Below are 113776 nucleotides of genomic sequence, written 5' to 3'. Positions count from 1 at the left end.
CGTCTCCGGTGTACCTACGGAGAGCACCGGCTGCATGTGGCGCTGGCGATCCGGCTTGAACTCATCCTTGCGGTAGAGGTGGATAGCCAGCGAAGGCAAGCGCAGCAAAGGCCCGGTATTGACCAAGTGGCGTGTGCCATCGTTCAGAATTACTTGGCCGCCGACGGTGAGCTCACGGTCGAACCAGCTGTGGAGAAGCACACCGCCATAGACTTCCACGGCCACCTGCTGCCAACCGGCGGAGTCGAAATCTGGGGTGGGCTTGAGAGCAAGACCGGGCGAATCAGTATGGGAGCCGATAATCCGGAAACCCGAATCCGGACTGGCACCTTCGGGGACAAACCATGCCATGACCGCACCACCCCGGACCATGACGTGGCCGCCCGGTTCGGCTGACCACTCGGCGGACTCATCCTGGCGGCTAAAACCCGCCTCAACGAGTCTGCGCGCTACCTCCTCAGCTGCGTGGTAGGAGGACGGGCTGGCGGCGATGAAATCGAGAAAATCTTGCGTAGTGCTCATGCTTCCAGCTTGCCACGGACTGCCGGGTGATGCCGGAAGGACTGTGGGTGCCTATACGCTAGGCTGAGAAACATTATGCCGAAACGACTAGCCCTCTCCCCTTCCCGCGCCTCCGATTACAAGCAGTGCCCGCTGCTCTATCGCTTCCGGGCCATCGACAAGCTCCCCGAGCCCAAGACGAAGGCACAGGTCAAGGGAACGCTGGTCCACGCCGTCCTGGAAAAGATGCACCAGCTACCACGCGAGGAGCGGGAGTATCCGGTGGCGGTGAAGATGATTAAGCCCGAATGGGCAGTGATGCTTGAATCCGATCCCGAGCTGCGCGATCTGGTTCCCGAGGGCGAAGAACTCGACTTCTTCGTCGAAGCACGTCAGCTCATCAAGGGCTATTTCCAGATGGAAAACCCCCAGGGCTTCGACGCCCACGAGTGCGAGATGTACGTCGATACCGTGCTGCCCAACGGTGTGCCGGTGCGCGGGTTCATTGACCGCGTAGACGTTGCTCCCACTGGCGAGGTGCGCGTGGTGGACTATAAGACCGGAAAGAAGCCGCTCCCCCGTTATTCCCAGGACGCGCAGTTCCAGATGAATTTCTACGCATTGGTCTACTGGCGGCTGCTTGGCACGATCCCCACGCAGTTGCGGCTGATGTACCTCAAGGTACTGGACTCTATGTTCCTCACGCCGGGACCGGAGGAACTGGAATACTTCGAGCGCGACCTAGGCGAGCTCTGGGCCAAAATCGAAGGCGATGGCAAGGCCGGAGACTTTAGGCCGAAGACTTCAAAGCTGTGCGGTTGGTGCTCGTTCCAAGACCTCTGCCCGGCTTTTGGTGGTACGCCACCCGAGTATCCCGGGTGGCCCGACCAGACGGCGTAAACTGCGCTGAGTAGACCGTACGGCGGCTTAGAACAAGCCGGAGATCGATCCGTCAGCGGCAACGTCGATGTTGTTTGCCGCGGGCTTCTTCGGCAGGCCCGGCATGGTCATGACGTCACCGGTTAGGGCAACGATGAAACCAGCGCCGGTGCGCGGCTGCAGCTCGCGGACGTGGAGGACGTGGCCTTCCGGAGCGCCGAGCTGGCTGGGATCATCGGAGAAGGAGTACTGGGTCTTAGAGATAACGACGGGGAACTTCTCCCAGCCGTTGTCCTTGATGTACTTGAGATCCTTGAGCGCCTTGGAGGAATACTCGACGCGTTCTGCGCGGTAAATTTCCGTGGCGATGGTCTCGATGGATGCCTCGATACCATCGGCGGGATCGTAAAGCTGGTGAGAGGAGCCTTCGGAGAGGCTGTCCAAAAGGCGCTCAGCTAGCGCTGTGGCGCCGGCGCCTCCCTTGGCCCACACCTCTGCTTCCTCGAGCGCGACGTCAAAGTCTGCCGCCCACTGGCGCATGAACTCGCGCTCGGCATCGGTATCGCTGCCGAAGAGGTTGAGGGCCACCACTGGGGTCAGACCAAACTTGCGGAGGTTCTCCACGTGGCGCTCGAGGTTGACCACGCCCTTCTTCAACGCTTCCAGGTTTTCCGTAGTCAGTTCCTCACGTGGCTGGCCACCGTTGTACTTCTGGGAACGGATAGTCGCCACGACGACGGCGCCGGCGACATCGAGGTTACCGAAGCGGGACTTGACGTCGAGGAATTTTTCACCGCCGAGATCCGCGCCGAACCCTGCCTCCGTAAGAACGATATCGCCGAAGCGCATCGCGGTCTGGGTAGCGAGGAGCGTGTTGCAGCCGTGAGCGATGTTGGCAAATGGTCCGCCGTGGACGAAGGCCGGGGTTCCGCCGAGAGTTTGCACCAAGTTGGGGTTGAGTGCATCGCGCATCAGTGCCGTCAGCGCGCCTTCTGCCCCCAACTCGCGGGCAGTGACCGGCTTCTGGTCATAGGTGTAGCCCACGGTGATGTCGCCGAGGCGCTTCTTCAGGTCTGCCAAGTCGGTGGCGAGTCCCAGGATAGCCATGATTTCGGATGCCGCGGTAATGGTGAAACCGGTCTCCCCCGGTACACCGTGGGCCGGGCCGCCAAGACCGGTGACGACATTGCGCAGCGCGCGGTCGTTAACGTCGATACAGCGCTGCCAGGTGATGCGACGCGGATCGATGTTGAGAGCGTTGCCTTGGTGGATGTGGTTATCGATGATGGCGGCCAAGGTATTGGTCGCCGCAGAGATGGCGTGGAAGTCACCCGTGAAGTGGAGGTTGATGTCCTCCATGGGAACAACCTGGGAGTAGCCGCCTCCAGCGGCGCCTCCCTTAATGCCCATGACGGGGCCCTGGGAGGGCTCGCGCAGTGCCACGATAGCCTTCTTCCCCAGCTGGGTGAGGGCATCGGTCAAACCGATAAGGACAGTGGATTTGCCCTCACCTGCTGGAGTCGGCGAGACACCAGTAACGAGGACGAGCTTGCCGTTGGCGGGTGTATCCCCAACTTGGGTGATATCTACCTTGGCTTTATTCTGCCCATAAGGGATAAGAGCGGGCGCCGGGATACCGGCGCGGGCAGCAATATCAGTGATGGGTTCGAGCTGGTGGGCTTGAGCGATCTCAACATCAGAAGGTTGCGTAGTCATGCCCACCAGCTTAGCGTGCTAAAGAAGTGTCTTGAGCAAAATCAAATAATTTTTTGATGATGCTAGAGAACGACTGCGCCGATGGCGTAGCACAGGAGGACCGACAAGGCGATGCTCACAGTGCCAGGAATGATGAACGGGTGGTTGAAGACAGCCTTTCCGATGCGGGTCGAGCCAGTGTCATCCATTTCAACGGCCGCCAACAGGGTCGGGTACGTCGGCAGAATGAACAGAGCGGATACCGCGGGGAAGGCAGCGACTGCGGTCAGCGGGTTGACGCCAAGGGCCAGGGCCGCAGGCATGAGAGCCTTGGTGGTGGCTGCCTGGGAGTACAACAGCGCCGCAGCAAAGAAGAGCACGATGGCCAGCAACCATGGGGCGGACTCGATGATGGACCCGGAGATAGCCTGGATGTCCTCCATGTAGTGGTTAATCAGCGTGGTGCCCAACCAGGCCACACCAAGCACACAGATACAGGCAGACATGCCAGACTTGAACACTGGGGTGTTGAGAACATCGCCAGCGGAGATCTTGGTGATCATGACGATGAGGGTTGCAGCGGTAAGCATCACCGTCATGATGGCTTCGTTACGGGGCAGAGTCGGCTCTTCGATGAGTCCTACCTGGGAGGAGGTCAGGGTGGCCCACAGCATAACGATGACGATGGCAACCAGGAAGATGATTACGGAGGTCTTGGCGCCCTGCATCGGGCTGTAGTTGTGGGAGCCCTGTGGCATCTTCACCAAGCCTTGGGCCTTGCGTTCTTGGTAAACGGGATCATCTTCGAGCTCAGCGCCTGCTCGGTTGGCAATCCAGGCGGCAGGAAAAATGGAGAGGAACGTCGCAGGAATGAGCACGGCGAGGATCTGCAAATAGCCCACGCCCATGGGCTCCAACAGGGAGGCCAGCAAGACGACGGCCGCAGAAATGGGTGAGGCGCAGATGGCCATCTGCGAGGCAACAACCGCGATGGACAACGGGCGTGAGGGGCGGACCTTGCCTTCCTTGGCTACCTCGACGATAACCGGGAGCGTGGAAAAAGCGGTGTGTCCAGTGCCTGCCAGAACGGTCATCAGCCACGTGACGACCGGGGCGTAGAACGTGATCTTCTTCGGGTTTTTACGAAGGAATTTCTCTGCCAGGTAGACCAGATAGTCCATGCCGCCAGCGCGCTGCATGGCAGCGATGGCCGCGATAACGGTCATGATGATGCCGATGACATCGAAGGGGATATCTTCGCGGGTGACGGGGACGCCGGTGAGGCCTAAAAGTAGAACGCCCAAGCCGCCGGCCATACCAATGCCGATTGAACCGATTCGGGCACCGAGATAGATCGCCGCAAGGACGATGAGGATGTGCACTACAACCATTGTGTAACTCCAATATGTGCAGTTGAACTGCAGTATGGGTGGTAATTCGCGCGGCGGTCAGAACACGACCATGGCGCGAGAACTGACAGTTTTTATTCTTCCCTATTAGTGTGGCTTTAGCGAGTATTCAGGCCCGATTGTGTCCGTTTCCACAAAAGTGCGCACCGACGGCTCGGTCTCGAGAGAGGGCGTGATACCTGGTGTGGTTGAAAACGGGCACACGCCCGCGCCGCCATCATTGAGGCAGCGCGGGCGTGTGTTGTACAGCATGAGCGATTCGCTCTCGCTAGTGCTGGGCGACGATTTATTCGTCGATGTACAGCTGGCCGCGGAACTCCGGGTGCATGAGGTTTTCCACGGACAGAACCTTGTTGAGGGTTTCCTCGTCGAGCAGGCCCTTCTCCAGAACCAGTTCCTTGACTCCCTTGCCGGTCTTCAGGGACTCCTTGGCAATGAGGTCACCGTTGTGGTGGCCGATGAACGGGTTCAGGTAGGTGACGATACCGATGGAGTTCTCCACATAAGCACGGCAGACGTCAGCGTTGGCGGTGATGCCCACGACGCACTTCTCACGCAGGGTGTCGACGGCGTTGCCCATGATGCGGATGGACTGGAACAGTGCCTCACCGATCACCGGCTCCATGACGTTGAGCTGCAGCTGGCCTGCCTCAGCGGCCATGGTGACGACGTGGTCGTTGCCGAAGATCTTGAAGCAGACCTGGTTGACAACCTCCGGAATAACCGGGTTGACCTTACCCGGCATGATGGAGGAACCAGCCTGACGCGGCGGCAGGTTGATTTCGGCCAGGCCAGCGCGGGGGCCAGACGACAGCAGGCGCAGGTCATTACAGATCTTGGCCAGCTTCATTGCTGCACGCTTGATGGTGGAGTGCAGCAGTACGTAAGCGCCACAGTCAGAGGTTGCCTCAATGAGATCGCGGGCGGTCTTAATCTCCAGACCAGTGACCTCGGACAATGCGGCGGTGACCTGGTGGCGGTAGCCGGCCGGGGTATTCACGCCGGTACCGATAGCGGTTGCGCCGAGGTTGATCTCCAGCAGACGCTTCTGGGCGTCACGCAGGATGGCCTGCTCTTCCGCAAGGTTGTGCGCGAAGGCCTTGAATTCATCACCAAGGGTCATCGGAACGGCATCCTGCAGCTGGGTGCGGCCCATCTTTAGGATGTCAACGAACTCGTTGCCCTTGGCGTGGAATGCTGCCTGCAGGGTATCGATGCGCTCGATGAGGTCTTCCATGGCGTAGTAGATGCCCAAGCGGAAGCCGGTGGGGTATGCGTCATTGGTGGACTGGGACATGTTGACATCATCGTTCGGGTTGATGACGTCGTAGGAACCCTTTTCCTCACCGAGGTACTCGAGTGCCAGGTTGGCTACAACCTCGTTGGTGTTCATGTTGAGGGAGGTACCAGCGCCACCCTGGAAGACATCCAGCGGGAACTGGTCCATGCAGCGGCCCTCTTCCAGGATCTGGTCACAAGCCCAGATGATTGCCTCTGCCTTCTTCTTAGGAAGGACGTGCAGACGGCGGTTAGCCATCGCGGTAGCCTTCTTGACCTGCACCATACCGCGGATGAAATCCGGGATGGTGTTGATGGTCACGTAGGAAATCTGGAAGTTCTCGATAGCGCGCAGCGTATGAACGCCGTAGTACGCATCGCTCGGAACCTCTACGGAGCCGAGAAGATCAGTCTCAGTACGCGTCTTTTTGCTGGACGGGGACTTCGGAGCCTTGTTGGTGGCTTTTTCCTCGACCTGGGACTTCACGTCCTTGGTCTCCTTGGCCTCCGGCTGAGCATCCTTCTTAGTTGTCTTTGCCATCGGGGCTGACTCCTTGCATAAAAATCGAAGAACGATGATGGTCAGCCCCCATCGTAGCTAGGAGCGCGAATAAAATGCTTGGATTCTCCCCCTAAAAGCGGGCAATTCGCAGATCCGAAGCCAAGATTGCCTCGGCGCCAAGCCCTTCCAGCGCGTCCATCACCTGATTAGCCTGCTTGCGGGGCACCATGACGCGCACAGCCACCCACCCTTCGCGTGCCAGTGGTGAGATGGTGGGACCAGTCAAGCCGGGGGTCACAGCTTCGACGTCTGGGAGCTTCTCTTCCGCCACGTTGTAATCGAGCATGACATAGTGGCGGGCGTTGAGGATTCCGCGAATGCGGCTGAGCACAACGTTCTCTTCGGCCGTGACTTCTTCGCCCTCGCGCTTGATCACGACCGCCTCGGAAGAAACGATGGGTTCGCCAAAGGGCTTAAGCCCTTGCTGACGCAGGGTAGTTCCCGTTGAGACAACATCTGCGATCACGTCTGCGACACCGAGGTGAATCGAAATCTCTACCGCTCCGTCGAGGCGAATGACGTCAGCCTCAATTCCATTCGCGCTGAGGTGATTGCGCACAACGTTAGGGTACGAAGTGGCGATGCGCTTGCCCTGGAGCTTCGGAACATCCCACTGCTCCCCCGCTGGTGCTGCGTAGCGGAACGTCGAGGCGCCAAAACCGAGGTCCAAGACTTCGTTGAATTTCGCGCGCGAATCGAGAGCCAAGTCGCGGCCAGTAATCCCGAGATCAAGGACACCCTGCGCGACATAAATGGCGATATCTTTCGGACGCAGGAAGAAGAACTCGACGCCGTTGTCCTCATCCACTACGTTCAACGATTTATTGTGACCACGGCCCTTATATCCTGCTTCCTTGAGGATCTCCAGAGCGGCCTCGGACAGAGAGCCTTTGTTAGGGACGGCGATTTTGATCATGAGTGTGCGGTGCTTTCTACGGTGATTGCGCTGGTTGTTGAAACTGCTGGAAGCCCTCGTACTGGGCGGCCGATTAGAGGTAGGTGTAAATGTCCTCGAGCTTCAGGCCACGCTTGTGGGCCATGACTTGGAGCCAGTACAGCAGCTGCGACATCTCCTCGGCGAGCTCTTCATCGGACTGATACTCTGCGGCAATCCACACTTCGCCAGCCTCTTCGATGATTTTCTTGCCCAGGTGGTGGATCCCTTTGTCAAAAGCTTCCACGGTGCCGGAGCCTTCAGGGCGCTCGGCGATTTTCTGGGACAATTCCTCAAACAGGCTCTCAAAATTCTTCACAATGGCTTATTCTTCCACACTGCTGCATAAAATGCTTCCTCCCTAGCCGAAATCCCGACGGAAGGAGTCAACCGCTCCACCGCCCCGCAGCGAATCCGCGGCGGCTAGAGTGCGCGTAGGCGGTTGTACCAGTCGTGGACGTCGGCGGCTGAAGCGCCGTCGAGATGGCGGTGCTGGGTTCCGCGCAACTCGGTGATGACGGTCGCCTCCTCCGGTACCGCAACGTGGTCGCCCTCGGGCAACGCGATAACGGTGCAGCCGGCGTCGACAGCCGCGCGCATGCCGGCTGCAGAATCTTCAAAGACCAGGCAATCCTGCGGTAAGGCGCCTACCCGGCGGGCAGCTTCGGCATACATGTCCGGAGCGGGCTTGCCCCGCGGGACTTCGTCACCGCAAATCGTGTCCACGAAGTAGTGTCGGCCTAAAGCAGCAATCGCGGAGTCAGCCACGTAACGTTCGGTATTCGTGGTCACCATCATGGACACACCCAGCTCCTTGAGCTCACCAAGCAGCTCCGGAATACCCGGGAAAATCTCGAGGTGTTCGGCGAAAAGGGACTTGACATAGTCGAACATGAGCCGACGGTACTTTTCGGTATCTCCCGGCTGAAGCACGACGCCCGCCTTATCGGCGCAGATGGTCAAGGTGTCCTCGAACGTGGCGCCTACCGTGGCCAAGCGCTCCGTCGGCGTGAGCCGGCGTCCCAGCGTTTCGGAGAGGTGGAAGGTGGCTTGCTCCCAAAGGGGCTCGGAATTAGTAAGGGTGCCATCCATGTCCCAGAAGATCGCTGCGGGACGGGTGGCACCTGCAGCCTGCTCGCTATCCGTCAATTAAAAATCCAGTTCCGGTAGCTGTGCCAAGGCATCGTCATCCGCGCCGGTCGCCGCCGAGGCAGAGTGGATAAGCTCGGTGAGCTCCTCCTTTTCCTCCGGCTCCAGCACCGCGTCAGCATTCTTTCGGTTGAAGGCGGCGAGTTTTTCCACGGAGGGGCGCACCGCTGAACTCAACAGCCCGCCTTCCGGATCATCGGGCAGCTTATCCAGATCATCGAGGAAGGACTCGAGGATGTTGCGAAGATCCGGGAGCACCGTTGCATCGAACGGTGCCTCCCAGAACTCCTTTTCCTCTTCCTTGAGGTAATCCCCGGTGGCAAAGGACTCGAGGTTGGACATGAACTCATCTACGGTGGGCTGGAATTCGGCGCGAATCGTCATGAGCTAAATCATGCCTGAAGTTGTCTAGAGGCGCACGCCCAGCAGAGAATTAAGTGCAGTGCGCAGCAAGCTGGACGCCTCCTCATCCGGAGCAGCATCCTGCAGTGCCTTATCTGCCCATCGATCGATGACCTCAAGGGCACGTGGCGTATCGAGGTCGTCGGCCAAGGCACGACGTACGTGGTGCACGACCTCCTTGACTTCCCCCACGTTGCCTGCCGTGCGGGAAGCCGCCCGCCAGCGCTCCAGCCGCTCCTGCGCGGTGTTCAGGACCGCATCGGACCAGTCACGGTCGGCTCGATAGTGGCCGGCGAAGACACCGAGACGGATGGCCGAAGGGTCGACGCCCGCCTCGACGAGCTTGTGGACGAACACCAGGTTGCCCAATGACTTCGACATCTTGGTGCCGTCCAAGCCGATCATGCCGGTATGCACATAGGACTGGGCCATCCGCTCCACACCCAACGCTGCTTCCGCATGGGCCGCGGAGAATTCGTGGTGCGGGAACTTCAGATCCGATCCGCCGCCCTGGATATCAAAGCTGGACCCGAGCCGGTTGGTCGCGATGGCGGAACACTCGATGTGCCAGCCCGGACGCCCCGGGCCAAACGGAGATTCCCAGGCGGGTTCGCCCTCGCGGTGGGCGCGCCAAATGAGCGCATCCAAAGGATCCCGCTTGCCGGGACGGTCCGGGTCACCGCCGCGCTCGGCAAAGAAGGTCTCCATCTGCTCGCGGGAATAATTCGACTCGTAGCCGAAGTTCTTCGTGGCCTCGATGGAAGCGTAGATATCCGGGAACTCAGGATCGTCGACAACGTAGGCTGCATCGGCGTCGAGAAGCGCCTGCACCATGACCGTAATCTCGTCGATGGCCTCCATCGCTCCGACGAAGTGCTGAGGCGGAAACACGGAGAGCAGCTCCATGTCCGAGCGGAAAAGATTGATCTGCGAGGTGCCCAGTTCGCGCCAATCCACACCGTCGCGCTCAGCGCGCTCGAAGAGCGGATCATCCACGTCGGTGATGTTCTGGGCGTAATTCACGGTGTAGCCGTTATCCAGCAATTGGCGGTAAATCAGATCAAACGTGAGATAGGTCGCTGCATGGCCCAGGTGAGTGGAATCATAAGGGGTAATGCCACAGACATACATCGTGGCGGTCTCCCCCTTGATGTTGAGCTTCTTTACCTCTTCATCAGCGGAATCATAGAGGTGAAGCGGCGACGGGACGCCAGGGACGGAATCGATGTGCGGGACGGGCCAAGATTGCATGGGCACCATCCTAACGTGTGACCCCACCGCCGCGGGCGCATGGCCGGTTAGGGGGCAAGAACCCCGAGGCCCAGCAACAGCATGACGAGAAGCCCGACAGGAATGCGGTAGGCCGCAAACCATTCGAAGGAGTGGCTGCCCACGAACTTCAGCAGCCACGCAATAGACGCATAGCCGACGACGAACGCGATGAGCGTGCCGACGAGCAGCTGGGCGCCGGTGGCAGACTGCCCCACGGTGGGGCCGAAGGCGTCGCCAAGCGAAAACAGCCCCGAAGCCATGACCGCAGGAATGGCCAAGAGGAAGCTAAAGCGCGTCGCCACCTCGCGATCCAAGCCCAAAAAGAGGCCGCCCGAAATCGTTCCTCCCGAGCGCGAGACACCTGGGATAAGTGCCAAGCACTGGCACAGGCCCATGACGATGGCATCGCGCATCGTCAGTTCCTCGAAGCTGCGTTCCTTCTTCCCTACCCTCTCGGCGATGATGAAAACGAAAGAGAAGAGCACGAGCATGGAGGCGGTAATCCACAGGTTGCGTAGGTTATCCCTAATCAGGTCCTTGCCCAGCACGCCCAGGATGCCAATGGGGATGGAACCGACGATGACCATCCATCCCATGCGGTAATCCTGGCCACGCTGGTCCTTGCGCACGAGACCTATGAACCAGCCTTTGAGGATCTGCCAAATCATTCCCGCGAAGTACACGATCACTGCCAACTCGGTGCCGAGCTGGATAACCGCAGTGAAGGAGGCGCCTGCGTCTTGGCCCCAAAACAGGGTGGACACGATGCGCAGGTGTCCGGAAGAGCTCACGGGCAGGAATTCGGTGAGGCCTTGGACGAGGGAGAGGATGATGACCTGCATCCATGTCATGGCTTCAGTTGTCGCTGTTGTAGTCACCCGCGACAGCCTACTAGCGCGGTCCATGGCTTCCGGTTTCCACCACGCTGACTGCTAGGATGAGGGATCGTGAAAATGCGTCGTGTTCTGCTTTCTTCTGCCCTTCTCACCAGCGCCTGCGCTCTTGCCGCCTGCAATCCCACGGTTGGTGTTGGCGCAGATCCCAATTCCGCGGTCTATGGCAAGGCCGAACCCGCCTCCTCCCCGGCGGCCACCAAGCCGGTGGGCAACGTCGTCCCCTTCGATGCCGTGTCGGATCTCGCCGCAGTCGGTGACGTCCTTGCAGTTCGCACCGATGAGTCACTCGCCGTAGGCACCGCCGATGACTTCTCCGAGGAGAAGGCCACCACAGTATCCGTCGATGCGAAATGTGGCGACCTGACTGCCTCCGACCAGCACTTCCTTCTCGCCTGTGGGGATAAGGTACTGGTCTTTGATCCCCAGAAGCCGGATTCCCCCCAGGAGTTAGCAGTGGATGAGGAGACGCCGGTGACGGTGGCCACAGAGGCCTCCAGCGGCGAGGTCTTCGTTGGCTCTGGGGAATCCACCACCATCGGCGTCTATGCGGACGGCGAACGCACCACCGACATCACGGTGGAGGCCGGCTCAGATCAGCTCATCTCCGTCCCCAATCCGGATGGCGCCGACGGCATCGTCCGCGTCTTAAGGGAGGACTCCACGATTCAGTCGCTGGACTGGGAGAAGGACCGCGCGGGCGGACGCCTTCGTGTAGGCCAGGGTGTGGGTCAGATCGCAGGCGGTGAGGGCGCCGTGGTCGTAGCTTCAGATACAGTGGGCAAACGCGTGGCCATTTACACCGCCAGCGACGTCATTCGCCTGCACCAGTACGGAAACACTGAGGGCACGCCGTGGGGCGTGGCCTGGGACGCAGAGCGTTCCTTGGCTTGGGTGACCACCACTGACAACAACCTGCTGCACGCATTCACCGTCGCTGCGGGTGTTCCGGAGTCCGTCGGCAGCATGGCCACGGTGGCGGATGCTCACAACGTTGCAGTGCTTGGCGACGGCACCCTCGTCACCGCCTCAGCTAGCGGTGACGGCCTCCAGTTCATCAGCGATCCGCAACTCGACGCGACACCCCGCTAGATTTCGCCATCCCGCCTCTTTTCATCTTCGACTTTTTTAAGGACACCGCATGCAGTACCCAGCTCTCCACCGTGCCCGCCACGCGGTCTACCAGGCCGCGTTGAAGGGAATGTTCAAACTCAGCCCGGAACGCATCCACGGCATCATCAATGGCGGTCTCGCCGCGCTCCAGGTCGCATCGCCGCTTAACCGTGCGCTGGGCAAGGTCGTACCGGTCACTGATCCGGTCCTGGCACAAGAGGTCTTTGGCGTTCGCTTCCCGCGCCCGCTGGGGCTGGCCGCAGGTTTTGATAAGAATGCGGCGGCTGCCGACGTCTGGTCCCCCATCGGCTTCGGATACGCCGAGCTCGGTACCATCACCCCGAAGGCGCAGCCGGGCAATCCAGCTCCCCGACTTTTCCGGCTCAAGGCTGACAAGGCCATCTTGAACCGCATGGGCTTTAACAACGAGGGCGCGCTGGTGGCTGCCCGCAACCTACGCAAGCGCCGCTCTAACGATGTCGTGGGCATCAACATCGGTAAGAACAAAGTCACTGAAGCTGAGCATGCGGTGGATGACTACCGCCAATGCGCATCAGTGTTAGGGGATCTGGCCGATTATGTCGTGGTCAACGTCTCCTCCCCTAATACCCCGGGCCTGCGCGACCTGCAGGCGGTGGAATCCCTGCGCCCCATTATGGAGGCCGTGGTGGAATCGACGTCCTCGCCGGTCTTGGTGAAGATTGCACCGGACCTCAGCGATGAAGATATTGATGCCGTAGCTGATATGGCCGTAGAGGTTGGACTAGCAGGCATTGTGGCCACAAATACCACCATCTCACGCGAGGGGTTGGTAACCCCGGCTGAGGAGGTCGCGGCGATGGGAGCCGGCGGCGTGTCCGGCCCTCCGGTGGCTGCGCGCTCGCTGGAGGTCCTGCAGCGCCTCCACTCCCGTGTGGGCGATAAGCTGGTTCTGATCTCGGCCGGTGGTATCTCCACCCCGGAGCAGGCGTGGGAGCGTATCACCGCAGGAGCCTCGCTGCTGCAGGGCTACACCGGCCTGATCTACGGCGGCCCGGATTGGATCCGCGACATCCACCGTGGCATTGCTCAGCAGATTCACGCTCACGGCTTGAGCAACATCTCGGAGGCTGTAGGTTCCGGCCTGGAATGGGCGGACTAGACCGCCACGGCGGTCCTAGCGCAAGGTGCGGCGGATAATGACCGCACACAACCCTGCTGCGACGGCGTACAGGAAGACCACGTACTGGCCCATCGTGGTGAGAACCGTGTTGGGAAGCGCCCGGCTGGCGATGATGAGGACGAGCGCCAGGACCAGGGCGATGATCTGCTCGCGGCTGCCCCGCTGATCGCGGCGTTGGGTGCTGAATGCGCCGACGAGAAGCGCCGCACCCACAATGGCCAGGCGGCGCCATGTCCATTCGAAGGTAGCTCCCCAGCCGTCGGTAAATATGGATACGAGCCCGAATAGCGCGAGCACGGCGGCCAGCAGCATGAAGGCGCCGCCCACGCGCAGGGCGGCGGGGATGTCTACTCCGTCGGTGGTGGGGTTGGTCTCCGGATTCTTACTCATTGTGATGAGTGTAATTGGCCCTTTTAGTGGGCTTCGTACCAGCCCCAGGTAACCGCACGGCCAAGCGTGTGGAAGAAGAGGTTGAAACCGAGGACCGTTGGAGTGGCGTCCGGATCAATGTCCAGTTTTTCTACGTCAACGGCGTGTACGGCGAACAAGTAGCGGTGCGGAGCATGCCCGGCTGGCGGCTGGGGTCCGTAGTAGACGCGTTGGCCGCTATCGCCTCGCAGGCTGATGACACCGTCGTGGCCGAGGTCTTCAGCAGAGCCGGCACCAGTAGGTAGCTCGCGGACATCGGCAGGAATGTTGAAAGCCGCCCAGTGCCAGAAACCTGAGCCCGTTGGTGCGTCAGGATCAAAGCAGGTGACGGCGAAGGACTTAGTTCCCTCCGGTACGTCGGACCACGACAGCTGCGGGGACACATTCTCAGGCGCGCGGAAACGCTCCGCGATCTCTGAGCCTTCCTCGATGTCAGAGGACGTCACGGTGAAGCTGGGGACATCTCCCAACGGTGCGTAAGGGTCCGGGCCCGGGAAACGAGAGTCAGTGGCGTAGTTCACGGTGGTATCTGAAGTGTTGCTAGTCATAGATCCCTTTGTACCGGAAAGCTATATTCAGCGCGCCGATTTAGGGTGCAGACGCCATATACAGGGCTTGCGGGTGCACCGTCCGGCACGCGCAAGCGCTAACGAACAACGTACTTTCACCGGTGTGTTTTCAACCCTTAAAAGTAGCGTGAAAACATGGCGTGTAGTGCTGATTTGTGAAGTGGCACCGGTTCGGGATACAGTATTCGAGTGCCCAGCCGAGAGGCTGAACAAACACCCTAGCCCGGGTGGCGGAATGGCAGACGCGCTAGCTTGAGGTGCTAGTGTCCTATTAACGGACGTGGGGGTTCAAGTCCCCCCTCGGGCACAACCGAAACCCCGTGTCTCGCACCATCGGAAAAGATGATGTGAGACACGGGGTTCCTGCTTTCGTTGGTCCGGCCGGCGGCCGCGGGCGCCCCGACTCGGAGGCCCCGCACAATCCCCTATCCCGCTGTAGTAATAGTGGGTTCCCGCTCTTCGACCACCGTGGCTTTCTTCTTCGACGTGACGTAGCTGTGTACTGCCTTGATCGCAATGGGAGCTACTGACAGCGCAATAATGAGCAGCATGATCTTCTCAATCGAGTTGGCGATGCCCGGAATATTGCCCAGAAAGACGCCGACGAGGTTCATAGAAAGCACCCAAGCCACTGCCCCGCTGACATTCCAGCCAATGAACTTCTTATAGCGCATCCCGGCCGTCCCGGCAGCCACCGGGATGAAGGTACGTACGATCGGAACGAACCGTCCCAGCACCAAAGCAAGAGGGCCGTGCTTGCGGAAAAAATTCTCCGCGGTGTTAAGGTACTCCAACTTGAGGAGCCGTGCATCCTGCTGAAACAAGCCGCGCCCGAAGCGGTGGCCAATCCAATAGCCCACTTGATCACCTGCAATAGCAGCCACGATACCCACGGTGATAAGCAGCCACAGTGAGACATGGAGATCGTGGCGCAGAATCGCGGCGGTCACCAGAAGGGAGTCTCCCGGAAGAAACGGAAAGAGCACGCCTGATTCGATGAATACAACGAGCGCAATTCCGCCAATCACCCACGGCCCGAACGCTTCGAGTAAGGTGGCCGCGTCCATATAGGACGTGAGGTTATGAAGAAAGTCCAAGATCCACTCCAAAAAGATCATCGGTGTCAGGACAGACACGAAAAGAAAGCAGTGCGGATGCGCACCGCTCTTCAGTATCCTCCGCGAAGTCCATATCGTATGCACTGGATTGGGGCTTGCCAGCAAGTTGGGGCGAAACTGCCAGCCCCTCCCTAGACGGCGTTGATATCTGCTTTTATTTCCTCCCCGCTAGCGCTGGGCGCGAGTATTCTTCATGCAGCCTGAATGAGGGATCAGCAGCCTTGTAGCGCTAGGCTTGAAGCCCTATGAAAACTGGTTGGGTGCGCAGCGTCGGTGACTTCTTCGTGTCACTGGGACGATCGGCATGGCAGAGCTTTCGTCGCTGGAGCTGGAAGCGGTGGGCAGCAGTAATCGTTGCCGGCGCGGCGTTGATTGTAGGTGCCGTGCTTGTCGACGTCCCCTCGCTCGCCGTGCTGCGCTCGTGGTCGGAGCACCTTGGGCCTTGGTTCGTTGTGGCCTTTACAGGGGCCTATGTTTTCTTTACGCAGTTTCCCATCCCGCGAACTGTATGGACGCTCGCCGCTGGCCTGCTTTTCGGTCCGTGGCTGGGGTTGGCCATCTCTCTCGTGGCGCTGACCATCTCCGCTACCGTTTCCTTGCTCATTGTGCGCAGCTTGCTCGGTGAGTGGATTCGTCCGCACCTCACGCACCCAGCGGTGTACGCAATCAACGCTCGACTCGACCGGCGCGGCTGGCTGGCTGTAGCGTCACTGCGGATGGTGGCGGGAGTTCCTTTTTCCTTACTCAACTATGTCGCCGCGCTGACTCCCATTTCGGTCATGCACTTCTCCGTAGCCACGCTCATCGGCTCTATCCCCACGACCGCCATCGGCGTCTTCTTCGGGGATGCGCTCACCGGCTCCACGAGCCCCTACACCATTGTCGCCTTCCTGTTAGCGGCCGCGCTCGGGGCCGCGGGGCTCATTCTTGACACGCGTTTGCCTCTTGCCCCCGGAACGCGCGGCTCGGTCAAGCGCAAGGGGTAGACTGGGCCTTGTTTCTCTCTGGAAGGAGTCCCGCACTGTGCTAGCAGTCCACGCCCGTTACCGCGGCCGCTCGGTACGCCGAGCTGATTTGGTTCAACGCTCCGCCGCTGCCTTGTCCACCCTGGAAGGCATTGGTGAATTCGAGGTTCTCGGTGTCGAGGATATCTGCGCCGTGGCCTATTCTTCTTCCGCAGTCTGCGATGTTGTGATGGCGCTGCTCGCGGACGGTGATTGGGCCATCGGCATCGGAGTTATCCCCGGCCAAGGGGCCGGTGACGCCGAAACTCGGGCGGTGGCTACCGCCGCGGTCAAAGGCTCCGCTCGTGCGGGGCACGTCTACGCCAAGGTGGATCGTCGCGGGCGGGCACAGCAAGCGCAGGATATTGCGGCGGCCTTCGCCCTTTTAGGCTTTGTCTTGAACAAGCGCACGATGGAGGGCCGCGAGGCCACCTCGCTGGTACGCGGCGGGCTGAACCAAAATGAGGCCGCTGAAGAACTGGGCATATCCAAACAGGCGATGTCCCAACGCCTGCAAGCTGCGGGCTGGGCGGCAGAGACCGCCGGCTGCCAGCTGGCGGTCAACCTCATCGACCGAGCAAATGCGGATTAGAGTAAATCCTCTTTGCTCAGCTCCGGTGTGGTGACGAAGTCCACGAGCCGCTCTACCGCACCGATCAGCGTGGAATCCAGATCCCGGAATGACGTCACGGCGTTGTAGACGCGGCTCCAGCCTTCCTTAGGGTCAGACCATCCAACACGGCGGCAGATGCCAGTCTTCCAGTCCTCTCCAAAGGGCACGTCCGGCCAGGCTCGCAGCCCGAGGCGCTCAGGTTTGACTGCTGCCCAGATATCAATGAAGGGATGCCCGGTAACGAGCACGTGCTCGCCGACCGTCTGCGTCAACCGCGTCTCCTTCGATCCTTCGACAAGGTGATCCGCCAAAACCCCTACGCGGCGTGCAGGGCCCGGCTGAAATTCGGCGAGACGTTCCTCGAGGTTGTCCAGACCTTCGAGGTATTCGACGACCACACCTTCCACGCGCAGGTCGTGGCCCCACACCTTTTCCACGATGGCGGCATCGTGGATGCCCTCGACCCAAATGCGTGATGGCGCGGCTACCTTCGCTTCCACATTTTCCACGCGGCGTGATCCTGAATTGGACTTGCGGGGTGCTTGCTTTTCGACGTAGCGGGTCAGCGTAACCGGCTGTCCCTCCAATAAAAATCCACCTTTGACGAGTTTGAAGACACGTGCGTTTCCGTGCCGATCCTCGAGCCGCACTACTGGGCCCCACACGGTCTTGTCAACGCCTAAGACCGCTCCCACAAAATCATCACCGCGAACCTCGACCACCATGCCTGGTTCTGCGGGTACCTCGGGGTACTCCGTCTTCTTGTTGCGTGCATGTCCGGCAAAAATATCGCCGCCATAGGGGTCCCGGGAATTCAAGCTCATAGCGGTCTACCCTATCGTCTACACTGTCCAGCCATGGATATGCGCGCCGAAGTTTGGTCCCCTCTACAAAACGTTGCCGTGTGGCTTGGAGCGTGGTTGTGGGGCCAGGAATCTACCGATGACTTCCTCGACGCTCTCACTGAGCTTGGCGGCGAGCAAGTAGCCGCTGACGGTAAGCCTTTCGTTAATGTTATGTCACTTCTAAGGCGCGAGTCGGCCGCGATCATCGAGCGCGGTGAACGCGAGCCATTGCTGCGGCTGGTCCTTTCTGGGCCCGGCGAAGCGCCGGCTCTTCCGGCGGGATCCGAGTCCGCTCAAGCTGCGGTCGAAAACCCGGCCGGCGCCATCGTTGTGCGCACCAACGATCCTGATAGGAATTTAGTGCTTATCCCCACCTACATCGCAGGTGTGACGCGGTGGACGGTGATTGAGGAAACGGACCCGTTGCCCTCGCCCGCGTGGCTGAGCCCAGGAGAAGCGGATGCGCTGCTGAGCACTGCAACGAATGAATCGGCCTCTCTCATCGAAGCAACGGGGTATCGCAGCGATGCTCTCCCCAACCCGCGGCTGACCGTAGGTACGCTGAGCGACTTCTACGACACCCCGGGCTTGCCCTCAGCGGTGCCGGGGCGTGCGGCAAAGCTCTTTGCTCGGGCTGACCGGGTTGCTGCCATTATCGAGACGGTGACTGATCGAGTCCAAGACCACAGCCTCGATCCGCAGCTTCTGCGCCTGTGGCGCCACATCCGCCAAGCGCGCATGGCGGGAGTGGCCTACGCGTTAAGCGAATTCGCACGCTAGTGAGGCTTGCGCAGCGACCAAATATCGCAGCAACCATCGGCGCAGGGCTCGCCGTTGACCGTGCACCCCTGCACTGTGACCTCGCCGAGGGACGCGGGCACACTGCCCTGCTCTAGTTCCTCGATCAGATCCACGATCAGCGATGCAAAGCGCTCAGACGGCCCGGCGGTGCGGGTGCGGTAGACACTGACGCCCATCGCATCGGCGGCCTGCTTGAGCTCGGAATCGAGATCCCAGATCACCTCCATGTGATCAGAGATGAATCCGATGGGACAGACGACGACGCCGTCGACGCCTTCCTCTTCGTGGATCCGTGTGGTGTGGTCTACGATGTCTGGTTCCAGCCACGGTGTGGCCGGGTTACCAGAGCGCGATTGCCACACGAGGTCATAGTCCTTAACGCCGGCGGCCTCGGCGACGAGGCGAGAGGCCTCCGCCACCTGGCGGGAGTAAATATGTTTATCCCCTTCGTCACCTCCAACCGCATCGTGTGCCGTGGGCACTGAGTGCGCGGTGAAGAGCATGCGAGTGCTAGCCAGCTTGTCGTCCGGAACCTGCGTGTAGGCCTCCCGGACAGCGGCAGCCATTTCCTCTACAAACTTCGGGTGATCGAAGAACTGGCGCAGCTTGGTGAAGGTTATGTCTGGAAGGTTCTTATCCTCAACGTGCTGACGCAGGGCAACGATGTCTTCGTTGTATTGCCGGCAGGCGCTGTAGCCGCCCCAGGCCGAGGTGGCAAACACGGCGACGCTGCGCACTCCGTCCGCTGCCATCTGGTCAACGGCCTCTGTCCCAAAGGGATGCCAGTTACGGTTGCCAAAATAGACCGGCAGATTATGTCCGCGATCCGAAAGCTCTGCCGAGATATTGTCGATGATCTCTCGATTCAGTGCATTGAGCGGGCTCACGCCGCCGAAATGAAAGTAGTGCTCCCCTACCTCTTCGAGGCGCTCACGGGGAATGCCACGGCCGCGGGTTACATTCTCCAAAAATGGAACAACCTCCTCGTTTCCTTCCGGGCCACCGAAAGAAAGAACGAGGAGGGCGTCAAATGAGGAGGGCACCGAATCGGTGCTGTGGGCGTTGCCCTGGGCAGTACGCAGTGTGTCAGTCATACAGCCCAGTCTAGCAACGCGCCTTGTTAGATCAGGCGCACGGCATAGGGGGCCATGCCGCCTTGGCGTACTGGGGTGATACTGACGTTTTGGCCAGACTGGGGAGCTTCAACCATGGTGCCATCACCAAGGTAGATCGCCACGTGCTGGTTGCCGTTCGGGCCATAGAAGATAAGGTCGCCGCGCTCCATTTCGCTCGGAGAAATCTTCGTTCCCTTCTGGTACTGGTAACCGGTGTAGTGCGGCAAGGAGATACCCACACCCGCGAAGGCATACAGAACCAGACCCGAGCAGTCGAAACCAACCTTGTTGTAGTCACCGTGGGAGTCTGCAACGCCTCCATCACGGATGCCCTTGGTAGGGCCATTTGCGTCACCGCCGCCCCACGCATACGGAACTCCGACCTGGGAGGTGGCGCGCTCAATCACGGTCTCGATCTTTGCTTCGCGGGAGGCGTCGCCCAGCGTTGCCGATGCCTCCTTGGTCACGCTGTCGGTGGTATCAAGCTCTTCTAGGACGCCGGACACATCGGAGGCAAGAGAATCCTCGTCCTCAGTGGCCGTGGTTGTGGATGCCGATTCGCTCGTCGACGTCTCGGTGGATCCCGCTGCCGTGGACCCCGTGCTCTCGCCTTCGCCCTGAAGAGCAAACAGCTTCGAAGAGCCCTGCACAAGCGCGTCGATCTCGTCCTGGGTCAAGCTGTTGTTGTGGTTAGGCTGGGACGCCGCCACCATCGAGGCGACGGTTCCAACTACGCCGATGCCGAGGGCAACAGTCTCAGGATCGATGTCACCCGGATCAAAAGAGCTGCCGCCTCGGGGCTGCCCTGTCTCCTTCTTCTCAGAGCCCGTTGCGCGAGTAGAAGACAGCTCCTGCACGTTTGGATCCGAAGCAACCGCGTTTGCAGCGCTTGAAAGTTCCTTCATCTCCTCCGCAGAGGCCGCAGGGGTCGAGCGCTGTGCTTGGAGCGTAGGAGTCTTGGCATCAGAGGCCGAAGGGCCAGCCGGTGCGTTGGTCGTGGACTCGGCGGCAGTCGTTGTGTTGGCGGGCTCGGACGGGACTACCGTGGGCTCATCGGCGTCGTCGGTGGCCTCGGTGGCGTCCTGCGTATCGCTCTGCACCTCCGAAGTCAACGCTCCATCGTTGACCTCTGTTCCAGCCTCAGGGGTTGACACTTCATTTTCGTCAACCCCCTTAGCTTGATTGAGGGCCTTATGGAGAGCGGAGAGTTGTGAGAGAAGATCATCGCGCTCGGATGCCGAATCCTTGATGGAGGCTTCGGAGGCGGTGAGCTGATCGCGTGCCGCGGTCTCGGCATCGGCGGCCCGGTCTGCGCGCTCCTCAGCAAGCTGCTGGGTCTTACGCAGCTGAGATTCCTTATTGGCCTTTTCCGTCCGCTGCTTTTCCAAGTCACGCAACACGGCCTGTTGCTTATCGGATTGTGAACGTAGATAGGACTGACGCTCAAGCATATCCGAGCGGGCATCCTTACCTGCTGCATGCGCAACGGTGTCGGAGGTATTGGCGCGGCGGTAGGCCGAACGTGAGACCTCGTCCAACTTTGCTTGCGCATCCGCGACATCCGCCTGCGCGGCGTCGAGTTGCTCGCGCGCCGTCGTGGTCCCCTGGCGTGCCTGGGCCGCCTTGGTCCGAGCGTCGTTGAGATCGACGAGCGCCCGGTTCACAGATTCGCGTTGGATACCGATGGCCGCTTCAGCTTGAGCGATACGTTCCTCGATCTGCGCGATAGCGCCGGCGAGGTCAGCGATGGACGGATTATCGGAGGATAGCAGGGAGTCAATGTTGAGCTGCTCAGGTTCCGCCGCCACTGCAGGAGTGAGCGAGGAGGCAGTAGATAAGGCTGCAGTGGTCGCAATAGCAGCGAAGGCTGCTTTGAAGCGCCGGAAGCCGAAGGATGATGTGGTGGCCACGAGAGTTATCTCCTAGACACCTACCCATGTAGTTGTGCATCCCTACAGTATTTCCTCATGGCTGGGCGAAGCCGGATGCGGCAGCAGAAAACGTCGCTGGGACTTGAGGTTGCTTCTTCGCCAATAGCGAGTAGGTACTGCGGGGTGCGTCGCCTCCCCCACCACTTCGAAGCTGAAAGGTTGCATGCGTGCCTAAGGAAAGCCGTACGCTTCCTAGAGTTACGCCTTCGAGGCTGATGAAGCGGTGATGGATACGCGAACAAGAGTGGTCGAACGAGGCATGTACGTCCTGGCGCAGGCAGGAGTATTCCTGCGTTCGTGCCCCTAAAGGGCACTGTGTCCTGCCAACAACGGAGACACTAAAGGTACTGCGCGGGCGCTGTGTATGCACCAACGTCTCATCAGACCGCCGACCCAATCTTCCAGTTGCAGAGCGTCCCTCGCTCGATAGCGAGTACGCCTAGGACTAGCCGCGATCCGACGACGAAGGGGCACACATCTGGCTGAGGGCCACGTCTCTCACGGTTCCTCCTCGCTGGACGCCGCGCTCGTGAAAGCAGCAACTCGCGCCCACATGGCACAAGTGCCCGCCTCCATGGCTGGCACCCAACCGGAAACCGGAAGAGCATACGGCCGCTTCTTGCCCGCTACAAAGACGCGCACAATGAAGTGTGTGAAGCCTCTTCCACTCGGAAGGTAGGTGTTTCGATTTTTAAAAGTTGAACACTGGTACCGACTGCCTCGAGCAAACTGTTCTGCTACTCGCGTCAGCAGCGACACGACGTTCATCCACCAGGCGGTGAACCCCAACTGTTCCCTTCGCTCGTGGCGTGCTTCCCCACATACCCGTGCGACAAATCAATTGAGAGTCAAGGCTTGGTCCATGAACGTATGGAGCAATAGTCAACCCGTGAGTCGATACGTGAACCATACGTCACCGACACGCCATCTCGCACACTTTCCTCAACTTTCACATCAGCCACGTGCGGCCACAGGGCATGACAGGAGCACCTAACCTGCAATGACTTTGTTACCAAGGTGTGATTGTGATGTTTGTCACTTTTAGGTAACGCCCGCTCCCAAGGTCTGTTTCCAAGTCGGCCTGTCAGTGCGTGTGTGGCGTCACGCCTTGAGGCTTGTCTCACCGACCGCTCTCGTGATTGCCCCAGATTGCTACATCCGTCCTTCATGTCGGACTGGGGCACGATGCTCTAGCGGGCCATTTGACCCTCGGTGAAATTTCACGGCCTGGCAAGCCCCGCAATCACGGATAACTTGCCGTTCGGCGCGCGACGCAAACCACTCCCCCGCTTCGAAAGTAAAGGGATAGTGGTTGACTTTTGCCACTTCCCCACTCCCCTGCCGTCAGGCCCCAACGAGTAGCGAAGTGCGCGCCGTAGTTATTCCGCCTATTTTTCGGCGATCAAATTGTGCCGAGCAGACGCGCGGAAGGCTATCCATCCGACGGCCGAAGCGAGGCAGAAAAGGAGCCCCAGAATGATTCCCCATGGTGCTGAAAAATGGTCAGCGGTGGCATAGAAATCATTGAGCAGCGTGACCTGATCGAGACCGGTTGGCAACGCATCTTCGGCCGCCTCCAAGGTTGCGCGGTCATAAGAATTGCTCACCGCGGAGACCTTCATGGGCGCCTGCAAGATGACAGTGTCTAGCCCTGTCTGTTGCTGGAGGGTTGTCGCTAAGTCGCGGAGATCCGGAATCTTCTCCGGGAAGACGTCAACCACTGCGATACCGTGTCCGGGTTGTAATGAGGCTGAGATGTGGGCCTGGAGGTCGTCGTCAAGCGCCAGCTCCGGATTAGAGAAGGCAACGCCGTCGGCTGACAGCTGTGCGGCAATATCGTCTACATTTACGTCCGCCGGGATCATCTGCCACTCCTCGTTGTCTTGTAGCGCTTCGGTTCCCCAGATTCGTGGTCGAGCCTAAACCGCCGGACCCGGACAAGCTTCGCGACGCGCCGCTACCCCCAAAATGGATGAAACAGAACGCGCGTACTGTTATAGTGGTGTCGACCGAGGGTTCTTACATCTACAATGTATTAGAGAACATGCGCGTTCAAAGATCGTCGACACGCCTGGCCCCCTGAAGGGTCAGTGCTAGTCGGATAGTTCGACGAACCCTCGACAAGTGTTCGATAACCCACAAGCGAAAAGCAAGGAATGGAGCTCCTTATGACTGAAAGCCTGAACTCCTTCGGCGCCAAGAAGACTCTTGAGGTCAACGGTAAGTCTTATGACTACTTTGACATCAACGCAGTCGAGGGCCTGGAGAAGCTTCCGTACTCCCTCAAGGTTCTGGCTGAGAACCAGCTGCGCTACGAGGACGGTAAGAACGTAACCAAGGATCACATCAACGCTTTGGCCAATTGGGATCCGTCCGCTGAGCCGGATACTGAGATTCAGTTCACCCCGGCCCGCGTTCTCATGCAGGACTTCACTGGTGTCCCTTGCGTGGTGGACCTCGCAACCATGCGTGAGGCAATCACCGCACTCGGCGGCAAGCCGGACCAGGTGAACCCGCTCAACCCGGCCGAGATGGTTATTGACCACTCCGTCATCGTCGAAGCCTTCGGCTCCACCGAGGCCCTTGAGAAGAACGTTGAGATCGAGTACGAGCGCAACCAGGAGCGCTACCAGTTCCTGCGCTGGGGTGCTGAGAACTTCTCCAACTTCCGCGTTGTTCCCCCGGGAACCGGTATTGTCCACCAGGTCAACATTGAGTACCTCTCCCGCGTGGTCTTCGACAACGACGGTCTCGCATACCCGGATACCTGTATTGGTACCGACTCCCACACCACCATGGAGAACGGCCTAGGCATCCTGGGCTGGGGCGTTGGCGGCATCGAGGCAGAGGCAGCGATGCTGGGCCAGCCGGTGTCCATGCTGATCCCGCGCGTCGTGGGCTTCAAGCTCACCGGCGAGATTCCGACCGGCGTGACGGCTACCGACGTTGTTCTGACTATTACTGAGATGCTGCGTCAGCACGGCGTGGTTCAGAAGTTCGTTGAGTTCTACGGCAACGGCGTGAAGGCCGTGCCGCTGGCCAACCGTGCCACCATCGGTAACATGTCCCCCGAGTTCGGCTCCACCGCTGCAATCTTCCCGATCGACGAGGAGACCATCAAGTACCTCGAGCTCACCGGCCGCCCGCAGGAGCAGATCGACCGCGTCGAGGCATACGCCAAGGCTCAGGGTATGTGGCTGGAGCAGGATGCTCCGGAGGCAGAGTACTCCGAGTACCTCGAGCTGGACCTGTCCACCGTGAAGCCGTCCATCGCTGGCCCGAAGCGCCCGCAGGACCGCATCCTCCTCTCCGAGGCCAAGGAGCAGTTCCGTAAGGACCTGCCAACCTACGCTTCCGGTGACGTCGTCGTCGACGAATCCACCGTTGAGGCCAAGCGCATGACCGCCGAGGGCGGCGACGAGAACTCCCTCGTTGACGTGACCGGTGGCCTGAACAAATCCCGCGCAGGCGAGGGTGAGTCCGCTGCTAAGGGCAGCTCCGGCCGCCAGTCCAACCCGGTGACCGTCACCTCCCCGAACGGCGGCGAGTACACGCTGGACCACGGTATGGTTGCCATCGCTTCCATCACCTCCTGCACCAACACCTCCAACCCGTCCGTCATGGTCGGCGCTGGTCTTATCGCACGTAAGGCTGCTGAAAAGGGCCTGAAGTCCAAGCCGTGGGTTAAGACCATTTGTGCTCCGGGTTCCCAGGTTGTCGATGGCTACTTCCAGCGCGCAGACCTGTGGAAGGATCTGGAGGCCCTGGGCTTCTACCTCTCCGGCTTCGGCTGCACCACCTGTATCGGTAACTCCGGCCCGCTGCCGGAGGAGATCTCCAACGCCATCAACGAGCATGATCTGGCTGCTACCGCGGTGCTTTCCGGTAACCGTAACTTCGAGGGCCGTATTTCCCCGGACGTCAAGATGAACTACTTGGCTTCCCCCATCATGGTCATTGCCTACGCTATTGCCGGCACCATGGACTTCGATTTCGAGACCCAGCCGCTGGGCCAGGATCAGGATGGCAACGATGTCTTCCTCAAGGACATCTGGCCTTCCCCGCAGGAGATCGAGGACACCATCCAGCAGGCCATCTCCCGCGAGCTCTACGAGGCTGACTACGCCGACGTGTTCAAGGGTGACGACGCATGGCGCAGCCTGGACGTTCCGGAGGGCGAGACCTTCAAGTGGAACGAGGACTCCACCTACATCCGCAAGGCACCGTATTTCGACGGCATGCCGACTGAGCCGGAACCGGTTCAGGACATCAAGGGCGCTCGCGTTCTTGCTAAGCTCGGTGACTCCGTGACCACCGACCACATTTCCCCGGCCTCTTCCATCAAGCCGGGTACCCCGGCCGCTCAGTACCTCGATGCCAACGGTGTGGAGCGCCAGGACTACAACTCCCTGGGTTCCCGTCGTGGTAACCACGAGGTCATGATGCGCGGTACCTTCGCTAACATCCGCCTCCAGAACCAGCTGGTCGACGTCGCTGGTGGCTACACCCGCGACTTCACCCAGGAAGGCGCACCGCAGGCCTTCATCTTCGACGCCTGCGAGAGCTACAAGGCAGCCGATATCCCGCTGGTTGTCCTGGCAGGTAAGGAGTACGGCACCGGTTCCTCCCGTGACTGGGCTGCTAAGGGCACCAACCTACTTGGCGTGAAGGCTGTCATCACTGAGTCCTTCGAGCGCATCCACCGCTCGAACCTCATTGGTATGGGCGTTATTCCGCTGCAGTTCCCGGAGGGCGAGTCCCACGAGTCCCTCGGCTTGGACGGCACCGAAACCTTTGACATCGAAGGTATCGAGGCTCTCAACGAGGGCGGCATTCCGAAGTCGGTTCACGTAACCGCCACCAAGGAATCCGGCGAGACCGTTGAGTTTGATGCCAAGGTTCGCATCGACACGCCTGGTGAGGCCGACTACTACCGCCACGGCGGCATCCTGCAGTTCGTTCTACGCCAGATGGTCAAGGCCTAAACCAACCTTGCCCACCATGCAGGTTCCCCGGATACGGTGCGGCCTGCATAGTTAGGCGGATAGGCCAGCTAGCAACATCGAGTGCTGGCTGGCCTTTCTGCTTCTCTCCCCCCTCATCCCTTCATACTTCTGTCACCTGTCTATCCCCCAGCCGTGCTTAAGGAGCTTTTCCCCAACCATGCCGATTATGAGCGACTCCGAACTGAACCGCCGCCGCCATGACATTCTGGTTGGCGCACGTAAATGCTTCGCTGAGCACGGCTACGACGGCGCGACGGTGCGGCGTCTCGAAGAAGCCACAGGCAAATCGCGCGGGGCTATCTTTCACCACTTCGGCGATAAAGAGTCTCTCTTTTTGGCCCTGGCCCGGGAAGACGCGGCCCGCGAAGCCGAGGTTGTAGCAAACAACGGTCTCGTTGAGGTAATGAGCGAGATGTTGCGTCACCCAGAGCGCCACGATTGGCTCGCCACCAGACTCGCGGTGACCTCGATGTTGCGCACCGATCCCTCCTTCGCTGCTCGGTGGCATGAAGAGCAGCAGGTTTTGGATAAGGCGGTTCGCGCGCGCTTGGAATCAAACGCTGAGAAGGGCCGGCTGCGCGACGACGTCTCCATCGATACCCTCGTAACTTATCTGGAGACCTTCATGGACGGTTTTATCAACCGCCTGGCCCTCGGGGACACGAAGAATCTAGAACAGGTGTTGTCCTTAGTAGAGCAATCGATTCGTGGCCCACACGCCGATCACTAAGCGCTTAACACTCAGTGCCGGAGTGTGGTTGACGCTACACTGTGGCGCATGGACCATACTCCCCTACAGCTTCCGCGGACGCAGTGTGGAATTAGTCTCAACGCCACACCCCGGCTTGCCCCGAAAGAACAGCGTGCCCACGATGCTCAGCCGAACCCCCGAATGGATAATTCAGGGATCCGCGAGGTCATCGAGGAGGCTGGGCCCCAGCCTGGGCGCCTGAAGCTCAGCGACCTGGCAGTCTGGGTCATCATAGGTCTAGTTGGACTATTTATGTGCAAGATGTCGATCTCTTTCTTCGCTGGTGATTTTGGTCCTCCGCGATTCAGCTTCTCTGACATCGGCATATTTTCGTTAATCCCTATCATTTTGTGTTTCCTCAGCGCGACCTTTCTCGCTGTGAGCCTGTGGAACATCCTCAAGGAGATCGGTCAAGCTCGGCGTCTGCGCACCGCGTGGCGCAATGGCTGGGTAGAATACCGTCCCGCTCTCATCGGTGAGTTGGTTTACCTGCGCAGCAAAACCGAAGGTCCCGACGATCGTGAACGGACCTATTTCTATTACTCCGCGCCGCTCATGATCCTTCAACCAGACGGAACAATGGCGAAGGCCATGTCCGGAGAGTTCCGCGCAAACAACCCGAACTCGTTGAGATCACGTGGCGCTGCACTGGCAGAGGGCTCCCGGATCGCTACCGTGGATACTGCGAACAATAATGGCTGGACCGTCGCTGCTTACCGCACCGACGGAACGAGCTCGGAGGCGGAACTCTCCAATGGACTCACCGGCCGCCAAGTTGATGCCGTTCTCCAATTCGCCGAACAGCATTGGGTGCGCTAAGCCGCTGTTCGATTGGTTGGCCCGCCGCCCAACACGGGTCCTACTCCCCATTGGGTGTTGAACCGACGAGAAAGGCAGCTCTAACCCCTTTACACTGTGATCCATGACGCAATCTTCTATTCAATTGCCTCGGTCACCGCTGAAATTTGATGCAGTCAGCGCAGGCTCCCTCGCGCCTAAGGAGTTAAAGGAGCATGATCAGCAGCCGAACCCTAACGTGGACCGCAGCGGTATACGCGAAGCTATCAATAGTGTCGGGCGACCGATCGGCCAAGCCAATCTCGGCGCGATCATCTTTGGATTCATCTTCATCTCCATGGGTGTCATGTCCCTATTCTTCACAGTGTTCCATGTGCTATTCCTCTTTGTCCTATTTCCGGGCGCAGACGGAACGAACGGCGGGATACCAATAGCCAGCATTATCAACGGGCTTGCCGCACTGGTATTCATCTTTGTCGGAGTCATGCTCGTGCGGGGTCGCTGGGGAAGGAGAACTAGGTTGCGGACCGCCTGGGCGAATGGGTGGGTTGAGTACCGTCCTGCGTTAATCGGGGAGCTCGTCTACAAGCGCCGCGTCGACTACAACGACAACACCGACTACTATTACACCGCCCCGATACTCATCTTGCAGCCAGACGGCTCGTTGACAAAGGGCATGACTGCGGAGTTCATCGCTCCGAACCCGAATTGGCTGAAGCTTCGCGGCCGGCTGCTCGCCGATGGTCCCCTCGTCGCAACCGTTGACTTCAACCACAATAACGGCTGGAGTGTGGTGGGATACCGCGCCGACTCGGACAAACCGCAACTAGAACTCCAGCATGGTCTGCGCAAGAAGAACATCGAGGCGGCGCTGTCTTTTGCTGAGCAGAACTGGGTAAAAGGTTAACGCTCAACAGCGTGCCATCGGGACGCCCCACCTTCTTCAGGAGCCCACCACAATGTCTCAGCAAGCGATAGCCCCCTTCGACTTTCCGGATCATGAATACTCCGAAAGGCTCATTCCTCGTAGCTTAAGGGAAGTATCTTCGCCAAACCCTTCTCCTACGACAGCTGCCGTCGGTCGCGCCATTGCAGCGGCTGGGCCATTGCCGGGTCGATCCACATCTGGATGGAAGAACCTGCGGACCAAGCTCATCGTGGCGGTAGTGCTACTCGCTATCGCGATATCAGCCATTATCGGCGAAGATACGTCCATCAGCTCGGGGTGGCAGGGATTGGCCGTCGCAGTCTTTGTCCTCGTGCTCGTGGTCGCGGCAGGTAGACAGATTCGGTCCATTCGCAGTTCAACGTGGGGCGCACGCCGACTGGGCACCGCCGCAGAAAAAGGCTGGATTGAGTACTATCCCGCTCTGCTCAGCGAGATCTGGCAGACCGGTCGGCACGTGCCGCATGCCGATCCCACCGAGTACTACTACAAAGCCAAGGTGCGCCTCTTCCTCCCCGACGGCACGGTTCAAGAAATCATCAGCGACGAGTTTGAATCCCACACGTCTCCCCGGTCCTTCCGCGAGCAAGGTATTGCCGTGGTGCGCTTCCAAAGCCAAGCCACCTTCGAGCACACCACGGGGTGGTACATCGCCGCCCACCTCGCTACTAAACCTTTTCGCCAGGCGAGCTTGCACAACGGTCTGACCCGCGAGCAAGTAAGTGCTGGCCTTAACGCCGCGGCGTCTCCTGCATCCTAGATGTCCTTAACGCGGCCTTCACCATCGATGAACTCCAGAGGCGAGGCCGGGAAGCTATCGCGGCGAGCAACCTCAGCGACAACCTCGGCAACAAGCTCCCGGGAAGTGGTCAGCTTTCCGGTCCGCTCTGCATCCTTGTCCAACACGGTGATGCCACGCGAAGGCTCTTCAGTCAGGGCCGCAGGGCCCAGGATGAGGTAGTTAAGATCCGTGAAATTGAGCTTATTGTCTACGGCCTTCTTGGACTCCACGTAGGCGTACCACTTCTCATCCGCAGGATCGGTCGTGTTCTCCGTAGCGCCGATGTAGGAAATCATCACGTAGGCCGGGGTGTGCTTCCCCTCCTCCGCTAGCTTCTCCAAGCCAGCGATGGAGGCAAGTGCCGCATCGCGGTCGACTGCCCACGTCACTTCCGCACCCGCGCGGCCACCGTTTCCAGCGCCCCACACGACGACGTCATAGTCAGCCAAAAGCTCTGCCCAGTCCTCAACAGAAAGCTCGGTGAGATCGCGCACCACTGCGGTGGCGCCTAGGGCTTCAATATCAGCGACCTGGTCGGGGCTACGGATAAGGGAATGGACGGTGAGGTTGGCGTCGACAAGCTTGGGCGCCGCCAAAAGCCCAACCTTTCCGTGGCCGCCGATGTACAAAACCTTCTTGCGTGCAGTTGTTGTCGTATCAGTCATGTGCGCCACCGTACGCGCTATCTGATCTCACTGCAGGACCCCAGGGCAGCTGGAAAAACGTACAGGTTACAATCTAGTCATGATCGCCATCATGACTGTTACCGGTGTCGATAACACCGGCATTATCTCCGCCGTGTCCACCGCCCTCGCAGAACTTAACGTCAATATCGTTGACGTCTCCCAGACGCTCATGTCTGAGTACTTCACCATGATCTTGCGCGTCGAATTCGATGAGAACGAGGTCAGCATCCAGCAGCTCCAGGAGCGGATGAACACCGTCGGTGAGTCCATCAAGCAATCCATTCGCGTGCAGTCGGAAGCGCTGTTCACCGCAATGAACGAGATTTAGGGACGATAACCAGTCATGCTTAACCGCTTCAATACCGCCAGCATTCTCGACACCATCGAGATGATCGAGAAGTACCGTCTCGATATCCGCACCGTCACTATGGGCATTTCGCTGCTCGGCTGCACCCGCTCCACTATGGAAGCCACCGCCGAGGCCGTGTACGACCTCGTGACATCCCGCGCCGCACACCTGGTTGAGGTGTGCGAGGGAATCGAGGCCGAGCTCGGCATCCCGATTGTCAACAAGCGCATCTCTGTCACCCCCATCGCGCTCATCGTGGCCGGTATCGAAGGAAACCCCGTGGACGTTGCCCGCGCGCTGGATCGCGCTGCCGCAGCGACCGGTGTTGACTTCGTCGGTGGCTACTCCGCGCTCGTCGAAAAGGGCGCAACGACCGCCGAAAAGGCGCTTATCCGTTCCATCCCGGAAGCCCTGGCAGAGACAAACCTGGTCTGCTCCTCGGTGAATATCGCTTCCTCCCGCGCCGGCATCAACATGAATGCTGCGGCACAGATGGGACGCATCATCAAGGAAGCTGCCGAGCTCACCAAGGAGCGCAGCGCCATCGGCTGCGCCAAGCTCGTGATCTTCTCCAACTCCGTGGGCGATAACCCCTTCATGGCCGGTGCCTTCCACGGCATTGAGGAACCGGACTGCGTCGTTTCCGTAGGTGTATCGGGCCCGGGCGTGGTCGATCGCGCGCTCGGCTCCCTTGAGGGCGCCACCCTCAACGAGGTCGCCGAAGAGGTCAAGAAGGCGGCCTTCAAGGTCACCCGCGCCGGCCAGCTCGTGGGTGAAATGGCTTCGGAGCGCCTCGGTGTCCCGTTCGGCATCATTGACCTCTCCCTTGCTCCCACCGCAGAGCTGGGTGACTCCGTCGCGCACATCCTGGAGCACATGGGCCTCGACCAAGTGGGCACGCACGGCACCACGGCAGCGCTCGCACTGCTTAACGACGCCGTCAAGAAGGGCGGCATGATGGCCTGCTCCCGCGTGGGTGGGCTGTCGGGTTCCTTCATCCCGGTTTCCGAGGACAAGGGCATGATCGATGCGGTGCGCACCGGTGCCATCTCCATCGACAAGCTGGAGGCCATGACCTCGATCTGCTCGGTGGGCCTAGACATGATCGCCATCCCGGGCGATACCTCTGCTGAGACCATCGCCGGCATGATCGCGGATGAGGCCGCCATTGGCGTGATGAACCATAAAACAACCGCCGTGCGCGTTATCCCTGCTCCTGGTACCAAGGCTGGCGACGAGGTCAACTTCGGCGGCCTTCTAGGCTACGCTCCGGTCATCCCGGTTAACCAGGTAGGCAACTCCACCTTCATCAACCGTGGTGGCTTCATTCCGGCACCGGTGCACGGTTTCCGCAACTAGTCAGCGCACGAAAGTCTGCATCGCCTTCCCAATAATCACGTGAACAAACAAGTGCTGGCCTCTGTACACCTCTGGGTCAGCACTTGTTGTCGATTCACCACGATTGACCGCGATTAGCTGCAGGTAATCTTCACTTCGAATGGCTTCGTTTCCCCGGTGGTTGGATTACTTCCATTAGACAAAAGGCCTTCACCCGACATCGTGTAGGTGTCGCCTTCCTTCGATGCCGTGGCGGAACCCATCGGGCTGCTCTCGGCGTATGCCAGCGTGTTCCCCTCCCCATCTACCATTCCGAGAGCCTTGACCGTTAGGTTTTCATCAGTACTAAGCACGGCGGTAATGCTGGCTGTACCAGCCCCTTCGGGTGCTACGGTCAGGTTCATCGAACCAGCTGCCTCCTGGCAAAGGATAGTTTCGTTTTCAACCTCGATCGCCTTTCCATCGACCGTGGCTTCATAGCTGCCACCTGTTGAGTCGGCCTGATCGTCTGATCCTGCAGTGGACTCTGCGTCGGAGTCAGTGCTATCGGCAGACTCTGAGATTGCGGCAGAATCTACGTTGGTGTCTTCGGTAGTTTTCTCACCTTCAGCTGCAGCTTGGGTGGTATCAACTGCTGATTTCTCGCTGACGTCACCGTCAGATTGTGAACAAGCAGCGAGCGTCGTCAACGCGATAGCCGCTACAAGAGACGTAATAGACTTAGCTACTTTCATTGGCTTTCCCTTCTTTGAGTTTGGCCACTCATGCGTGACGCAGATAACACAAACACTAGTGAAGGTTCGTTTAGCGGGGCGCAAACATGCTCCCCCACGCGGGGGTAATCATGCTCAATGCTGTTGATCAATGAAGAGTGACGCCCCCTTCGACTAGTTCACTCCACTGACCGCTTGACCCTCACACAATGTGAGGGTTTAGTTTGGTCCTATGAAGATTTCAGACGTTGCCGCGGTCGCTGGTTGTTCAGTGCGATCCGTGCGCCATTTGCACGAGACGGGTGCGGTTCCCGAACCAGCACGCACCAGCGGAAACTATCGCGATTACTCGATCTCCGATCTCGCCGCAGTTGTTCGTGCGCGAGCACTGATCGACGCCGGCGTTGCCGTTGCTGATGTCTCCTCTCCCGACGCCATCGAGCGCTCGTTCGCCATTGTGGACGAAAAAATCGCTCGTCTGCAGCGACAACGTGAGAAGCTGCGTGCTTTGGCCGCAGCACCTCATGGAACCCCCAACGATATTCGAGAGTCCTTGAGCGAAGTTATCGAAGACCCAGCAATGCTGCAGCTGGAATTGGACTCCTGGGATCTCATGGCGCTTACCGGCGTCGCTACATCAGCGACCTGGGAACAGCTTCGAAAGAACCTCGCTGACGACGATTGCCGTGCAGTTCTCCGCAGAGTTGAAACCTTGTGGCGAGAGCTTGGCTCGCTGTCCCCGCGTGATCGTCGGGTTGCGCTTATCGTCGAGACGCTGCGCAACATGGGCGAACACGGGTTGATGCGAGGAATCTACCCAACGCTGCTGCCTGGCAACGCTTCGCTGACCGTGACTGATGCGCCGACGACTGGTGCGCAAGGTGCAGCACTCGAGGCTTTGGCTGGAGACTCACGTGACTAGCGTCTGGCGATGTGTAGAAAAGCATCCTGGATTTCGCCTTGCCAAGTATGAATTGGGCCTCTACCGGGATCTGTGGCGCTGGATACGAGGACAAACGCTGCTTCCAGTTGGCGCCGTGGCACTTCCCCACCCTCCTGGAAGGCTCCAAATGCTTGGCTTCATTACTGCGATATTGCTGGTTGAAATGGTAGTTGTTCACCTTCTTTTGCCTGCGGGCGTTCTGCGAATTGTGGCATTGCTGTTGTCGCTGTGGGCCATCATCTTTGTGTGGGGCCTGATTGCCGCTGAGCGCATTCGCCCCAGTTATGTCACCGAGAATCTCACGGTATTGCGGCGCGGGAAAACAATCTTCGTTGAGGTACCGATGTCTCTAGTCCGCAGCACACAGGCGGAACGCACCTTCGAATCAGCGGTTGTCCTTAGCAACGACGAGCTCATAGTAGGCGGCCCAGCCGGGACCGATACTCTCCTGCTCCTCAGCAAGCCTGTCCAGGCATCACCAGATCGCTACCCATGGCAGCGCGCTCGCTCGATGGAGGTTACGAAGGTGCGCTTTTATGGTGCTGCTTCTCGGTAGTCGCTAGCGTTGCGTAGTTGCTGCTCAAGCTCCGAAATCATTGGCAAGGCCAGCTCCGCGCGTTCGGCATCAATTCCCCACTTCTCCGGTGCACTGCGGACCATGTGGGCTGTGGCCTTGAGAAAGCGGGCGAAGTTTTCCACGACGGCGCGGTTGTTGTTGCGCACGCCTTCGGTAAGCACGGTATTGCTTAGCCTTTCGATCCAGATTTCGAGGATGTGAGTCGAGGTGCTTTTGCCAATTGTGGTGCAGGCAGCACGCGCAAGCCGCAAGCCCTCATCGTCATGCCACACTCCTCCGGGGGCGCGAAGGCGGCACGAGATGATCGCTGCGCCTTCGACGGCAGGGATCCTCCCCTTGCGAACACAGGTTTCTACATAGTCAGCGCCGCAACCAACGGCCATAATAGGGCCGATGTCTTTAACAATGCCGCGTGTGTCATCCTCCGTGACATACCACGCGCGGAAGGTGAGGTAGTCCTCGTAGTGGAAGTGTCCTGCCTCCGTGAGCACGTTGAGCAAGCGAGCGGACAAAGCCTTCGTCCACACCTTGTCTGTACGCAGGTAGCCGCTGAGGCGTTCACGAATTTGATCAAGATGGTCATCCCACTGACCGGACTCAATGCCCTCTTTCAATTCGGTATAGGCCCAGTCCACGCGGACCTCAGGTCGTTTGCTCACTAATCCGGTGAGCAACGGTTCAATAACGGAATCGAGGTTATTGGCGGTGTTCATGACTTCTTCCTCTCCTGCGGCAGCACGCCGGGGTCTGACCACTTCTAGACCCTGTGCGTGGGAAGCGGAAGGACCCAAGAGAAGAGTCTTGAGCGGTGTGTGGTTGTGGCCCCGATTCTAGCGCACTATAGGTTTTCTGGAAGACCAAGAAGAGTTGCTGCGCGCAGAAACTCTCGATGGGCGCTGGCAACATCGACGGCGGTGACCAACGCAGCATTAGCGGGCCGACCCCAGTGACCGCGCAGGTCCGCCACGCTCGTTCCGCGCAACCATTCCGGTTCACTGACTACCCGCACGGTGGTCGCGGTGGAAAAGAACGGGACCTTCTGCAGCGCCACCATGCAGGTGAGCAGATCATGTATCTGAGCCTGATATCCCGCGCCGTGCGCCTCATGAAATTCGAAGTAGAAGCGCATAATCTCCGGTAGAACGTCCGCCACCGGGTGCTGCGCGAGCGCTTCACGCAGTCGTTCCAACTGCGTCGGGCCGATGAGCATCGTCTCAGTGACGTTGAGTGGGCACAGCGTGATGGGCCTCGAGGTGGATTCAAAGAAGTCGCGCGCAGCATGCGGGTCGACCCAGAAGTTCCACTCCGCCGTTGGCGTGGTGTTGCCGGGATAGTTCACAGCACCACCCATGATGGTGACACCGGAGAAGCAGGCGTAGTCGGCAGCGTGCTCCGCAGCAAAGTGCGCGGCATTGGTCAATGGACCGGTCACGATGAGCTGCGCGTTGCGGCCCGCAGCTTCGGTCCAGATGCTGGTCCACTCAAGATTCTCCGCAGGAGTATGCTCCTCCGGCACGCTCAGGTACCCAAGGCCGCTTGGGCCGTGGGTTTCCGGAGTCGTCACGAGCTCCACCTGGCTGGGCTTCGGAAGCCCCGCAGCGACAAGTACCTCATCCAGGCCACACAGTTGCAGGATGTAGGCAGCATTGCGGGTGGTCTGTTCAATCCCGACGTTTCCAGCGGTGGTAGTAACACCGACCAGTTCGATCTCTCCGGCGCGGTGAAGTGCGGCGAGGTAGATCAACGCTAGGGCATCGTCGATACCGGGGTCGCAATCAAGGAGAACAGGCTGGGCGGTCATGCCCGAAAGTCTATTAGGCCAATTCCACGATTTCCATGTACTCGTCGTTCCACAAATCCTCATCGCCATCAGGCATGATGATGACGCGCTCCGGCTTGAGTGCCTTAACCGCACCTGGGTCGTGAGTAACCAAGACCACGGCACCGGTGTAGGTGCCTAGGGCATCGAGCACCTGCTCGCGGGACTGTGGGTCTAGGTTGTTTGTGGGCTCGTCGAGAAGCAGCACGTTGGCGCGTGAGGACACCAGCGTTGCCAGCGACAGTCGGGTTTTCTCACCACCGGAGAGCGTTCCGGCAGGCTGTTCCAACTTGTCACCGGAGAACATGAAGGCGCCCAGCAGACCGCGCAAATCCTGCTGGCCAGCGTCAGGGCATGCCTCAATCGTGTTTTCCCACACGGTCTTGTCTGGATCGATGTTGTCGTGTTCCTGGGCAAAGTATCCGATGCGCAGTCCATGGCCGGAAACGATTCCGCCTTCGCCGTCGGTGCGTTCCACGCCCGCCAGCAGCTTGAGCAGGGTCGTCTTGCCGGCACCGTTGTAGCCCAGCACGACCACGCGGGACCCCTTGTCGATGGCCAAGTCGACGCCAGCGAAGACCTCCAGCGAGCCATACATTTTGGTCAGGCCCTTGGCGTTCATCGGGGTCTTGCCGCAGGGTGCAGGTTCGGGGAACTTGATGTTGGCCACCTTGTCGGCCACGCGGACATCATCGAGCTCGTTCATCATGCGCTCTGCACGGTGCAGCATCTGCTTGGCGGCGGCGGCCTTCGTGGCCTTCGCTCCCAACTTGGCGGCTTGCTTGTGCAGGGCTGCGGCCTTCTTCTCCGCGTTGGCGCGCTCGCGGCGGCGACGAGCTTCATCGGTGGCGCGGGCGGCGAGGTACTTCTTAAAGCCCATGTTGTAGACGTCTGCTTCGGCGCGAACGGCATCGAGGAACCAAACCTTGTTGCACACGGCCTCGAGCAGATCGACGTCGTGCGAAATCATCACGAGGCCACCCTCATGCTTGGACAGGAAGCCGCGCAGCCAGGTAATCGAGTCCGCGTCGAGGTGGTTCGTGGGCTCGTCGAGAAGCAATGTGGTCTGAGACTTGCCGGAGCCAGCCGAAGCTGCAAAAAGAATCTGCGCCAGCTCCACGCGGCGGCGCTGACCGCCGGACAGCGTCTTGAGCTGCTGGTCGAGCACACGCTGCGGCAGGCCCAAGTTGTCGCAGATCTGCGCGCATTCGGAGTCCGCCTCATAGCCACCTAAGGTGTGGTATTCCTCTTCCAGGCGGGAGAACTTACGAATGGCCCTGTCGCGGAATTTATCGTCCGTGGCGGTTTCCATCAACTCTTGTTGCTTGGCCATGCGGCGCTTGATCTCATCCAAACCGCGCGCAGAGAGCACGCGCTCACGCGCAGTCTGCTCAATATTGCCTTCGCGGGAATCCTGCGGCAGGTAACCAATCGGACCTGAGCGCGTTACCGAGCCGCCATAGGGCTCGGTCTCCCCCGCCAGGATGCGCATGGTGGTCGTCTTGCCCGCGCCGTTGCGCCCGACCAGGCCGATGCGATCCCCCGGCTGCACGCGAAGGTGCTGGCCGGGGGCGTCGAGAAGCGTGCGTGCGCCCACGCGCACCTCGAAATCATTGGTCACAATCACGTCGAAACAGTCTAGCAACCAGGGTAGTTAATCCCGAACCGACAGTGCGCAGACCGAAGACCGCGCTCAAGCCACCGTCAACACGTATATCCCCAGACCTGGATCCCGAAATCTCAAAGTGGTCGGTGGGGGCGTCGGCAAGCGCTGGGCGACGCCGACCTGCGAGTTTCGGGTTCCAGGTCTGGGGCTTTGCAATTGGTTGAAGCGACCGCGGTGCCACAAACCGGGGCTGTTCCCAGAAATGCACCACACCGCCGGCTCGATTACGCGCAATGATGATGCGCATTGTCGAACCGGCGGTGGGATTAGCCGTAACGCCTCGCGGACTCTAGACGGCGAAGCCGAGGGCCTGGAGCATCTCGCGGCCCTCTTCGGTAATCATGTTCGGGCCCCACGGCGGCATCCAGACCCAGTTGAGCTGGACTGCCTCGGCGAGCTTGTTGCCTACGATGACATCCTCGATCTGCTCGCCGATGACATCGGTGAGAGGACAGGCCGGGGAGGTCAGCGTCATGTTAATGACGCAGGTGTTCTTGCCGTCAATATCGTCGAGCCAGACGTCATAGACCAAGCCCAGATCAACGATGTTGATTCCAAGCTCTGGGTCGATGACATCACGAAGGTACTCGGTGATATCGAAGGTCTTCGCAATCTGCTCTTCGGTTTGTTCAGGCTTGACAGCAGCGCCATCGAAGGAGGCATTCTGGTCCTGGTAAGGATCCGTGCTGCCACCGGTGGTTTCAGTGTTATCAGCCATCTACTTCTCCAATTCATTCAACGCTTCCACGGTGGCGGCTTGGAAAGCCTTCCATCCGAGGAGAGCGCATTTAACACGGGCGGGGAACTTGGCTACGCCGGCAAAAGCGACGCCATCCCCAATAATCTCGTCGTCGCCCTCAACTTCACCGCGTGAGGTCACCATCCACTCAAATTCGGCCAGCTTGGCGTTTGCCTCCTCGAGGGGGATGCCGACGATTTCCTCCGCCATGACAGAGGTCGAGGCCTGCGAAATGGAGCATCCCTCGGCGTCGTAGGACACGTCCTCGACGGTTGTGCCGTCGGGGGAAAGTTTCACGCGCAAGGTGAGCTCATCACCGCAGGAAGGGTTGACGTGGTGAACTTCTGCCTGGCCTTCGCGCAGGCCAGAGAATTTCGGGTTCTTATAGTGATCCAGGATGACGTCCTGGTACATGGAATCTAGGTTCATTCGCTCACTCCAAAGAAGGTGCGGGCAGCCCGCACCGCCTCTATGAGGGCGTCGACCTCGTCCTCAGTGTTGTACAGGTAAAAGCTAGCGCGTGCGGTCGAATTAGCCTGGCACGCGCGGTGCAGCGGCCATGCGCAGTGGTGGCCGGTGCGAATGGACACGCCGTGAGCATCAAGGACCTGGCCAAGGTCATGCGGGTGGATGCCCTCCACGATGAAGGACACCGCTCCCCCGCGATCCTCGGTGTTTTCAGGCCCGATAATACGCACGGCGGGGATCTCGGCAAGCTTCTGCAAGGCCAGTGCAGTGAGTTTCTGCTCATGGGCGTGGATGGCCTCCATGCCCACCTCGCTCAAGAACTTCACTGCTGCACCAAGGCCCACAACCTGGCTGGTCATTTGGGTTCCGGCCTCGAAGCGGGTGGGTGGCGCGGCAAACGTCGAGCCTTCCATCTTGACTACTTCGATCATGGAACCGCCGGTGAGGAAAGGCGGCAGCTGCGCCAGCAGCTCTTGCTTACCGTAGAGCACGCCCACGCCGGTCGGCCCGCACATCTTGTGCCCAGAGAACGCGGCAAAATCCACATCAAGTTCGTGGAAATCCACCGGCATGTGCGGCACCGACTGGCAGGCGTCGAGGACCACCATGGCACCCACGGCACGGGCACGGCGGACCAACTCTGCGACGGGCGCTACGGCCCCGGTCACGTTGGACTGGTGGGTAAAAGCCACGACCTTGACGGAGTCATCGAGCTCGAGCGAATCGAGATCAATGCGGCCGTCCTCGGTCATGGAGTACCACTTCAGCGTCGCGCCGGTGCGCTGGCACAGCTCTTGCCACGGCACCAAGTTCGCGTGGTGCTCCAGTTCGGTGACCACGACGGTATCGCCCTCACCGACGTACAGCTCGCCGGCGCGCTCATCGCTGAGCACGTAAGCAACTTCATTCAACGCCTCAGTGGCGTTCTTGGTGAAGGAAATCTCATCGCGGTCAGCGCCAACGAAGGCGGCGATGGCCTGGCGAGCGGACTCGTACGCGTCATCGGCCTCCTCCGCCAGCTGGTAGGAACCGCGGTGCACCGGAGCGTTGGTGCCGAGCACGAACTCCTCCTCGGCCTTCCATACCGGCAGGGGACGTTGCGAGGTCGCTCCCGAATCCAGGTACACCAAAGGTTTACCGTCGCGCACCGTGCGCGAGAGGATAGGGAATTGTTCCCGAATCGCATTAACGTCTAGTTCAGGCATAGGTCCTTGTGCTCGGTTCTTTTTCTCTAGCGTGTCGTGGTGTGGTCTGTCGTGGTGTTACCGGGGTCGGCGGTACGGCCTACTTGAGGAACTGCTCGTAACCGTCTGCCTCAAGCTGATCAGCCAGCTCGGCGCCGCCGGTCTTGATGATCTGTCCGTCGGCGAAAACGTGGACGAAGTCCGGGACAACGTAGTTGAGGATGCGCTTGTAGTGCGTGATGAGGAGGATGCCGCCGTTGGTCTCCTCCTGATAGCTGTTGATGCCATCGGAGACGACGCGCAGGGCGTCGACGTCCAGGCCGGAGTCGGTCTCGTCCATGACGGCGAACTTCGGTTTGAGGATGTCGAGCTGCATGACCTCGTGGCGCTTCTTCTCACCACCGGAGAAGCCCTCGTTCACGGAGCGGTGTGCAAAGGACTTATCGATGGCCAGCTTCTCGCGGGCCTCGGTGAGCTCCTTGTTCCACTCGCGCAGCTTCGGAGCCTCGCCACGGATAGCGGTCACGGCGGAGCGCATGAACTGCGACATCTTCACGCCCGGCACCTCAGTCGGGTACTGCATGGCCAGGAAAAGACCAGCGCGGGCGCGCTCGTCGACTTCCATCTCGAGGATGTTCTCGCCGTCGAGAAGCACCTCGCCCTCGGTCACCTCATACTTGGGGTGACCGGCGATAACGTAGGACAGGGTGGACTTGCCGGAGCCGTTGGGGCCCATGACGGCGTGGGTCTCACCGGAATTGATGGTGAGGTTGACACCCTTGAGGATCGGCGTGGGCTCACCGTCCTCCTCGTGTGGGAGCACCTGCGCGTGGAGATTCTTGATTTCCAGAGTAGACATTGAGTTGGTACCTGCTTTCGGGAAGTTTTAAGCGTTGATCTTGGCGAGCTCGTCGACGACGCGGGATTCCAGATCCTCGCGCAGGGACTCGACCGGGATGCGGGAGATGACTTCGGAGAAGAAGCCGCGGATGATGAGGCGGCGTGCCTCGGCGGCAGGAATACCGCGGGACATGAGGTAGAACAGCTCAAGGTCATCGAAGCGGCCCACCGTTGCGGCGTGGCCAGCACCGACGATCTCACCGGTCTGGATCTCCAGGTTCGGGATGGCGTCAGCGCGCGCACCCTCGGTGAGGATCAAGTTGTTGTTCGTCTCATAGGTGTCCGTGTTGTTCGCATTCTTGCGGATGAGCACGTCACCGACCCAGCAGGTGCGGGCCTCCGGGGTGCGGGAGGCGGAGCCGGCCTCGGCCTTCTGCGCAGCAGTAGCACCCTGCAGAGCGCCCTTGTAGAAGACGCGAGAGCGGCAGTTCGGCACGTCGTGGTCCACCAGCAGGCGGTTCTCGAAGTACTGGCCGGCATCAGCAAAGTAGACGCCGAGCAGCTCGGCATCGCCACCGGGGCCATCGAAAACTACGCGCGGAACAAGGCGCACAATCTCGCCGCCAAAGATGGCGGTGTTGTGGCGCAGTACGGCGTCGCGGCCCACCTTCGCAATCTGATGGGACAGGTGCACCGCATCGTCTTCCCAGTCGGCGTCGACGACGACGGTGACCTGGGAGCCGTCGCCCAGCACGAACTCCACGTTGTCTGCGTGGGTACCGGAACCGACGTACTTAAGAACGATGGTGACCTCCGCGTGATTGCCCACGTGGATGGAGGTCGCACCAAAGGAGGTCACGCCCTCACCAGCGCCGGTGATGGTGATCTCCACCGGCTTATCCAGTCGTGCATCGGCGTCAACGCTGACGATCTGCGCCTCCGGCATGGAGCACCAGGCCTGAGCTGCAACGCGGTCAGCAGGTGCACCGGCGGTGCCGAGGCGGTCGTCGTCAGGCGCCACGGTCTCGGCCGTTACGCCCTCCGGGGCCACCACGTCAATCTTCTGGGCGGTTGCCGGCGCGAACTCACCATTGTGCAGCCCGCGAAGGTTACGCAAGGAGATGAAACGCCAGACCTCGTCGCGGCCGTGCGGGACCGGGAAGTCCTCGACGTCGAAGGAGGTGAACTGGTCTCCCTTAGTGACGTCAGCCGGATTAAATTCGTTGGAAGCTACCACTTAGCCCACCGATCCTTCCATCTGCAGCTCGATAAGACGGTTCAGCTCCAGCGCGTATTCCATCGGGAGCTCCTTAGCAATCGGCTCGACGAAGCCGCGCACAATCATAGCCATGGCCTCTTCCTCAGCGATACCGCGGGACATGAGGTAGAACAGCTGCTCCTCAGAGACCTGGGAGACCGTTGCCTCGTGGCCGAGGGTGACGTGATCATTGCGGATGTCGTTGTACGGATACGTGTCCGACCTCGAGTCATTGTCCACAAGCAAGGCATCACACTCGACGTTGGCTGCGGAGTTCGTAGCGTTAGCGTTGACCTGCACCAAGCCGCGGTAGGCCGCGCGGCCGCCGTTGCGGGCCACGGACTTCGAGACGATGTTGGAGGAGGTGTTCGGCGCCATGTGGATCATCTTGGAACCGGTGTCCTGGACCTGGTTATCGCCAGCAAAGGCCAGGGAGAGTACCTCACCCTTGGCGTGCTCGCCGGTAAGCCAGCAGGACGGGTACTTCATAGTGACCTTGGAGCCGATGTTGCCATCGACCCATTCCATGGTGCCGCCCTCTTCGACCTTGGCGCGCTGGGTCACCAGGTTGTAGACGTTGGTGGACCAGTTCTGAATGGTGGTGTAGCGGCAGCGGCCGCCCTTCTTCACGATGATCTCGATGACGCCGGTATGCAGCGAATCCGAGTTGTAGATCGGCGCGGTGCAACCCTCGATGTAGTGAACGTAGGCGCCCTCCTCCACGATGATGAGGGTGCGCTCGAACTGGCCCATGTTCTCGGTGTTAATGCGGAAGTAGGCCTGCAGCGGAATATCCACGTGGACGCCCTTCGGAACGTACACGAAGGAACCACCGGACCAGCAGGCGTTATTCAGCGCGGAGAACTTGTTGTCGCCGGCCGGAATCACGGTGCCGAAGTATTCCTGGAGGATCTCCGGGTACTCGCGCACCGCGGTGTCGGTATCAACGAAGATAACGCCCTGGGCCTCCAGGTCCTCGCGGATCTTGTGGTAAACCACCTCGGACTCGTACTGCGCGGCAACACCGGAGACCAGACGCTTCTTCTCAGCATCCGGGATACCCAGCTTGTCGTAGGTCTCCTTAATGTCGTCCGGCAGGTCATCCCAGGTTTGGGCCTGCTTCTCGGTGGAGCGGACAAAGTACTTAATGTTGTCGAAGTCGATTCCGGACAGATCTGGGCCCCAGGTCGGAACTGGCTTCTTGTTGAAGACGCGCAGAGCCTTCAGACGGGACTCGAGCATCCACTCCGGCTCGTTCTTCTTCCGAGAAATATCGCGGACGACGTCCTCACTCAAACCGCGGTGTGCTGCCTGGCCGGCTTCGTCGGAATCGTGCCAGCCGTACTCATAGCCGCCGATAGAGGAGATGATCTCGTCATCGCTCATCTTGGTTTCAAGGCCTGGTGCCGGTTGTGCCTGTGTCAAAGCCCGCTCCTTTCTAGTTCGATTAGTTCTTCCCCGGCTCCGCCGCGGAAGGCGGGACTGGGGTTAAGGGGATATTCGTGGTGCAGATTCCATGACCATCCGCAATGGAGGCCAAGGGCTGCACATGTTTGCCTAATAGCGCGGAGAAGACTTCCTGTTCAGCTTCACACAACTCCGGATGCTCGGCCGCCACGTGGGCGACCGGGCAATGGTGCTGGCAAATCTGTACTCCGTTGCCCACCGACGTCACCGTGGCCGCGTAGCCATGCGCGTCGAGCACTTCGGCCAGCTGACGCGCCACCTCCGGAACGGATTCCTGATCTTCTACCAGGGGCTTCACGTCCTCCACGAGGCGCTCGAAGCGAGCCTTGGCGAAGCGACGAACCGCCTCCGGCCCGCCCGCTTCACGCAGTGCGGTGAGCGCTTCCGCCGCCAGCTGATCGTAGGCGTGCCCAAATTGGGCGCGGCCCTGATCCGTGAGGCGGAAATGCTTGGCGGGGCGACCACGGCCCACCGACTGCCCAGGGCGGGCTGATGGGCGGCGATGCACCACCTCGGTGAGTCCTTCCTCCACCAAAATGTCTAAGTGCCGACGGATGCCGGCTGCAGAGAGACCGAGACGTTCACCCAGATACGACGCCGTTACCGGGCCGTCTTTTAGGAGCAACAACATGACGTGTCGGCGGGTGTCGCCCTCAGTCGAGCGAGTCTCCCTAGGTAGCTCCTTCGTCACGGTGTACACCTCCTTGAATGAAACACTCTCTCTTTAGACAACACTAGTGTTCCTTAATTCATTCCCGATTTCCACTCTTTCATTCGTGTCGCGGGCAGCTCGTCCTCTCTCAGCACCGAGCGACTAAGGTAGACACTCATGAATATGGAGCGCGATTACACCCGATCGGGGCGATTGCACCGCGTCTTTTGGGGCGTGCGCGATGAACTCCCCCGCATGGGCCTGCCCGGATCCCGTTCCGCGCTCTTGCACCAAGATTTTCCAGATTCTTCCGACGGTGCAGAGGGCGCCGCGCTTGGCGACGTCCACCGCCACACCATCGCCCAGCTGCGCACGCTCTTTAGCCTCCGGTGGCTCGGCACCATTGGTGCGCTACTCATTGCGCTCGGCGGATTGGGCGCCGGTGCGCTTCCGGTGGTGGGCAACCCCTATGAGTCTCTGCCTTTTGGCTCGCTCATGACGCGGATGCTGCAGTCAGCCTCCGCCATCGTGTTCATCGGGGTCGGTTTCATGGTCACGGCGTGGATTTGCATGGCACCGCTGGTGGGCGCGCCCCTGCGCCTACAGAAGCCGGCCAAGGTTCGGCGCTTTAGCCACTCGCCCCGGGTGGTCACGCAGAGCCAGATGTGGCGCACCTGGCTAGGGTGGGTTCTCCCGCTTTTGGTGACCGCTCCCCTGTTCACGCAGGACATTTACTCCTACCTCGCTAACGGCTCCATCGTGCTCCAAGGCCTCGATCCCTATTCGGCGGGGCCGGTGGAGCTACTAGGCGCCGATAACGACCTGGCCCGCTCCGTCCCGTTCATCTGGGCGAACTCACCTTCCCCTTATGGCCCTGTGGCGCTAGGTGTAGCGGCGGTGGTCAGTTGGCTGACCAACGACTCCATTATCTGGGGTGTTGTCCTGCACCGGGTACTGTCCCTCGTCGGTATCATCGCCGCCGGTTGGGCCATCGCGCGGCTTGCTACGCGCTGCCGAGTATCCCCGGAGGCAGCGCTGTGGCTGGGCATCCTTAACCCTTTGACCATCCTCCACCTCGTCGGAGGCATCCACAATGAATCCTTCATGCTGGGGCTAGCTCTCGTCGGTGTGGAGCTGGGGTTGCGGGCGGTTAACGATTCCCACGAGGCCCGCTGGCGAGCATGGTCGCTGTTTATCGCATCTGGCGTCCTGATCTCGTGTGCCGGAATGGTCAAGGTGACTGGCTTTATCGGCCTCGGGTTCGTTGGCATGGCGGCGGCACGCAGGCTCGTCGACAAGCACGGCGTGTCCGGCGTGCGGGCAGTGCTGGGCGCCGGGGCCGCGCAGCTTCTCCTGCTTGCCACCTCCATCGCCGCAGTGACGGTACTCACGGGGATCGACATTGGTTGGGTCTTTGGCCAGGGCGGCGCGGCCACCATCCGGTCGTGGCTGTCTGCGACGACCTCCGTAGGCGTCGGCGCCGGCTTCCTTGGGATGCTGTTGGGATTGGGTGATCACACCGAGGCCATCCTCACCGTGACCCGGACTGTGGGCGTCATCATTGCCGCGGGCTTTATGATCCGCATGCTCTTTGCCACCTACCGCGGCGCCATCCACCCCGTGGGCGGCCTGGGGGTATCGACCTTCGTGCTCGTGGTGTTCTTCCCCGTCGTCCAACCCTGGTACATCCTGTGGGCGGTGCTGCCGCTGGCGGCTTGGGCCAACCGACGCTTCTTCCGCATGGCTGTGATCATCTACTCCGGGTTCATGAGTTTCATCGTGCTTCCCCGCGGCCTCGGCCTTCCCCCAGGGACAGTCTTCGTCATTTACCTCGCCGCCTTGGTGACATTCCTCGTCCTCGCCGGCGTGGGGTGGGTTGCTTTGCGCAGGGCGGGCGTGCGTGTCCTAAACTAGCGATTCGTGACTACATCAGCTCTTGTCTTAGATAACGTCATGAAGACCTATGGCGACGTCAACGCAGTGAACGGGCTGAGTTTCCGCGCCAATTACGGCGAGATCCTGTGCTTGCTGGGCCCTAACGGTGCAGGTAAGACCACCACCATCGAGATGTGTGAGGGTTTCAAGAAGCCCACGTCGGGCCGCATCGAGGTGCTGGGGCTTAACCCCGCGCGCAATCCCGATGCCGTGCGCTCCCGCATCGGCATCATGCTGCAGGGCGGCGGCTCCTATTCCGGAATCAAAGTCAAGGAGATGCTTGAGCTTAGCGCCTCCTATAACGAGAATCCCTTGGACCCGGAGTGGCTGCTGGACACGCTCGGACTGCGCGGGGTGGCGAAGAGCAGCTACCGCCGCCTGTCCGGCGGGCAACAACAACGTCTCTCCCTAGCCCTAGCGATCATCGGGCGCCCAGAGTTGGTCTTTCTCGATGAACCCACCGCGGGCATGGATGCCCAGTCGCGCCTTGCCGTGTGGGACCTCATCCGCGCCCTCCGGGCCGATGGCGTAACCGTCATCCTCACCACGCACCTCATGGATGAAGCGGAAGCGCTCAGCGACCGCGTCGTCATCATTGACCACGGACAACTCGTGGCGAGCGGCACCGCAGCATCGCTGACGGACTCGGCCGATGTTCCGCAGGTGAATTTCGATACCGCAACACCGGTGGACCTCGAAGCACTGCGGGACGCCGGCATCGCGGCGGAAGCTCTCCGCCCCCTGCACTACCGTCTCACCTCGGAGGCCAGCCCCGCCGGCATCGCAGCGCTGGCTTCATGCTTGGCCGCGCAAAACGTCATCCTCCGCAACCTGCACACCTCACACCGGAATCTCGAGGAAGTCTTCCTCGATCTCACGGGCCGCGACATGCGCAGCTAGAACCGCCCTCGGCCATTTAGCACGATTCTTTTATCAAGTTGTTTGAACAAGGAGAAGCTCCATGAGCACCTTCGCACCCGGCACTTTTAGCCCGCACCCGCAGCGCGTGGGTGTAGCGGCTATGGCACGTGCCCAAGGGGCTATCGAATCCAAGCTCATGCTGCGCCACGGTGAGCAGCAGCTGCTGAGCATCATCATCCCTGTGGCCATCCTGATCGGCGCCGCGACGCTGCAAGACAGCACCGGCCACGGCGTGGAGGAAATCTTCCCCATGGTGCTGGCTGTTGCGGCGACCTCCTCCGGTTTCACGGGTCAAGCCATCTCCTTGGCCTTCGACCGTCGCTATGGTGCGCTGAAACGCACAGGTGCCTCGGGAGTGCCAGCCTGGGCCATTGTGGTGGGAAAGATTCTCGCCGTGCTGTCGATGGTGGTGCTCCAGGTCCTCGTGCTGGGGACGATCGCCGCCTTCCTGGGGCTGCGCATCACCGCTGGGGGCGCGGCCATCGGCGTGCTCACCCTCGCCTTGGGTGTGGCCACGTTTACGGCCTTAGGCCTACTGCTCGGCGGCACGCTGAGTTCGGAGGTGGTCTTGGCGGTGGCCAACCTCATTTGGTTTATCCTTCTCGGCACCGTCGGATGGGTCATGTTTTCCCAGGGGCTCGGTGATAACGGGGTGTTGACCCTCGTACCCACCGTGGCAATGGCCGCCGGACTCGATACCGCCCTGAACGGGTCCTTCCCGGGCTTTGAGCTCCTTGTACTCGTCGGTTGGTCAGCGGTGGCGTCGTTTGCCGCGGTGCGTTGGTTCCGCTTCGAAGGCTAAAAGTGATTCTTCTCCCTTGCGTGGTGTGACCCACCCGTCGATATTGGTTCCCGGATGGGGCCGGGCGGTAGGCTGAATAGCCGTGAGTACCGCCAATATTTCCTCTCCTCAACATTCCACCGCGCCCGCTGCGCCGACCACCGGTCCCTCGGTGAAGACGCAGCGCATCGTCGCGCTCATCCTCCTGCTCTGCCAGGGTGGCATTACAGTATCGGGTTCCATCGTGCGCGTAACCGGCTCCGGCCTTGGTTGCGTCACCTGGCCTAACTGCCACCCTGGTTCCTTGGTTCCCATCCAGGGCGCGGCTCCCATGCTCCACCAGGCCATTGAGTTCGGCAACCGCCTGCTGACTTTTGTTGTGGCGGCGGCTGCCATCGCCAGCATCGTGGTCGTTCACAAGGCGCAACGCCGCAAGGAGCTCAAGGTCTATGCCTGGGCGGGGCTCGCCGGCATCGTGGTGCAGGCACTCATTGGCGCCCTGTCGGTGAAACTAAATCTGTCCTGGTGGTCGGTGGCGATTCACTTCCTCCCGTCGATGGTCTTGGTGTGGATCGCGGCCATGCTCTTTTCCCGCATCAATGAACCCGATGACGGCACTCCCACTCGCCTCTTCCCCGCTGCGGTGCGCACCCTCGCGGTGGTGGCCACTGTGGCCCTGTCCATCGTTCTGCTGACGGGCACCTTTGTGACTGGCTCGGGTACTCACTCCGGTGATGCCGGTGTGGGCATGGAGGGCCGCCTCGGCGTGGACACCTATGGCATGGCCATCATTCACGCGGTCTGCATGTACGTCTACTTGGCGCTGACGCTCATCGTGGTCTTCCTCCTGCACCGCACCGGCGCTCCCAAGGTGGCCAAGAAGGCCGGCTGGGTGCTCATTGCTTGCATCGTTATCCAGTGGGCTATCGGTGTCACCCAGTTCTATCTCCACATCCCTCGCTGGACTGTTCCCTTCCACGTGGGCATGTCCTCAGTGGTCACGGCCTTCACCGCCCTGCTGTGGGCGCATGGCTTGCGCCGCGTCGGAAACGAGGATGACACTACTGCAAGCACTGCCCAGCGCGGTGACGAGAACGTTCCCGCCGCCCAAGGCTAAGCAGAGTCAGCGGAGCCAGTAAAGCCACTACAACAGGTACTCGTAGCGCCGCCGTTCTCACCAGGAAGTGAGGATGGCGGCGCTTTTTGCTGCGCGGAGCCCTCGGCTTCGTTTAGCCTAGACACCATGCATGCTATTCAGGTGACCACGACCGGAGGGCCCGAGGTCCTCACCTACGCCGAGGTAGAATCCCCCACGCCGACGAAGGAACAGCTGCTTGTCGACGTCTCCGTGGCCGGTGTCAACTACATCGACACCTACTACCGCGAAGGCATCTACAACGCCTCCGTGCCCTTCATCATCGGACTCGAAGGAACCGGACGCGTTGTGCACGACCCCCAGGGAGAAATTGCCCCGGGCACGATGGTGGCCTGGGATCACGCTTTCGGATCCTATGCGGAGCAAGTCTGCGTGCCGCGAGACCGCGTGGTGGCCGTCCCCGACGAGATTCCCTCCGCCGTCGCCGGTTCGATGCTCCTGCAGGGCATGACGGCGCACTACCTCACCCACGGTGTGTATCAGCTAGGGGAAGGAGCATCCTGTCTGATCACCGCCGGTGCGGGCGGCGTGGGCTTAATCCTTACCCAGATGGCCAAGTCCCTGGGCGCCACCGTCTATTCCGTGGTCTCCACGGATGAGAAGGAAGAGCTGGCCTATGGCGCGGGCGCAGACCACGTGTTCCGCTACAGCAGCGGCTTGGCCGAGCAGGTGCGTCGTCACAACGGTGGGCGCGGCGTGGACGTGGTCTACGACGGCGTCGGCAAAGCCACCTTCGGTGAATCCCTTGAGGTTGTACGACCGCGCGGCACGGTAGCGCTCTTCGGTGCCGCGTCGGGCCCCGTCCCGCCGATGGACCCGCAGCTGCTGAACAAGCACGGCTCCATCTTCCTCACCCGCCCGTCACTCGGCGCTTGGACCTCCCAGGAAGGCGAGTTCCAGATGCGCGCCCAGGCAGTGGTGCAGGCGGTCATCGATGGCGACCTCGACTTCCGCATCTCCGCAGAGTATCCGCTCGCCGAAGCTGCTCAGGCCCACCGCGACCTCCAAGAGCGCAAGACCACCGGCTCGATCGTCCTCCGGGTACGCGAAGATTAGCTCGCTAGAACAGCGCAGCCGACCAGCCCAGCATGCGCCCGATGGGCTCCCAGCCCACGACGGCGTCGATGGACAGGCCGATAAAGAGCACCGACAGATAGTTGTTGGAGTAGATAAACAGGCGCATGGGCTTGACCTTTGCGCCCTTCTTCACCCCTTGGTGCAGGCGAATCGCCATCCAGAGGAAGACCGCGCCGGAAGACACCGCGGCCACCAAGTAGATCCACGAGGCCGCAGGGATAATAAGGAAGGTCACAATAACCGTTCCGATCGTGTACCACACGATTTGCCGGGTCACCTCTACTTCCCCGGCAACGACGGGCAGCATCGGCACCCCGGCCTTGCGGTAGTCCTCCTTGTACTTCATCGCCAGCGCCCAGGTGTGGGGTGGTGTCCAGAAGAAGATAATGAGGAACAGCACCACGGCCTGCCACCAACGGTCCGGCTCCCCCGCCGGTGCGTTATCACGAATGACGGCCCAACCCACCATGGCGGGCATACAGCCAGCGAGGCCGCCCCAGACGATGTTCTGGGAGTTCCGCATCTTGAGGAACTTCGTATAGACGATGACATAAAAGAAGTTGGTCAAGAGCACGAAGAACGCAGCCAACCACGAGTTAGCTAACACACCCAGCCAAAAGACGGATAGCGCCAACATGATCCACGCGAAGATCGCGGCATTGCGTCGCGAAATGGTCTTGCGCACTAGCGGCCGGGCACGGGTGCGCTGCATCTTCTGGTCGATCTCATAATCGACGACGTTGTTAAACGTGTGGGCAGCCGCGGCACCCATCCATCCACCGAAGATGGTGGAGACGATGAGCCAGAAGTTGGAGGACACTGCCTCGAATCCACGCTGCGCCTGGAGCATAGCCGGAATTGCCGCCACGAGGAGGAGCTCAATGATCCTCGGTTTCGTTAGCGCAAAATAGGCCTTGATGGTCTCCAAGGAACAATCCTCCGTATATCCGGCACGTGGGTGTATGGCTTATGGGTCTGACGTACTGGTCGGCTGCCCGCGCCAAAAAGTTCCCGAGAACTTCGTGGCGAATCCCCCAAGCGTTCTTCGGGGATAGTCGCCGCCCACTGGCTGGCAGCGGGGCAACAGCGTCAACCATGCCAGACTACCGCCCGAAACCTGGTTTATATAATCCCCCGCCGAAGATCGAAAAACCTTTACACTGATTAACGGTATATCTGTTTCCAGAAGCGAAGTGAGGTTTTCGCCGTGTCGAACGAAAAGTTGTCCCCGGAACTGCAGGCTATGGTTGAGCGCCGTTATCCTTCGGACTGGAGTGACCTCGATACTCGCGCCGTGGATACCGTGCGCGTCCTAGCTGCCGACGCCGTCCAGAATTGCGGCTCCGGCCATCCCGGTACCGCCATGTCCCTGGCACCGCTGGCCTACACGCTCTACCAGCGCGTGCTTAACCACGATCCGGCCGATGTTCACTGGGCAGGGCGCGACCGCTTCGTACTCTCCGTTGGACACTCTTCCCTGACGCAGTACATCCAGCTCTTCCTCGGCGGTTTCGGTCTCGAGATGGAGGATCTCAAGTCGCTGCGCACCTGGGGCTCGAAGACTCCGGGCCACCCCGAGGTTCACCACACCGATGGCGTCGAGATCACCACCGGTCCCCTGGGCCAAGGCTTGGCGTCCGCGGTCGGCATGGCAATGGCCGCACGCAAAGAGCGCGGCCTGTTCGATGCCTCGGCCCCGGCCGGCGAATCCCCCTTCGATCACTTCGTTTACGTCATCGCCTCCGACGGTGACTTGCAAGAGGGTGTCACCGCTGAGGCTTCTTCCTTGGCGGGCACCCAGAAGCTGGGCAATCTCATCGTCTTCTGGGATGACAACCGCATCTCCATTGAGGACGACACCAACATTGCCTTCAACGAGGACGTGGCTAAGCGTTACGAGGCCTATGGCTGGCACGTGCAGACCGTGGAGTCCGGCGAAGATGTCGAAGCCATCGAAGCAGCTGCCGCCGCGGCACGCGCCGAAACCTCCCGCCCCTCCTTCATCCGAGTTAAGACCGTGATTGGTTACCCGGCACCGAACAAGATGAACACCGGTGGCGTCCACGGTGCAGCTCTTGGCGAGGATGAGGTAGCCGCCACCAAGGAGGTCCTCGGCTTCGATCCGGCGCAGTCCTTCCACATCGACGAGGAAGTCCTCGCACACACCCGCGAGCTGACCACTCGCGGTGCCGCGAAGCACGCAGAGTGGCAGAAAAAGTTTGACGCGTGGGCAGCTGCCAACCCGGAGGAGAAGAAGCTCTTCGACCGCCTCCAGGCTCGCGAGCTGCCGGCTGACTTCGCCGCAGAACTTCCGACATGGGAAGCGGGCGAATCCTTGGCCACGCGCAAGGCTTCCGAGGCCGCCATCCAGGCACTTGCAGCCTCCCTGCCGGAGATGTGGGGCGGCTCCGCCGATCTGGCAGGCTCCAACAACACGGTGATCAAGGGCGCGGATTCCTTCGGCCCAGAGTCCATCACCACCGATACTTGGACTGCCACCCCCTACGGCCGCAACCTGCACTTCGGCATCCGCGAGCACGCCATGTCCGCAGTCATGAACGGCATTGCACTGCACGGCAATACCCGCGTCTACGGTGGTACCTTCCTCATCTTCTCTGAGTACCAGTACCCGGCTGTCCGCCTCGGCGCGCTCATGTCCACCGATACCTACTACGTCTGGACGCACGATTCCATCGGGCTGGGCGAGGACGGCCCCACCCACCAGCCAGTGGAAACGCTCGCTGCCCTGCGCGCCATCCCCAACCTCTCCGTCATCCGCCCGGCAGATGCCAACGAGACCGCTCAGGCGTGGGCGGCGGCCCTTGAGTACAAGGCCGCTCCGAAGGGCCTCGCTCTGTCCCGCCAGAACCTGCCTGTACTCGAAGGAACCAAGGAGAAAGCTGCCGAAGGTGTGCGCCGCGGCGCCTACGTCCTCGTTGAGGCATCGAAGGAAACCCCGGACGTGATTCTTATCGCCACCGGCTCCGAGGTACAGCTCGCCGTGGAGGCCGCCAAGCAACTCGAGGCGGACGGTACCGCGACCCGCGTGGTGTCCGCGCCGTGCCTAGAGTGGTTCGACGAGCAGGACGTTTCCTACCGCGAGTCCGTCCTCCCCTCCTCCGTCCGCGCGCGCGTCTCCGTCGAGGCCGGTATCTCCATGCCGTGGCACAAGTACACCGGTTCCTTCGGCCGCACCGTGTCCTTGGAGCACTTCGGCGCTTCCGCACCTGCCGCGGAACTCTTTGAGAAGTTCGGCTTCACTGCCGACGCCATTGTTGACGCCGCCCGCGAGTCCCTCAACGCTGCTCAGGCAGGCTAACCCCCTACTGCTGTCCACTACGAAAGGACCCTGCACACACCATGACACATATTGATGAGCTGGCCCGTCTCGGTACCTCGACGTGGCTCGATGATCTCTCCCGCGAGCGCTTGGATTCCGGCAACCTCCGCGAACTCCTCGACACCAAGTCCATCGTGGGTGTCACCACGAACCCAGCGATCTTTGCTGCCGCAATGTCCTCCGGCACCTCCTACGATGCCGACATCGCAGCGCTGAAGGAAAAGTCCGCTACCGCGGACGACGCGGTGTACTCGCTCGCCATCGACGATGTCCGCAATGCCTGCGATCTCTTCACCGAGATCTATGAATCAACCGATGGCCGGGATGGGCGGGTGTCCATCGAGGTTGATCCACGAATCTCAGCGGATGCGGAGGCAACCTTGGCACAGGCCCGCGAGCTGTGGTCCAAGGTCAACCGCCCCAACCTCATGATCAAGATCCCGGCAACCGACGGTTCCCTTCCCGCCATCTCCGATGCTCTGGCAGAAGGTATTTCCGTCAACGTCACCCTGATCTTCTCTGTCGAACGCTACGCGCAGGTGATTGCCGCCTACAAGGAGGGAATTCAGCGCGCCGCCGAAGCAGGTAAGGATATCTCCACTATTCACTCCGTGGCCTCCTTCTTTGTCTCCCGCTTGGACACCGAAGTCGACAAGCGCCTCGAGTTGAACGGCTCTGATGAAGCCCTCGCGCTGCGTGGAAAGGCCGGCGTGGCCAACGCCCAACGCGCCTATGCGCTTTTCCTGAAGGAGTTCAAGGACAACGGTAGCGACTTGCCTTCCGGTGCCCACCCGCAGCGGCCACTGTGGGCGTCGACGGGAGTCAAAAACCCTGACTACCCTGCCACCTTGTACGTTTCCGAGCTCGCTGGGCCGGAGACCGTCAACACGATGCCCGAGAAAACCATTGATGCGGTTCTTGCGCAGGGGAACCTGCACGGCGATACACTGACTGAAGCTTCTGACGACGCAGAGAAGGTATGGGCACAGCTGGAGGCTGTCGGCATCGACTTCGCCGATGTTTTCACCGTGCTCGAGCAGGAGGGCGTCGACAAGTTCGTCGATGCGTGGGAGGAACTGCTTGCCTCGATGACAGACCGCCTCTCCTAAAAGAGCATGAGGTTTTAAGTGCTCACCATCGGCGCGCGCCACCAACGGCCATCCAACTGTGGCCGGCGGGGCGCGTGTCGCTATGCTGAGCTGTTGGACTAATCTCACACAGACCGAAAGGACACTTAGTGAGCACTACCAGCGCGTGGGTCAACCCGTTGCGCGACGCGAAGGACAAGCGCCTACCACGTATCGCCGGGCCATCCGGCATGGTGATTTTCGGCGTCACGGGTGACTTGGCGCGCAAAAAGCTCCTCCCTGCCATCTACGACCTGGCCAACCGAGGGCTGCTGCCCGCCGGCTTCACGCTGGTTGGCTACGGCCGCCGCGACTGGGACAAGCAAGCCTTTTGCGACTACGTCCGCGAGGCTGCCGAAGCGGGTGCCCGAACCACCTTCAGTGAGCATGTGTGGGAGCACCTCGCCAAAGGAATCGAGTTTGTCCAAGGCAACTTCGACGACGCTGGCTTTGATAAGCTCTCCGCCCGGTTGTCTGAGCTCAACGCTTCCCGCGGCACCGGCGGAAACTGGGCCTATTATCTTTCGGTTCCGCCAGAGTTCTTCTCCGATATTTGCCACCAGCTAGAGCGCGTCGGTATGGCGGACAGCACGGAAAGCTCCTGGCGCCGCGTCATCATTGAAAAACCTTTCGGCCACGATCAGGCTTCCGCGCGCCAGCTCAATGAGATCGTCAATGCCGTCTTCCCGGAGTCTTCGGTGTTCCGCATCGATCATTACCTGGGCAAGGAAACGGTGCAAAACATCATGGCGCTGCGCTTTGCCAACCAGATCTTCGAGCCGATGTGGAACGCGCACTACATCGATCACGTGCAGATCACGATGGCCGAAGACATCGGATTGGGCGGACGTGCCGGCTATTACGACGGCATCGGCGCTGCGCGCGACGTCATCCAGAATCACCTCCTGCAGCTATTAGCCCTCGTCGCCATGGAGGAACCCTCCTCCTTCGACCCAGAGGCGCTCCAGGCGGAAAAGATCAAGGTGCTGCGCGCCACCAACGCGGTACACCCGCTCAACAAGACCACCGCCCGCGGCCAGTACTCCGCCGGCTGGCAAGGCTCAGAGTATGTCAAGGGCCTGCGGGAGGAGGAAGGATTCGATCCGGAGTCCACGACGGAGACCTATGCCGCGTGTACCCTCGAGGTCAATTCCCGTCGCTGGGCGGGCGTTCCTTTCTACCTACGTACCGGCAAGCGGCTGGGCCGCCGCGTAACCGAGATTGCACTGGTGTTTAAGACCGCCCCGCACCAGCCTTTTGATCAGGGCCAAGCCGATGCGCTGGGACAGAATGCCGTGGTGATCCGCGTCCAACCTGATGAAGGCGTCACTATGCGCTTTGGTTCCAAGGTTCCGGGCTCCACCATGGAGGTGCGTGACGTCAACATGGACTTCGCCTATGCCGAGGCCTTTACGGAAGAATCGCCGGAAGCCTATGAGCGCCTGATTCTCGACGCCCTCTTGGACGAGTCCTCCCTCTTCCCCACCAACGAGGAAGTGGAGCTGTCGTGGTCCATCCTCGACCCCATCATTGAGTACTGGTCCAGTATCGGACAGCCGGAGCAATACCGCGCTGGCACGTGGGGGCCGGAGTCCGCTAATAGAATGCTGCGCCGCCGGGGTCATTCCTGGCGCCGTCCGTAGGTCCTTAGGAGGAATGGCCTTATGATTATCCCCTTGCCCGATACGACGACGCGCAAGATCTCTAAGAAGCTTGTAGAGATGCAGGAGCACTACACGCTCACGACCGGCCGGGTCCTCACGCTCATCGTCATGACCGAAGAGGGCGATGACCTGGACAACCTACTCGCTTCGGTGCGCGATGCCTCCCACGAGCACCCTTCCCGTGTCATCGTCATCGCTACTGGAAATCTCGGCGAGGACACTCGGCTCGACGCCGAGTTGCGCGTCGGTGGCGAAGCGGGTGCCTCGGAGATCGTCGTCATGCACCTGCATGGCGCCCTCGCGGATCAGGCAGAAGCGGTGGTAACTCCCCTGCTTCTTCCAGATACGCCAATCGTGGCGTGGTGGCCTACGGCATGCCCGCCGTCCCCGTCCTCTGTTCCGATCGGTGCGCTGGCCCAGCGCCGTATTACCAACGTTGCCTTCGGCAGTGGCGTCGATCAGTATGACCTCCACGTGCTCTCCTCTGGCTATAAGCCCGGAGATTCCGACATGTCGTGGGGTGCCATCACCCTCTGGCGCGGTATCGTCGCTTCGGCCCTCGACAGGTTCCCGCACGAGCCGATCACCTCTGTGAAGATCTCCGGTGCCGAGCACCACGCCGCCGTCGACTTTGCTGCCGGCTGGCTTCTCGACGCCCTCTCCGTCCCCGTTACCCGTACCGTGTCGGACTGCGCGGAGGGTACCTTCCCGATTACCTCGGTGGTTTTCCAACGTCCCACTGCCGATGTTAGCGTCACTGTCGTTGACCCTGCGACAGTGGAGGTCAGTGTTCCGGGCTCCCCGGAATCACTCGTTAGCCTCGCGGTGCGTTCCGAAGCAGAAGTGCTCTCGGAAGAACTCCGCCATCTCGATGCGGATAAGACATACGCTCACGCTCTCCGCGCCTTAGCCCGCGTGGACTACAGTGTGTAGGCATAATCATTTCATCGTTTCCTAGTCTCATCATTCAGAAGGATCTTTCTGCACCATGGTCACGCTTCGCCGCGTTAGCGACATCGACGAGCTCATATCCTCCGCCGCACTCGCCTTTATTGAGACGGTTGCGGCGATTCAAGCCCCAGGCGGCGGCCTCCACAAGGATGGTGTCGCCCGCGTCGTGCTCACCGGTGGCGGAGCAGGAATCGGCATGCTGCGCGAGCTGGCACGGCTTCACGACGCCGCTCAACAGCAAGGCAGCGACTACCCAGCATTGGCGGTGGACTGGACGCGCATCCATGTTTTCTTCGGCGATGAGCGCAACGTGCCGGTAAGCGATCCGGACTCTAACGAGGGCCAAGCCCGTGAGGCTCTCTTGGCACACGTGGATATCCCGGAGCGCCACATTCACGGCTATGACTTGGGAGCCGTATCCATGGAGCACGCAGCACAAGCCTATGAGGGCGAGATCCGTGACTTTGCGCCGGAAGGCTTCGATATTCACCTGCTGGGCATGGGTCACGAAGGCCACATTAACTCCCTGTTCCCGCATTCAGAAGCGGTCTATGAAGACACCGACTATGCCTTCGCGGTCCACGACTCCCCCAAGCCGCCTTCTGAGCGCGTTACGTTGACTTACCCGGCCATCAACCGCTCCCAGCGCATTTGGTTCCTGGTTTCCGGTGAGGAGAAGGCCGAGGCTGTCTCCCACCTCGTGGCTGGCGCTGCGGCTGAGGACTGGCCGGCCGCAGGTGCTCAGGGCACTGAGGAAACGCTGCTGTTCTTAAGCGACGATGCCGCGCAGCGTCTCTAACAACAGCTCCCCGGCGGCTTCTCTAGGGCCGCCAATGAAAACTACAACGCCGCGTCCTTCACCTTTATTGGAGGAGGGACGCGGCGTTTGGCGTATGTGCGGCGGGGCCGAAAGACCTTTTAGCTATAAGCCTGCAGCAGGTTCAGAGCCACGATGCAGGCAAGCCAGATAACCACCATGACCACGGTGTAGCGGTCAAGGTTCTTCTCTACCACGGTGGAACCAGAGAGGTTGGACTGCACGCCGCCGCCGAAGAGGCTCGACAGGCCACCACCTTTACCTTTGTGCAGCAGCACGAAGATAGTCATCAAGATTGCGGCAATCACGAGGAGGATTTCCAGTGCCAAGATCATGAAGTAGTTCCTTGTTTACGCGTATGTACAGTGAGTATGACGCGCGTTAGTGAATCACCGTGGTGAGCCACCGTCACGCGTGGAAAAAAGGGCGCGAAGACAGCGCGCGCAATAATCCTCGATGATACACCACGTGACGGGCCAGAAACTATTCCGACCCGCCACGGCAGGATGCGGGGAGATTAGGCGCCCTGGGCGGCGTTAGCCGCCAGCTTTGCGAACTCCTCGCCCTTGAGGGAGGCGCCGCCGACGAGACCACCGTCAACGTCGGGCTTGCCCACGATCTCCGCGATAGAGTCCACCTTGACGGAGCCGCCGTAGAGGATGCGGATGCCTTCGGCAACCTCGTCGCCGCCGAGCTCGCGGACGAGCTGACGAATAGCTGCGCACACTTCCTGTGCATCCTCAGCGGAAGCAACCTTGCCGGTGCCGATAGCCCAGACAGGTTCATAAGCGATGACGGTCTTTGCCAGATCCTCAGCGGACAGGCCCTCCAGGGAGTTGCGGGTCTGGGTCACCACGTAATCGACGTGAGTGCCCTTCTCGCGGACATCCAAGGGCTCGCCGACACACACGATGGGGCTGATACCGTTGGCCAACGCCGCTGCGGCCTTTTCTGCGACGAGCTTATCCGTTTCGCCGTGGTACTCGCGGCGCTCGGAGTGGCCCACCACTGCCCAGGAGCAGCCCAGGGCGGAGAGCATCTTGCCGGATACCTCACCGGTGTAGGCGCCGGACTCGTGCTTGGAGATGTCCTGCGCGCCGTAGGTGAACTGCAGGTCGTCGCCGTCGACAAGCGTCTGGACCGTGCGAATGTCGGTGAACGGGACCATAAAAGCCACGTCGACCTTTTCGTAGTATTCCTTCGGCAAGGAGAAAGCGAACTTCTGCAGGGAGCCGATAGCTTCCTTGTGGTCGAGGTTCATCTTCCAGTTACCAGCGATAAGCGGGGTACGTGCCATGATTAGCCTTTCTCGAAGTCAGACTGTGTTGAGAGGATGGTTGATTAGGATTCCAGGACCTTGACGCCCGGCAGCTCCTTGCCTTCCAGGAACTCCAGGGAAGCACCACCACCGGTGGAGATGTGGGAGAAGCCGTCCTCGTCGAGGCCGAGCAGTCGGACGGAAGCTGCGGAGTCACCGCCACCCACGACGGTGAAGGAACCATTCTTGGCCGTGGCATCGATGATGGACTGCGCCACACCTGCGGTGCCCTTGGAGAAGGCTTCCATCTCGAAGACACCCATCGGGCCGTTCCAGAAGACGGTCTTGGAGGAAGCGATGACCTCATCGAACTTCTTCACCGATTCCGGTCCGATATCGAGGGACATCCATCCCTCCGGGATACCGTCGAGGCCCACAACCTTATTTTCTGCATCGGCATTGAACTCGGTGGCAGCGACGAGGTCGACCGGCAGGACGATCTTGTCGCCGAAGCGCTCCAGCAGCTCCTTGCAGTTGTCGATCTGGTCTTCCTGCAGCAGGGAGTTCTGGACGTTGTAGCCCTGTGCTGCCAGGAGGGTGTAGCACATTCCGCCGCCGATGATGACGTTGTCGGCCTTACCGGCAAGCGCCTCAATCACACCAAGCTTGTCGGATACCTTGGCGCCGCCAAGAACGACAACGTACGGGTGCTCTGGCTTCTCTGCTACCGCCGCCAGGGTTTCCACTTCCTTCTGCACGAGCTTGCCGGCGTAAGCAGGCAGGCGCTTAGCCACGTCGTACACGGACGCCTGTGCGCGGTGAACGACACCGAAACCATCGGAGACGAAAGCACCGTTGTCTGCAGCCAGAGCGACGAGTTCGTCAGCGAAGGCGCCGCGCTCTGCCTCGTCCTTCGAGGTCTCGCGTGGATCGAAGCGGACATTCTCCAGCAACAGGACATCGCCCTCGTTGAGACCGTTAGCGCGCTCGTGGGCGTCCTCGCCGCTGACATCCCCGGCGAGGGCGACATACTGATCCAGTGCCTCAGACAGAGCTTCTGCTACTGGGGCCAGCGAGTACTTCGGGTTGACCTCGCCCTTCGGGCGGCCCAAGTGCGCCGACAGGATGACCTTCGCACCGCCTTCAATCAAGGCCTTGATTGTCGGCAAGGAAGCGGTGATGCGGCCGGAGTCGGTGATGTTTCCTTCATCATCAAGTGGGACGTTGAAGTCAGAACGGACGAGGACGTGGCGGCCGGAGACGCCTTCTGCGAGCAGGTCGTCCAGAGTCTTGAAAGCCATGATGTTCTCCTTAAAAGTAGGTACTCAAGCTAAAGGTTAATGCTATTCAATGGGAAAGTGTGCTGGTTCCTTATAAACGACTATCGGCCCAGCGCACGCCACGAAATTATGGAGGGTGAGGCGTGGCGCATGGGCCGGTGTCTAGCCTGTGGAGCTGTCACAGGCGATCACAGCTTGGTTCACTGTGGTCATTCTAAAGAGTCAGCTTTAGAGCTTGGAGGCAACCAGGGAGGTGGTGCGCACGAGCTGGCTGGTGTAACCCCACTCGTTGTCGTACCAGCCAAGGACCTTGACGAAGTTGCCGTTGGAAACCTTGGTCATGCCCGCATCGAAGATGCAGCCGTGGGAGTCGGTGATGATGTCGGTGGAGACAATCGGATCCTCGGTGTAACCCAGGGTCTCGCCGAACTCGCCGGTGGCGGCTTCCTTGATAGCAGCGTTGATTTCCTCAGCGGTGACGTCGCGGGATGCCTGGAAGGTCAGGTCCGTGGCGGAACCGGTGATGGTCGGAACGCGCATTGCGTAGCCGTCGAGCTTGCCCTCCAGCTCTGGGAGAACCAGGGAGACGGCCTTTGCTGCACCAGTGGAGGTCGGAACCATGTTGACGGCTGCGGCGCGGGCGCGGCGCAGGTCGCGGTGCGGAGCATCCTGGATGCGCTGGTCACCGGTGTAGGCGTGGATGGTGGTCATCAGGCCCTTCTCGATACCGAACTTCTCGTGGAGGACCTTGGCCATCGGGGCCAGGCAGTTGGTGGTGCAGGATGCGGCGGAGATGACGTTGTGCTTCTCAGCGTCGTACTCATCGGAGTTAACGCCGTAGACGAAGGTTGCGTCGACGTTCTTGCCCGGAGCAGAGATGATGACCTTCTTGGCGCCGGCCTCAATGTGAGCCTTGGCGGCCTCACCATCGGTGAAGAAACCGGTGGACTCGATGACGATGTCGACGTTGTGCTCGCCCCAGTTCAGGTTCTTCGGATCGCGCTCTGCGGAGACTGCAATCTTGTGACCGTTGACGGTGATGGACTCGTCGTCGTGCTGGATCTCACCGTCGAAGCGGCCCAGAACCGAGTCGTACTTGAGCAGGTTGGCCAGGGTTGCGTTGTCGGTCAGGTCGTTGACTGCGACGACCTCGAGGTCATTGTTGCCCTGTGCGACTGCACGGAAGAAGTTGCGGCCGATGCGGCCAAATCCGTTGATACCTACGCGAATGGTCACTGTAATGTCTCCTCAAATAATCGAGTGAAGTTCTATCGTGGGGGCTTCCGAGACTTTGTCTTTATAGGCAGTGCGGTGGACCGTTCTTGCGGAACCGTTGCCCCTGCCACTTCCGTGACGTGCTCGGTGGTTTTCCCAACACGGCCGATAGTACCCACGGTTTCTGCATCCCGCAGTGCTCCTGCCGGTCCCCAACGCGAGTGGTCGCACGAGGCCAAAAAGAGGCGTATAGTGGTTGGGCCGTCGCAGAGAATTTGAGACAACCCTCGAGCTATACACCTGCAGTTATGCCCGTTTGTGTGGGATTATGTTGGGGACTTTCACTGCGGGGTGGGATATCTCACTAAAGCAAAAAAGAGCGGATTAATCCAAAAAGAAATGCGGCAACAGCCGCACGGAAATCGGGCGTGATACCCCGTCTAATGCCCGAACGGGCACGAGTAACTAGGACTCTTCGAAAAGATCCTCGGTGACGGCCTTCGTCGTATCTGGGACCCCAAGCTCCTTGGCACGCTTGTCCGCCATAGACAAAAGGCGCCGAATACGCCCGGCCACCGCATCCTTAGTCATTGGCGGATCAGCCAGGCGGCCGAGCTCTTCCAAAGAGGCCTCACGATGCTGCACGCGCAAGCGGCCGGCATCCGCGAGATGCTCCGGAACGTCATCGCCCAAGATGACCATCGCGCGTTCGACGCGTGCTGCAGCCGTCACGGCCGCGCGGGCAGAGCGGCGCAAGTTGGCATCATCGAAATTATCGAGACGGCGAGACGTATCGTGGGCTTCTCTCTGGATGCGCTTCTTTTCCCATGTCAGGCGCGTCTCTTGGGCGCCCATACGGGTCAGCAGCGCGCCAATGGCGTCGCCGTCGCGCACGACGACGCGGTCCGCGCCGCGCGTTTCCTTTGTCTTCGCCGCCACGCCCAAACGGCGCGCGCAGCCGACAAGAGCGAGTGCAGCCTCCTGGCACGGGCAGGTCACCTCAAGCGCTGAGGAGCGGCCCGGTTCGGTCAAGGAACCTTGCGCCAAGAAGGCGCCGCGCCAGGCTGCTTCATTATCGGCTACAGAACCAGAGATGACTTGTGGAGGCAAACCCACCACGGGGTGGCCGGAGCGTGTTACCAAACCAAGGCGTCTGGTCAGTTCCTTGGCACCGGTGGTGATGCGCACTTGCACGCGACTCTTCTTGGACGAAGCCGCGGGTCCAGCGACGTGGGTGCTGGCGGAAATCGAATAGAGCTCATCGAGTGCGGTGACGAGGCGGTTCGCTACGCTCTGCGACTCCAGTTCCACCTCGTACATCACGCGGTCCCCGGTGATGTGGAGTTCGCCAGCGAACCTGAGGATCGCGGCAACCTCCGCCGCGCGGGCGGACTGGCGCGGCACGGACACCGCCGTAAGTTCCTCCTTGACCTGATCGGTCAATGACGCAGACACCTCGTGCCTCCCCTTTCAACTCGTGGACGTAGCGCACCGCGCAGATTGGCGTGGGCGAGACGCGGCGGTGAACGATGAATGCCCCATAGTCTATCGCGCGCTTAACCGCGATGAGCGTCTGGGGCTCCCGCTGTGCCATCGCGATTGGCGGCATACTCGGCGTAAAGCTCGGTGAGCACCTGCGCCAGCTTGTCTGGGCAGTGCTTATTAATCGACCTTCCGTCCTCATCGTATTGGCACACGTCTCGGAAGACTGCCGTAGCGCCCAGAACACTGGCGGCGCGCTGAACAAAGACGCGCTCCGACTCGTTCGGAAGCCCGGATGCATCAACGATAACGCGGTCTACCCGCAGGCTCGGGGCGTGCTGCGCTAGGACATGCAGGTGGCGCTCGGCAGAAAAACCTTGGGTCTCACCCGGCTCAGCAGAAAGATTGAGCACCACCACGCGGAGAGCATCCGACGAGGTAATCGCGTCGACGATATCCGGCACCAGGACGTGTGGAAGAACGGAACTAAACCAGGAACCAGGACCTAGGGTGATCAGGTCCGCGTCGTGCAGCGCGCTAATAGTTTCCGGGTTGGCCCCAGGCTTCTCCGGAATGATGCGCACCCGGCGCACCTGCCCCACGGTCGATGCAACAGCCACCTGGCCGCGAACCGAGCGAATGATACGGGGGTCGTCGTCAAGCCCAGAAACATCCGCCTCAATCTCCAGAGGTAAGTTCACGGCTGGCAGTACCCGGCCGGCTGACTCCGTCAAGCGTGCAACGGCATCGAGAGCGGCCTGGAAATCCCCCAACACCTCAGTGAGTCCAGCGATGAGGAGGTTGCCCACGGCGTGGCCGGCCATCGCACCGGTGCTCTGAAAGCGATGCTGAAGCGTCTCGGCCCACAGCTGGCCTTCCTCCGTATCGCTGGATAAAGCGGCGAGCGCCATGCGCAAATCACCTGGCGGAATAATGTCCATCTCGCGGCGCAACCGGCCGGAAGAACCGCCGTCATCGGCCACGGTGACGATGGCAGAGATTGCCTCCGCGCCCGTGCGGCGAGCAGCGAGCAAGGTTTGATAAAGACCATGGCCGCCGCCCAGGCTAGCCATGTGGAGTGGGAGAGTCGTCACGTAAGTACTAGCTTTCAGTCATGTAATAAAAGGAATGAATACGAATCTTCTCGATACGTATCGCGCCTAGTCGCGGGCGATGTCTCGGTGCAGGGTGCTCACGTCCAAGTCTCCGCGCTCGCTAAGGCGGCGGGCGATCTCTTCCGTGACGGCCACGGAACGGTGGTGCCCACCCGTGCAACCAATGCCTACGGTGATGAAATTCTTCCCCTCGTGGCGATACCCCGTGAGCATCGAGTCCAACATGTCGATGAAGCGCTCGATAAAAGGCTCAGCGGCGTCTTGGGACAGAACGTAATCCGACACCGGCTCATCGGTGCCTCGGTAGCCCCGCAGTTCCGGTACCCAGTAAGGATTGGGAAGAAAACGGACGTCGACGACAAGGTCAGCGTCCCGCGGAGAACCATGCTTGAAGCCGAAGGACTGGAGCGTGACGTGCTGGCGTTCCCCGCGCATGTCACCGAAGGCAGCCTCGATGGCACGGCGTAGGTCATGAACAGACAGGTTCGTCGTGTCGATGATAATGTCCGCACGCACACGAATGGATTGCACGGCGGCGCGCTCGCGTTGGATGCCGGCCTTCAGCGTTTCACCGTCCTGCAGCGGGTGCGTGCGACGCACCGAATCGAAGCGGCGAATCAGCACGTCATCGCGCGCATCGAGGAAAAGCAGGGTCGGCTTCATATCCAGCTGCTCTAGTTCGTCCAAGGTTTCTGCCAAAGAACCAGGGAACATGCGGGAGCGTACGTCGGTGACCGCGGCGATCTTCGTAACTGGAGAATCCGGACGCGCACACAGCTTCAAGAGGTCAACGATGGCCTTCGGCGGGATGTTGTGGGCGACGTAGTAGCCCTTATCCTCCAACACTTTTGCCGCCGACGTCAGGCCGCCGCCCGACATGCCGGTAATCAAAATGGGCGGAGAATCAAACAACGTCATGGCCTCCATTCTTACCACTTAAGTGGTTGCCACGGTAGGAATCCTGTCTAGGAATACGGTGGGAATCCCTCCTAAGAGTCGTGAAGGTGATCAAAGACGGTCTGAGCTAGTTTGGGGCCGAATCCCTTCACCTCAGCAATGTCCTCCACGCTTGCTTCCTTGAGCTTCTTTACCGAGCCGAAGTGCTTCACTAGGTCCGTGCGACGCTGCGGCCCCAAGCCCGGGACCGCGTCGAGGACGGAGGAGCGCATCCGCTTTGAACGCTGCTGGCGGTGATAAGAGATAGCTACGCGATGGGCCTCGTCGCGCAGGTGCTGCAGTAGAAACAGCGCCTGCGAATTGCGCGGTAGAATCACCGGTTCGTCATCACCAGGCACCCACACCTCCTCTAGGCGCTTGGCCAGACCGATGAGTGTCACATCGACGATGCCGAGCTCATCAAACACAGCTTGCGCGGCTGCCACCTGCGGCGCGCCGCCATCAACGATGAAGAGCTGAGGCGGATAAGAGCTGCGTTTGGTCTGGCTCGCCGCCTCTTCGCGCACCAACTCCTCAGCGAAGGTGGTGTTCTCTAGCTCTTCGTCAGGCACCGCCCGCTTATCGTCATGGTGATGCTTAAACCGGCGGCGGGTGACTTCGGCGATGGAACCGACATCGTCCGAGCGGCCATCGCCCGCCGCTTCCTTGATGCGATAACGCCGGTAGTCGGACTTACGGGGCAGCCCATCCTCGAAAACCACCAGGGAGGCCACAACATCGGTGCCCTGAATGTGGGAGATATCCGTGCACTCGATGCGCAACGGCGCGGAATCCATGCCCAGTGCTTCCTGCAGCTCCTGGAGTGCGGCGGAGCGCGCAGTGAGGTCGCCAACGCGCTTGAGTTTGTGCTGTTTCAGTTGCTCTTTGGCATTGCGCTCGACGGTCTCCATCAACGCGCGCTTATCCCCTCGCTGCGGAACGCGCAGATCGATCTGGGCGCCACGCAGCTCCTCCAAAACGATCTTGACCTCATCGGCTTCGTCGGGCAGTTCCTGGACCAAAATCTCCCGCGGAATAGCGTTTCCACGATGCTCCTCGGCATGGGATTCCTGGTCCACTCCCCTACGCTCCAACTTCGCGTCTTCTTCAGCCTCTAGGCGCTGGCGTTCTGCCGCGTCAGAATAGAACTGAATGAGGAAGTTTTGGATCAAAGCCGGCAGACCAGGATCTGGCTCGCCTTCGCGCACCGCGTCAGTCGTTGCCTGATCTCCGGAACGCTCCACAACCCAGCCGCGCTGCCCGCGGATGCGTCCCGAACGCACATGAAAGATCTGAACTGCAGCTTCCAATTCATCCGAGCTAAACGCAATGAGGTCCGCATCCGTGCCATCAGGCAACACCACTGCCTGCTGCTCCATCAACTTGTCGATGGCACCCAAGTCATCGCGCAGGCGGGCCGCCAACTCAAACTCCAGGTTCTCCGCGGCCTCCTCCATGCGCTGCGTGACCCGCTTGCGAACGGGTGCGGTGTTACCGTTCATGAAGCTGATGAGTTGGTTAACCGTATCGCGATGTTCTTCCGGGCTAACGCGGCCGATGCAGGGGGCATCGCACTTGCCGATATACCCCAGCAAACAGGGCCGCCCCAAGCGCTCGTGGCGGTTGAACACACCCTTGGCGCAGGTACGCATGGGAAAGATGCGAGTGAGAAGATCCAGGGATTCACGCACCGCCCAGGCATGGGAATAGGGACCGAAATAGCGCACGCCTTTGCGGCGTGGGCCCCGGTAGAAAAACGCACGCGGAATGGTCTCCCCAACGGATACCGCGAGCATGGGATAAGTCTTATCATCGCGGTACATCACGTTAAAGCGCGGATCGAAGCGCTTAATCCACGTGTACTCCAGCTGCAGCGCTTCCACCTCGCTGGCCACCACGGTCCATTCCACCGAGGCCGCCGTCAGCACCATCTGGCGAGTGCGCGGGTGTAGTTGAGTGATGTCCTGGAAGTAATTGGATAACCGCGCCCGCAGGTTCTTTGCCTTGCCCACATAGACGACCCGGCGGTTCTCATCACGGAACTTATAAACGCCCGGATCTGTAGGGATGCTTCCGGGCGCGGGACGGTACTGAGAGGGATCAGCCACTAGTCATCCTGCGGCATGTAACGGGCTTCTAGGTCGCGGAAAGAGCGGACATTGGTGATCACGTCGTCCTTATCGCCCGACTGCAGGGCCCAGACCGGCACGTATTCAAAGTCCGGAAGCTCGATGCGCGCCATGCGGGAGCCTTCGGGGAAGGACAAGCCGTAGATGACCTGCCACGGGTAGAAACGGGTTCCCACGATATTGCGGACCTCCACCCCGTCGGAGTTCGCGCGCAGCCGCGGGCGAGTCAGCGCCAGCCAAGACAAAATGGAAATTACCACGCCGACGCCGGGAAAAGCGAACTTATCAATCGTCGTCACCGTCGCGCCGGTAAAGGACAGACCCACCGTAAAGCCCATGAAAAGGTGCGCGGCCATAACGAGAATGATCCAGATGATGGCCACCTTGCGCAGGTAGGGAGAGGTAACTTCATACTCCCAGGGCTTGGACGACGTCTGGGCGAAAGGATCCGCGCTGGTATAGGCCAGCATTTGCTCATCACTCATGCTGCGGCCTGCTCCCCCGGCCGCCATCGACGCAGCCGGCTGCGAAGAGGCGGAGGACTGGTTGGCATGGGCCGACTGTGCCCGCTCTTCGTGCCCGGAAGGCACCTGTGAGTCCGTCATCGAGTTTTCCATCTCCTCATCACTCCGCTGAGGCAGGCCACTCCCCCTGCCGGATACGCCAGGCGGCGTGGTTGCACTTGGCAGCCTACTTTTGGTTTGACTCGTTCAGTGTACGCAACGTGTGCACGGTTTCTAAAGCTGCGTGCATGGCCTCGGCACCTTTATCCTCTTCAGAGTCCGCAAAGCCGGCGCGATCGACGGCTTGCTCGTAGTCGTTGACCGTCAGCACTCCATTGGCCACCGGGGTCGACTCATCGAGCGCGATGCGCGTCAGGCCCTGCGTCACGGAATCGCAGACGTAATCAAAGTGCGGGGTGCCACCACGAACAACGCAGCCCAACGCAACCACGGCATCATGGGTGCGCGCGGCGGCTTGGGCCACGACGGGCAGTTCGAGGGCCCCGACCACGCGCAGGGGCGTGACCGCGGCGCCGGCGGCTTCGGCAGTCTCGAGTGCTCGACGATGCAGCTGATCACAGATCTCTGCGTTCCACGTTGCGGTAACGACGGCGACGCGGATACCTTCCCCGGAGACATTGTTCGGGGTGGGCAGGCCTTCCTTGCTCATAGTGTGCTCCTTGTGCTCAAAGCTTGATACTCAATGCGTGATGGTTAGGGGCGCTGAAGCGCTTCATCCCAACTCTAGGAGTGTTTCTGATCCCATTCGGCTACCTGGGGCAGATCATGCCCCATTCGGTCACGCTTGGTGCGCAGATAGCTGATGTTCTCCGCTGTGGCGGGGGTAGCCAGCGCTGTGCGCGCGGTGGCATCAATGCCGAAGCCTTGCAGCCCCTCGCCCTTGTGCGGGTTATTGGTCAAGAGGTTCACGGACTTCACGCCGACGTCGCGCAGGATTTGTCCGGCCACGGAGTATTCGCGTGCATCCTCCGGCAGGCCCTGCTCCACGTTGGCATCAACGGTATCGAGGCCTTCGTCCTGCAGGCGGTAGGCCTTGAGCTTGTTGACCAGGCCAATTCCGCGCCCCTCCTGTCCACGCAGGTAGATGACGATGCCGCGTCCCGCTTCTTGCACCGCACGGAGGGATTCCTGCAGCTGCGGACCGCAATCACAGCGCTGGGAGGAAAAGACGTCACCTGTAAGGCACTCAGAGTGTACGCGAACGGGCACATCCTCGGCACCGGAATAGCTTTCCACGTCACCAACGAAAAGGGCGATATGCTCGCGCTTGTCGACGTCATTCGAATAACCTACCGCGCGAAACTCGCCGTACTCGGTGGGCAGGCGAGTTTCGACTTGGCGGTGAACCTGCTGTTCGTTGCGGCGACGCCACTCGATGAGCTGCTCAATGGAGATCATCGTTAGCCCGTGGGCGTCGGCAAAGCGGCGCAGCTCCGGGGAACGCGCCATGTCCGTGGGATCCTCTTCAGAGACGATCTCACAGAGCACGCCAGCTGGGCGAAGGCCTGCCAAGCGAGCCAGATCGATGGCGGCTTCCGTGTGCCCGTCACGTTCGAGCACGCCATTCGGGCGCGCGGCGAGCGGGACCACGTGTCCGGGTCGGGTAAATTCCGAGGGCTTAGAGGAGGGATCGGCCAACCTGCGGATAGTTTCGCAACGTGAGGTGGCAGAGATACCAGTGGAACCATTAGCCAAGTCCACCGTGACGGTGTAGGCGGTCTGCCGTACGTCCTGGTTCACCGCGAACATTGGGGGTAAGTTCAAACGCTCGCAGTCTTCTGGGAGCAGCGGTGCGCAAATGTAGCCGGAGCTGTAGCGCACCATAAAAGCCACGAGCTCCGGGGTAGCGAGCTCAGCGGCAAAAATGAGGTCACCTTCGTTCTCCCGGTCCTCATTGTCCACGACGACGACCGCCTTGCCGGCCGCGATGTCCGCGATGGCTTGGTCGACGCTATCTAAACTAAAAGCTGAATCTGCAGCGCTCATAAGGACTTACTCTATCCTTCCGTGCCACTGGCGGAGGCGTTGGGGTGAACCATTTTCTCCACATACTTTGCAACCACGTCTACCTCGAGGTTGACGCGAACACCTGGCGCCATCGAACCAAACACGGTATCGCGCAGCGTGGTGGGAATGAGAGAGACTTCGAAATAGCTCTCCGCGTCGGGCTCTCCCTGCCCGTCTGACAAGGCCGATACCGTCAGGGAGGTTCCCTGCACCGCGATCGAACCCTTCTCCACCACGTAGCGCTCCAGCTCGGCCGGCAGGCTAAAGCGCAGCACCTCCCAGTGCTCCGACGGCGTGCGGCTCAGCAAGGTCCCGGTGCCATCGACGTGCCCTTGCACAATGTGGCCACCCAAGCGCGTCGTCGGGAGCACCGCACGCTCGAGGTTGACCGGCGCGCCCACTTCGAGTTCGCCGAGGGAACTGCGGTTCAAAGACTCCTTCATGACATCTGCGATGAAGGTTCCTTCTCCCAACTCAGCAACGGTCAGGCACACGCCGTTGACCGCGATGGAATCTCCCAGTTGGGCGTCCCCCAGCACGATGGTTGCGGCGATGCCGAGGCGCACGGCATCACCCTGCGGCTCCACGCTATCGACGTGGCCAATTTCTTCAACGAGTCCAGTAAACATAGCCAGCACTCCCCTTCCCTATCTTTTAACCTTTGAGCTTTCTATATTCCACGAGCAGGTCCTCGCCTAGCTCGGTAACCGCCACGCGCTGCCACCTCTCAGCCTGGGCCAGATTCTGGGACAGAGCACGAGTGAGAACTCCTCTGCCCTCGCCGAGAATGACGTTGCCCAGGTAGGCCTGAATACGCTCGACGTAGCCCAACTCCATGAAGCTGGTGGCTAGCCCTGCGCCGCCTTCGACAAGGATGTCTCGCGCGCCGCTGGCGTACAGCTGATCTAGTGCCTCCTGCGGCGTGGAATAGTGCTCGAAGCCTAGCTCGACCAGGTTACTAGCCCCGCCCCGGCTAACATCGCGGGAACCGATGACAACGCGCCGCGGTTGCCGCTCACGCAATGAACCATCGGGGTAGCGCGCGGTCAGCGATGGATTATCCGCTAACGCCGTGGCCGTTCCGATAAGGATGGCATCGCGCTGAGCTCTATCACGATGCACGTGCTCGCGGGCCCGCTCTCCGGTAATCCACTGGCTACTGCCATCCGCGGCAGCGGTGAAACCATCCAGGCTCTGTGCAAATTTGAGCGTGACGTGCGGGCGGCCGAGACTCACCGCGCTCAACCACGGTTCGAGCGCATCGTCCACGCCCTCCGCCGGCGCGAGCTGTCCCACCGTGACTCCGGCGCGGCGCAGTGTTGCTGATCCGCCCCCGGCTTGTGGGGTGGGGTCCGGGTGGAGGTAGTACACGGCGGCCACGGAGGCATCGATAAGCGCCTGCGCGCACGGGCCCGTACGACCCGTGTGATTGCAGGGCTCCAAGGTCACCACGGCGGTTCCACCGCGGGCCTTGTCCCCCGCATCGCGCAGCGCCATGACTTCAGCATGCGGCCCGCCCGGGGGCTGGGTGGCGCCGACGCCGGCGACCTGGCCGGCAGCATCGAGAATCACCGCGCCGACCGGCGGGTTCGGACTCGTCGTACCGCGAACCCGCTCGCCGGCCTCCATGGCGACGCGCAATGCTTGCGATAGGACAGCAGAATCGTGGCGTGGAATCACAGCGTGGCCAGTCGGCGCAGCTCCTCGACGGCCGCCGCCTTATCTGCTTGCTTGTAAATGGCCGAACCCGCGACAAAGGCATCACAGCCCGCCTCGGCGGCGGAGCGGATCGTCTCGGCAGAAATACCGCCATCAATTTCGATGAGGACATCGAGGCCACGCGCGTCAATGGCCGCGCGCAAGGTGCGCACCTTATCCAGCTGATCCGGCATGAAGCTCTGACCACCAAAGCCGGGTTCGACAGACATGACGAGAACCTCGTCGAAGTGCTCCAGCGCATCCAGCCAGGGCTCAATCGGGGTGCCCGGCTTGATCGAGAAGCCCGCGCGCACCCCTAGGTCCCGAATCCTGCGGGCCAAGGCGATGGCCGCGTCCTTGTCGGCCACGGCCTCGACGTGGAAGATGATGCAATCAGCGCCCGCCTTGGCGTAGGTTTCCACCCATTTCTCCGGCTCCTCGATCATGAGGTGAACGTCGAGGGTCTGCGAGGTAATCCCGTCCACCGTCGCGGTAATATCCGGGCCGAAGGACAAGTTCGGCACGAAGTGTCCATCCATGATGTCAACGTGGATCCAATCCGCGTTGGCCACTGCTTTGACCTCTTCGCCCAAGCGGGTGAAGTCGGCGGCCAGAATGGATGGGGAGATAATGGGAGCAGACGAGTGTGCAGACATGACACTCAGCCTAGTCCCTCACGCGGCGCTAGTCCGCTACTCGGCGGAGGACGGCGAAAAACATTGCATCTGTGCCGTGACGGTGCGGCCACATCTGGGCAGAGAGCTCGCTGCCGAGATCCCCCATCTCCGGCAGCACGTCGCGCGCATCCAACTCCTCGATGCGGATCTCTGCCTCAGCGCCGTGGCGCTGCAAGGCGGCATCCACGATACCCCGAGTCTCGCGCAGGTCGGGCGAACAGGTGGAGTACACCACGACACCACCTGGGCGCACGAGGCTCAACGCAGACTCGAGGAGCTCGGTCTGCAGTGTGTTGAGTTCCGCAATATCGGACTCGGCCTTGCGCCAGCGGGCTTCGGGGCGGCGACGGAGCGCACCGAGGCCGGAACAGGGGGCGTCGACAAGCACGCGGTCGAAGCCCGCGTCGAGACCCGGCGCACGACCGTCCTCACGATGCACGCGGACAGGCAGGTCACCCACCGTCTTTTCCACCAAGGTAGCGCGGTGCGAAGAGACTTCTACGGCATCGACCTCCGCCCCCTCAATGCGGGCGATGGCACCCATCAAGGCAGCCTTGCCACCGGGACCCGCACACAGGTCCAACCAGCGTCCGGTGTCCTCGCCAATAAGTTCAGCTTCCGTCACCGCGCGTGCGATCAGCTGCGAACCTTCGTCCTGGACCGCTGCCAACTTCTGACGGACGGGCTCTAGCGAGCCCGGGTCACCCTGCTCAAGGTAGACCGCATAGGGGGAATAGCGTCCCTCTTCGCAGCCGGTAATGAGCGCGAGTTCTTCGGCGGATATCTCGCCCGGACGCGCTACTAGGTGCACAAGGGGCCGCTCAGAGTCCGCCTCGAGTGCGCGCTCCAGCTCCGCTGTCTGCTCGGCGCTGAGCGCATTATCGTCAGCGGTGTCGAGGAGCCCCAACGCGCGGCCGAAGGAGCGGGCGATCCACTCGGGGTGAGCGTGGCGGAAGGCCAAAGCCGCGACCTCTCCGCTCGGAGCTAGCTTGTCCAGCCACTCTTGCGCAGGTGTGCGGGTGATAGTCCGCATGATGCCGTTGGCAAAGCCCTTGGCTTTCTCGTGGCCGGCCGCCTCCACGAGGCGAACGGTGGTATCGACCGCCGCGTGCGCCTCCACCCGGGTGTAGAGCACCTGGTAGGTTCCCAGTCGCAGGGCCATGAGCACCTCGGGCGCAATGGCGTCGAGCCCGCGCGACGAGCATTCAGCGATGACCGCATCGAGAACGCCCTCGGTGCGCAGCGTGCCATAGGTCAGTTCCGTGGCAAAGGCGGCGTCGCGGCCGCTGAGCTTGTTCGAGCTCACGGCCTTCGGCAGCGTGAGGTTGGCAAAAGCGTCATCCGCCGCTACCCGCTGCAGTACCTCGAAGGCGACCGCGCGCGGCACGTCGACCCCGCTGCGCCGTGCCGCGGAAATCAGCGACGGGTTCTGGCGATCGTGGTGAGCAGTCTGGCGCTGTCCGCCTCGGCGGTCACGCTGCGCACCGGTGTTCTTATAACCTCCGCGTCCCTTGTGGTCGTTTCCACCGCGGGAGCTTCCACGCTGTTGGCTGCCCCGTTGCTGCTTTCCCTTCTCTGCGCCTGCCCCCGCGCGCTGCGCCGGGTCACCAGACTTGCTGCGGGACCTAAACCCTCCGGTCATGAGAACTTCACCTCGTCTGTGTCTGTGGAATCCGTGCCGCAAGAGCCTTGGCTAGCAAGACCTCGGCCCCAATCGGCGGCGTTCATCATCTTCTTGCCGGGCGGTTGAATCTTGCCCAAACGTACTGGGGAGCTACCGGTGCCGACCATGACGGCATTCTTGGCCACGTGCACTTCTCCTGGCTGGAGTGCGCGCACTGCGGCAGGCTCTGGCAGCGCCTCGAGTTCGGCGGGTACCACGCTGCTTACAGGCCCTACCTTCAGGCGGGATTCCCCCATTAAGGTCCAGGCTCCCGGCCCCGGGGTATGGGCGCGGATGTGGCGATCAATGACGTCAGCAGGCCGGGTCCAGTCAATGCGGGCGTCGTCGGTCGCAATCTTGTGCGCATAGGTGGCCTCACCTTCCTGCGGCTGCGGCGTAATGCTGCCGTCCTCCAGGCCATTCATAGTCTGGACTAGGAGGTCACCACCCGCGTATGCCAGTCGCGTGAGCAGGTCATCAGCGGTATCGGTGGGCAGGATTGCTTCCTCGATGGTGGCCAGGATGTCCCCGGTATCCAGGCCCTGATCGATGCGGAAGGTCGTGGCGCCAGTGCGCTCGTCGCCGGCCGCAATGGCTGCCTGGACCGGTGCTGCGCCGCGCCACGCTGGAAGCAGGGAGAAGTGCAGGTTGACCCAGCCGTGCGTTGGAAGGCCCAGCAGATCCTCGGTGATCAAGTTTCCGTAGGCCACCACCGGAATAGCCTCCGGAGCAATCTCCGCCAACCGCGCGCGCAGGGCGTCGCCGTCCTCGGTGCCTGGCTTGAGTGTGGTTGGCGTAAGAACCTCGATTCCGTGTTCCTGGGCCAGCGCCTTCACGGGACTGGGGTGCAGGGTGCGCCCGCGGCCGCGGCGTGCATCAGGACGGGTGATGACAGCGGCTATCTCGTGGTGTGAGGCAATGAGCTTCTCCAAAGCCACGACGGCGGGCTCGGGGGTTCCGGCGAAAACGATGCGCACAGTGGGTGCATGCCTTTCTCTCGTAAGGTTGATTGTTGATTAAAGTCTGACGCCTATGCGTTGAACCACTCCGACTGGCGGATGATCTTCATGGATTCCTTTCGCAACTCATCGCTCAGGCGCTTGAGGAACAAAATTCCGTCGAGGTGATCCGTTTCGTGTTGGATGCAGCGTGCCATCAGTCCGGACGCGAGCATAGACACTGGGCGGCCTAGGGGATCGAAGCCTGTAAGGCGTACGGTATTGAACCTTTCGGTGGGCTGGGAAATACCGGGGATGGACAGGCAGCCCTCTGGTCCCAGCTGAGTCTCTTCTCCCACTGCTTCCCACTCGGGGTTGATGATGGCACCGCGCAGGCCGTGCTGATAGTGAGAGCAGTCAAAAACGAAGATGCGCTTGGTCACGCCGATCTGGTTAGCCGCTAGGCCTACTCCCCCGGCGTCTTCCATGGTTTCCAGCATGTCCTGAGCAAGACGCTCGAGCGATGGCCCGAATTCGGTGATCTCCTCGGCCCGGGTGCTCAGGACGGGATCGCCATAGAGACGAACCTCGCGCACGGTCATAGTATGAACTCCTCGTGGTTTGCGGTCTTTCACGGTGAGCAGGGATGGCCATCCATAGTGCTCCTGCACCGAGAATAGTTCACAGTAAGCAGTGCGTCCCCTCCAGGGGTGGGGTCGGCTGCTCTGTCTATCCAATGTTGATCGGGTCCACGGCGATGCGCAGAGGCAACACATCCTTGCGCGCGCTGCGCAGCGAATTGGCCGTTCGCAGCGCCTTCCCAAGCTCCGAGCGCGGCCCCAGCGGCGTGCGGATCAGCAGGCGCTGGGGCTCACCGCCGCGTTCGTGGTCATACTCGCCCGGCAAGCTCACCCCGGGCGGTAGCGGGACCGGGCCGAGAAGCTCCGCGTGCTCCGGTAGTTCTGCCAGCTCCAGGAAAGCGTCGAGCGAGGCATCGGCACCGTCGACGGCCGCCATGTGCACCGCGGGCGGGAAGCGTACCTCGCGGCGTGCCTGCAACTCGGCCGCCGCGGCTCCCACCATGTCCCACCGGCTAAAGAAGCCCACGAGCGGGAGCTGCTCATCTGCTGCCACGATCACCGCTCCGCCCTGCGCAGCCGGGGCCACGAGGGTGGCTGCGGCAGCCCATGTGGTCAAGGTATCCTCCGTAGCTCGGAGATCCTGACGGCCCAGCAACGCCCCGGTTTCCACCAGGAGCGCAGCACCATAGTGCCCTCCCTCGGCAACGCGTGGCTCCGCGCCAGGCGTGGCAATCACCAGCGCGGGGCCGGCAGGGACCTCGTCGACGACTGTGGAGCCACCTGATTGGATAACGCGCGTGTTGGGAAAGGCGCGCCCCATCTCCTCGGCGGTGCGCTCGGAGCCCAGCACAATGGCCCGCAGCCGTGGGGAACCACACTCGGAACAGCGGTAATGGGCGTCGACACGCCCGCACCAGCGACACGTGGGAAGCGCGGCGGAATCCTGCGCCCCATCCGCCGCGCCACGGACAGAGGGCAAACCTAGTGGCCCGTTGCAGTGTCGACACCGTGCCGGGGATGAACACTGCCCACAAGCCAGAATTGGGGCGTAGCCCTTGCGCGGGACTTGGACAAGGACGGGTTCACCGCGGTCGAGCGCCGCCCGAGTGGCTTGAAAAGCTGGGCCGCTGACCGACGTCGTCCCGCCCTGCATGTGCCGCGCCAGATTGATACCGAACGCACCCACCGCAACAATATCGGGGCGCGCCGCTTCCAGGGCTTCCGGAGTTGGGAGAAGATCGTGTGCCCATCCCGACTCAACGAGCAGCTGCGCTTCGGCCGTGCGCGCGTGGCCAGCAAGGATAAGGCTGCATTCTTCCTGCGCGGAGCGCGTGCTCAATACCTCTCGCGTGTGGACGTAGGGCTTGAGGTTATCCACCAGGCTATCGTCACCGTCATTGAGGACAACGGCCAGCTTCAGGTTCTTTACTGGGGCGAAGGCCGCGGAGCGCGTGCCGATAACGATGCGTGCCTGCCCCGTCAGTGCGGACAGATAGCGGCGGTAGCGAGCCTGCGGGCCAGTACTGTGCGCGAGCACCGTGATCTGCTTGGCGGAGAGGTGGCGACGAAACGCCGCTTCCAACAGGTCAAGGTCACGCTGATCCGGCACAACCATGAGCACCCCGCCGCCTTGCAGCGCCACGCTAGCGCCCAAGGCCGCAAGCGCGCCAGCCCAATCTGACCCCGGTGCGATCTGCCACGCTGCCCGCGCAATGTTCCCCGTCAGCACCGAATCCACGAAAGACTCGCCATGCTGGTAGCTCGACCACGCAGAGAGATCCGGGTGCTCTGCCGTGCCGAGCTCTTCCCAGGGAGTGGTGATATCCGCTTCTTCGGCCTTGGCATGGCGCGCCGGGATGGCGGTGCGGATGATATCGGAGCGCACGCCGCCGTAGCGGGCTGCAAGGGATTCGATGAGCGCCGCCATGGTCGGTGTGTACACCGCATAGGGGGAGATGACGCGTTCGATATAGCGGAGCGAACCGGAAAAATCAGAGTCGCTGCTGCGCGAGAGCAAGATGGCGTCAACCAACCTGCCGTTGAAGCGAATACGCACCCGGACGCCCGGTTGCGCGGCGTCGGAATCCGCCTCCTCAATAAGGTAATCGAAGCCGCGGTCGAGGTGCGCCACCCCTAACAAGGGCAACACCCGCGCGACCGGTTGCTGGGCGGCGGGTGTCTTCTTGGGCATAGCGCCCGATTCTACAGGCCGGCGGCACGGCGCAGGTCGACGGCCCGCGAGGTGTCCTCCCACGGAAGGTCAACATCGGTGCGGCCGAAGTGACCGTAGGCCGCGGTTTGGCGGTAGATCGGGCGCTGGAGGTCGAGCTCGCGAATGATGGCGGCCGGGCGCAGATCGAAGACCTTGTCCACTGCGGCCTGGATGTCGGCGTCGCTCAGCCCGCCGTGCGCAGTACCGAAGGTCTCGACGTAGAGGCCAACTGGCTTGGCGCGGCCGATGGCATACGCCACCTGCACCTCGGCGCGGTCGGCAAGCTCGGCGGCCACAATGTTCTTGGCCACCCAGCGCATGGCGTAGGCAGCGGAGCGGTCCACCTTGCTCGGATCCTTACCGGAGAAGGCACCGCCGCCGTGGCGGGCCATGCCACCATAGGTATCCACGATGATCTTGCGGCCGGTCAACCCGGCATCACCCATGGGTCCGCCGAGGATGAAGGAGCCAGAAGGATTGATGAGCAGCTCGGTGTCCTCGGTGTAGTACTTGCCCAAGTCGGCGTCGTTGACGACCCATTCGACGACGTGCGTGCGCAGCTGCTCGGCCAACCACTCCTGGGTGACGTCCGGATCGTGCTGGGTAGAGATGACGATCGTCTCCAGCCGCGTGGGTACATCATTCTCGTCGTAGGCGTAGGTGACCTGGGTCTTGCCATCGGGGCGTAGGGAAGGCACGATGCCCTCCTTGCGCACCTGGGTGAGACGGCGCGATAGATGGTGCGCCGTGGAAATCGGCAACGGCATAAACTCCGGGGTCTCATTGGTGGCATAGCCAAACATGAGGCCCTGGTCACCCGCACCGTACTGGTCATCGTCTTCGAAGGTGCCGGAACGAACCTCGGTGGAGGCATCCACGCCAGCCCCGATCTCCTGGGACTGCTCACCGATGGCGACGTTGACGCCACAGGTATGGCCGTCGAAGCCAACGTCGGAGGAAGTAAAGCCAATCTCCACGAGGGTCTTGCGAACGATCTGGGGGATCTCTACATAACCAGTGGTGCGCACCTCGCCGACGACGTGCACCTGCCCCGTAGTCACGAGGGTTTCTACGGCGACGTGGGCGTTGGGGTCTTCTTCGAGGAGGGCGTCAAGAATGGCGTCCGAGATCGCGTCACAAATTTTATCCGGGTGGCCTTCAGTTACGGATTCGCTGGTAAAGAGGCGTACCGCCTGTGCAGCTTTGTCAGTCACAAGTTTTCCTTAAGCTAGTTCTGCGCGTCGTGGGTGGGACAGCGCCTTGCCCACGCCTCGGCTGATAACACCGCCCCATCGTAGACCAAGCGGTCTACAGCTGCAAGAACGACCACTACTTTTTCAGGATTTCATTCACAGCTTCAAGTATCTGCGCGGCCACGACCTGTTTCGAGCCAGGCTCAACCACCACTGGCTCGGCATCACGCCGCAGGATCCACCCAGCGCTCGTGGGCTGGCCAAAGACCTTTCCCTCCCCGACCTCATTGGCCATGAGTACATCGCAGCCCTTCTTTGCGAACTTCCGCTGGGCGTACTCCAGGACAGTCGTCGTCTCATCACCGGTTTCTGCGGCGAAGCCGACGATGATGGCATCGGGGTTGAGGGAGCCACTGTCGCGACGCTCGACGAGGCCCTTGAGGATATCCGGATTTTCCACCAGTTCCAGATGCGCCAAATCAGCGTCCGCGGTACCCTTCTTCATCTTTGAATCAGCCACGGAGGCTGGGCGATAGTCCGCAACGGCCGCGGCCATGATGACGATGTCCGCGTCGGCGGACTCTGTATTCATTGCCTCCTGCATATCGCGGGTTGAGGTCACCCGCACGACCGTGGCACCGGAGGGAACCGGAAGCGCCTCCGTATTACCGGCAACGATGGTGACATCGGCACCCCGCTGTGCGGCAATCTCAGCCAACGCAAAGCCTTGTCGTCCGGACGAGCGGTTGCCAAGGTAGCGCACTGGGTCAAGGTTCTCTTGCGTGCCGCCAGCGGAGATCACGACCTTCCGGCCCTGCCAATCATGGTCCACGCGGTGGCCGGCAATGATGGTGCGAGCAAATTCCGCAATCTGCTCCGGATCCGGCAACCGGCCTGCGCCCGTATCGGTACCGGTCAAGCGGCCGTGGGCGGGCTCCATGACAGTAACTCCGCGACGGCGCAGCGTAGCCACGTTGTCTTGGGTTGCCGGGTTAAGCCACATCTCCGTGTGCATCGCTGGGGCGATAATCACCGGACACGTCGCAACAAGGACGGATGCGCTGAGAAGATCGTCGGCGCGACCACCAGCCAAACGCGCGATCAGGTCCGCGGTTGCCGGGGCAATAACGATGGCATCCGCTTGCTGGCCTAGGGAGACGTGCTGGACTTCATCCACCGCATCAAAGACCGTGGTCGACACCGGATGCCCCGACAAGGCCTCAAAGGTCGCTGCCCCAACGAAGTTCAGCGCAGCCTCGGTAGGAATCACGCGAACATCATCGCCATGCTCAGTGAAATCGCGGATAAGATGGCACGCCTTGTAGGCGGCAATTCCTCCCGCCACTCCGATGAGGATGCGCCGCCGTTGAGCCGACCCCGCCCCTGCGGACTCTGGATGATTCACGGCGCTACTTTCTTGAGCTTCTTGGAAATGCTGTACGTCCTTCACTCGGACGATGTTACCCAAGACGCACTGAACCCACCCAGTATCTTGGCAGACACGTGGGTGGGTTCAGTTCAGAATGTGCTGTAGGCAGCTACCGGCACGGAAAAGCTTAGTTGCCTTCCTCGTGGTCCAGCAGGCCGGCTTCGATTTCGCGCAAAGCGATGGACAGCGGCTTCTCCCCCGGTTCCGGGGTCACCAGCGGTCCGACAAACTCGAAGACGCCTTCATCCTGTTCTTGGTAGTAGCTGTTGATCTGGCGTGCGCGCTTAGCGGCAAAGATCACCAGAGCGTACTTGGACGAGACCTTGCCCAGCAGCTCATCGATCGGCGGATCGGTAATGCCCGTCGGCGGATCGAATACTGGTTCCGGCTTAACGGCCTCAGAATTAGCAGGTGTGGTCACGTTGGTCACATGCACCTTTACTGTTGGTAGATGGTCAAAATCGTGGTCTATCCACGCAGGATAGCACTAATAGCAGCAACGGCCTCATCGAGATCTTCATTGACAACGATGTGGTCGAACTCCTTTTGCGCGGCAAGCTCCGACTCAGCGGTCTGCAACCTGCGATCGATGACATCCTGCGGTTCGGTCCCACGCCCTGTCAGGCGCTCGACCAAAACTTCCCAAGATGGTGGGGCGAGAAACACGGTTTCCGCCTCCGGCATCGCCGCCTTCACGTTGCGGGCGCCTGCAAGATCAACCTCTACCAACACCGGGCGTCCAGCCGTCATCGCTTCTTGGACCGGCTGAGCGGGCGTCCCGGAACGCTGCAAACCGCCGTGGATCTCTGCCCATTCGAGCATGTCACCGGCGTCGATATGCTGTTGGAAGGTCTCTGGGGAGACGAAGAAGTAGTCCACCCCATCAGTCTCTCCGGGACGGGGTTGGCGCGTCGTCATGGAGACGCTGAAGTAGAGGTTGTCGACATCGTCGCGCAGGCGCGAAACCACAGTGGACTTACCCACAGCAGACGGCCCGGCCAGAACGACCAGGCGCCCGCGTGCAGTTTCGTCAGCCATTGCGCTAATTACTCGCCGTAGCCGAAACGCTCGAGAAGGGCGCGACGCTGACGGTCACCCAGGCCACGCAGACGGCGGGTCTGAGCAATCTCCAGGTCCTCCATGATTTCCTTAGCCTTGACCTTGCCAACCTTCGGCAGGGCCTCGAGGAGAGCGGAGACCTTGGTCTTGCCGATGATCTCATCGGTCTCGGCCTTCTCTAGAACTTCCTGCAGGTTGGTCTCGCCGCGCTTCAGCGCAGCCTTGAGCTCAGCGCGAGCCTTGCGGGCCTCAGCGGCCTTTGCGAGAGCTTCTTTGCGCTGCTCATCTGTCAACTTGGGAAGGGCCACGGGTTTCCTCCGATTTCATTAGTTCGAACATTGTCATCTGATGGCTAGCACCAGAATCTCGGCTCACGGTGGGAAGGTTTCCCCAGCGCGGGATAGCTTTTGCTACCTCCACGAACCGACTTCTGGCAATCCTAGCACTGGTCTGTACGCGATGACGTAACGCGGCCCCCTTCTTTTAAAGGTTCCCGCACGTCAACGCACATGCCTTAAACAAAATACCAGGTAAACGGCGCGCCCGTTAATCCAGCACGCCGCTACCTGGTCTGATTATTAGTCCCGGAACTCCGCCGCCGCATCCACTACGGCTTTCCGCAGGTCAGAGACATTCGGCCCCTGCGAAAGAATGGCCCGGGAAACGTTGGCAAAGCCGAGCTCGGGCGCCGCTGCGGTGAGTTCCCTTACATCGGCGGGCGTGGCGCCCTGGGCGCCCACACCCGGCAGCAGCACCGGACCGTTTAATTGGTCTAGTGCAGGCGGAGCCTCCAATGTCGCGCCAACGACAACACCAAGGGCACCCACGGTGGTGTTTGGCCCAGCCGCGGACGCATTGCGCTGTGCAAGCTCATCGACGACGCGCTGTGCCACGCTGCGGCCGTCGACGCTCAACGACTGCAACGCCACGGCCTCCGGGTTGGAGGTCGCCGCAAGGACAAAGACCCCGCGTCCAGTATGCTCCGCTAGGTCGAAGACTGGGCTCAAAGCGCCCACACCAAGGTAGGGCGAGACCGTCACAGCATCGGAACGCAGCGGCGAGTCCTCCCCCAGCCAGGCTTGCGCGTAGCCCGCCATGGTGGAACCGATGTCTCCGCGCTTCGCGTCCGCTAAGCTCAGACAGCCCTGCTCGCGGAGCCCCGCGAGGGCCTCCTCAAGAACTGCGAAGCCGCGCGAACCGAAACGCTCAAAGAAGGCCACCTGTGGCTTCACCACTGCGGCAGTCTCAGCGAAGGCCTCTACACAGCGCAGGGTAAACGTGCGCAGACCATCCACATCAACCGACAGGCCCCAGTCCTCCAGCAGATGCGGGTGCGGGTCGATGCCTACGCACAGGCGCCCGCGCTCCGCACCGGCTGCTACGAGGCGCTCACCGAAAGACGGCGTCTTCCTAGTTTGCTGGGTCATGCTCAAGCTCCTGCAGCGCGCGCACCTTGAGATCCCCGCGACGCAGAGCCTCAATGCCCTGCACGGCGGCGGTCACGCCCTGGACGGTGGTCACCAACGGAATACCCACGGATACGGCAGCAGCGCGGATGTCATAGCCGTCGTGGCGGGCACCGGCGGAGCCTGCCGGGGTGTTAAGGATGAGATCTACCTTTCCAGCGAGAATCTGATCCACGATGGACTCCTCGCCCTCCGTGGCCTCCGAAACCTTCCGGGCGACCTCGCACTCGACGCCATTGCGGCGCAGCATCTGCGCGGTTCCAGCGGTAGCCACAATGGTGTAGCCCATGTAGGCCAGGCGCTGAATCGGGAAGATAAGCGTGCGCTTATCGCGGTTGGCTACGGAGACAAACACGGTGCCTTCGGTGGGCAGCTCGCCGAAGGCGGCCATCTCACCCTTGGCATAGGCGGCACCGAAGTTATCAGCCAAGCCCATCACCTCACCGGTGGACTTCATCTCCGGAGACAGCAAGGTATCCAGTAGCTGGCCATCGGGGCGACGGAAGCGGTTGAACGGCAGCACGGCCTCCTTGACCGCAATCGGGTGCTCCAGCGGCAGGGAACCACCGTCGTAAGTAGACGGGATGATGCCCTCCTCGCGCAGCTCGGCGATGGATGCACCCAGCATGACGCGCGCGGCGGCCTTGGCCAGCGGAACGCCGGTGGCCTTGGAGACGAAAGGCACGGTGCGGGAGGCACGCGGGTTGGCCTCGATGACGTAGAGAGTGTCATCCTTCAGGGCGTACTGAACGTTCATCAGGCCCTTAACACCAATGCCATGCGCTAGACGACGCGTTGACTCCCGCACCTTCTCAATATCCTCTGGGCCCAACGTCATCGGCGGCAACGCACAGGAGGAGTCACCGGAGTGAATACCGGCCTCCTCGATGTGCTCCATCACGCCGCCGAGGTAGACTTCCTCGCCGTCGCACAGCGCGTCGACGTCAATCTCGATGGCGTTATCCAGGAAGCGGTCAACCAAGACCGGGTGATCCGAGGTGATCTCGGTAGCGCGCTCAATGTAATCGCGCAGCGAATCTTCGTCGTAGACGATCTCCATGCCGCGGCCTCCCAGCACGTAGGACGGGCGGACCAGTACCGGGTAGCCGATCTTCGCGGCAACCTGGCGTGCCTCCTCGAAGGAGGTCGCGGTGCCGAAGGCCGGTGCGGGAAGCTCGGCTTCAGCAAGCACCTTGCCGAACTCACCGCGGTCCTCCGCCAAGTCGATGGCAGCGGCAGAAGTACCCACGACCGGAACGCCGGCAGCAGTCAGGCGCTCAGCCAGGCCCAACGGGGTTTGACCACCCAGCTGGACGATGACTCCGGCAACCTCACCGCACGCGGCCTCCGCGTGGTAGACCTCCATGACGTCCTCGAAAGTCAGCGGCTCGAAGTAGAGGCGGTCGGCGGTGTCATAGTCGGTCGACACCGTCTCCGGGTTGCAGTTAACCATGACCGTCTCGTAGCCCTCACGGGAGAGCTCCAAGGCGGCGTGCACGCAGGAGTAATCAAACTCGATGCCCTGGCCAATACGGTTCGGGCCGGAGCCCAAGATGATGACCTTGCCCTTGGTCTTCTCGCTGCTCTCGCGCACCTCAGACTCAGCGTTCGGGTCCATTTCATAAGCGCTGTAGTGGTACGGGGTCTGGGCTTCAAACTCACCCGCACAAGTATCAACGGTCTTGTACACCGGGCGAATGCCCAAAGACCAGCGCAGGGAGCGCACGCCATCCTCACCGGCGAACTCTGGGCGAAGAGCCGCGATCTGGGCGTCGGACAGGCCAAAGACCTTAGCGCGGCGCAGCAGCTCGGCGTCGAGCACCGGAGCGCCCACGAGCTCCTCGCGGAACTCAACAAGCGCTTCAAGCTCGGCGAGGAACCACGGGTCGATGTGCGAATGCTCGTGCAACTGTTCCACCGTGGCACCGAGGCGCAGGGCCAGCTCGACGTCGTACATGCGGCCCTCTGTCGGGCGCTCCAGGTCCTTGAGAACGGCCTCGAGATCCGTAGCGCGCTCCCCGGCCAAGTACTCATCTGGCTGGGTCCAGAAACCTGCGGGCTTGGACTCCAGGGAACGCATGACCTTATTCAGGCCGGAAATGTAGTTGCGGCCGATACCCATGGCCTCGCCCACAGACTTCATGGTGGTGGTCAGGGTGTCATCGGCGCCCGGGAACTTCTCAAAGGCAAAGCGCGGAGCCTTGACGATGACATAGTCCAGAGTCGGCTCGAATGCAGCCGGGGTCACACCGGTGATGTCGTTGCGTACCTCATCCAAAGTGTAGCCAATGGCCAGCTTGGCGGCCAGCTTGGCAATCGGGAAACCGGTGGCCTTGGAGGCCAGCGCCGAGGAGCGGGACACGCGCGGGTTCATCTCAATGGTGATGATGCGGCCGTCATCCGGGTTCACTGCGAACTGGATGTTGCACCCGCCGGTGTCGACGCCCACCTCGCGAATGATGGCGATACCCTGGTCGCGCATCTTCTGGTACTCGCGATCCGTCAGAGTCAGGGCCGGCGCCACGGTGACGGAGTCACCGGTGTGGACGCCGAGGGCATCGACGTTCTCGATGGACGCGATGACCACCACGTTATCGTCGCCGTCACGCATGAGCTCGAGCTCGAACTCCTTCCAGCCCAGGATGGACTCCTCGATGAGGACGTTCGCCTCTGGGGATGCAGCCAAGCCGCCGCCGGCAATGCGCTCAAGGTCCTCCTCGTTGAAGGCCAGGCCCGAACCGAGGCCGCCCATGGTAAACGACGGGCGAACGACAACCGGCAGGCCGAGCTCGGCGACAGTCTCGTGGACCTCCTCCATCGTGTGGCAGACGCGGGAGCGCGCGGATTCGCCGCCGATGGAGGCGACAATATCCTTGAACTTCTGGCGGTCCTCGCCGCGCTCAATCGCATCGATATCGGCACCGATGAGCTCGATATCGTACTTCTTCAGGATACCCAGGCGGTCCAGCTGCACCGCGGCGTTCAGAGCGGTCTGGCCGCCCAGGGTTGCCAGCACGGCGTCGATGGGGTTGCCCTCTTCCTTTTCCTTCTGGAAGATCTTCTCAATGAACTCGGGCTCGATGGGCTCCACATAGGTGTGGTCGGCGAACTCCGGGTCCGTCATGATCGTTGCCGGGTTGGAGTTGACCAGCGTAACGCGCAGGCCTTCCTCCTTGAGCACGCGGCAGGCCTGGGTACCGGAGTAGTCGAACTCGCAGGCCTGGCCAATAACAATCGGACCGGAGCCGATAACCAGGACGTGATTGATGTCGTTGCGCTTTGGCATGTGTTTCTTCTTCCTTTTCCTGGTTGCGTTCTACTTGTTCGGGGACTTTTCAGTCATGAGCTCGATGAACTGATCAAAGAGCGGGTTAGCATCGTGCGGGCCAGCCGCGGACTCAGGGTGGTACTGCACGGAGTACGCCATGCCATCCTTGAGCGCAACACCTTCAATGGTGTTGTCGTTGAGGCAGGTGTGAGACACCACTGCCGGGCCGAAGTCGGTCTCGAATTCCTCACCGGCCGGGTCTTCCTTGCCCGAGGGGCTGGCCAGGGCGAAGCCGTGGTTCTGAGAGGTGATGTCGATCTTTCCGGTCAGTTGGTTGCGCACCGGCACGTTGATGCCGCGGTGGCCGAACTTCAGCTTGTAGGTATCCATGCCCAGCGCACGGCCGAGGATTTGATTGCCGAAGCAGATACCGAAGAACGGGTACTTGGCGGCGAGGATGTCTCGGACAATGCCAACCATGGTGTCCGCAGTAGCCGGGTCGCCCGGGCCGTTGGAGACAAACACACCATCCGGCTTGTACTGCTTAATCTCCTCGAACGGGGTGTTGGCGGGAACCACGATGGTCTCGATGCCGCGCTCGGCGAAGTTCTTCGGTGTGGCGGTCTTGACTCCCATGTCGTAGGCCACGACGGTGAAGCGCTTCTCCCCTACGGCCGGGAAGGTATAAACCTCATCAGTCGAGACCTCTGCCGACAGGTCGAGTCCGGCCATGGAGGGCTGGTTCTTCACCTCAGCGATGAGCTCCTCGACGTCCCGCTCAGCATCGGCACCGGAGAAGATACCGGCCTTGATGGAGCCGTGGTTGCGCAGGTGGCGCACCAGGGTGCGGGTATCGATGCCGCTGACACCGATGATGCCCTGCTTTTCCATCTCCTCCGGCAGTGAGCGCTCGGCGCGCCAGTTGGAGACGCGGCGGGCAAGGTCGCGGATGACCAGACCGGCAACCCAGATCTTGTCGCCGTGGGACTCATTGTCCTCATCATTCCAGCCTGTATTACCAATCTGCGGCGCGGAGGCCACGACGATCTGGCGGTGGTACGACGGATCCGTCATGGTCTCCTGGTAGCCCGTCATGGCGGTGGTAAAGACGGCCTCGCCCAGGGTCGTACCCGTGGCGCCAAAGCCAAAGCCACGGAAGGTGCGGCCATCAGCGAGGACCAGGATGGCGGGGGTGGTGGTAGTGGAAGTCACTGTGTGTTGAACCTTTCAGTGAATTTTCTCGGTGAAGGGTGATTGTGTTGGGGACGTGCGTTGGTGTGCGTTGACTACTTAAGTGGTGAGCAACTCTGATTGTCGATTATCCCGATTACTCGGCCGCCTCGCTGCCGCTTTCAGCCGCTAGGTCGTAGGTCACCGCACCGCGCAGGATGGTGTAGGCCACGCGTGCGCCGAATTCCTCCCCCTCGTATGGGTTGTTCTCCGACTTCGATGCCAGGCGCGTGGAATCGGATACCCACTGGTGCTCCGGATCAACGATGGTGAGGTTCGCTGGCTCTCCCACGGCAATCGGGCGGCCATGGCCAGGCAGGCGGGTGATCTCTGCCGGGCGTTCCGACATGACGCGGGCAACGAAGCGCCAGTCGGCCAGACCGGTGGCGACGAAAAGCTTGGCGATGACCGCCAGGGAGGACTCCAGCCCCAGCATGCCCGGCTTGGCGTGCTCGAACTCGACGCACTTGTCTTCGCTGCCGTGCGGGGCGTGGTCGGTCGCCACGACGTCGATAAGCCCGTCGAGCAATGCCTGGCGCAGGGCCAGGGTGTCAGATTCCTCGCGCAACGGCGGGTTGACGCGGTAGACGCCGTCGTAGGTCACCAGCTTGTCATCGGTCAACAGCAGGTGGTGCGGGGTCACCTCGGCGGTCAGCGGGATGCCTTGTTCCTTGGCCCACTTAAGAAGCTCCACGGTGCCCTTCGTCGAAGCGTGGCAGATGTGCATGCGGTTGCCGTAGTCACGCGCGAGCAGTGCATCGCGGGCGACGATGGATTCCTCGGCGACGCGCGGCCAGCCGCGCAGGCCGAGGCGGGCGGCGACCTCACCCTCGTGGGCGCTAGCGCCTTCGGTCATGCGGTGATCTTCTGCGTGCTGAGCCAGCAGAACGTCAAGGCCCTTCGCGTACTCCAAGGCACGGCGCATGAGCTGCGGGTCCTGGACGCACTTGCCGTCGTCAGAGAACATGCGCACCTTGGCATCCGAGCGGGCCATCATGCCAAACTCGGTCAGAGTCTTGCCCTCGAGGCCCTTCGTGATGGAGCCAACCGGGTGGACATCGCACAGGCCGCGTGCCTGGCCCTTGGCCCAGACGGACTCGGCGATGATCGGCTGATCCGTCACCGGTGACGTGTTAGCCATGGTGAACACTGCGGTAAAGCCGCCCTTGGCGGCAGCGCGCGAGCCGGTTTCGATGGTCTCGGTGTCCTCGCGGCCCGGCTCACGCAGGTGAACGTGCATGTCCACCAGCCCTGGCAGCAGCACGTTGCCGCCACCATCAATAGTGCGGTCCGCCTTGACCGCCGGGGTCACGCCCCCGGCGTCCCTGGCGTCACCGGCGTCAGCGGCAGCACCGATGGCTTCGATGACGCCATCCTTGATCAGGATGCTGGTGGGCTCACCCTCGCCATAGGGGCGAACGTTGGTGATGAGCAGAGTGCCGGCCGCGGGAGCAGAGAGCACGCCGGTGTCTGGATAAGTAGTCATGGATTCTTCAGCTCTCCTCGTTGCTAAGTGGGACATATCGATTTAGATACCGGCGTTCTCGCCGTTAGTGAGCAGCGTAAACAAAGCCGCCATGCGCACGTGGACACCGTTGTTAACCTGCTGGAGTACCGCGGTGTTGTCATAGTCAGCCACGGCGTAGTTGATCTCCATGCCGCGGACCATGGGGCCTGGGTGCATGATGATGGCGTCCTTCTTCATGGCCGCTGCGCGGTCCTTGGACAGCCCGTAGAGAGTGGCGTACTCGCGGTGCGAGGGGAAGAAACCGCCGTTCATGCGCTCTGCTTGCACGCGCAGCATCATGACGACGTCTGCCTTGGCAACCTCTGCATCGAAATCGTGGGAGACGCGCACCGGCCAGGTGTCGACGCCGAAAGGCAGCAGCGTCGGCGGGGCGACGAGCGTGACTTCAGCACCCAGCGTGGAGAGCAGGTCCACGTTGGAGCGCACCACGCGAGAATGCAGGCAGTCACCGACGATAGCCACGTTTAGACCTTCAAAACCGGTGCCGGCTGCCGAGCGATCCGCGCCCAGGTGCAGGCGCTGGCGCATCGTGACGGCGTCGAGAAGCGCCTGCGTGGGGTGCTGGTGGGAGCCATCGCCGGCGTTAATCACGCTCGGGCCCTGGCCGCCGGGCGCTACCCAGCTAGCTAGCTGCTGTGCCGCACCGGAGGAAGGATGGCGCATGATGATGGCGTCCGCCCCGATGGACGCCAAGGTCAACCCGGTGTCCTTGAGGGACTCGCCCTTCTTGACCGAGGACGTCGAAGCGGAGAGGTTAATGACATCCGCCGACATCCACTTGCCCGCCGTCTCGAAAGAGGAACGAGTGCGCGTGGAATTCTCGTAGAACAAGGTGAAAACGGTGCGCCCGCGCAGCGTGGGCAACTTCTTGACCTCGCGGCCTTCCAGGGCCTCCCGGAAGCGGTCGGCCTCATCCATCAGACCGAGAATCTCCTCGGCGCTGTGGTCGGCGATGTTAATGAGGTGCTTCATTTATGCCTCCTTGCCGGGCTGTGCAGTGAAGCGGGTGAGAACGACGGCATCGCGCCCATCAATGTCGGCGTTGTACACGGTGACATCCTCATCCCGCGCGGTGGGGATGTTTTTGCCCACGTAGTCGGCGCGGATGGGTACCTGGCGGTGTCCGCGGTCCACGAGGACGGCGAGCTGGATGATGTCGGGGCGGCCGATGTCCGCGAGGGCATCGAGGGCGGCACGGATGGTGCGGCCGGAGTAAAGGACGTCGTCGACAAGAATGACGGTGGCGCCATCGATCCCGCCGTCAGGCACCGTCGTGGGCTGCAAGGCACGGTGCGGGCGGGCATATAAATCGTCTCGGTACAAAGTGATGTCGAGGGAGCCCCAGGGAATCTCCACCCCGGAGAATTCCTCAATCTTTTCGGCAAGGCGCTGCGCCAAAGGCACGCCACCAGAGGGAATGCCTAAGAGCAGGACTCGAGAAGAATCACTCGAATCTAGCGCCGTCTTTTCAATGATCTGGTGCGCGATGCGTGCGACAGTACGCGCGACGTCTGAGGAGCTCAGCAGCTCGTTGGACTCCGCGTGGGTGCCGGATTCACTCATCGTGACCTCCTTCCCCGCCTCACGGTGCGGTCTTTAAAGGATGTCGGACAATGGTTCAGTGGACTTGTCTATGCTTGAAAGCCAGCACTAACCATAGCACTCTTCACGCGTGCTTGGTACGCCCTCGCACCCCCGAATCTCCTGAGGCAGGTCTATAGACAGTGAGTTTCACTACCCAGCACGTTGTCCCCGCCCCGCGCGAAGACGTATGGCAGTGGCATACCCGCCAGGGGGCGTTTGCTCGCCTCACCCCACCTTTCGGTTTTATGACCCCGCTTCAGCAAGCCGAGTCCTTGGCCGATGGAACCTCAATATTGGGCTTTCCCGGCGGCCTGAAATGGGTTGCCCGCCACGACCTCAGCCGCTACCAACCGCGGCGGTCCTTCGCGGATGTCTGTATCAACGCCCCCTTCCGCTCCTTGGCGAATTGGCGCCACGAGCACTTCTTTGAGGATCACCCGGAGGGCACGCTCATCACGGACAAGGTGGAGACCCGCATTCCTGCCGGAGCCCTGGAATCGATCTTTGCTTACCGCCAGCAGCAGCTCCTCGAAGACTTTCGCTTTGCTCACAGGCTCGGCGCGCTCAACGCCGAGCCCCGCACGGTAGCGGTAACCGGAACGCACGGGACGGTGGGCGCGGCTGTGGCTGCACAACTGGGCACCCTGGGCCACACCGTCATTCCTTTGGTGCGCTCCAACCCCGGGCCTGGCGAGCGCCTCTGGCGCCCCCAGCTGCCAGCGAAGGACCTGCTGGAGGGCGTTGACGTTCTCATCCACTTGGCCGGCGAACCTATCTTCGGGCGCTTTAATTCCGCGCACAAAGAGGCCATTCGGGATTCCCGCGTCGAGCCTACCCGCCTACTCGCCCAGGTAGCTGCTGAGACCCCGTCCCTAACCGCCCTGGTGTGTGCTTCCGCCATTGGAATCTATGGCCCGGACAGGGGTGATACGGAATTGACCGAGGAATCGGAGCGCGGCGAGGGTTTTCTCGCCGACGTCGTCGCCGACTGGGAGGCGGCGTGCGGGCCGGCGCGCGAGGCTGGAAAGCGCGTGGTTAACCTGCGCACGGGTATTGTGCAATCAGCCAATGCGGGGATCCTGCCGCTGCTACGCGGGCTGTTTTCCACAGGTCTTGGCGGCGCCTTCGGCAAAGGCACCATGTGGAATAGCTGGATTGCGCACGATGATCTTTCTGACATGTTCATCCGCGCCGCGCTCGACCCAGCCTGGCACGGCGTCATCAACGCGGTCTCCCCCACTCCGGTGCTCAACCGCGATTATGTTGATGCCCTTGGCTCCTTGCTTCACCGCCCCACCATCATTCCGATTCCCAGCGTCGGCCCGGCTCTGCTGCTGGGCAAGGAAGGTGCGCGTGAGCTTGCACTGGCTAACCAAAAAGTTCTGCCCACGCGCGCAGAAGCGCTCGGCCATACTTTCCGCTATCCCGAGATCGCTCCAGCGCTTGCCCACGAGCTGGGCGGAGAAAAGCTCGTCGAGACCCCCACCTCCGCACCCAAGGAAGACGGCTCCGGTAGTGTCGGGGCCGGAAAAGATTAAGAAGAATGTAGCGAAGTGAGTAGAAGAATTGACTGACACCACTAATCACGACGAAGCGCAGCAACGCCAGCTGCAGCCCGATACTCCGATTGAGGAGGTCACACTCGAGCGCATTGCGGAGATCTTTAAGTCAGAGGGCTTGGAATACCGCATCGAAGAGCAAAAGACGCAGGACGGCCAAACGGTCAACCTTTTGCGCACCGGCTTCTCCAACGCCGCCATCGCCTTCCAGCTGGTTGGCTCGTCCCTCATCGTCGATTCCGTGTGGCGCGGTTCCGTGCCCGCCTCCGAGGGCCCCGCGCTCCTCATGCACATCAACGCCTGGAACCAGGATCACTTCACGCCGACGTTCCGCTTCTTTGAGGCTCCGGACAACGCCTTGGCGGTCTCCGGTGCGCGCGATCTCGACCTGACCCACGGCGCTTCCCGCAACCAGTTAGGCGCATTCGTCATGTCCACCCTGGATGCCGTGTTGCAGTCCTTCGAGTGGATTGAACAGCAGTACCCGCAGCTCGTCACCTGGAAGGAGCACAACCATGACTAATCCTGCGACTACCCCCGCCGAGGATCCGCACGCACTGCCGGAGGTCACCCTCGACCGCATTATCGAGGCAATGAAGACTTTCGACATCGAACTCGAGCCGGTCACCGGCCGCGACGACGCCGCTACCGCCAACCTCAACGGCCTGCCGTGCATGTTCGCTGTGCTGGAAAGCGTCGCCATCGTGCGCTGCGATGTGCCAACGGACGTCAACTACGCCAAGGCCGACGCCGGCCTTTTCCTCGCGGCTAACCAGATCAACTCCGTGGCCATGGGGGCACGCGCTGTCATCGCTGACTTCGACGGCATGCTGCTCGTGCGCACCGAGGCCGATATTCCGTGCGCGGCCGGCATGACCGACGAACAACTCGCGGCCGCGCTGCGCGCCTCCGTGGATGGTGTCATCAACGCCCAGAACGCCATGGTCGCCGCCGCCGAGGAGATGGCCAAGCTCGGTTCCGAATCTGCCGCACAGGCAGGCGAGGGAACCGAGGGCGCCCAGGGTGAGCAGCAGTGACCGATCTCCACGTGGTTGAGCCGGTCACCATCGACCGGCTGGCGCAGTTGTGCGAGCTTATCGACGCCGACTACGCGCTCATCGAAGCTGCCCCGGAGGAAGGCGACGCTCTCGGTGTCGGCGGCGACAACGCCCCCGCGCGCCGCGTCCTGCAGACCGGTGTGCCGCACATCGCGGTGCACTGTGACCTCGACGCGGAGGGCGACGTATTGAGCGCCTTCGCTTCCTGGGAAGGCACGCTTCCCGCGCACCTCGAACAAGACGTTGCTGCTGCCGTGGCGGAGCTGAACTGGGCCAGCGTGGCGCCCACCCTGAACTTCCTCGTCGAAGAGGACGCGAAGGGCAACGCGGAGATCCACCTAGGTGCCAACCGCGCCATGGCCGTGGGCGAAGGTCTGTCCTTGGCCCAGCTGGGGCATTTCCTGCTGAGCTCCCTCGCCAGCTTCGCGGAGATTTTCGACGTCGTGGCGCAGCGTTTTCCACAGGCAGTCACCTGGAACGAGGAGGAGTAGGAATGAGCCACAACGCTAGTGAAGGCACCGATCCTTTCGACATCCTGTCCGGGTCACCGCTGCCCGCCGTCAGCCGGGACAGCGTGCTGAGCGTGCTCAACGGTACGGAACTAGATATGGCGGCCACCGCGCACCCAGAAGACCCCACTGCTGCGGTTGCCCGCCTCAATGAGCTTGATTGGGTTATCACCGTCGACGATGGCCTCGTGCGCATGGAATGCGTGCTGCCGACGCAGCTCGACGCGGACATGCTCCCGGTCTTCCACGTCTTGTGCAACGAGTTCAATTCCAGTGCCTTCGATGGGCGCGCGCTCGTTGGCCTCGTTGAGGATGAGGTGGAGCTGCGTGGTGATGCCTGCTTCGTCACCACGGCGGGTCTGAACGAAGACCAGCTCTTTCACGCCCTCAATCTGGGAATTATCAATGCCCAGGAAGCGCTGTTGTCTGTCCTCGATAGTTTCAACGCCGCCGCCCGTGAACTCGCCAGCGACGTCGATGATAGGCAGAGCGACTAGTTCTTAGTCGGCGTCCTCGATGCGTTGGCGCTCCACGTCCGGATCGAAGTCGGGCGCTGGCCACTCGAGGTCCAGGTGGCGCAGAAGATCCACGATGAGGAACTTCAGCGCCATGCGGGCATACTTCTTGTTATCGGTAGGAATGACGTACCAGGGAGCATAGTTTTCATCCGTGCGCTGGATGGCGTCCTGGTAGGCCGCCATGTACTTATCCCAATAGGCGCGCTCCTCCACATCGGCGGGATCGTATTTCCAGAACTTGTCTTCCCGCTCCGTGCGCTCCAGCAGATTCCCCTTCTGGGCTTCCTTGGACAGGTGTAGGAAGATCTTGATGACCTTGACACCCTTCGCTGTCAGGTCGAGCTCATAATCCCGGATAGCCTCGATGCGGCGGTCCACTTCTTCTTCGTCGACCCACTCGTGCACGCGCTGAATGAGGACGTCTTCGTAGTGGGAGCGGTCAAAGGCCACAATCTGTCCCGGCTGCGGGTCGTGCTTGCGGATGCGCCACAAGAAGTCATGTTCCAGCTCTTCCTCGGTGGGCTTTCCGAAACCAACCGTGGTGGTTCCCTGCGGGTCGAAGGTGCTGAGCACGTGGCGAATAGCACCGCCCTTGCCCGAGGTATCCATTCCCTGCAACACAATGAGCACCGCTGGGGCGTCCTCACCATAGCTGCGACCGTTGGCAAAGAGCCGCTCCTGCAGTTCATAGAGCTCGTCATCGTACTTGGTGAAACGGGCATCGAGCTCGTCCTTGTCACCGTCGAAGCCGGGGGTTGCGGAGGCATCGACCGAGTCGATCTGAAAATTCTTGCCTGCGCGCAGGGAGAGCGCGTCTTCAATCTTGAACTTCGCCATGGGTCCACCTTACCCAGGCAGTGTTTTAAGCGCCCAGCGTGGAAAGACCGCGCAGCAGAGCACTCAGCGCTCCCAGGCTAGCCAGCGCCAGCGACAGCGTGTGGGCTTTCTCCCGCGAGACGTGCCCGGCGATCTTCTTGCCTACAAGGATGCCGACGCACATGCCGATTATTCCGCAAGGCCACACCAGCCAGTGCAGGCCCTCGAAACCGCCGGAGCCCAGGAAGTACTTCGTCAGAACAGAGGACAATCCGCCGATGACAAAGCAGGGTTGCAGGGTCGCGGCGAGGATTGACTTAGGCCACCGCGCAGCCTGGGCGTACACGGTGATGACGGGGCCGGCGACGCCGGCCAGGGTATTGGTAAAACCGCCCAAGATACCCGCGGAGATCGCGGGCCCCGTCCCCCGCATCTCTGGGACGAATTTGCGGCCGAAGACCACCACGCCCAGCGCGATCAACAAGGCGGCGCCCACGAGCACCAATAACGCCGAGGTATCGATGCGCGCGATAAGCAGCGCCGCCGGGATTGAGCCGAGGACCATGAAGGGGCCGATGCGCAGCCACTTATCCCACGCCACATTCTCGCGCATGGAATAGGTCGTGAGGATGGCGTTAATGCAGGCCAAAACGTTGATGACCATGATGCCTTCCACGGGGCCGAGGAAGAGCGTCAAGATGGGCCCGCCAATGAGGCCCAACCCCATGCCGGAGACTCGCTGCAGGCAGGAGCCGACTATGACGGTAACGAGGACGACGAAAGGTATTGCCAGTACAGACATGTCTCCTTAGCCTCGGTAGCGTTCCATTACGGCGGCCGCAACGTGCTCTGGGAACATACCCGTGACATCGCCGCCGTACTGTGCCACCTGCTTGCACAGGGAGGAGGAGATATAGCCGTACTTTTCATCAGTGAGCAAGAAGACAGTATCGATCCCGGAAAGGCGCCGGTTCATCTGTGCCATCGGCAGCTCATACTCGTAGTCCAAGGAGGAGCGCAGGCCTTTGACAATGGTGTCTATGCCATGGGCACTGGTGTAATCCACGAGCAGGCCGCCCCACCAGTCCACCTGGATCTCTGGCGCGACGGTACGGCGGATGAGATCCACGCGCTCCTCCACGCTAAACAGTCCGGACGGCTTATCGGGGTTTCCCGTCACCAGCACGGTGACCTTGTCAAACAATTCGCTGGCGCGGTTGAACACGTCAACATGGCCCAGCGTGATGGGGTCGAAAGATCCCGGGCAGACGGCGTGGGTGGGCATGGCTAATCCTCCTTGATTTCGGTCATGGCGGTATCTTCGCTACCCGCGTTGTCGCTGTAGTCACTGTCCTCAGCGCGGTGATAAATCGCCATATCAAAACGCGCAATGCCAAAGGTCCGCTTCTTGAGCTTCTGGCCGGTGGGCTCAAAGCCTTCCGGCCACTGCGTCTGCGGGGAATCCACATGGCGTTCGATGACGACGATTGCGGCATCATCCAACACCGGTTCGATCGCGGCCAACAGCCCATCCACATCATCGAACTCATAGGGAGGATCCGCGAGCACCATATCGAAATACCCGCGCGGGGCGGTCGCTAGATAGGACGAGGCCTTCATCTCGCGTACCTCGACGCGCGGGTGCTTCACCACCCCAATGTTGTGGCGGATGATCTTCACCGCCGCAGGATTGTTTTCCACCAAGACCACTTCCTCAGCGCCGCGGCTGGCTGCCTCCAGACCTAAGGCACCGGACCCAGCAAAAAGGTCCAGCACCCGGGAGTCGATGAAACCCCAACGCACGTTCAACGATGAGAAAAGGCCCTCGCGGGCACGGTCAGAGGTAGGTCTAGTCCCGGCTTCCGACACCTTGATGGTGCGCCCCCGGGCCTCCCCAGCGATGATTCTGGTCATGGCCTCTACCCTATCTCCCCTCAGCTGCGCGCGGTGACTGGCCTAGTTCTTCTCCAAAAACTCCTGCTCATCCGCACTCAAATTGTGTGTCAACTCCTCCGCTAGCTCGGGATTGCGCTCCACCAATGCGGCAGCATCAGCATGCGTGCGCTCAACAATGTCCCGATCATGGCTGAGATCGAGCAGTTTCAGAGTGCGCTTGGTGCCAGATTGCAGCGTTCCTAGGATGTCCCCTTCGTGGCGCTGCCGAAGATCCAGCTCCGCCAAATCAAAACCGGACGGCGTATCAGCTATGGCCTGGATGCGCCGGTAGGACTTACTGTCGGGCTCGGCGGTGGTATGCAGCAAGCACACGGAGTCGTTACCACCGCGCCCCACGCGCCCACGCAACTGGTGCAACTGCGAGACGCCAAAATTCTCCGATTCGCGGATGAGCATCACGGTGGCGTTGGGTACGTCGACGCCGACTTCGATGACGGTGGTAGCCACGAGGACGTCGATTTCCCCGCGGGCGAAGCGCTCCATGACCTCGTCCTTATCGGGCATTTTGCCATGCAGCATCTCCACCCGCAGACCCCGCAGCGGCAGGTTGCGCAGCTGTACGGACATCGTTTCCACGCCGCCCTCGCCTTCAATCCGCGGGCAGACGATATAGGCCTGGTGGCCCTTTTCTACCTCTTCGCGGATTCTCTCGATGGCGCGGCGTACCCATTCCGGTTTCCATTCGGGCACCACCGCGGACAAGATAGGCTTTCGCCCGCCAGGCAGCTCCTTGAGAGTGGACACGGCCAAGTCACCGAAGACGGTCATGGCAATCGTGCGCGGGATCGGTGTCGCCGTCATGACCAGAAGGTGGGGGCTCGTGCCCTCCCGGGTTTTGGTGCGCAGGCTATCGCGCTGCTCCACGCCGAAACGGTGCTGCTCATCCACGATGACGAGGCCCAAGTCAAAGAACTCCACCGTGTCTTGGATGATGGCATGCGTTCCGATGACGATATCGGCCTCGCCGGAGACAATCTCCAGCAACGCCTGCCGCTTCTCCGCTGTCTTCATCGAGCCGGTCAACACGGTGACGGTGACTCCTTCGGGAACGCTGGCGCTAATCGACGCCCCATGCTGCGCCGCCAGCACCTCCGTCGGCGCGAGCAGCGCGGCCTGCTTGCCAGCGTCGACCGCCTGCAGCATGGCGCACGTGGCCACCAGGGTCTTGCCCGAGCCCACCTCGCCCTGCAGAAGACGCATCATGGGCGCGGTGCCACACAGGTCCGCGTCGATCTCCGCGATGACGCGGCGCTGGCCCGCAGTCAGTTCAAAGGGCAGCTCGCTGAGCAGTTCGTCGCGGTAGCCCTCCAAAATCGCTGGCATCGGGGTTGCCGTACGCGCCTTGACATCGCGCTGGCGCAGGGCCATAACCAGCCCAATCGACAGCGCCTCATTGTATTTCAAACGTTGGATGGCGCGTTCGGGCCCGTGCTCACCCGGTTCGTGGATCTCGCGGACGGCTTGGTCCAGCGTCACCATCATGCGGTAGTCCAGTGGCTCCGGAATCGAAGGCGTATTTTCCAGCACCTTGTGGATAGCACCCATGATGTACCACGACGTCACCTTCCCGCTGGCTGGGTACACGGGAATCCACTCGCGCTGCAGGAAGGTCTCCAGCGACCCGAATTGGGAGAGCTTCTTCAGCGAGCCTGTCCCCTGCCCAGTCGTGCTATCCAGCAAGGATTCCTGATAACGGCCGGGGTCGAGGATGAGGAAGTCAGGGTGCTGCAGGCTGGGGTATCCCCGAAAGTACTTCAGCTTGCCAGACAGCATGACGCGCATGCCGCGCCCCAGCACGCGCTGCACGTAATGCGCGTTAAAGAATGAGGCTTGGACTCCACTATCCATGTAGAGGATAAAGACCATGGCTTTGGAGGTGTGCTTGACGCGGACATCCTCAATGACACCGGTGATGGTGACGTGGTCACCGTCCTCGGCACCGCCGAGGCCGACGTCCTTGTTGTGGCGGATGTAGTCGCGTGGATAGTGGCTGAGCAGCTCCCCGCACGTGGTGTACCCGAAGGCGCGCTTGATTGCTGAGGCATCCTTCTTTGCCAGAATCTCCGTCAGCGCACGGTCATCCTGCCACCCCAGCATGGCTTACTCCACCCCGATCTCGGTACGCAGCCCGGGAACCCGCAGCACCACCACGTCGACGCCCAAGAGCTGCGCCAGCTCGTCCTCATCGATCTCTAGTCCGGTGAGCACGGTGATCTGCTCCCCGCCGTAGGCCAATTGGCTGCAGCACGACGCCACAATCCCGTCGATGGATTCTGTATCCGGATGCACCACCCGCATCGAGCGTGCGGCATCCGCCATGGTGGCCACTGCCTCGGCGGTGTGGGTGGAACCCGGTGAGTAGACCGACAGCGCGGCGAGCCCGGAGACGAGGGAATCAGTCGGGATAAGCGTGGCTGTGCCGGGCGCACCGCCGTAGCCGTTGGGCAAGAAGAGATCACCCGCCTTCGCGGCGCGAGGGCCGTCGCCGGGCTTGACGGTATCCGCCCCGGCCTTTTCAAAAAGCTCGCGGGCGGCTCCTTCGGGCACTGCGGCGAAGATTCGCCGCCCGGCACGATCGATGGCCTGCATTTCGCCGGCCGCTGTATCTCCGGCGGAGGGAAGCACCTCGAGGCGCAGGTTACTGACTTTTCCGAGGCCATAGGCTTGTTCGATGACCGCACCGGCTTGGGAGCTATGGATGTGCACGCTCGCAGAATCCTCCGTGGCTCGCGCGATGACGAGGCTATTGCCCAACGGGTTGAGGGCCTCCTCGATCTGGGCGAGGTCTCCCTCGAAGAAGAAGATGACTTCAATCTCCGGGCCGGCCCCAGGCTGTGGCGCGGCACAGTTCTCTCCGTGAGACGGCAGCGATTCGCTCTGCGTGGGCTCTGCCCCTACAGTCTCTATAGCCACAGGTTCGGGGACGGTGTCTTCACCGGTGAGCTGGGCCAGCAAGCATTCCAACAAGATGACGAAGCCTGCTCCGCCGGCGTCTACGACACCGGCCTCGCGCAGCGCCGGCAGCTGGGAAGGAGTCTCCGCTAAGGCTTGCCGGGCGGCGTCGACCGCCGCGACCACAATACCGTGCAGTTGCGCGCCGGACTCCTCGGCGGCCTTACTAGCAGCGGCGGCCGAGGCACGCAGCACGGTGATGATGGTGCCTTCCACTGGGGAGGCCAGAGCACGGTCGACCAGCGTGACGGCCAGCGAGAGGGCATCCGCCAAGACCGAACCATCCACCCGCGAATCCGTCGTGGCGTCAGCCACCCCGCGCAATACCTGGGACAGCACCATCCCGGAGTTGCCGCGCGCTCCGCGTACCGAACCGATGGCCAGGGCTTCAGCCACGTCCATCTCGCCTTTATCGGCCTCCGCCAGGGCAGATTCCATGGTGTGCGCCATGTTGGATCCCGTGTCAGAATCGGGCACCGGGAACACGTTGAGGGCGTTAATCTCGGCGCGGCGGCGCTGTAGCTCCTTAACGGTTCGCGCGGCCCACTCGTGCAGGCCACGGGCATCCAACTCGGCGGGATAAGACATGTTGGTTAGTCTACAAGCGCCAGTCCACTGTCGAGACGCCACGGGCCTCTAAGGCCGCATTCGCCCGGGAAAATGGACGCGATCCGAAGAAGCCGCGTCGTGCTGACAGGGGTGAAGGATGCGGGGAGGTGATGCACTCCGTACCCGGCAGGAAGGCCTGGCAGGTTTGGGCATCGCGCCCCCACAAAATGGCCACGATATCGCGCCCCGCCAACGCTCTGATGGCGGCCTCCGTAATCGCTTCCCAGCCCATCCGCCGGTGCGAGCCGGCCTGGCCCGGGGCCACGGTAAGCACCCTGTTCAGCAGCAGCACGCCCTGGTCGAACCACGCCCGCAGGTCCCCATCCGCGCGACCGTCGATCCCGAGGTCATCGTGAAGCTCGACGTAGATATTCTGCAACGAGCGGGGAGCCGGCACCCCGGGGCGCGTAGAAAAGGACAAGCCCATGGCATGGCCCGGGGTGGGATAGGGATCTTGGCCCACGATGAGGACACGTACGTCGTCGAGGGGCATCGACAAGGCAGCGAAGACGTCCTCGGCCGGGGGCAGAAAGTCTTGGCCGATCTGCTGCTCAAGGCGCGGCAGATTCTCCTCCAGCGCCTGCCGGATGTGGGGCATCCACGAATAGTGAATACGAGAGGTATCGATGTGGCTCACGCAAATCCCTCCCAGCCCTCGCGATAGCGAGGCTCCTCTCCGCTGATGGTGACACCGGTACCGCGCATCACCCGGCCTACTTCCCGGAACCCAGAGGGAGCGGCCTTGTACGTGGTGGCCAACAGCGTGTGATCCTCCCCTCCCGTTAGGACCCATTCCCACGGATCGATATCAAGCACCGCGCCGGCAGCAGCTAGGAGCGGATCCGGGGCAATGGCTGCGCGGTCGAGGTCGATGCGCACCCCGGAGCGTTGTGCCAGATGCCCCACATCACGCACTAAGCCATCCGAATTATCTGTCATCGCGGTCGACCCCGTTGCCCGAGCGATAACCCCACGCCCTGGGCTCAGGGTGGGTGCACAGTGGGCGTCGATCAGCGGCCACAGCTCCTCTAGTTCCGGGGGCAGCGCGCGGCCAAAGCGCTGAAGCAGAGCAAGGCCCGCTCCGGAGTACCCAATCTTGCCGTGCGCCACCAGCTTTTGGCCCGCGCGTGCTCCATCTAGGGTCAGCGGCGCCCCACTTCCTCCCAAGGAGCCCATCGCCGTGACATTGATGACTAAGCTGTCGCTGCGGGTAAGGTCGCCGCCGACCAGCTCTGCGTTATAGACCGCGCAGCGCTCAGCGATGCCCTGCGCAATCCCCCGCACGAAATCCACCGGGGTTTCCCCTGGCGCGGCAATAGCCAGCAGTGCTGCGGTGGGCCGGGCACCCATCGCCTCGATATCGGCGAAATTACGCACGATGGCCTTCTGCCCGATTTCTGCGGCAGTCGACCAATCCCGGCGGAAATGCCTGCCTTCCACCATCATGTCTGTCGCTGCCACCGTGCGGGAATTGGGCGCTGCCGGGTACAGCACCGCGGCATCGTCACCGTTGAGCGCGCTCGGGGCAGCGGTGACAATCTCATGGATGACTTGCCGCTCACCGGCTTGGTCGAGGGTATGCGATAAACCCACCGTCACGGACTCCTTTGTGTTGCGCGGGCCACGCACTGTACGCGTGCGCACCGTCCACGTTCGTTCTTCCTGGACTATCAGCGATAGGATAAGCCCCTATGGATACCCAATTTAACCGCACCGCAATCTACGTCTCACTCGGGATCGCCATCGCGATGGTCTTCGCGGTGATTTTTGGGGCAAAATACGTCTTCACCACCGCTGCCCAGCAACCGGTGGCGCTGCCTCCCACCCCATCTGAGGCGGCGGATTCCCCCGAGTGCGCCGCCGTGGTCGATGCGCTGCCAGACAAACTACTGGGGTACCCACGCGTCGATCTTGTCGAGCCAGCTCCCGCGGGTGCTGCGGCGTGGGCGAAGAGCTCGGAGGACAAGATAACGCTGCGCTGCGGTGTTGACTTGCCGCAGCAATTTACTGAGTATTCCCAGACCGTCGAGGCCGACGGCGAATCCTGGCTGCAGGTCGTCGACGCCACTCCCGGCTCGAATCTCACGACGTGGTACAGCACCAAGCGCGTTCCCGCCGTCGCGGTCACCACCACCTCCGACAACGCGCGCGACGACGCCCCGGAGGGTCTCGGTGATGCTCTCGACCACTTGGAACAGAAACAGCAACAGCCCAATGCCGCTCCGCTATCGCAGCTGAAGGCGGGCCCGGATTCCATGTGCAGCCGGCTGGAAAAGGCCCTGCCGGAGACCCTCGCGGAGGGCTACTCGCGCCGCGAGGATGTCGGTGACAAGAACACCTGGGTCTACAGCGCGCCGGGCCAGGAAGAGATCGTCGTGCGTTGTGGTGTGGCTGCACCGGAGAACTACCGTGCAGGTGTCCAGCTTCAGCAGGTCAATGACGTGCCCTGGTTCGAGGACACCACCCTGGCGGAGGGCACCACGGCCGGCACGTGGTTCGCGCTCGGCCGGGCGGAGGATCTCGCGCTGTCTGCTCCGCAGGAGGCAGCCAATTCCGCGCTGGTGCGGCTGAGCGACGCCCTCGTGGCCGCCACCCCTTCCCAGTAGCAACCGCGGCCTGCTCCTCTACCGCCTGCCCTTCGCACTCAGCTGAGGGACTAGGCGGGCTAAGGACTAGGAACGCGCGAGCGCGGTTTGGATGAGGGTATCCAGCAGCTCGGCATAGCCCACACCCACGGCGGCGAATACCTGGGGGTACATCGAGATGGGTGTGAAGCCGGGGAAGGTGTTCACCTCGTTGATGCAGTAGGAATCCTCGCTGACGAAGAAATCCACGCGGGACAGGCCGGCAGCGCCCAGAGCACGGAAAGCCTCAATAGCGCGCTGGCGGAGCTCAGCGGTTAGTTCATCGCTCAACGGCGCAGGGATTTCCGCCGAAACGCCCTCGTCGATGTACTTGGCATCGAAGTCATAAAAGCCTTCTTCGGACTCCGTAGTGCCCAAAAGTTTGGCGGGAACGGAAGCCTGGAGGCTACCGTCTGGGTGCTCGAGGACGCCCACTTCCACCTCTGCACCGCGAATTTCCGGCTCGACAAGGACCTTCTCGTCGGACTCGTAGGCTAGGGCCAGCGCGTCCGCGAAATCCTCCCACGCCGAAACCTTGGACACACCGATGGAGGAACCACCGCGCGCCGGTTTCACAAAGACAGGCAGGCCGAGGCGCTCCTTTTGGGCGTCGCTCAGCGTGGCTTCCCCAGTGAGCACCTCCTGGGGCGCCACAGGCAGACCTTCCGCAACCAGCAGCTTCTTGGTGAACTCCTTGTCCATGCCCACGGCCGAGGCCAGCACGCCCGCGCCCACGTAAGGGATGCCGGAGAGCTCGAAAAGCCCCTGGACCGTCCCATCTTCACCGTAGGGTCCATGGAGAACCGGCACAATGACATCCACTTCGGTGTAGTGCTCATGGCGAGTGACGTTGTGGATGCGTCCGCGCGTGGCGGGGTTGAGGGAAAGCGCCAGCTCATCGTGCAGCTCTACCTCGGGCAGGCGCCCATCTACGATGCCGAGGCCCTCCCGACTGCCCTGAGTCCAGGTGCCCTCTCGCGTGATGCCGATCGGCACAACCTCATACTTGTCCGGGTCAAGGTGCTCCATGATTGCGCCGGCGGAGATGCACGACACTGAATGCTCGGAGCTGCGCCCGCCGTACACTACGGCCACGCGCACAGGATTCGCTTCAGTCATACCGAGCAACTTTACTCGGCTTTACTCAGCTTTCTTGGTGCGACCCATCAGAGCCACGATCATGTCGTCGACAGTCACGCCGCGGTGGCACACACCGAAGACCGCTTGGGTAATAGGCATCTCTACGCCCGCGCGCTGCGCCAGCCTAAAGATGGAATCGGAAGAGATAACGCCTTCCGCTACCTGGCCATTGGTGGCGGCTGTGGCTTCCTCCAGGGTGCCGCCCTGGCCGAGGCGGTAGCCAAAGGTGCGGTTGCGGGACAACGTCGAGCTACAGGTTGCCACGAGGTCACCCATACCAGCCAGACCAGAGAAGGTGAACGGGTCCGCTCCCAGCTTCACGCCGAGACGAGTAATCTCCGCGAGACCTCGAGTAATGATGCTGGCCATGGTGTTGTTTCCCAGCCCCTTACCCGCAGCCATGCCGCAGGCAAGTGCAATCACGTTCTTGCAGGCACCGCCAATTTCCGCGCCGATAACATCGGTGTTGGTATAGGGCCGGAAATAGGGTGCTGCGGCGGCATGCTGGACAGCCTTGGCACGGTCGGCGTCGCGGCACGCGATAACCGTAGCTGCCGGCTGCTCCTGGGCCACCTCCTTGGCCAAGTTGGGCCCGGAGAGCACCGCAATGCGGTCGGGGGAAACCCCTGCGGCATCGGCAATCACCTCGCTCATCAGGCTAAGGGTGGACTTCTCCACGCCCTTGGAAATCGATACTAAAGTTGCATCCTCCGGCAGCAGCGGCGACCATTTCTCTAGGTTGGACCGCAAGGTCTGCGAGGGGACGCCGAAGATGACGATGTCCGCATCCTCCAGCGCATCAGCTGGATCGGTGGTAGCGCGGATGGAGGCGGGCAACGGGAGATCTGGGAGATAATCCGGGTTCTCGTGGCGTGCATTGATGGCCTGGGCTAGCTCTTCACGGCGCGCCCACAAGCGGACGTCATTGCCGGCATCGGCAAAAACCTTTGCCAGCGTAGTTCCCCACGAGCCCGCACCCAATACTGCTACGTTCACTATGTGCCACCTCACTGTAGATTCCCGGTTTATCGGCTTTCCCCATTAAAGCACGCTCGGCATCAAAGCACGCTCGGCGCGCAAGGCTGCATCGCGGCAGTAAGTGGAGGAAAATGGAAAAGGTTAGAAGCTACTGGCGCAAAAGGAGCAGCATGCCCAAGGCAAAGAACATGCACGAGACGGACAAAGACATTAAATCCGAGGTCTTTATTTCCGGTCGACACCAAGAAGTGCCCGTCGATCCGGCCGATGAGTTTAAGCGCACGACCCTGGCCGCCGGTGCGGTTCTCTGGCGCGGTGACCCGCACGATCCGGAAGTCGCCCTCATTCATCGCCCGCACTATGACGATTGGTCACTGCCCAAGGGCAAGGTGGATCCGGGCGAATCCCTTCCTGTTACCGCCGCGCGCGAGATCCTCGAGGAAACCGGTTATACCGTGCGCTTGGGCAAACTCATCGGCAAGGTAGCTTACCCAGTACAAGGCCGCACCAAGGTGGTCTACTACTGGCTGGCGCGGGTGCTCGATGGCGAATACACCCCGAATCAGGAAACCGACGAGCTGCGCTGGATGAAGATCGATGATGCCTGCGCACTGCTCTCTTATGACGTTGATGCACAGGTCTTGGCCAAGGCAAAGAAGCGCCTGCGCCTCGCACCAACGACCCGCGTTCTCTACGTGCGCCATGCCCGCGCGCACCAGCGCCGCACCTGGGAGGGTGATGATGACCTGCGCCCGCTGGATAAGAAGGGGCGCCGCCAGGCGGAGATGCTCGTTCCGATGCTCACGCCTTTCCATCCGACCGCCATTTATAGCGCCCCGCCGCAGCGCTGCCAGCACACCGCTGCCCCGCTGGCCGATGAACTCGGCATGGACATCGCCGTTAACAAGGCTTTCGGCGATGATGTTTTCGTCGAATCTCCTGATACCGCCCGCGCCGCCTTTCAGCGCGTGGTCGACGGCGGCGGCGTTCCGGTTATCGTCAGCCAAGGGCTGACAATCCCCGGCATCATCGAGTCCTATGCACCGAAGTTCATTCAAGAACCAATCGAAGAACTCAAGTTCAAGAAAGCTTCGGTGTGGGTTCTATCCTTCAACGACGGTGAACTTACCGGAGCGGACTATCTGGCGAGCCCGCTTCCCGTGCGCTGAGCAGGGCATCGCCCACGTCCCTCAGGAGTTTCTACGCCGCCCTGCTGCCTTATTCAAACCGTGCTGCAGGGCGGCGCTGCATAGCGCGGGTGAACAGGACCATCCCCAAAGCCCAGATCGGGTAGGCGGCAAGGAAGCCGACGATGGGGATAAATACGACAAAGCTCGTGATGAGGGAACAGACCAGAATAAAGAGCAGCGACTGCCCTAGATTCTCCATGATTAGGTCGAGGGCCTCTCGGAAGCAGTCCATGAGAGGCTTATCGGGGTTATCAGCCTTGATCACGGGCGCCGGCCACAGGAGCCCATAGAGAATCAGTCCGGGGAAGCCACCCGCAATAGATCCGAGCGTTACCAAAATAAAGAAGCAAGCATAGACACCGGCACATCCGCTCAGCTGGGCAAACCTAAAGTAGTCGCGGAAGGTGACCTTCTCCCCATCGGCGATCTTCCGGGAACCATTGAAGAGGTTCGCCATCATCCAGCAGAGATAAGCGTAGGCGGCTAGCGCCATGACCACGATAAGAGGTATCCCCACGGTAGGAACCAGGGGTTCAATGTCCCTGCCGCTTTCTTCCATCGCTGCGGAGATGCCGCCTAAAACGGTTCCCGGCACAAGAAGAAGAGCAAAAGAGATAATGAGATGCACCAGCATGGCCAGCATCCCTGGCACAGGCTGCTTCAGGTAGCCCTTGAAGGTTTGGCCCACAATATCCATGGCGTCGATGGGCTGCGCGGGGCCCCGCCTGGTGGATTGCCAGGCGCGGCGCCGGGCTGGTGGTACCCAAAGCTTCCCGGCTGCTGGTAGCCGTAGCCGTTGGGTTGCTGGTAGCCGTAACTCCCAGACTGGTGATAGTCATAATCGCCATACCCACCTGCACCGCCGAACTGATTGCCACTGTCCCCGCTAAAGCTTTGATAAGGATTGCTCATGCCGAGGATGTTAACGCCGATATGTGTCCGGCGCCACAGGAGGCGGGGAACACTCCCACACCCCCATTGCTCACGCTAAGACGCCACGACGCGGGGCTTGAATGCCGGGCGTGCGGATTCGAAAGCCTCGATATCGTCCTCATTGCGCAGGGTCAGCCCAATGTCGTCGAGTCCCTCCATGAGGCGCCAACGGGTGTAGTCATCGATCTCAAAGGTATAGCTGTTGCCGCCGACGGTAACCGTGCGCGCTTCCAAATCCACGGTGGTTTCGGTTTCACCGGACTCCAACTGCTTCCAGATGAGCTCGATGTCTTCTTGCTCCATGAGCCCCGTCAGCAGCCCGGCCTTACCAGAGTTGCCGCGGAAAATATCGGCGAAGCGGGAGGAAAACACCGCCTTGAATCCATACTCAGCAAGCGCCCACACCGCGTGCTCACGAGAAGAACCGGTACCAAAGTCCGGACCCGCGAAAAGCACAGAGCCTTCCTTGAACGGTTCCTGGTTGAGAATGAAGTTCTCGTCGCTGCGCCAGTTAGAAAACAGGCCTTCGGCAAAGCCAGTGCGCTTGACGGACTTCAGATAGCGCGCAGGAATGATCTGGTCGGTATCCACATTGGAAACTCGCAGCGGAACGCCGACGCCAGTATGAGTTACGAACTTCTCCATTGTCTTTTCCCTTTCCTTAGGCGCCGGCTACGGCGGCATCGTCGATATCAGCTGGTGCGGCCAGGTGGCCCAGGACTGCTGTCGCCGCGGCAACGGCCGGGGACACCAAGTGGGTACGGCCACCGGGGCCTTGGCGGCCCTCAAAGTTGCGGTTGCTTGTCGACGCCGACCTCTCCCCCGGCTTCAGCTGGTCCGGGTTCATACCCAGGCACATCGAGCAACCCGCGGTACGCCATTCAGCGCCGAAATCGGTGAAGATCTTGTCCAAGCCTTCCTCCTCAGCCTGCGCCTTGACCACGGCCGATGACGGGACCACCATCATGCGGGTATCAGCCGCGATACTGCGCCCCTTGACCACCTCGGCGGCGGCGCGCAGGTCCTCGATACGAGCGTTCGTGCACGATCCCAGGAAGACAGTGTCGATCTGGATATCGCGCAACGGCGTGCCCGGCGTGAGGTCCATGTACGCCAGGGCCTTCTCGACTGCGGCCTTCTCGCCGTCGTCCCCGCACTCCTCCGGGTCGGGCACCGCAGCGCTCAACGGCAGACCCTGGCCCGGGTTGGTGCCCCAGGTGACAAACGGGGTGAGGGCGGAGCCATCGATCTCGACGACGGTATCGAACTCGGCGCCTTCGTCGGTCGGCAGCGTCTTCCAGTATTCGACCGCTGCGTCCCAGTCTTCGCCCTGCGGGGCGAACTCGCGGCCCTTGACGTACTCAAAGGTTGTTTCATCCGGAGCAACCATGCCAGCGCGGGCACCAGCCTCGATGGACATGTTGCAGATCGTCATGCGCGCTTCCATCGACATCTTGCGAATGGCCTCGCCGCGGTACTCGATAATGTGGCCCTGGCCGCCGCCAGTGCCAATCTTGGCGATGATAGCCAAGATCAAGTCCTTGGCGGAAACACCTTCCGCCAGCTCACCGCTAACCTCGATAGCCATCGTCTTGAAAGGCTTGAGCGAAAGCGTCTGAGTGGCCATGACGTGCTCAACCTCGGAGGTACCGATGCCCATGGCAATGGAGCCGAAGGCGCCGTGCGTCGAGGTGTGCGAGTCACCACACACAATGGTCATGCCGGGCTGGGTGATACCCAACTGCGGACCAACGGTGTGGACAATGCCCTGCTGGGCATCACCCATCGAATGCAGGCGTACGCCGAACTCCTCGCAGTTCTTGCGAAGGGTAGACACCTGTGTACGGGAAACTTCGTCCTTAATCTCCAGGAGATTTCCGGTCTTTATACCCACGGTGGGAACGTTGTGATCCTCCGTGGCTAAGTGCAACTCAGGGTGCCGCATCGTCCGTCCAGCCAGGCGCAGACCGTCGAAGGCCTGCGGGCTGGTAACTTCATGCAAGAGCTGGAAGTCAATGTAGAGGAGATCAGGCTCGCCGTTCTCCCCCTTGCGCACGACATGGTCGCGCCATACCTTCTCTGCGAGTGTCAATTTCTCAGTCATGTTTCTCTCCACTTGAAATCTCAATTAATGGGACGTAGATTTCATTATATGGGAGAGTATAGCGCAGTATCAGGAATAAAGGTATTGGATCGCGCAGTTGCCATCATGATGGCCGCGACCAACCGCCCCTCCACGCTTAACGAGCTTTGTGAGACCACCGGCCTGCCCCGAGCAACCGCACACCGTCTCGCCACAGCACTCGAGGCACACCGGATCCTCACCCGCACACCCGACGGAAAGTGGGGTGCGGGCCCCGCCCTTCCCGGCAACCGCGATCGCATCATTGAAACCGCCGGGCCCATCATGGAAGAGCTCCTTGAGGCCACCGGTGAGTCCGTACAGCTCTATGAGCTATCTGGAACAACCCGCACGTGCATTGCTACACGCGAGCCGGAGATTGGCCTGCACAACGTCGTACCCGTCGGCCGCCAGCTACCCCTTACGTCCGGCTCAGCCGCCCGCATCTTCGCAGCTTTTGCGGATGTACACGTTCCCAATGCCCTCTTTAGCGAGCACGATGTCGAGCTCGCGCGCACCAACGGCTACTCCGAATCCATCGAGGAGCGCGAGTCGAATCTCGCTTCCATCTCCGCACCAGTTTTCGACGGCGCCGGAAACTTCATCGCCGCGCTCTCCATTTCTGGTTCGGCCGAGCGCTTCCGTCCCTCCCCAGCGGAGAAATTTGCGGATGTACTGGTCAGCGCTTCCAACCGGCTGAGCGCCGCCCTTTCCAACAGCGCACCGAACAATGGCAACCGCTAAGACCGCCGACGGCTAGGCCTGCAAACTCCGCCCCCAGATACCTCTAAATACTCAAACCAAAATACATTGCGAGGCCACGCAGTCCTTCTGGGCCCACGCTGCTTGTCGAGGACAACGCCTCACCCTTTTCCTGCGCCACCCGGATTGGATTTCCTGGTTCCCGGTTGGGACGTCGCGGTACCCAACCTTGGTGCGGCAAGCGCGCCAGTTCATCCGCGTGTGGCATCCGTGCATAGTTTGAGAAAATTACCGTCCGGCCTTCTCGATTGGTCTGGGTAATCCCCTGGTAAATACCCACCACACCTGGCTGCCCTGGAACGGAGACTGCTCCACCGCTATCCCCTGGTGCCAGCGACACGTCGACCGCATAGTTCATTCCAGGAAAGAGGCCTGGCCCCCGCACCGCAGTACCGCATTGACGCGACGTGGCCTGCCCGTCGAAGCACACAGCTGCTCCTTCGCCTGGGACCGGCGCCATGCCATCCCCTGTCAGGGGGTTTCCGGCCGAGTACGTTCCGCCGGCGAACTGAATATAGGCCAAGTCATGCCCTGCCGCCCCAGAAGGCTTGAACCAACGCAAGGTTCCTACGTGCTGGCCCGCTTCGTTATACATCTGCTCCCCGTTGAGACCGCAGTGGGCCGAAGTCCACGCCCGGCTAGCCTCAACATAACCGACACTGCACAAGGTGCCATCAGCAGCAGCAACCTTTTGCCCCTGCCTCACCGGCACACCCTCGGCAGCCGTTGCGGGGGTAGCAAGAGCAATGGCTAGCGAGCATGCACCAACCACAGAACCAAGGCCGGAAGCAAAAAGCGAAAGGCGACGCTGAGGAGACTTATTCATCATACTCTCACTCTAGCCTGTTTCACCCCACATACACCTCACGCCCCGCACGTCACTCTACTAACACCCCCTAGCACCCCCCCACTAATGAAACTGAGTTAAAAACACGCTTTACTGACAGTGACAGCTACTGAAAACTGATTGAAAATCCCCAGCCTTTCAAGGAGGAGTCATGACCCACACCATTCACGACGAGCACACGCACACCCACGGCGAAGGCTGTGGCCACGTCGCATTCCCGCACGACGATCAGACTGACTACGCCCACGATGGCCACATCCACCGCGAGCATGAAGGCCACTGGGACGAGTGCGAGACATCCGAGCACACCGTTCACGAGGGCCACGACCACGAGCACGGCGAAGGCTGCGGCCACGTAGCCGTCCCGCACGGCGATCACGTGGACTACCTGCACGATGGCCACCGCCACGCAGCGCATGATGGCCACTGGGATTGCCACTAAGAGCACTCCGGATTCCGTTTTTCTGAGCTGCCTAGCCCGCGCCCACGATGCCGGGCTTGGGCAGCTCTCCCCGTTTTCTCCAGCGCATCTCGGCACATCCCGTTAGGGTGGAACTTATGACTTCCACGCGCACCCTCCGACCCGTCGCAGCTTTTGCAGCCATAGCCACCGCCGGTGTTTTAACGGTTGGATGCTCCACGTCATCCGACATGGCAGCATCGTCAGGCCCGGGCGAAGTATCGGGTGAGCCAACTTTCGAGAACACATACCCAGCCTTTCAGCCGCTCAATGATGACGCTGAACTTCACGTTCCCAACTCCGCCGACGAAGGAGCCCCATCCGGCCCCGAACCGACATTGCCCGGCACCGCAGCCGATCAGCCTGGGGGCCAGCCTCAACAGCCGGATACTCAAGCGCAGAGTGTGCAAGGGGCCCAACCAGGCGCAGGCCAGCACCAGACCGCTCAGGCTGCAAAGATGTCCACCTACAATAGCCTCTCCGGACAGCTTCCCCAAGGCGAAGCCAACGGCGCAGCAGTCAACGTTCACGGCACACCCGCCACGGTGTGCCAGATGGGCGATGGCTATAACATCGCCTTCGTCATGGCCGGCGCAAACACTAGTTGCGATTTTGCGCGCTCCACAGCCGGCCGCTTGATGACCTTAGCCCCAAGCTCCCAGGATGACCTCCGCGCCTATATCCCCGCACAGGTAACCGTCAACAGCTCGGTCACACAGCAGAACTACTCATTGACGTGCAACATTGATGAGCACGAGGTGATTCGCTGCACGGGCGGTAATAGCGCTGAAGTCCTCATTGTCTAGACTGGCTTAAGGGACATTTCGTGTGGATAAACCGGTACGGTTTCCTGGAACAGCCTGGGATAATGCGGTGATCTTGATTTTGAATCGGTTCCAACAGCCCGATCGATGGAATCAACACCGGATAGTCCTAGGTCTGTGATAGGAGGACTGCAGCTGGTGCGGTAAGGCCAATTCCTATGGCTAATAGGAATCGACCGTCATGTGACATGTGCGGGCACGGACTGGTTAAGAACGGCAAAACCGCGGCAGGAACCCAACGCTGGCTGTGTCCTCAGTGCAACGTTTCATCGATTAATACCCGCGCACGCGCCAGCGAGATTCGGCACTTCAAAATCTTTATTGACTGGATTCTTTCCGGTGAATCCGCAGACCATTTAGCTAAACGCCTTGGGGTAACCAGACGAACGTTGACCCGATGGTTCAAGCTTTTGTGGTTTATCACCGTGCCCACGTCTACTGACCCCTATCGTGTCTACGACCAGGTCTTTATCGACGGCACCTACTTTCACAAGAAATGCCTGCTGGTCGCCTGCACCAATACACACGTCATCGCCTGGCATTGGTGCCTGCGCGAAAGCTCATACGAGTACCTAAAGCTGCTCGACAAAATCGCGCAACCACTTATCGTCACCACCGACGGGGCAGGCGGAGCGCTCAAGGCACTGCGCATTAAATGGCCCGACGTGAAAATCCAGCGGTGCCTAGTTCACGTCCAGCGCAACACTTTCGCCGATATCAGCCGCAACCCGATTCACCCAGCGCATAAAGCAATCCGGAAACTGGGCTACATGCTTGTTCAGGTACACAACCGTGAAGATGCTGCGCGGTTTACTGCTGCAGTCCACCACACCCGCATCACCTTTGCTGATTGGCTTAAACAGCGCACCTACCGCAGTGCTATACCGGCAGGCCAAGTACCGAAATGGGTCAGCGCTAACCAGAAATGGTGGTACACCCACCGCAACGCCCGCAGGGCTCTAAAACGTTTGGAAAAACTCATCCACGCCGGACAATTATTTACCTTCCTTGACCCGCCTGAAG

109 protein-coding genes and 1 tRNA gene (1 of these 110 cut by a window edge) are annotated in these 113776 nt (G+C 61.2%); 37 read left to right on the top strand and 73 right to left on the bottom strand.

What is annotated here, in order from left to right; translation table 11 throughout:
• On the bottom strand, positions 1–522 hold the beginning of the coding sequence (locus tag HMPREF2932_RS10670; protein WP_070511860.1) for a M18 family aminopeptidase. The gene continues 741 nt to the left of window position 1, outside the view; the window shows 522 of its 1263 coding nt (coding positions 1–522); it begins with the start codon at positions 520–522; its stop codon lies off the left edge, out of view.
• 75 nt (positions 523–597) lie between these two features.
• Between HMPREF2932_RS10670 and HMPREF2932_RS10665 the strand changes: the two genes are divergently transcribed.
• Positions 598–1401 (top strand): RecB family exonuclease, encoded by an 804-nt coding sequence (locus tag HMPREF2932_RS10665; RefSeq protein ID WP_070681293.1) that lies wholly within the window; start codon positions 598–600, stop codon positions 1399–1401.
• 27 nt (positions 1402–1428) lie between these two features.
• On the opposite strand, the gene HMPREF2932_RS10660 is transcribed toward HMPREF2932_RS10665, so the two are convergent.
• The 9 genes from HMPREF2932_RS10660 to HMPREF2932_RS10620 all read right to left on the bottom strand — a co-directional run bounded on the left by HMPREF2932_RS10660 (position 1429) and on the right by HMPREF2932_RS10620 (position 10932).
• Positions 1429–3096, bottom strand: coding sequence for a formate--tetrahydrofolate ligase (locus tag HMPREF2932_RS10660; protein ID WP_070702604.1), 1668 nt, complete (start codon positions 3094–3096; stop codon positions 1429–1431).
• A gap of 62 nt (positions 3097–3158) precedes the next feature.
• Positions 3159–4466 (bottom strand): anaerobic C4-dicarboxylate transporter, encoded by a 1308-nt coding sequence (locus tag HMPREF2932_RS10655; RefSeq protein ID WP_071410120.1) that lies wholly within the window; start codon positions 4464–4466, stop codon positions 3159–3161.
• A gap of 304 nt (positions 4467–4770) precedes the next feature.
• On the bottom strand, positions 4771–6303 hold the full coding sequence (gene aspA / locus HMPREF2932_RS10650; protein ID WP_046649146.1) for an aspartate ammonia-lyase: 1533 nt from the start codon (positions 6301–6303) through the stop codon (positions 4771–4773).
• Between the two features lie 91 nt (positions 6304–6394).
• Positions 6395–7240, bottom strand: coding sequence for an ATP phosphoribosyltransferase (gene hisG, locus HMPREF2932_RS10645; RefSeq protein WP_046649145.1), 846 nt, complete (start codon positions 7238–7240; stop codon positions 6395–6397).
• A gap of 73 nt (positions 7241–7313) precedes the next feature.
• Positions 7314–7577, bottom strand: coding sequence for a phosphoribosyl-ATP diphosphatase (locus HMPREF2932_RS10640; RefSeq protein ID WP_046649144.1), 264 nt, complete (start codon positions 7575–7577; stop codon positions 7314–7316).
• A gap of 104 nt (positions 7578–7681) precedes the next feature.
• On the bottom strand, positions 7682–8407 hold the full coding sequence (locus tag HMPREF2932_RS10635; RefSeq protein WP_071410119.1) for an HAD family hydrolase: 726 nt from the start codon (positions 8405–8407) through the stop codon (positions 7682–7684).
• Positions 8408–8791, bottom strand: a complete 384-nt coding sequence (locus HMPREF2932_RS10630; protein ID WP_071410118.1) for a hypothetical protein — start codon at positions 8789–8791, stop codon at positions 8408–8410.
• Between the two features lie 24 nt (positions 8792–8815).
• Complete coding sequence (mshC, locus tag HMPREF2932_RS10625) at positions 8816–10060, bottom strand: cysteine--1-D-myo-inosityl 2-amino-2-deoxy-alpha-D-glucopyranoside ligase (protein WP_071410117.1); 1245 nt, start codon at positions 10058–10060, stop codon at positions 8816–8818.
• Positions 10061–10107: 47 nt separating this feature from the next.
• Entirely contained in the window at positions 10108–10932 is an 825-nt protein-coding gene (locus HMPREF2932_RS10620) for an undecaprenyl-diphosphate phosphatase (RefSeq protein WP_232745459.1), read from the bottom strand.
• Positions 10933–11034: 102 nt separating this feature from the next.
• Between HMPREF2932_RS10620 and HMPREF2932_RS10615 the strand changes: the two genes are divergently transcribed.
• Both HMPREF2932_RS10615 and HMPREF2932_RS10610 read left to right on the top strand, forming a co-directional pair.
• Positions 11035–12066, top strand: coding sequence for a YncE family protein (locus HMPREF2932_RS10615; protein ID WP_071410116.1), 1032 nt, complete (start codon positions 11035–11037; stop codon positions 12064–12066).
• Positions 12067–12115: 49 nt separating this feature from the next.
• Positions 12116–13228 carry a quinone-dependent dihydroorotate dehydrogenase gene (locus HMPREF2932_RS10610; RefSeq protein WP_071410115.1) on the top strand — a complete coding sequence of 371 codons (1113 nt, stop codon included), beginning with the start codon at positions 12116–12118 and terminating at the stop codon, positions 13226–13228.
• A 15-nt stretch (positions 13229–13243) separates the two neighbouring features.
• Here the strand turns inward: HMPREF2932_RS10610 and HMPREF2932_RS10605 are convergent, their stop codons facing one another.
• Entirely contained in the window at positions 13244–13639 is a 396-nt protein-coding gene (locus HMPREF2932_RS10605) for a hypothetical protein (protein WP_046649137.1), read from the bottom strand.
• Between the two features lie 23 nt (positions 13640–13662).
• Positions 13663–14226 carry a YbhB/YbcL family Raf kinase inhibitor-like protein gene (locus HMPREF2932_RS10600; protein ID WP_046649136.1) on the bottom strand — a complete coding sequence of 188 codons (564 nt, stop codon included), beginning with the start codon at positions 14224–14226 and terminating at the stop codon, positions 13663–13665.
• 242 nt (positions 14227–14468) lie between these two features.
• On the opposite strand from HMPREF2932_RS10600, the gene HMPREF2932_RS10595 reads away from it, so the two are divergent.
• Positions 14469–14554: transfer RNA gene (locus HMPREF2932_RS10595), tRNA-Leu, on the top strand.
• Positions 14555–14672: 118 nt separating this feature from the next.
• Here the strand turns inward: HMPREF2932_RS10595 and HMPREF2932_RS10590 are convergent.
• Positions 14673–15314 (bottom strand): DedA family protein, encoded by a 642-nt coding sequence (locus HMPREF2932_RS10590; RefSeq protein ID WP_046649180.1) that lies wholly within the window; start codon positions 15312–15314, stop codon positions 14673–14675.
• A gap of 296 nt (positions 15315–15610) precedes the next feature.
• Between HMPREF2932_RS10590 and HMPREF2932_RS10585 the strand changes: the two genes are divergently transcribed.
• Together HMPREF2932_RS10585 and HMPREF2932_RS10580 are read left to right on the top strand one after the other, a co-directional pair.
• Positions 15611–16351 (top strand): TVP38/TMEM64 family protein, encoded by a 741-nt coding sequence (locus tag HMPREF2932_RS10585; RefSeq protein WP_046649135.1) that lies wholly within the window; start codon positions 15611–15613, stop codon positions 16349–16351.
• A 37-nt stretch (positions 16352–16388) separates the two neighbouring features.
• Complete coding sequence (locus HMPREF2932_RS10580; RefSeq protein ID WP_046649134.1) at positions 16389–16961, top strand: hypothetical protein; 573 nt, start codon at positions 16389–16391, stop codon at positions 16959–16961.
• Here the strand turns inward: HMPREF2932_RS10580 and HMPREF2932_RS10575 are convergent.
• Entirely contained in the window at positions 16958–17806 is an 849-nt protein-coding gene (locus HMPREF2932_RS10575) for a DUF3097 domain-containing protein (protein WP_046649133.1), read from the bottom strand. The genes HMPREF2932_RS10580 and HMPREF2932_RS10575 overlap by 4 nt on opposite strands.
• A 33-nt stretch (positions 17807–17839) precedes the next feature.
• On the opposite strand from HMPREF2932_RS10575, the gene HMPREF2932_RS10570 reads away from it, so the two are divergent.
• Positions 17840–18607, top strand: coding sequence for a hypothetical protein (locus tag HMPREF2932_RS10570; protein WP_049157678.1), 768 nt, complete (start codon positions 17840–17842; stop codon positions 18605–18607).
• Here the strand turns inward: HMPREF2932_RS10570 and HMPREF2932_RS10565 are convergent.
• From HMPREF2932_RS10565 to HMPREF2932_RS10555, 3 genes are all read right to left on the bottom strand, one after another.
• Positions 18604–19722: a ferrochelatase gene (locus HMPREF2932_RS10565; RefSeq protein ID WP_046649131.1), complete on the bottom strand. Its 1119-nt coding sequence runs from the start codon at positions 19720–19722 to the stop codon at positions 18604–18606. The genes HMPREF2932_RS10570 and HMPREF2932_RS10565 overlap by 4 nt on opposite strands.
• 26 nt (positions 19723–19748) lie before the next feature.
• Positions 19749–21653 (bottom strand): DIP1281 family NlpC/P60 protein, encoded by a 1905-nt coding sequence (locus tag HMPREF2932_RS10560; RefSeq protein WP_070821071.1) that lies wholly within the window; start codon positions 21651–21653, stop codon positions 19749–19751.
• Positions 21654–23062: 1409 nt separating this feature from the next.
• Entirely contained in the window at positions 23063–23539 is a 477-nt protein-coding gene (locus HMPREF2932_RS10555) for an Rv1476 family membrane protein (protein WP_049157675.1), read from the bottom strand.
• Between the two features lie 303 nt (positions 23540–23842).
• On the opposite strand from HMPREF2932_RS10555, the gene can reads away from it, so the two are divergent.
• The 5 genes from can to HMPREF2932_RS10530 all read left to right on the top strand — a co-directional run bounded on the left by can (position 23843) and on the right by HMPREF2932_RS10530 (position 29935).
• Positions 23843–26659 carry an aconitate hydratase gene (gene can / locus HMPREF2932_RS10550; protein ID WP_210397782.1) on the top strand — a complete coding sequence of 939 codons (2817 nt, stop codon included), beginning with the start codon at positions 23843–23845 and terminating at the stop codon, positions 26657–26659.
• 178 nt (positions 26660–26837) lie between these two features.
• Positions 26838–27410: a TetR/AcrR family transcriptional regulator gene (locus HMPREF2932_RS10545; protein WP_046649128.1), complete on the top strand. Its 573-nt coding sequence runs from the start codon at positions 26838–26840 to the stop codon at positions 27408–27410.
• Positions 27411–27458: 48 nt separating this feature from the next.
• Positions 27459–28250: a hypothetical protein gene (locus tag HMPREF2932_RS10540; protein WP_246818664.1), complete on the top strand. Its 792-nt coding sequence runs from the start codon at positions 27459–27461 to the stop codon at positions 28248–28250.
• Positions 28251–28353: 103 nt separating this feature from the next.
• Positions 28354–29136, top strand: a complete 783-nt coding sequence (locus HMPREF2932_RS10535; RefSeq protein WP_070821069.1) for a hypothetical protein — start codon at positions 28354–28356, stop codon at positions 29134–29136.
• A 52-nt stretch (positions 29137–29188) separates the two neighbouring features.
• The gene (locus HMPREF2932_RS10530) at positions 29189–29935 is read left to right on the top strand and encodes a hypothetical protein (RefSeq protein ID WP_071410113.1); all 747 of its coding nucleotides are present in this window, start codon (positions 29189–29191) and stop codon (positions 29933–29935) included.
• On the opposite strand, the gene HMPREF2932_RS10525 is transcribed toward HMPREF2932_RS10530, so the two are convergent.
• Complete coding sequence (locus HMPREF2932_RS10525; protein WP_071407069.1) at positions 29932–30621, bottom strand: SDR family oxidoreductase; 690 nt, start codon at positions 30619–30621, stop codon at positions 29932–29934. The two genes, HMPREF2932_RS10530 and HMPREF2932_RS10525, sit on opposite strands and share 4 nt — an antisense overlap.
• A gap of 79 nt (positions 30622–30700) precedes the next feature.
• Between HMPREF2932_RS10525 and HMPREF2932_RS10520 the strand changes: the two genes are divergently transcribed.
• Complete coding sequence (locus HMPREF2932_RS10520; protein WP_010186707.1) at positions 30701–30970, top strand: ACT domain-containing protein; 270 nt, start codon at positions 30701–30703, stop codon at positions 30968–30970.
• 15 nt (positions 30971–30985) lie between these two features.
• On the top strand, positions 30986–32350 hold the full coding sequence (locus HMPREF2932_RS10515; RefSeq protein ID WP_046649124.1) for a PFL family protein: 1365 nt from the start codon (positions 30986–30988) through the stop codon (positions 32348–32350).
• A 113-nt stretch (positions 32351–32463) separates the two neighbouring features.
• Here HMPREF2932_RS10515 and HMPREF2932_RS10510 read toward each other — a convergent pair whose 3' ends face one another.
• A complete protein-coding gene (locus tag HMPREF2932_RS10510; RefSeq protein WP_071410112.1) occupies positions 32464–33063 on the bottom strand; it encodes a lipoprotein LpqH in 600 nt (199 codons plus the stop codon).
• Positions 33064–33274: 211 nt separating this feature from the next.
• Between HMPREF2932_RS10510 and HMPREF2932_RS10505 the strand changes: the two genes are divergently transcribed.
• Positions 33275–33964: a MerR family transcriptional regulator gene (locus HMPREF2932_RS10505; protein WP_071410111.1), complete on the top strand. Its 690-nt coding sequence runs from the start codon at positions 33275–33277 to the stop codon at positions 33962–33964.
• Between the two features lie 148 nt (positions 33965–34112).
• Positions 34113–34541: a hypothetical protein gene (locus HMPREF2932_RS10500; protein WP_246818663.1), complete on the top strand. Its 429-nt coding sequence runs from the start codon at positions 34113–34115 to the stop codon at positions 34539–34541.
• Here the strand turns inward: HMPREF2932_RS10500 and HMPREF2932_RS10495 are convergent.
• The 10 genes from HMPREF2932_RS10495 to HMPREF2932_RS10450 form a co-directional block, all read right to left on the bottom strand.
• Complete coding sequence (locus tag HMPREF2932_RS10495) at positions 34520–35275, bottom strand: hypothetical protein (protein ID WP_071410110.1); 756 nt, start codon at positions 35273–35275, stop codon at positions 34520–34522. The two genes, HMPREF2932_RS10500 and HMPREF2932_RS10495, sit on opposite strands and share 22 nt — an antisense overlap.
• Positions 35276–35400: 125 nt before the next feature.
• A complete protein-coding gene (locus HMPREF2932_RS10490; protein ID WP_071410109.1) occupies positions 35401–36363 on the bottom strand; it encodes a nucleoside hydrolase in 963 nt (320 codons plus the stop codon).
• Positions 36364–36376: 13 nt separating this feature from the next.
• On the bottom strand, positions 36377–38008 hold the full coding sequence (locus HMPREF2932_RS10485; RefSeq protein WP_046649119.1) for an ABC-F family ATP-binding cassette domain-containing protein: 1632 nt from the start codon (positions 38006–38008) through the stop codon (positions 36377–36379).
• 328 nt (positions 38009–38336) lie between these two features.
• On the bottom strand, positions 38337–38765 hold the full coding sequence (locus HMPREF2932_RS10480; protein WP_010186729.1) for a metal-sulfur cluster assembly factor: 429 nt from the start codon (positions 38763–38765) through the stop codon (positions 38337–38339).
• Positions 38766–39215, bottom strand: a complete 450-nt coding sequence (sufU, locus tag HMPREF2932_RS10475; protein WP_071410108.1) for a Fe-S cluster assembly sulfur transfer protein SufU — start codon at positions 39213–39215, stop codon at positions 38766–38768.
• Positions 39212–40459 (bottom strand): cysteine desulfurase, encoded by a 1248-nt coding sequence (locus HMPREF2932_RS10470; protein WP_071410107.1) that lies wholly within the window; start codon positions 40457–40459, stop codon positions 39212–39214. Before HMPREF2932_RS10470 ends, sufU begins: the two co-directional genes overlap by 4 nt.
• A 79-nt stretch (positions 40460–40538) precedes the next feature.
• Entirely contained in the window at positions 40539–41297 is a 759-nt protein-coding gene (gene sufC, locus HMPREF2932_RS10465; RefSeq protein WP_046649116.1) for a Fe-S cluster assembly ATPase SufC, read from the bottom strand.
• A 27-nt stretch (positions 41298–41324) separates the two neighbouring features.
• Positions 41325–42515 (bottom strand): Fe-S cluster assembly protein SufD, encoded by a 1191-nt coding sequence (gene sufD / locus HMPREF2932_RS10460; protein ID WP_049157436.1) that lies wholly within the window; start codon positions 42513–42515, stop codon positions 41325–41327.
• A complete protein-coding gene (gene sufB / locus HMPREF2932_RS10455; protein WP_175972985.1) occupies positions 42516–43922 on the bottom strand; it encodes a Fe-S cluster assembly protein SufB in 1407 nt (468 codons plus the stop codon). It abuts the gene before it with no gap.
• Positions 43923–43983: 61 nt separating this feature from the next.
• Positions 43984–44634 (bottom strand): helix-turn-helix transcriptional regulator, encoded by a 651-nt coding sequence (locus HMPREF2932_RS10450; RefSeq protein ID WP_158395618.1) that lies wholly within the window; start codon positions 44632–44634, stop codon positions 43984–43986.
• 198 nt (positions 44635–44832) lie between these two features.
• On the opposite strand from HMPREF2932_RS10450, the gene mptB reads away from it, so the two are divergent.
• The 5 genes from mptB (at position 44833) to HMPREF2932_RS10425 (ending at position 50504) form a co-directional block, all read left to right on the top strand.
• The gene (mptB, locus tag HMPREF2932_RS10445; RefSeq protein ID WP_049157439.1) at positions 44833–46569 is read left to right on the top strand and encodes a polyprenol phosphomannose-dependent alpha 1,6 mannosyltransferase MptB; all 1737 of its coding nucleotides are present in this window, start codon (positions 44833–44835) and stop codon (positions 46567–46569) included.
• Between the two features lie 6 nt (positions 46570–46575).
• On the top strand, positions 46576–47490 hold the full coding sequence (locus HMPREF2932_RS10440; RefSeq protein WP_046649113.1) for an ABC transporter ATP-binding protein: 915 nt from the start codon (positions 46576–46578) through the stop codon (positions 47488–47490).
• 61 nt (positions 47491–47551) lie between these two features.
• Complete coding sequence (locus HMPREF2932_RS10435) at positions 47552–48313, top strand: ABC transporter permease (RefSeq protein WP_070547338.1); 762 nt, start codon at positions 47552–47554, stop codon at positions 48311–48313.
• 82 nt (positions 48314–48395) lie between these two features.
• Complete coding sequence (locus HMPREF2932_RS10430) at positions 48396–49409, top strand: COX15/CtaA family protein (RefSeq protein ID WP_071410106.1); 1014 nt, start codon at positions 48396–48398, stop codon at positions 49407–49409.
• Between the two features lie 126 nt (positions 49410–49535).
• On the top strand, positions 49536–50504 hold the full coding sequence (locus HMPREF2932_RS10425) for a quinone oxidoreductase family protein (RefSeq protein ID WP_049157446.1): 969 nt from the start codon (positions 49536–49538) through the stop codon (positions 50502–50504).
• A gap of 4 nt (positions 50505–50508) precedes the next feature.
• Here HMPREF2932_RS10425 and HMPREF2932_RS10420 read toward each other — a convergent pair whose 3' ends face one another.
• On the bottom strand, positions 50509–51453 hold the full coding sequence (locus HMPREF2932_RS10420) for a heme o synthase (protein WP_049157448.1): 945 nt from the start codon (positions 51451–51453) through the stop codon (positions 50509–50511).
• A 315-nt stretch (positions 51454–51768) separates the two neighbouring features.
• On the opposite strand from HMPREF2932_RS10420, the gene tkt reads away from it, so the two are divergent.
• From tkt to pgl, 5 genes are all read left to right on the top strand, one after another.
• On the top strand, positions 51769–53844 hold the full coding sequence (tkt, locus tag HMPREF2932_RS10415; protein ID WP_210385888.1) for a transketolase: 2076 nt from the start codon (positions 51769–51771) through the stop codon (positions 53842–53844).
• Positions 53845–53885: 41 nt separating this feature from the next.
• On the top strand, positions 53886–54974 hold the full coding sequence (tal, locus tag HMPREF2932_RS10410) for a transaldolase (RefSeq protein ID WP_070516596.1): 1089 nt from the start codon (positions 53886–53888) through the stop codon (positions 54972–54974).
• Positions 54975–55183: 209 nt separating this feature from the next.
• On the top strand, positions 55184–56635 hold the full coding sequence (zwf, locus tag HMPREF2932_RS10405; protein WP_369799708.1) for a glucose-6-phosphate dehydrogenase: 1452 nt from the start codon (positions 55184–55186) through the stop codon (positions 56633–56635).
• Between the two features lie 21 nt (positions 56636–56656).
• Entirely contained in the window at positions 56657–57589 is a 933-nt protein-coding gene (locus tag HMPREF2932_RS10400; RefSeq protein ID WP_070681225.1) for a glucose-6-phosphate dehydrogenase assembly protein OpcA, read from the top strand.
• 55 nt (positions 57590–57644) lie between these two features.
• Positions 57645–58406 carry a 6-phosphogluconolactonase gene (gene pgl / locus HMPREF2932_RS10395; RefSeq protein ID WP_046649107.1) on the top strand — a complete coding sequence of 254 codons (762 nt, stop codon included), beginning with the start codon at positions 57645–57647 and terminating at the stop codon, positions 58404–58406.
• 119 nt (positions 58407–58525) lie between these two features.
• Here the strand turns inward: pgl and secG are convergent, their stop codons facing one another.
• From secG to pyrR, 29 genes are all read right to left on the bottom strand, one after another.
• On the bottom strand, positions 58526–58759 hold the full coding sequence (secG, locus tag HMPREF2932_RS10390) for a preprotein translocase subunit SecG (RefSeq protein ID WP_046649106.1): 234 nt from the start codon (positions 58757–58759) through the stop codon (positions 58526–58528).
• A 182-nt stretch (positions 58760–58941) separates the two neighbouring features.
• On the bottom strand, positions 58942–59721 hold the full coding sequence (tpiA, locus tag HMPREF2932_RS10385) for a triose-phosphate isomerase (protein WP_046649105.1): 780 nt from the start codon (positions 59719–59721) through the stop codon (positions 58942–58944).
• Positions 59722–59765: 44 nt separating this feature from the next.
• Positions 59766–60983 carry a phosphoglycerate kinase gene (gene pgk / locus HMPREF2932_RS10380; protein ID WP_046649104.1) on the bottom strand — a complete coding sequence of 406 codons (1218 nt, stop codon included), beginning with the start codon at positions 60981–60983 and terminating at the stop codon, positions 59766–59768.
• Positions 60984–61190: 207 nt separating this feature from the next.
• Positions 61191–62198, bottom strand: a complete 1008-nt coding sequence (gene gap, locus HMPREF2932_RS10375) for a type I glyceraldehyde-3-phosphate dehydrogenase (protein WP_046649103.1) — start codon at positions 62196–62198, stop codon at positions 61191–61193.
• Between the two features lie 444 nt (positions 62199–62642).
• Complete coding sequence (gene whiA, locus HMPREF2932_RS10370) at positions 62643–63632, bottom strand: DNA-binding protein WhiA (RefSeq protein WP_046649102.1); 990 nt, start codon at positions 63630–63632, stop codon at positions 62643–62645.
• A gap of 101 nt (positions 63633–63733) precedes the next feature.
• Positions 63734–64732 carry a gluconeogenesis factor YvcK family protein gene (yvcK, locus tag HMPREF2932_RS10365; RefSeq protein WP_046649101.1) on the bottom strand — a complete coding sequence of 333 codons (999 nt, stop codon included), beginning with the start codon at positions 64730–64732 and terminating at the stop codon, positions 63734–63736.
• 87 nt (positions 64733–64819) lie between these two features.
• Positions 64820–65701 (bottom strand): RNase adapter RapZ, encoded by an 882-nt coding sequence (rapZ, locus tag HMPREF2932_RS10360; protein ID WP_071410104.1) that lies wholly within the window; start codon positions 65699–65701, stop codon positions 64820–64822.
• A 62-nt stretch (positions 65702–65763) separates the two neighbouring features.
• A complete protein-coding gene (uvrC, locus tag HMPREF2932_RS10355; RefSeq protein WP_070511746.1) occupies positions 65764–67818 on the bottom strand; it encodes an excinuclease ABC subunit UvrC in 2055 nt (684 codons plus the stop codon).
• Entirely contained in the window at positions 67818–68444 is a 627-nt protein-coding gene (locus HMPREF2932_RS10350; RefSeq protein ID WP_070547346.1) for a PH domain-containing protein, read from the bottom strand. Before HMPREF2932_RS10350 ends, uvrC begins: the two co-directional genes overlap by 1 nt.
• Positions 68445–68529: 85 nt before the next feature.
• Positions 68530–69012: a 6,7-dimethyl-8-ribityllumazine synthase gene (ribH, locus tag HMPREF2932_RS10345; RefSeq protein WP_046649097.1), complete on the bottom strand. Its 483-nt coding sequence runs from the start codon at positions 69010–69012 to the stop codon at positions 68530–68532.
• Between the two features lie 74 nt (positions 69013–69086).
• Complete coding sequence (locus HMPREF2932_RS10340) at positions 69087–70349, bottom strand: bifunctional 3,4-dihydroxy-2-butanone-4-phosphate synthase/GTP cyclohydrolase II (protein ID WP_071410103.1); 1263 nt, start codon at positions 70347–70349, stop codon at positions 69087–69089.
• Between the two features lie 11 nt (positions 70350–70360).
• Positions 70361–70999, bottom strand: coding sequence for a riboflavin synthase (locus HMPREF2932_RS10335; RefSeq protein ID WP_071410102.1), 639 nt, complete (start codon positions 70997–70999; stop codon positions 70361–70363).
• Between the two features lie 25 nt (positions 71000–71024).
• Positions 71025–72050: a bifunctional diaminohydroxyphosphoribosylaminopyrimidine deaminase/5-amino-6-(5-phosphoribosylamino)uracil reductase RibD gene (ribD, locus tag HMPREF2932_RS10330; RefSeq protein WP_084739023.1), complete on the bottom strand. Its 1026-nt coding sequence runs from the start codon at positions 72048–72050 to the stop codon at positions 71025–71027.
• Complete coding sequence (rpe, locus tag HMPREF2932_RS10325) at positions 72047–72724, bottom strand: ribulose-phosphate 3-epimerase (RefSeq protein WP_070681209.1); 678 nt, start codon at positions 72722–72724, stop codon at positions 72047–72049. Before rpe ends, ribD begins: the two co-directional genes overlap by 4 nt.
• A gap of 28 nt (positions 72725–72752) precedes the next feature.
• A complete protein-coding gene (locus HMPREF2932_RS10320) occupies positions 72753–74387 on the bottom strand; it encodes an RsmB/NOP family class I SAM-dependent RNA methyltransferase (RefSeq protein ID WP_071410101.1) in 1635 nt (544 codons plus the stop codon).
• Positions 74384–75385, bottom strand: a complete 1002-nt coding sequence (gene fmt / locus HMPREF2932_RS10315) for a methionyl-tRNA formyltransferase (RefSeq protein ID WP_071410100.1) — start codon at positions 75383–75385, stop codon at positions 74384–74386. The genes HMPREF2932_RS10320 and fmt overlap by 4 nt, the downstream gene beginning before the upstream one ends.
• A 53-nt stretch (positions 75386–75438) precedes the next feature.
• The gene (gene def, locus HMPREF2932_RS10310) at positions 75439–75948 is read right to left on the bottom strand and encodes a peptide deformylase (protein ID WP_049157473.1); all 510 of its coding nucleotides are present in this window, start codon (positions 75946–75948) and stop codon (positions 75439–75441) included.
• 127 nt (positions 75949–76075) lie between these two features.
• Positions 76076–78118 carry a primosomal protein N' gene (locus HMPREF2932_RS10305; protein WP_071410099.1) on the bottom strand — a complete coding sequence of 681 codons (2043 nt, stop codon included), beginning with the start codon at positions 78116–78118 and terminating at the stop codon, positions 76076–76078.
• 11 nt (positions 78119–78129) lie between these two features.
• Positions 78130–79353 (bottom strand): methionine adenosyltransferase, encoded by a 1224-nt coding sequence (gene metK, locus HMPREF2932_RS10300; protein WP_070516585.1) that lies wholly within the window; start codon positions 79351–79353, stop codon positions 78130–78132.
• Positions 79354–79468: 115 nt separating this feature from the next.
• Complete coding sequence (coaBC, locus tag HMPREF2932_RS10295; protein WP_070516583.1) at positions 79469–80737, bottom strand: bifunctional phosphopantothenoylcysteine decarboxylase/phosphopantothenate--cysteine ligase CoaBC; 1269 nt, start codon at positions 80735–80737, stop codon at positions 79469–79471.
• 151 nt (positions 80738–80888) lie between these two features.
• Positions 80889–81191: a DNA-directed RNA polymerase subunit omega gene (gene rpoZ / locus HMPREF2932_RS10290; protein WP_046649090.1), complete on the bottom strand. Its 303-nt coding sequence runs from the start codon at positions 81189–81191 to the stop codon at positions 80889–80891.
• 38 nt (positions 81192–81229) lie between these two features.
• Positions 81230–81799 carry a guanylate kinase gene (gene gmk, locus HMPREF2932_RS10285; protein WP_070516581.1) on the bottom strand — a complete coding sequence of 190 codons (570 nt, stop codon included), beginning with the start codon at positions 81797–81799 and terminating at the stop codon, positions 81230–81232.
• Between the two features lie 8 nt (positions 81800–81807).
• A complete protein-coding gene (mihF, locus tag HMPREF2932_RS10280) occupies positions 81808–82128 on the bottom strand; it encodes an integration host factor, actinobacterial type (RefSeq protein ID WP_010186801.1) in 321 nt (106 codons plus the stop codon).
• Positions 82129–82398: 270 nt separating this feature from the next.
• Positions 82399–83247, bottom strand: coding sequence for an orotidine-5'-phosphate decarboxylase (gene pyrF / locus HMPREF2932_RS10275; protein WP_070516579.1), 849 nt, complete (start codon positions 83245–83247; stop codon positions 82399–82401).
• The gene (gene carB / locus HMPREF2932_RS10270) at positions 83231–86572 is read right to left on the bottom strand and encodes a carbamoyl-phosphate synthase large subunit (protein ID WP_070516577.1); all 3342 of its coding nucleotides are present in this window, start codon (positions 86570–86572) and stop codon (positions 83231–83233) included. The genes pyrF and carB overlap by 17 nt, the downstream gene beginning before the upstream one ends.
• Positions 86573–86602: 30 nt before the next feature.
• Entirely contained in the window at positions 86603–87766 is a 1164-nt protein-coding gene (carA, locus tag HMPREF2932_RS10265; RefSeq protein WP_070516574.1) for a glutamine-hydrolyzing carbamoyl-phosphate synthase small subunit, read from the bottom strand.
• A gap of 115 nt (positions 87767–87881) precedes the next feature.
• A complete protein-coding gene (locus HMPREF2932_RS10260) occupies positions 87882–89270 on the bottom strand; it encodes a dihydroorotase (protein WP_070516573.1) in 1389 nt (462 codons plus the stop codon).
• 42 nt (positions 89271–89312) lie between these two features.
• The gene (locus HMPREF2932_RS10255) at positions 89313–90284 is read right to left on the bottom strand and encodes an aspartate carbamoyltransferase catalytic subunit (protein ID WP_046649085.1); all 972 of its coding nucleotides are present in this window, start codon (positions 90282–90284) and stop codon (positions 89313–89315) included.
• On the bottom strand, positions 90285–90875 hold the full coding sequence (pyrR, locus tag HMPREF2932_RS10250; protein WP_046649084.1) for a bifunctional pyr operon transcriptional regulator/uracil phosphoribosyltransferase PyrR: 591 nt from the start codon (positions 90873–90875) through the stop codon (positions 90285–90287).
• A gap of 161 nt (positions 90876–91036) precedes the next feature.
• Between pyrR and HMPREF2932_RS10245 the strand changes: the two genes are divergently transcribed.
• Genes HMPREF2932_RS10245 through HMPREF2932_RS10225 form a run of 5 tightly spaced genes read left to right on the top strand, consistent with a single transcriptional unit; the run spans position 91037 to position 94519 of the window.
• Complete coding sequence (locus HMPREF2932_RS10245; RefSeq protein WP_071410098.1) at positions 91037–92434, top strand: TIGR01777 family oxidoreductase; 1398 nt, start codon at positions 91037–91039, stop codon at positions 92432–92434.
• Positions 92435–92462: 28 nt separating this feature from the next.
• Positions 92463–92978, top strand: a complete 516-nt coding sequence (locus tag HMPREF2932_RS10240; protein ID WP_046649083.1) for a YbjN domain-containing protein — start codon at positions 92463–92465, stop codon at positions 92976–92978.
• On the top strand, positions 92971–93492 hold the full coding sequence (locus HMPREF2932_RS10235) for a YbjN domain-containing protein (RefSeq protein WP_070511708.1): 522 nt from the start codon (positions 92971–92973) through the stop codon (positions 93490–93492). The genes HMPREF2932_RS10240 and HMPREF2932_RS10235 overlap by 8 nt, the downstream gene beginning before the upstream one ends.
• Entirely contained in the window at positions 93489–94004 is a 516-nt protein-coding gene (locus tag HMPREF2932_RS10230; protein WP_049156560.1) for a hypothetical protein, read from the top strand. Before HMPREF2932_RS10235 ends, HMPREF2932_RS10230 begins: the two co-directional genes overlap by 4 nt.
• Before the next feature lie 2 nt (positions 94005–94006).
• Positions 94007–94519 carry a hypothetical protein gene (locus HMPREF2932_RS10225; protein ID WP_071410097.1) on the top strand — a complete coding sequence of 171 codons (513 nt, stop codon included), beginning with the start codon at positions 94007–94009 and terminating at the stop codon, positions 94517–94519.
• 3 nt (positions 94520–94522) lie between these two features.
• Here the strand turns inward: HMPREF2932_RS10225 and HMPREF2932_RS10220 are convergent, their stop codons facing one another.
• Genes HMPREF2932_RS10220 through HMPREF2932_RS10185 form a run of 8 tightly spaced genes read right to left on the bottom strand, consistent with a single transcriptional unit; the run spans position 94523 to position 102472 of the window.
• Positions 94523–95377, bottom strand: coding sequence for a PPK2 family polyphosphate kinase (locus HMPREF2932_RS10220; protein ID WP_071410096.1), 855 nt, complete (start codon positions 95375–95377; stop codon positions 94523–94525).
• 25 nt (positions 95378–95402) lie between these two features.
• Entirely contained in the window at positions 95403–96158 is a 756-nt protein-coding gene (locus HMPREF2932_RS10215) for a sulfite exporter TauE/SafE family protein (RefSeq protein ID WP_049156553.1), read from the bottom strand.
• A 6-nt stretch (positions 96159–96164) separates the two neighbouring features.
• Entirely contained in the window at positions 96165–96641 is a 477-nt protein-coding gene (gene coaD / locus HMPREF2932_RS10210) for a pantetheine-phosphate adenylyltransferase (protein WP_046649077.1), read from the bottom strand.
• 2 nt (positions 96642–96643) lie between these two features.
• Positions 96644–97270, bottom strand: coding sequence for a 16S rRNA (guanine(966)-N(2))-methyltransferase RsmD (rsmD, locus tag HMPREF2932_RS10205; RefSeq protein ID WP_071410095.1), 627 nt, complete (start codon positions 97268–97270; stop codon positions 96644–96646).
• Between the two features lie 42 nt (positions 97271–97312).
• On the bottom strand, positions 97313–99409 hold the full coding sequence (locus tag HMPREF2932_RS10200) for an ATP-dependent DNA helicase RecG (RefSeq protein ID WP_049156549.1): 2097 nt from the start codon (positions 99407–99409) through the stop codon (positions 97313–97315).
• Positions 99410–99412: 3 nt separating this feature from the next.
• The gene (locus tag HMPREF2932_RS10195) at positions 99413–100852 is read right to left on the bottom strand and encodes a DAK2 domain-containing protein (RefSeq protein WP_046649075.1); all 1440 of its coding nucleotides are present in this window, start codon (positions 100850–100852) and stop codon (positions 99413–99415) included.
• A gap of 10 nt (positions 100853–100862) precedes the next feature.
• Positions 100863–101471 (bottom strand): uracil-DNA glycosylase, encoded by a 609-nt coding sequence (locus tag HMPREF2932_RS10190; RefSeq protein ID WP_158395598.1) that lies wholly within the window; start codon positions 101469–101471, stop codon positions 100863–100865.
• 35 nt (positions 101472–101506) lie between these two features.
• On the bottom strand, positions 101507–102472 hold the full coding sequence (locus HMPREF2932_RS10185; RefSeq protein ID WP_102233886.1) for a thiamine-phosphate kinase: 966 nt from the start codon (positions 102470–102472) through the stop codon (positions 101507–101509).
• Positions 102473–102564: 92 nt separating this feature from the next.
• On the opposite strand from HMPREF2932_RS10185, the gene HMPREF2932_RS10180 reads away from it, so the two are divergent.
• Complete coding sequence (locus HMPREF2932_RS10180; RefSeq protein ID WP_046649072.1) at positions 102565–103479, top strand: DUF3515 domain-containing protein; 915 nt, start codon at positions 102565–102567, stop codon at positions 103477–103479.
• Between the two features lie 66 nt (positions 103480–103545).
• On the opposite strand, the gene HMPREF2932_RS10175 is transcribed toward HMPREF2932_RS10180, so the two are convergent.
• Both HMPREF2932_RS10175 and HMPREF2932_RS10170 read right to left on the bottom strand, forming a co-directional pair.
• Entirely contained in the window at positions 103546–104616 is a 1071-nt protein-coding gene (locus HMPREF2932_RS10175) for a D-alanine--D-alanine ligase family protein (protein ID WP_046649071.1), read from the bottom strand.
• Positions 104617–104637: 21 nt separating this feature from the next.
• Positions 104638–105636 (bottom strand): NAD(P)H-dependent glycerol-3-phosphate dehydrogenase, encoded by a 999-nt coding sequence (locus HMPREF2932_RS10170; protein ID WP_071410135.1) that lies wholly within the window; start codon positions 105634–105636, stop codon positions 104638–104640.
• A gap of 149 nt (positions 105637–105785) precedes the next feature.
• Here HMPREF2932_RS10170 and HMPREF2932_RS10165 point away from each other — a divergent pair, with 149 nt between their 5' ends.
• Positions 105786–106784, top strand: a complete 999-nt coding sequence (locus tag HMPREF2932_RS10165; protein WP_070511690.1) for an NUDIX hydrolase — start codon at positions 105786–105788, stop codon at positions 106782–106784.
• 49 nt (positions 106785–106833) lie between these two features.
• Here HMPREF2932_RS10165 and HMPREF2932_RS10160 read toward each other — a convergent pair whose 3' ends face one another.
• From HMPREF2932_RS10160 to leuC, 3 genes are all read right to left on the bottom strand, one after another.
• Positions 106834–107502, bottom strand: a complete 669-nt coding sequence (locus tag HMPREF2932_RS10160) for a hypothetical protein (protein ID WP_246818662.1) — start codon at positions 107500–107502, stop codon at positions 106834–106836.
• A gap of 290 nt (positions 107503–107792) precedes the next feature.
• Positions 107793–108383, bottom strand: coding sequence for a 3-isopropylmalate dehydratase small subunit (gene leuD / locus HMPREF2932_RS10155; protein WP_046649069.1), 591 nt, complete (start codon positions 108381–108383; stop codon positions 107793–107795).
• 16 nt (positions 108384–108399) lie between these two features.
• On the bottom strand, positions 108400–109842 hold the full coding sequence (gene leuC, locus HMPREF2932_RS10150) for a 3-isopropylmalate dehydratase large subunit (protein ID WP_070511685.1): 1443 nt from the start codon (positions 109840–109842) through the stop codon (positions 108400–108402).
• 48 nt (positions 109843–109890) lie between these two features.
• Here leuC and HMPREF2932_RS10145 point away from each other — a divergent pair, with 48 nt between their 5' ends.
• Positions 109891–110604 (top strand): IclR family transcriptional regulator, encoded by a 714-nt coding sequence (locus tag HMPREF2932_RS10145; RefSeq protein WP_071410094.1) that lies wholly within the window; start codon positions 109891–109893, stop codon positions 110602–110604.
• A 43-nt stretch (positions 110605–110647) separates the two neighbouring features.
• On the opposite strand, the gene HMPREF2932_RS13265 is transcribed toward HMPREF2932_RS10145, so the two are convergent.
• Entirely contained in the window at positions 110648–111451 is an 804-nt protein-coding gene (locus HMPREF2932_RS13265; RefSeq protein ID WP_084739022.1) for a chymotrypsin family serine protease, read from the bottom strand.
• 169 nt (positions 111452–111620) lie between these two features.
• On the opposite strand from HMPREF2932_RS13265, the gene HMPREF2932_RS13260 reads away from it, so the two are divergent.
• The 3 genes from HMPREF2932_RS13260 to HMPREF2932_RS10130 form a co-directional block, all read left to right on the top strand.
• The gene (locus HMPREF2932_RS13260; protein ID WP_084739021.1) at positions 111621–111911 is read left to right on the top strand and encodes a hypothetical protein; all 291 of its coding nucleotides are present in this window, start codon (positions 111621–111623) and stop codon (positions 111909–111911) included.
• A gap of 116 nt (positions 111912–112027) precedes the next feature.
• Positions 112028–112735, top strand: coding sequence for a hypothetical protein (locus tag HMPREF2932_RS10135; protein ID WP_236659275.1), 708 nt, complete (start codon positions 112028–112030; stop codon positions 112733–112735).
• Positions 112736–112911: 176 nt separating this feature from the next.
• A partial coding sequence (locus tag HMPREF2932_RS10130; RefSeq protein WP_071410093.1) for an IS1249 family transposase occupies positions 112912–113776 on the top strand: 865 nt, incomplete at its 3' end.

The sequence above is a fragment of the Corynebacterium sp. HMSC074H12 genome (assembly GCF_001813755.1).
Lineage (GTDB): Bacteria > Actinomycetota > Actinomycetes > Mycobacteriales > Mycobacteriaceae > Corynebacterium > Corynebacterium hiratae.
This window is presented reverse-complemented; position numbering and strand designations above follow the sequence as displayed.

Coding starts and splice junctions, on each gene's coding strand:
- HMPREF2932_RS10305 (WP_071410099.1), bottom strand. CDS start 78,118: ATGCCCAAGAAGACACCCGCCGCCCAGCAACCGGTCGCGCGGGTGTTG.
- HMPREF2932_RS10500 (WP_246818663.1), top strand. CDS start 34,113: ATGCTTGGCTTCATTACTGCGATATTGCTGGTTGAAATGGTAGTTGTT.
- rpe (WP_070681209.1), bottom strand. CDS start 72,724: ATGTCTGCACACTCGTCTGCTCCCATTATCTCCCCATCCATTCTGGCC.
- pgk (WP_046649104.1), bottom strand. CDS start 60,983: ATGGCTTTCAAGACTCTGGACGACCTGCTCGCAGAAGGCGTCTCCGGC.
- HMPREF2932_RS10665 (WP_070681293.1), top strand. CDS start 598: ATGCCGAAACGACTAGCCCTCTCCCCTTCCCGCGCCTCCGATTACAAG.
- HMPREF2932_RS10565 (WP_046649131.1), bottom strand. CDS start 19,722: ATGACTGACACACTGCGTACTGCCCAGGGCAACGCCCACAGCACCGAT.
- HMPREF2932_RS10585 (WP_046649135.1), top strand. CDS start 15,611: ATGAAAACTGGTTGGGTGCGCAGCGTCGGTGACTTCTTCGTGTCACTG.
- HMPREF2932_RS10175 (WP_046649071.1), bottom strand. CDS start 104,616: ATGACTGAAGCGAATCCTGTGCGCGTGGCCGTAGTGTACGGCGGGCGC.
- secG (WP_046649106.1), bottom strand. CDS start 58,759: ATGATCTTGGCACTGGAAATCCTCCTCGTGATTGCCGCAATCTTGATG.
- carB (WP_070516577.1), bottom strand. CDS start 86,572: ATGCCAAAGCGCAACGACATCAATCACGTCCTGGTTATCGGCTCCGGT.
- def (WP_049157473.1), bottom strand. CDS start 75,948: ATGACCGTGCGCGAGGTTCGTCTCTATGGCGATCCCGTCCTGAGCACC.
- hisG (WP_046649145.1), bottom strand. CDS start 7,240: ATGATCAAAATCGCCGTCCCTAACAAAGGCTCTCTGTCCGAGGCCGCT.
- HMPREF2932_RS10540 (WP_246818664.1), top strand. CDS start 27,459: ATGGACCATACTCCCCTACAGCTTCCGCGGACGCAGTGTGGAATTAGT.
- HMPREF2932_RS10480 (WP_010186729.1), bottom strand. CDS start 38,765: ATGGCTGATAACACTGAAACCACCGGTGGCAGCACGGATCCTTACCAG.
- HMPREF2932_RS10570 (WP_049157678.1), top strand. CDS start 17,840: ATGGATATGCGCGCCGAAGTTTGGTCCCCTCTACAAAACGTTGCCGTG.
- aspA (WP_046649146.1), bottom strand. CDS start 6,303: ATGGCAAAGACAACTAAGAAGGATGCTCAGCCGGAGGCCAAGGAGACC.
- gmk (WP_070516581.1), bottom strand. CDS start 81,799: ATGGCTGACGAAACTGCACGCGGGCGCCTGGTCGTTCTGGCCGGGCCG.
- rapZ (WP_071410104.1), bottom strand. CDS start 65,701: ATGGAGGCCATGACGTTGTTTGATTCTCCGCCCATTTTGATTACCGGC.
- HMPREF2932_RS10525 (WP_071407069.1), bottom strand. CDS start 30,621: ATGACTGATACGACAACAACTGCACGCAAGAAGGTTTTGTACATCGGC.
- HMPREF2932_RS10135 (WP_236659275.1), top strand. CDS start 112,028: ATGACTTCCACGCGCACCCTCCGACCCGTCGCAGCTTTTGCAGCCATA.
- HMPREF2932_RS10220 (WP_071410096.1), bottom strand. CDS start 95,377: ATGGCGAAGTTCAAGATTGAAGACGCGCTCTCCCTGCGCGCAGGCAAG.
- zwf (WP_369799708.1), top strand. CDS start 55,184: ATGGTGATTTTCGGCGTCACGGGTGACTTGGCGCGCAAAAAGCTCCTC.
- coaD (WP_046649077.1), bottom strand. CDS start 96,641: ATGCCCACCCACGCCGTCTGCCCGGGATCTTTCGACCCCATCACGCTG.
- HMPREF2932_RS10165 (WP_070511690.1), top strand. CDS start 105,786: ATGCCCAAGGCAAAGAACATGCACGAGACGGACAAAGACATTAAATCC.
- HMPREF2932_RS10505 (WP_071410111.1), top strand. CDS start 33,275: ATGAAGATTTCAGACGTTGCCGCGGTCGCTGGTTGTTCAGTGCGATCC.
- HMPREF2932_RS10615 (WP_071410116.1), top strand. CDS start 11,035: ATGCGTCGTGTTCTGCTTTCTTCTGCCCTTCTCACCAGCGCCTGCGCT.
- HMPREF2932_RS10255 (WP_046649085.1), bottom strand. CDS start 90,284: ATGAAGCACCTCATTAACATCGCCGACCACAGCGCCGAGGAGATTCTC.
- leuD (WP_046649069.1), bottom strand. CDS start 108,383: ATGGAGAAGTTCGTAACTCATACTGGCGTCGGCGTTCCGCTGCGAGTT.
- tal (WP_070516596.1), top strand. CDS start 53,886: ATGACACATATTGATGAGCTGGCCCGTCTCGGTACCTCGACGTGGCTC.
- pyrR (WP_046649084.1), bottom strand. CDS start 90,875: ATGAGTGAATCCGGCACCCACGCGGAGTCCAACGAGCTGCTGAGCTCC.
- HMPREF2932_RS10620 (WP_232745459.1), bottom strand. CDS start 10,932: ATGACATGGATGCAGGTCATCATCCTCTCCCTCGTCCAAGGCCTCACC.
- HMPREF2932_RS10600 (WP_046649136.1), bottom strand. CDS start 14,226: ATGACTAGCAACACTTCAGATACCACCGTGAACTACGCCACTGACTCT.
- HMPREF2932_RS10350 (WP_070547346.1), bottom strand. CDS start 68,444: ATGACGGACTCACAGGTGCCTTCCGGGCACGAAGAGCGGGCACAGTCG.
- HMPREF2932_RS10335 (WP_071410102.1), bottom strand. CDS start 70,999: ATGTTTACTGGACTCGTTGAAGAAATTGGCCACGTCGATAGCGTGGAG.
- HMPREF2932_RS10470 (WP_071410107.1), bottom strand. CDS start 40,459: ATGCCTGAACTAGACGTTAATGCGATTCGGGAACAATTCCCTATCCTC.
- HMPREF2932_RS10495 (WP_071410110.1), bottom strand. CDS start 35,275: ATGAACACCGCCAATAACCTCGATTCCGTTATTGAACCGTTGCTCACC.
- pyrF (WP_070516579.1), bottom strand. CDS start 83,247: ATGACCCAGCAAACTAGGAAGACGCCGTCTTTCGGTGAGCGCCTCGTA.
- tpiA (WP_046649105.1), bottom strand. CDS start 59,721: ATGGCACGTACCCCGCTTATCGCTGGTAACTGGAAGATGAACCTCGAC.
- yvcK (WP_046649101.1), bottom strand. CDS start 64,732: ATGGCTAGCCTGGGCGGCGGCCATGGTCTTTATCAAACCTTGCTCGCT.
- HMPREF2932_RS10425 (WP_049157446.1), top strand. CDS start 49,536: ATGCATGCTATTCAGGTGACCACGACCGGAGGGCCCGAGGTCCTCACC.
- mptB (WP_049157439.1), top strand. CDS start 44,833: ATGAATATGGAGCGCGATTACACCCGATCGGGGCGATTGCACCGCGTC.
- HMPREF2932_RS10515 (WP_046649124.1), top strand. CDS start 30,986: ATGCTTAACCGCTTCAATACCGCCAGCATTCTCGACACCATCGAGATG.
- mshC (WP_071410117.1), bottom strand. CDS start 10,060: ATGCAATCTTGGCCCGTCCCGCACATCGATTCCGTCCCTGGCGTCCCG.
- HMPREF2932_RS10235 (WP_070511708.1), top strand. CDS start 92,971: ATGACTAATCCTGCGACTACCCCCGCCGAGGATCCGCACGCACTGCCG.
- rsmD (WP_071410095.1), bottom strand. CDS start 97,270: ATGACCAGAATCATCGCTGGGGAGGCCCGGGGGCGCACCATCAAGGTG.
- HMPREF2932_RS10435 (WP_070547338.1), top strand. CDS start 47,552: ATGAGCACCTTCGCACCCGGCACTTTTAGCCCGCACCCGCAGCGCGTG.
- HMPREF2932_RS10610 (WP_071410115.1), top strand. CDS start 12,116: ATGCAGTACCCAGCTCTCCACCGTGCCCGCCACGCGGTCTACCAGGCC.
- HMPREF2932_RS10575 (WP_046649133.1), bottom strand. CDS start 17,806: ATGAGCTTGAATTCCCGGGACCCCTATGGCGGCGATATTTTTGCCGGA.
- HMPREF2932_RS10520 (WP_010186707.1), top strand. CDS start 30,701: ATGATCGCCATCATGACTGTTACCGGTGTCGATAACACCGGCATTATC.
- tkt (WP_210385888.1), top strand. CDS start 51,769: ATGGTTGAGCGCCGTTATCCTTCGGACTGGAGTGACCTCGATACTCGC.
- HMPREF2932_RS10200 (WP_049156549.1), bottom strand. CDS start 99,409: ATGCTGGGGTGGCAGGATGACCGTGCGCTGACGGAGATTCTGGCAAAG.
- HMPREF2932_RS10510 (WP_071410112.1), bottom strand. CDS start 33,063: ATGAAAGTAGCTAAGTCTATTACGTCTCTTGTAGCGGCTATCGCGTTG.
- HMPREF2932_RS10215 (WP_049156553.1), bottom strand. CDS start 96,158: ATGTCTGTACTGGCAATACCTTTCGTCGTCCTCGTTACCGTCATAGTC.
- sufU (WP_071410108.1), bottom strand. CDS start 39,215: ATGAACCTAGATTCCATGTACCAGGACGTCATCCTGGATCACTATAAG.
- HMPREF2932_RS10190 (WP_158395598.1), bottom strand. CDS start 101,471: ATGCCCCACATCCGGCAGGCGCTGGAGGAGAATCTGCCGCGCCTTGAG.
- HMPREF2932_RS10530 (WP_071410113.1), top strand. CDS start 29,189: ATGTCTCAGCAAGCGATAGCCCCCTTCGACTTTCCGGATCATGAATAC.
- HMPREF2932_RS10195 (WP_046649075.1), bottom strand. CDS start 100,852: ATGTCTTATCCCGCCGAGTTGGATGCCCGTGGCCTGCACGAGTGGGCC.
- HMPREF2932_RS10225 (WP_071410097.1), top strand. CDS start 94,007: ATGAGCCACAACGCTAGTGAAGGCACCGATCCTTTCGACATCCTGTCC.
- HMPREF2932_RS10320 (WP_071410101.1), bottom strand. CDS start 74,387: ATGACCGGAGGGTTTAGGTCCCGCAGCAAGTCTGGTGACCCGGCGCAG.
- HMPREF2932_RS10260 (WP_070516573.1), bottom strand. CDS start 89,270: ATGACTACTTATCCAGACACCGGCGTGCTCTCTGCTCCCGCGGCCGGC.
- HMPREF2932_RS13260 (WP_084739021.1), top strand. CDS start 111,621: ATGACCCACACCATTCACGACGAGCACACGCACACCCACGGCGAAGGC.
- sufC (WP_046649116.1), bottom strand. CDS start 41,297: ATGTCTACTCTGGAAATCAAGAATCTCCACGCGCAGGTGCTCCCACAC.
- can (WP_210397782.1), top strand. CDS start 23,843: ATGACTGAAAGCCTGAACTCCTTCGGCGCCAAGAAGACTCTTGAGGTC.
- HMPREF2932_RS10660 (WP_070702604.1), bottom strand. CDS start 3,096: ATGACTACGCAACCTTCTGATGTTGAGATCGCTCAAGCCCACCAGCTC.
- ribH (WP_046649097.1), bottom strand. CDS start 69,012: ATGAGCAAGGAAGGCCTGCCCACCCCGAACAATGTCTCCGGGGAAGGT.
- HMPREF2932_RS10340 (WP_071410103.1), bottom strand. CDS start 70,349: ATGAGCGCTGCAGATTCAGCTTTTAGTTTAGATAGCGTCGACCAAGCC.
- HMPREF2932_RS13265 (WP_084739022.1), bottom strand. CDS start 111,451: ATGATGAATAAGTCTCCTCAGCGTCGCCTTTCGCTTTTTGCTTCCGGC.
- HMPREF2932_RS10630 (WP_071410118.1), bottom strand. CDS start 8,791: ATGACGATTCGCGCCGAATTCCAGCCCACCGTAGATGAGTTCATGTCC.
- HMPREF2932_RS10535 (WP_070821069.1), top strand. CDS start 28,354: ATGACGCAATCTTCTATTCAATTGCCTCGGTCACCGCTGAAATTTGAT.
- HMPREF2932_RS10655 (WP_071410120.1), bottom strand. CDS start 4,466: ATGGTTGTAGTGCACATCCTCATCGTCCTTGCGGCGATCTATCTCGGT.
- HMPREF2932_RS10605 (WP_046649137.1), bottom strand. CDS start 13,639: ATGAGTAAGAATCCGGAGACCAACCCCACCACCGACGGAGTAGACATC.
- HMPREF2932_RS10545 (WP_046649128.1), top strand. CDS start 26,838: ATGCCGATTATGAGCGACTCCGAACTGAACCGCCGCCGCCATGACATT.
- pgl (WP_046649107.1), top strand. CDS start 57,645: ATGGTCACGCTTCGCCGCGTTAGCGACATCGACGAGCTCATATCCTCC.
- HMPREF2932_RS10555 (WP_049157675.1), bottom strand. CDS start 23,539: ATGATCCCGGCGGACGTAAATGTAGACGATATTGCCGCACAGCTGTCA.
- sufB (WP_175972985.1), bottom strand. CDS start 43,922: ATGAGCGATGACGAGATCATCTCCTCTATCGGCGGCTATGAGTACGGC.
- HMPREF2932_RS10450 (WP_158395618.1), bottom strand. CDS start 44,634: ATGTTGTTGCTCCTAAAAGACGGCCCGGTAACGGCGTCGTATCTGGGT.
- HMPREF2932_RS10590 (WP_046649180.1), bottom strand. CDS start 15,314: ATGGACGCGGCCACCTTACTCGAAGCGTTCGGGCCGTGGGTGATTGGC.
- HMPREF2932_RS10400 (WP_070681225.1), top strand. CDS start 56,657: ATGATTATCCCCTTGCCCGATACGACGACGCGCAAGATCTCTAAGAAG.
- HMPREF2932_RS10180 (WP_046649072.1), top strand. CDS start 102,565: ATGGATACCCAATTTAACCGCACCGCAATCTACGTCTCACTCGGGATC.
- HMPREF2932_RS10145 (WP_071410094.1), top strand. CDS start 109,891: ATGGGAGAGTATAGCGCAGTATCAGGAATAAAGGTATTGGATCGCGCA.
- HMPREF2932_RS10490 (WP_071410109.1), bottom strand. CDS start 36,363: ATGACCGCCCAGCCTGTTCTCCTTGATTGCGACCCCGGTATCGACGAT.
- HMPREF2932_RS10160 (WP_246818662.1), bottom strand. CDS start 107,502: ATGGATATTGTGGGCCAAACCTTCAAGGGCTACCTGAAGCAGCCTGTG.
- leuC (WP_070511685.1), bottom strand. CDS start 109,842: ATGACTGAGAAATTGACACTCGCAGAGAAGGTATGGCGCGACCATGTC.